This is a genomic window from Castellaniella sp. (genome assembly GCF_049671645.1).
GTDB lineage: Bacteria > Pseudomonadota > Gammaproteobacteria > Burkholderiales > Burkholderiaceae_B > Castellaniella.
In genome coordinates, this window is the sequence record NZ_JBATVG010000014.1 from 226166 (window position 1) to 341508 (window position 115343).

Genomic DNA, 115343 nt, shown 5'->3' on the forward strand with positions numbered 1-115343 from the left:
TGCAGGCCCGCCTGGGGCTGTACAAGCGCCTGGCGCACGCCGCCGATGCCGACACCCTGACGCTGATCCAGGAAGAACTGATCGATCGCTACGGCAAGCTGCCCGAGGCCGGTCAGACGCTGCTGTCCCTGCACCGCCTGCGCCTGCTGGCGCAATCCCTGGACGTCATCAAGATCGACGCCGGAGAATCCCAGGCCGCGATCCAGTTCTCCGCCCAGCCCAAGGTCGATCCCCTGCGCATCATCGAACTGGTGCAGCAGGACCGCCAGGTGCGCCTGAACGGCCCCGACCGCCTGAAAGTCGCCTTCGGCGGCGCAGTGGACGTGCCCGGCCGGGTGCAGAAGCTGCGCGGGCTGCTGCAGCGCCTGGGCGGCGCGGCCGCGTAAGCGGTCTGTGGCGGCCGCATCGCGGCGGCCACAGACCATCTCCGCCAGCCCGCGCGGTCGCCCGCCGACACAATCCCTGCAAAATTTCTCCACAATTTGAATTGTGAACGATTCTTGTTTAGAATCACTTTCCTAATTGAGAATGATTTTCATGATATTTATCATTACAGGGAGATTTGCGTGGAAGATACTCTAGAGCCCCGGGCGGGCAAGCTGGCCGGCGGCCTGGCCACGGCGCTGGCCACCCCCGGCCTGTTCCTGCTGCCTCAGGCAGCGCAGGCGCAGAATACCGATCCGGCTCAGCTCAGCCCCATCAAGGTCCAGGGCGAGAACCCCGCACCCTTCCTGGTCAAGGAATCCGCATCCGATAAATTCACGGCGCCGGTGCTCGACACGGCCAAATCCCTGCAGATCATCCCGAAGGAGCTGATCCAGAGCCAGGCCGCCACCACCCTGACCGACGTGCTGCGCAATTCCCCGGGCATCACCTTCGGTGCGGGCGAAGGCGGCAACCCGCTGGGTGACCGCCCTTTCATCCGCGGCTATGACGCCCAGTCCAGCACCTTCATTGACGGCATGCGCGACATCGGCGCCACGTCCCGCGAAGTCTTCAACCTGGAACAGGTGGAAGTCATCAAGGGCGCGGACGGCGCCTATGCAGGCCGGGGCGGTGCGGGCGGCAGCATCGACCTGATCAGCAAGACCGCCAAACTGCGCGACTTCACCGACGTGTCGGTGGGCGCGGGCACCGCAAAATACTTCCGCCAGACCGTGGACAGCAACTGGCAGTTGGGCGAAACCACCGCTTTCCGCCTGAATGCCATGAACCACAGCCAGGACGTAGATGGCCGCGACGCCGTGGACTACAAGCGCTGGGGCGTGGCGCCGACGATCTCCTTTGGCCTGGGCACCCCCACGCGGGTCACGCTGAGCTACTTCCACATGGAATCGGACGACACGCCGGACAGCGGCATTCCGTATACCTACTCGAAGGACCCCAAGTTCCACCGGACGCCCGTCGACGTGGACCGCGACAACTTCTACGGTCTGGACAGCGACTACCGCCGCACCCGCAATGACATGGGCACACTGCGCATCGAGCATGACTTCAGCGACCGACTGACTTTGCGCAACCAGACCCGCTACACGAGGGGAACGCAACGCTACGTCGTGACCCAACCGGACGACAGCAAGGGCAACGTCAACAACGGCATGGTCTGGCGCCGCGCCAATACCCGCGACAGCCGCGTCAGCACCTGGGCCAACCAGACGGAACTGTTGGGCGAATTCCGCACGGGGCAATTGAAGCACCGCTTCCTGACGGGGATCGAGCTGTCGGTGGAAGATGGGCGCAAGGACAGCCTGGATATCAACCGCGGCAAGAACAACTGCCCGGCAGGCGTCGGCGCGGCGGGGAACTACACGTGCACCAGCCTCTACAATCCCAACCCCAGCGACCCCTGGGTCAATACAGGCAGCGGCGGCCCAATCGGAAAGCCCACCTACACACGCACCCTGACAAAATCGATCTACGGCTTCGATACCATAGAACTCAACGAGCGCTGGCAAACCACGCTCGGACTCCGCCTGGACAACTACGCCACGCGCGTCGACCAGTTCGCCGGCGACAGCATCGATCGCCAGGATACGCTGGTCAACTATCAATTGGGACTGGTATACAAGCCGGCGGAAAACGGCAGCATCTACCTCTCCTACGGCACTTCTTCCACGCCTGCAGGCGCAGGTTTGAACGAAGGCAGCGGGAACTCTGTCGTTCCCGGCGGCCGTACCCCGCTGAATGCCGCCGACACGGCTCCGGAAAAGAACCGCACGATGGAACTGGGCACCAAATGGGACGTGCTGGATGGACGCCTGGGCCTGACCGCCGCACTCTTCCGGGTCGAAACCACCAATGCGCGGATAACCGACGCAAACGGCCTCTACACAATGGCCGGTGACAAGCATGTCGATGGCATCGAGCTGGGCTTTTCAGGCAGCATCACGCCCCAGTGGCAGGTATACGGCGGCTACACCTACCTGAAGAGCCGCATCGGAGACGACGGCAAGACCGGCGCCGCATCGAACGAAGGCAAGGTCTTCCCCAACACGCCTGAGAGCAGTTTCAGCCTGTGGAACACCTACGCCTTCACGCCCAAGTTCACGGCCGGCGTCGGCGCCTATTACGTGGACAAGCAGTACGGCAACGAGGCCAACACCATCAGCATCCCGTCCTACTGGCGCTTCGACGCCATGGCCGGCTACAAGTTCAACAAGACCGTCGACCTGCAGATCAACGTGAACAATCTGTTCAACAAGACCTACTACGACAAGGCCTACGCTTCGCACTACGCGTCCATCGCTCCGGGACGCTCGGCGGTCGCCACGCTGAACCTGCACTTCTGATGAAACACAGCGCGCAGCCCGCGCAGCGCACAGCCGAAGGCATGCCGCCTTCGGCTGTTGCGCTGGATAGTCACGCCATCAACCACATCCGGCTCGATCGGCTGGCCGCCGAATTGCAACGCATCCTGGCCGGCCCGCCCGAGCACGCGGCCGCCACGCTGAAGGCCGCGGCCGAGGGCGGCGTCGTCCAGGCGCAACTGATCTACGGCCAGTGGCTGCTGGACGGCCGGGGCGTCGCCTGCGATCCCGCGCAGGCCGTCCAGTGGTTCGAGCATGCCAGCCGCCATGGCGACCCCATGGCCCTGAACATGCTGGGCCAGTGCCACACCCATGGCTGGGGCGTGCCGCAGAACGCCTTCATGGCGGCCTACTGGTTCCGTCTGGCGGCTATCGGCGGCCTGGACTGGGGCATGTACAACTACGCCACCGCGCTCTCTCTGGGCCAGGGCATCGCCACCGATCGTTCCGCCGCGCTGAGCTGGTTTCGCAAAGCCGCCGCGCTGGGACACGCCAAATCCATGAACATGATCGGCAGCTTCCACGAAGACGGCTGGGTGGTCGACCAGGATGAAAGCCGGGCGCTGGACTGGTACCGGCAGGCGGCGACAGGCGGCGATTTCCGGGGACAGTTCAACTGCGCGCGCCTGCTGCTGGCGCAGGGCGATACGGATGCCGCGCTGGCATGGCTGCGAAAAATCCCCGAAACGGCCACGCCCGCGTTCCTGGAAAAAGCCAAGGCCTGGTTGCGCACCCATCTGGATCCGCACTGGAACTGGACATCCTCATGCTGATCACGATTCCCGACCTGCTGAGCGCCGAACACATACGGCAATGCCGTCAAGCTCTGGAATCCGCCGACTGGACGGATGGCCGTGCGACGGCGGGCCACGTCGCGGTCGATCTCAAGAACAACCGCCAGTTGGCGTTGGACAACCCCATCGGCCGGCAGATCGGCGACCTGATTACCCAGGCCCTGCGGCGGCACCCGGTGTTCCAGTCCGCCGCCCTGCCCGCACACATCCTGCCGCCCCGCTTCAACCGTTACGAAGGCGGCGAGCACTACGGCTTCCATATCGACAATGCGTTCTTTCGCGTGCCGGGCGTCGCGCCGGCAGATCCGGCCCAGGCCCGGCCTGCCGCCAGCCAGGCCATGCACGCAGCCGCCCCCGCGTCCTGCCTGCTGCGCACGGACATCTCCACCACCGTATTCTTCAGCGATCCGGACGAATACGACGGCGGCGAACTGATCATTCAGGACACCTATGGGGAGCAGCGCGTGAAGCTGCCCGCCGGCCAGGCCGTGGTTTACCCCGGCACCAGCCTGCACCGCGTCACCCCGGTCACGCGGGGCGTGCGCTACGGATCTTTTTTCTGGACCCAGAGCCTGGTGCGCGACGACGGGCGCCGCGCCCTGTTGCTGCAGCAGGACGTCGCCATCCAGCGCCTGATCCAGTCCGGCGCCGACGCCGATACCGTCAGCCAGCTGACCGGCGTGTATCACAACCTGCTGCGCCTGTGGGCCGAGCCCTGAGCCGCCCAGGCGCCATCCCTAGTGCTGCCGCCGGAACCAGTTCAGCACGGCGTCCAGGGGGCTGACGTCCAGCGCGAAGCGCGCCTGGGCGCGCACCACGGGCTTGGCGCGGTAGGCGACCGAATAATGGGCCTGCGCCATCATCGGCAAGTCGTTGGATCCGTCGCCCATCACGATGATCTGTTCCGGCGTCGCGCCCAGCGACTGCGCCAGAGCCTGCACGTGACGGGCCTTGGCAGCGCCGTCCACGATGTCGCCCAGCACCTGGCCCGTCAACACGCCGTCGACGACTTCCAGGGTATTGGCATGGGCCTGGTCCAGCATCAGGCCCCGGCGCAGGCGTTCGGTGAAAAACGTGAAGCCGCCCGACACCAGCAGCGTCTTCAGGCCATGCGACCGGGCGGCTTCGATCAGCGTCTCGGCGCCCGGATTCAGGCGCAGGCGCTGCGAGAACACGGCTTCCAGGGCCGATTCAGGCACGCCCTTCAACAAGGCGACCCGACGCCGCAGGCTCTCGGAAAAATCCTTGAGCTCGCCGCGCATGCTGGCCTCGGTGATCGCCGCGACCTCCGCCTTGCGGCCCACGGCATCGGCGATCTCGTCGATGCACTCGATGTTGATCAACGTGGAATCCATGTCCATCGCCAGCAGCTTGCAGTCGGCCAGCCGGTGGATCGCGTCCAGCCAGGCCGCATCCATATGAGCCGCCTGCGCCATGGGCATGACCTCGTCGCGCGTGGAGGGGTCCACGTTCAGCAGGCGGATCGCCGTGGGGTTCAGTTCCTGCACGCCTTCCGCGCAGGCGACCGCCGCCAGCCGTTCGACGTCCGCCGCCAGCAGGCGCGGCGCCTGCAAGATAATATGTGCCATGAATCCGGTCTCCGCAACGATGCGCGGCCATTTTACCCGCCAGTCGAGGCAGCGCGCGTCCGAACCGCGGGCCACGATCCCGGCCCCGCGCCAGCCGGGGCGCTTTCGGGCGACGACCCCGGAGGGATGGCGCCACCGTCCCCGAGCGAACACCCGGCTCCGCCAGCCATCCTATACGTCGACCCCAAGAATTTCCGGACACCGCCAGCCTCATGAACGCCCAGCCCCTTCCCCCGCCACTCTGCGCCCAGGACTACGCCGATCTCGCCCGTGAACGGCTGGACGCCGCCACCTGGGCATGGCTGGAATCGGGCGGCGCGGACGAAATCACCGTCCGCACCAACCGGGATGCCTACGCCGGCGTGCGCCTGCGTAGCCGTGTGCTGCGGCCCCTGGCGGGGGCGCACACCCGACTGGATCTGGACGGGCACGCCCTGGCGCACCCCATCCTGATCGCGCCCATGGCCTGGCATGGCCTGGTCCACCCGGACGCGGAACAGGCCACTGCATTGGCAGCGGCGGCCACCGGCACGCCGTTTATCGTCAGCGCCCAGTCGGGCACGCCCGTCGAAACCCTGGCCGCCCTGCCCGGCCCGCCGCATCTGTGGTTCCAGCTGTATGCCCAGACGCGCCGGGAAGACACGCTGGCGCTGGCCCGCCGCGCCGTGGATGCCGGCGCCCGCGCCCTGGTGCTGACTGTGGACGCCCCGGTCAACGGGGTGCGCAACGCCGAACAGCGCAGCGGTTTCCACCCGCCCAGCCATATTCGCTCCGTCCATCTGGACGGTCTGTCGCCGGCGAAAGCGCGGCCGACGCTGCCCGGCGGCAGCCCGCTCTTTGACAGCGGCCTGCTCGATGCGGCCCCGACCTGGGACGACGTCGCCTGGCTGCGCGCGCAACTGCCCGGCACGCGGCTGTGGCTGAAAGGCATTCTGGATCCGGACGACGCCCGCGCGGCGATAGGCCACGGCATCGATGGCCTGATCGTCTCCAACCACGGGGGGCGCTGCCTGGATACGTTGCCCGCCACGCTGGATGCGCTGCCGGGGGTCGCGCAGGCCGTCGATGGCCGCGTCCCCATCCTGATGGACGGCGGCATCCGGCGGGGCACGGACATTCTGAAGGCCCTGGCGCTGGGCGCGCAAGGCGTGCTGATCGGACGGCCCGTGCTGCACGCCCTGGCCGCGGGCGGCGCGCCTGCGGCGGCCCATCTGATTCAGGTTCTAAGGGGGGAATTGGAAGTGGCCATGACCCTGACCGGATGCCGGACACTGGCCGACATCGGTCCGGATGTGCTGTGGGATCGTTAGCGCCGTCAGGGCCTCACCCGGACCAGCCGGGCACGCAGCGCCGTAATGCCCGGCGGCAGGCATTGCCGCCGCCGCGGGCTGCGCACTAGCGCCGGCGCCTCTGCAGCATGTACCGCCAGACGAAGCCGGGATAGCCCAGCACCAGGAACAGCGCCAACGTCACGGCATAGAATTCCCAGCCCTGGGGAAAGGCATTGCCCAGGTCCAATTCCATCGTGAAACCCAGGGTGCCGATCAGCGCATAGCCGACCAGGACTTCCAGGAAGCGGTCGATGAAAGGTTTGCCCGAGGCGGCCCCGGATTTCCGGGCGGCGCCGGATCGGCCTGCCCCAGATGCGGGGACGACGCCCGCCGGGTTCGACGCCGACTCCGGCACTGCGGATTCCCGCGCCCGAGCCAACTGCCCCGGCACATAGAGCAGCAACGCCGCCAGAGCGATGCTGAGCAGCAGTTTCACCGCGAACAGCATGCTGCCCACGCCGCCAAAAGCGCCGCCTACCAGCCGCAGCGTGCCCCAGGACCAGACAGCCAGCAAGACGAGAAACCCCAGGCCGATGGCCCAGCGCGACAGGCCCCCGAAAGATCGGACAGCCTGTCCCCAGGGCCAGGGAACCAGAGGGCGCTCGACCAGGAAAGGCAGATTGGCCAACGCCAGCGCGCCCAGGATCACCAGCCAGACTGCAAGCATCAGGGTCATGACGCCCGGGTCCTTAGAAATGCAGCGATTGCTGGATGACGTTGATGCACAGGGCCATCAGGCCGCCCGGCAGAATGCCCAGGCCGATCACCAGCAGGCCGTTCAGGGACATCACGCCGCGCGTGACCGCCGTGCCCGAGCTGAGGGTGACGCCGTCTTCCGGTTCGTCGAAGTAGGCCATCTTGACCACGCGCAGGTAATAGAAGGCGCCGATCACCGACATCAGAACGGCGAACACCGCCAGGGGCACGTGACCCGCGCCCACCAGGGCCTGCAACACCACGAGCTTGGCGTAGAAGCCGGACAGCGGCGGAATGCCCGCCAGCGAGAACATGGACAGCATCAGCACGCCGGCCAGCAGCGGGTTGCGACGGTTCAGGCCCTTCAGGTCGGCGATCTGCTCGCACTCGAAGCCCTGGCGCGACATCAGCATGATCAGGCCGAAGGTGGACAGCGTCGTCAGCACATAGATGACGATATAGAACAGCGATGCGCCATAGGCGGCCGAGCTGGCGCCCGCCTGGCCCTCGAAGACGCCCGACAGCAGGCCCAGGAAGACGAAGCCCATGTGCGAAATCGTCGAATACGCCAGCATGCGCTTGAAGTTGGTCTGGGCGATGGCCACGATGTTGCCGATGGCCAGCGACAGGGCCGCCATGATCAGCAGCATGGGCTGCCAGTCGATGGCGATGCCGTGCAGGGCTTCGATCAGCAGGCGCAGGGTGATGGCGAAGGCGGCGAATTTCGGCGCGGCCCCCACCAGCAGCGTGACCGTGGTCGGCGCGCCCTGGTAGACGTCGGGCGTCCACATGTGGAAGGGGGCGGCGGTCAGCTTGAACGCCAGGCCGGAGACGATGAACACCACGCCGAACACCAGCGGCAGGCGCTGCGCGCCGCCGTCGCGGATGACCTGGGCGATTTCCGCCAGGCCCAGCTGGCCGGTGGCGCCATAGATCATGGACATGCCGTACAGCAGGATGCCGGAAGCCAGACAGCCCAGCACGTAGTACTTCATGGCGGCCTCGGTGGCCGGCAGGTGATCGCGGCGCAGGGCCACCAGCGCATACAGGGCGAAGGACATCAGTTCCACGCCCAGGTACACGGTCAGCATGCTGCCGGCCGAGATCATGACGAATTCACCCAGCAGCATCAGCAGGGCCAGGGAATAGAGTTCCCCGCCGCGCGCCATCATGTCGCGTTTTTCCGCATAGGCGCGGCCGTAGATCAGCGTGACCGCCACGGCGATGGCCGACAGGATCTTCAGGAAGTGAGCCAGGGAATCGGTCACGTACAGGCCGCTGAAGGTGCGCCCCTGCACGCCTTCTCCCCACTGTCCCCAGGACACCAGCACCGCCACCAGCAAAGTGCCCATGGTCAGCATGAAGGTCATGCGCCGCTGGGGTTCATTACCGAAGGCATCGATCAGCAGCACGGCCCCGGTCAATACCAGCAGCACGATCTCGGGGGTCGCCAGCGCGAAGTCGAAAAGATTTTGCATCGTGATTCCGGTCTACAGTTTCGATTGAGCGACGTGATCCAGCAACGCCTGCACGGACGGGTGCATCAGATCGGTGAAGAAGCTGGGGTAGATCCCCATGAACAGGGTGAAGAGCGCCAGCAGGCCCAGGATCAGGAATTCCCGGCTGTTGATGTCCTTCATGCCGTCCACCTGCTCGTTGGCCACCGGGCCGAAGGCGACCCGCTTGACCATCCAGAGCGAATAGCCCGCGCCCCAGATCAGGGCGGACGCCGCCAGCAGACCGATCCAGAAGTTGTGTTGCACGGCGCCCAGGATCACGGTGAATTCACCCACGAAACCGCTGGTGCCCGGCAAGCCGGCATTGGCCATGGAAAACAGCACGAAGAAAGTGACGAAACGCGGCATGCGGTTGATGATCCCGCCGTAGGCGTCGATGCGGCGCGTGTGCAGGCGGTCGTACATGACGCCGATGCACATGAACATGGCGCCCGACACGAAGCCGTGCGAGATCATCTGAATGATGGCGCCTTCCAGGCCGGTGACGTTGAAGACGAAAAAGCCCAAGGTGACGAAGCCCATGTGCGCCACGGACGAATAGGCCACCAGTTTCTTCATGTCGTCCTGGACGATGGCGACCAGGCCGATGTAGATCACCGCCACCAGCGACAGGGCGATCATCATGCCCGCCAGGCTATGGGAGGCGTCGGGCGCGATCGGCAGCGAAAACCGCAGGAATGCGTAGGCGCCCAGCTTCAGCATGATGGCGGCCAGCACGATGGAGCCGCCCGTGGGGGCTTCCACGTGGGCATCGGGCAGCCAGGTGTGGATCGGCCACATCGGAATCTTCACGGCGAACGCGGCGAACAGCGCGATGAAGACGAACATCTGCTCGGTGTAGCTCAGGCGCAGCTGATGCCAGGTGGCGATGTCGAACGAACCGCCGGCCGCATGCCACAGGTAGATGAAGGCGATCAGGGTCAGCAACGAGCCCAGCAGCGTGTACAGGAAGAACTTGAACGCGGCATAGACCCGATTGGGGCCGCCCCAGGCGCCGATGATGATGTACATCGGGATCAGGGTGGCCTCGAAGAACACGTAGAACAGCATGCCGTCCAGCGCGCTGAAGACGCCGATCATCAGTCCCGACAGGATCAGGAAGGCGGCGTTGTACTGCGCCACGCGGGATTTGATGACTTCCCAGCCGGCCAGGATCACCAGAATGGTGATGAAAGCCGTCAGCAGCACGAACCAGACCGAGATCCCGTCGATGCCCAGGTGGTAGTTCAGGTTGAAGGCCTCGATCCACGGGGTGTTCTCGACGAACTGCATGTCCGCCGTCTTCGGATTGAAGCCCGTGTACAGGGGGATCGTCACCAGCAGGCCGACGATGGACCCCACCAGCGACAGCACCCGGGCGGGGCCCGGATTGTCGTCCCGGCCGGTCAGCAGCACCAGCAGCCCGAAGACAATCGGGACGAAGATCGACAGAGTCAGCCAGGGGAGTGTAGAAGACGCCATTTCGCTAGCCATCAATGAACCATCAGGACGAAGAATGTGAGAAACACCATGATGCCGATGATCATGGCGAAGGCGTAGTGGTAGATGTAGCCGGACTGCAGCAGGCGCGTCGTGGCGGCCGCGGCCCCCACCAGGCGGGCGCTGCCGTTGACGACGATGCCATCGATGATGCCGCGGTCGCCGCCCTGCCACAGGCCGCGCCCCAGATTGCGGGCGAAGCGGGCCAGGACCTGTTCATTGAACCAGTCGAAGTAGTACTTGTTGTCCAGCAGGCGATACACCGGGGCGAAGGCGCGGGCGATCGCCGCCGGCACGGCCGGGTTGATCAGCCAGCAATACCAGGCCACCACGAAACCGGCCAGCAGCAGCAGGAAGGGCACGGATGTCAGGCCATGCAGCCCGAAGCCCACCCAGCCGTGCCATTCCTCGGCCAGCGCCGCCATCGCCGGATGCTGTGTCAGCACGGTGATGGACTTGCCGAAGTAGCCGTTGAACAGCAGCGGATCGACGAACCAGATGCCCGCCACGACCGACATGAAGGCCAGGATGACCAGCGGCAGCGTGACCACCCAAGGCGATTCCTTGGGCTTGGCGCCGTGCAGCGCGTGGATGCTGGGGCCGTCGCCATGGCTGACCCAATGGCCTTCGCCATGGGCATGATCGTGGTCATGACCGTGATCGCCGTGACCTTCGTAGCGTTCCTTGCCGTGGAAGACCAGGAAGTACAGACGGAAGGAATACAGCGAGGTCACGAACACGCCCGTCAGGGTCAGGGCGTAGGCGAAGCCCGCGCCCGGGATGTTGGCGGCCTCGGCGGCGGCGATGATGCTTTCCTTCGAGTAGAAACCCGAGAAGAACGGCGTGCCCACCAGGGCCAGCGTGCCGATCAGCATGGTGATCCAGGTGATCGGCATGCGTTTCCACAGGCCGCCCATATGGCGCATGTCCTGGTCGTGCAGCATGCCCATGATGACCGAGCCCGAACCCAGGAACAGCAGGGCCTTGAAGAAAGCGTGCGTCATCAGGTGGAAGATCGCCACCGAATAGGCCGAAGCGCCCAGCGCCACGACCATGTAGCCCAGCTGCGACAGCGTGGAATAGGCCACGACGCGCTTGATGTCGTTCTGCACCACGCCCAGGATACCCAGGAACAGGGCCCCGAAGGCGCCGATCACCATGATGACCGACAGCGCGGTTTCGCTCAGCTCATAGATCGGTGAAAACCGCGCCACCATGAAGATGCCCGCCGTCACCATGGTGGCGGCGTGGATCAGGGCGGAAATCGGGGTCGGGCCTTCCATGGAATCGGGCAGCCAGACGTGCAGCGGGGCCTGGGCGGATTTGCCCATGGCGCCCACGAACAGGCACAGGCAGGCGACGGTCAGCATCTGCCAGTCGGTGCCCGGGAAGACGATGGCGCCCAGCTTGTCGGCCTGGGCGAAGACCTCGCCGTAGTGCAGGCTGCCGGCGTAGGCGTACAACAGGCCGATGCCCAGCACGAAGCCGAAATCCCCCACCCGGTTGACCATGAAGGCCTTCAGGTTGGCGAATACGGCCGACGGCTTGGAGTAATAGAAGCCGATCAGCAGGTAGGACACCAGGCCGACCGCTTCCCAGCCGAAGAACAGTTGCAGCATGTTGTTCGCCATCACCAGCATCAGCATGGAGAACGTGAACAGCGAAATGTAGGAGAAGAAGCGGTTGTAGCCGGGGTCTTCGGCCATGTAGCCGATGGTGTAGATGTGCACCATCAGCGACACGCCCGTGACCACCACCATCATCAGGGCCGACAGCGGATCGATCAGGAAACCGACCTCGTATTTGATGGTGCCGATCATGGACCAGGTGTAGATCGTGCCGTCGAAGGTCTGGCCGCCCAGCACTTGTTGCAAGACGACGAGCGAGCCCACGAAGGACACCGCCACCCCCAGGATGGCCAGGGTGTGCGTCCCCCGGCGCCCGAGCCACGAGCCCATGAAGCCCGTGGCGAACAACCCGATCAGCACGGCCGTCGCCAGCGGCGCCAGGGCGATCAACAAATAAAGACTTTGCGCAGTCATGACGCCCTTACCCCTTCAGCTGGTCGAGCTTGTCGACATTGATGGTGCTGAGATTGCGGAACAGCAACACCAGGATGGCCAGCCCGATGGCGGCCTCGGCGGCAGCCACCGTCAGCACGAAGAACACGAAGACCTGCCCGGCCGGATTGCCCGACCAGACGGAAAAGGCCACGAAATTCATGTTGGCCGACAGCAGGATCAGTTCGATCGACATCAGCAGCACGATCAGGTTGCGCCGATTCAGAAAAAAGCCGAAGACACCGATGGCAAACAGGATTGCCCCGACGATCAGATAATGGCTCAGTCCGATTTGCATCATTTTTCGGCTCCTTCGGATTCAGGGGCGGCGGGCGTATCCACCACCGACGGCATCTGCACGATACGGATGCGATCCGCCGCGGTCACGCGCACCTGCTTGCCGGGGTGCGTGCGTTTGTAGTCGCTGCGCTTGCGCATGGTCAGCGCGATGGCGGCGATCATCCCCACCAGCAGGATCAGGCCGCCCACCTGCACTGCGTAGGCGAAGTCCGTGTACATGGCCGTGCCCAGCGCCAGGGTGTTGTCGAAATTGTCGGCCGGCCGCTGCAGCGCCGGAGCGTCGCCCCAGGAACGCACGACCACGAACGCCATTTCCAGCACCATGATGCCGCCCACGGTCAGCCCCAGCGGCAGATAGACCTTCAGGCCGCTTTTCAGGCCCTCCGAGCGCATGTCGAGCATCATGACGACGAACAGGAACAGCACCATGACGGCGCCGACATACACGATGACCAGCGCCAGGGCCAGGAATTCTGCCTGGATCAGCATCCACATCATGGATGCCGTGAAAAAGGTCAGGATCAGGTGCAGCACCCCGGTGACGGGGCTGGTGGCCGTGATGACGCGAAACGCCGCCACGACCAGCACGATGGCCAGCAGATAGAACAGGATTGAATCAAAACTCATGGTCGGTCTTCCGGCATCAACGATAAGGCGCGTCGGCGGCGCGACGGGCGGCGATTTCCGACTCGTAGCGGTCACCCACGGCCAGCAGCATGTCTTTGGTGTAGTACAGGTCACCGCGCTTTTCGCCGTGGTATTCGTGCAAGTGGGTTTCCACGATGGCATCGGTCGGACAGGCTTCCTCGCAGAAGCCGCAGAAAATACACTTGGCCAGATCGATGTCGTAGCGCGTCGTGCGGCGGGTGCCGTCCTCGCGCTGCGTGGATTCGATGGTGATGGCCAGGGCCGGGCAGACGGCTTCGCACAGCTTGCAGGCGATGCAGCGTTCTTCGCCGTTTTCATAGCGGCGCTGCGCGTGCAGGCCGCGGAACCGGGGCGAGGTGGGCGTCTTTTCGACCGGATAGCGCAGCGTGATCTTGCGCTTGAAGAAATACTTGCCCGTCAGGCGCATGCCCTCGAACATTTCCTTCAACATCAGACTGCCGAAGAAGTCCTTGATTGCTTCCATGATGTACCCCTTACTGCCAGATGTTCCAGGGCGTCTGCATCCAGATCGCCACGATCACCAGCCAAACCCCCGTCAGGGGGATGAAGACCTTCCAGCCCAGACGCATGATCTGGTCATAGCGGTAGCGCGGGAAGGTGGCGCGGAACCAGATGAACATGGACACGACGAAGAAGGTCTTGAGGCCCAGCCAGATCCAGCCCGGAATCCAGGTGAAGGGCGCGAAATCCAGCGGCGGCAGCCAGCCCCCCAGGAACATGACCGCGGCCATGGCCGACAGCAGGATCATGTTGGCGTATTCGCCCAGGAAGAACAGGGCGAAGCCCATGCCCGAATATTCCACCATGTGGCCGGCGACGATTTCGGATTCGCATTCCGCCATGTCGAAGGGATGGCGGTTGGTTTCCGCCACCGAGGCGATCACGTAGATGATGAACAGCGGCAGCAGCGGCAGCCAGTTCCAGGACAGGATGCCGACCCCATGGCTGGCGAACCAGCCCGTGCCCTGCCCCTGGACGATGCCCGACAGGTTCAGCGTGCCCGACACCAGCAGCACCGTCACCATGACGAAGCCGACGGCCAGTTCGTAGGACACCATCTGGGCCGAGGCCCGCAGGGCCGAGAGCAGCGCGTATTTGGAGTTCGATGCCCAGCCGGCCACGATCACGCCATAGACGCCCACCGAGGTGATCGCCATGATGAACAGCAGCCCGGCATTGATGTTGGCCAGCACGACGTCGGGCTGGAACGGGATCACGGCCCAGGCCGCCAGCGCCGGCGTCAAGGTGACCACCGGAGCCAGGATGTACAGCACCGGATTGGCCTTGGACGGCACGATCAGTTCTTTGGTCAGCAGCTTGAAGACGTCGGCGAAGGGCTGCAGCAAGCCGCGATAACCCACGCGATTAGGCCCCAGGCGCACGTGCATGAAGCCGATCATCTTGCGTTCCCAATACGTCAGGTAGGCCACGCACAGGATGATGGGCACCGCGATGACGACGATCTTGACCAGGGTCCAGACGACCAGCCAGGGCGTTTCGCCGATCAGGCTCGTGCCGTAGGCGTTGAGGATATTCAACCAGTCCATTAACGTCGCTCCAGCTGGATGGCGCCCGAGCCCATGCCCAGGGCGGCAGTCTGTTCAAAGGCGCCGGCAACCCGCACGGCGCCGTCGGCCACGGTCTCGTCCAGGGCGGCGGTCAGGTCCGCCGCGCCGTGGGCGGTGGACACCCGCACGGCGTCGCCCGCCGACAATCCCAGGGATTGCAGGGTGGCGGCATTGGCCGCTGCCTGCGGCGGCGCGGAACTGACGTGTTCCTGCAGCGGCTGGGAACGGCGCACCAGCGCATCGGTGCGATAGATGGGCAGTTCGGCGACGCGCTCCAGCCCTTGGGCGGGCGCCGCCATGCCGGGAGCCAGGCGGATCTCGTTGGACAGGCGGCCATCGACGCCCCCCACCATCACCGTGTCGCGCACGGATTCGGAGGTTTCGTCATCGAAGCCCTGCAGCCCCAGCAGATTGCCCAGCACGCGCAGGACCTTCCAGCCCGGACGGGTATCGCCCACCGGAGCGGCCACGCCCTTGAAACTCTGCACCCGGCCTTCGGCATTGACGAAGGACCCGGATGTTTCCGTGAACGGCGCGATGGGCAGCATCACGTCGGCCCAGTCCTCGGCGGCGGAACGGAAGGCCGTGAAGGCCACCGCCATCGCCGACCCTTGCAGGGCGCGCACGGCGCGTTCGCCGAGTTCGCTGTCCAGGCGCGGCTCGGCGTGCAGGACCAGGTAGGCCTTCAGGGGGTCGCCGCCCAGCATGCGCCGGGCGTCCAGGCCGCCGTCGGTCGGCACGGCGCCGGCCAGATAGCCGCCCACCGTGTTGCCGCCCGGGGTCAGGAAGCCGAAACGGCCGCCGGCCAGCTGCGCGATCGCCTGAGCATTGGCCGCCAGCAAGGCGACTTGATCGTCGGAGACCGCCAGGTTGCCCAGGAAGACCGCAACGCGTTCGCCCGAAGCCAGGCTCTCGGCGATCGCCCGGGCGGATTCGCCCGGCTGCACGCCCGCCAGGCCTTCCGGCGCGGGCTGGGCTTTCAGCGCGGCCAGAGCCACGGCGATTTCACCCAGCGCCTGAACCAGGCCGGACGGCTTGACCGTCAGGCGGCCCGCGACCGGCACCAGCGGATCGGCCGCCACGCTGTCCACCAGGGACAACTGCATGCCGTGTTTAGCCGCCTGGCGCAGCCGTTGCGCCATCAAGGGGTGATCCTTGCGCAGGAAGGACCCCACGACCAGCGTGCGGTCCAGCGTGTTCAAGTCGGCGATCGGCATGCCCAGCCAGGGCGCGCCGCTGCGCACCGCGTCCAGGGCCGCGCCGTCGCCGCGCAGGCGGAAATCGATGTTGTCCGACCCCAGGGCGCGGGTCAGCCGCGCCAGCAGAGCGAGCTCTTCCAGGGTCGCCGTGTCGGCGCCCAGGGCGCCGATCTGCGCGGCGCCGCCGTCTTCCCGCACCTGATTCAGGCCGGTCACGACCGATTGCAGGGCATCCGTCCAGGACGCTTCATGCCATTGGCCGTCGCAGCCGCGCACCATGGGGTGCTGCAGACGGTCTTCGACGTACAGGCCCGCGTAGGAGAACCGGTCGCGGTCGCTGATCCAGCATTCGTTGACGGGCTCGTTTTCAAACGGCACCACGCGCAGCACGCGATCCATCTTGGACTGCACGACCAGATTGGCGCCCACGCTGTCGTGCGGGCTGACCGAGCGGCGGCGGGCCAGTTCCCAGGTCCGGGCGCCCATCATGAAGGGCTTGGACAACAACGCGCCCACCGGGCAGACGTCGATCATGTTGCCGGAGAGTTCGGATTCGACGGCCTCGCCCACGAAGGTGGTGATCTCGGAGAATTCACCCCGGTTGAGCATGCCGATTTCCATGATGCCGCCGATTTCCTGGCCGACCCGCACGCAGCGGGTGCAATGGATGCAGCGCTGCATCTGTTCGGCGGAAATCAGCGGGCCCATGGGTTTATGGAAGACCACGCGCTTGGTTTCCTTGTAGCGCGAGGCGGATTCGCCATAACCCATGGCCAGATCCTGCAGCTGGCATTCACCGCCCTGGTCGCACACGGGGCAATCCAGGGGGTGATTGATCAGCAGGAATTCCATGACCGCGCGTTGGGCGGCCACGGCCTTTTCCGAACGCGTGTGCACCACCATGCCGTTGGTGACGGGCGTGGCACAGGCCGGCAGTTGTTTCGGGGCCTTTTCGACCTCGACCAGACACATGCGGCAATTGGCCGCGATGCTGAGCTTCTTGTGATAGCAGAAATGCGGGATGTACAGCCCCGCCGCGTGGGCAGCCTGGATGACCATGCTGCCTTCTTCGGCTTGAACCTTCAGCCCGTCGATGGTGAGTTCTACCATGGCGTGTCCTGACCCTACAGATACTTGGCGACCACACAATCCTTGTGGTCGACGTGGTGGACGAATTCGTCGCGGAAATGCTTGATGAAACTGCGCACCGGCATGGCGGCGGCATCGGCCAGGGCGCAAATGGTGCGGCCCATCATGTTGTGCGCCACCGAATCGAGCGTTTCGATGTCTTCCATCGTGCCCTGGCCGTGTTCCATGCGCTGCATCATGCGATACAGCCAGCCCGTGCCCTCGCGGCAGGGCGTGCACTGGCCGCAGGATTCTTCCATGTAAAAGTACGACAGGCGCATCAGCGATTTGACCATGCAGCGGGTTTCATCCATGACGATGACCGCGCCGGACCCCAGCATGGACCCGGCCTTGGCGATCGAGTCGTAGTCCATGTTGGTGTTCATCATGATGTCGGCGGGCAGCACCGGCGAAGACGAACCGCCGGGGATGACGGCCTTGAGCTTGCGACCACCCTTCATGCCGCCGGCCAGTTCCAATAGTTTGGAAAACGGCGTGCCCAGCGGAATTTCGTAGTTGCCGGGCAGTTCGACGTCGCCGGAAATGGAAAAGATCTTGGTCCCGCCGGCCTTTTCGATGCCCAGTTCCAGGTAGGCCTGAGCGCCCACCTGAAACACGAACGGCACGGCCGCGAAGGTCTCGGTGTTGTTGATGGTGGTGGGCTTGCCGTACAGGCCGAAGCTGGCCGGGAACGGCGGCTTGAAGCGCGGCTGGCCCTTTTTGCCTTCCAGGGATTCCAGCAAGGCGGTTTCTTCCCCGCAGATGTAGGCGCCGAAACCATGGTGCCCGTGCAGCTGGAAGGAAAAGCCCGAACCCAGGATGTTGTCGCCCAGGAAACCGGCCGCGCGGGCCTGCTCCAGGGCTTCTTCAAAGCGGGTGTAGACGTCGAAGATTTCGCCGTGGATGTAGTTGTAGCCCACGGACGCCCCCATCGCGAACCCGCCGATGATCATGCCTTCGATCACGGAATGCGGGTTGTAGCGCAGGATGTCCCGATCCTTGAAGGTGCCGGGTTCGCCTTCGTCGGAATTGCAGACCACGTATTTCTGGACGGGCAGATTGCGCGGCATGAACGACCATTTCAGGCCCGTGGGGAACCCGGCGCCGCCCCGCCCTCGCAGGCTGGACGCCTTCAGTTCGGCGATCACTTCGTCGGGCGTCATGCCGGTGGTCAGGATCTTCTTCAGGGATTCATAGCCGCCCCGGGCGATGTAGTCCTGGATCCCCCAGTTGTCGCCGTCCAGGCCCGCCAGAATCTGCGGCTGGATGTGGCGGCCGTGAAAGATCATGCTGCGTGAGGCATCGTCGCCCAGGTTCGGATTCAGCGCATCCGTGCCGTATTTCTGCAAAACATCCAGGGCGCTCATGCCGACTCCTTCAGGTCGCGGATCAGGGCGTCGATTTTCTCGGGCTGCATGCGGCAGCACATGTGCTTGCCATTGGCGAGCACCACCGGCGCATCCCCGCAGGCCCCCATGCATTCGCCTTCGGCCAGGGTGAACAGGCCGTCGGGCGTGGTTTCATGGAAGCCGATGCCCAGTTTTTCCTTCAGGTATTCGGCCGCCTGCGCGCCGCCTTGCAAGGCACAGGGCAGGTTGGTGCAGATGGTCAGGGTGTAGCGGCCCACCTGATGGGTGTTGTACATGGAGTAGAAGGTCGCGACCTCCTGGACCGCGATCGGCGGCATGCCCAGGTAGCCGGCCACGTCGCGGATGACTTCCGGCGACACCCAGCCTTTTTCGGTCTGGGCGATGGTCAGCGCGGCCATCACGGCGGATTGTTTCTGGTCCGCCGGATATTTGGAGATTTCCCGGTCGATGTCCCGGTAGGCTTGTTCGGAAAGCAGCATCGTCATAGTCCTGTGGTGTCCGGGCGGCTAGCGGTCGATTTCGCCAAACACGATGTCCTGGGTGCCGATGATCGTCACCACGTCGGAAATCATGTGGCCCTTGGACATTTCTTCAAGCGCATGCAAGTGGGCGAAACCCGGCGCGCGGATCTTCAGGCGGTAGGGCTTGTTGGCCCCGTCGGACACCAGGTAGATGCCGAATTCGCCTTTGGGGTGTTCCACGGCGGCGTAGGCTTCGCCTTCGGGCACGTGCATGCCTTCCGTGAAGAGCTTGAAGTGGTGGATCAGGTCTTCCATGCCGGTCTTCATGCTTTCCCGCGTGGGCGGCGCGACCTTGTGGTTGCCGGTGATCACGGGGCCGGGATTGTTGCGCAGCCATTCGACGCATTGGCGGATGATGCGGTTGGACTGACGCATTTCCTCGATGCGGCACAGATAGCGGTCGTAGCAGTCGCCGTTCTTGCCCACGGGGATGTCGAATTCCATCTTGTCGTAGACTTCGTAGGGCTGCTTTCTGCGCAGGTCCCATTCGATGCCCGAGCCGCGCAGCATGGGGCCGGTGAAACCCAGCGCCAGGGCGCGTTCGGGCGACACGACGCCGATGTCCACCAGGCGCTGCTTCCAGATGCGGTTTTCCGTCAGCAGGACCTCGTATTCGTCCACGCAGGCGGGAAAGCGGTTGGTGAAGTCTTCGATGAAATCCAGCATCGAGCCGGAACGCGCTTCGTTCATGGCCCGCAGTTCTTTGTCGGACCGGTATTTCGAGCCCTTGTATTGCGGCATGGTGTCGGGCAGGTCGCGATACACGCCACCGGGCCGGTAGTAGGCCGCGTGCATGCGGGCGCCGGACACGGCTTCGTAGCAGTCCATCAGGTCTTCGCGTTCGCGGAAGGCATACAGGAACACGGCCATGGCGCCCACGTCCAGCGCGTGCGAGCCCAGCGACATCAGGTGGTTCAGGATGCGGGTGATTTCATCGAACATCACGCGGATGTACTGCGCCCGCACCGGCACCTGGATGCCCAGCAGGCGCTCGACCGCCATGCAGTAGGCGTGTTCGTTGCACATCATGGACACGTAGTCCAGACGGTCCATGTAGGGCAGCGTCTGCAGGAAGGTGCGCGTTTCCGCCAATTTTTCGGTGGCGCGGTGCAGCAGGCCGATGTGCGGGTCGGCGCGCTGGACGACTTCGCCGTCCAGTTCGAGCACCAGGCGCAGCACCCCGTGCGCAGCCGGGTGCTGCGGGCCGAAGTTCAGGTTGTAGTTCTGGATCTCTGCCATATCAGTACCGTTCGATTCCGTAATGATCCTCGCGCACCACGCGGGGGGTGATTTCGCGGGGTTCGATCGTGACGGGTTGGTAAATGACGCGTTTCTGTTCGGCGTCGTAGCGCATTTCCACATGCCCGGAAATCGGGAAGTCCTTGCGGAAAGGATGGCCGATGAAGCCGTAGTCCGTCAGGATGCGGCGCAGGTCGGGGTGGCCTTCGAAGACGATGCCGTACAGGTCGAAGGCCTCGCGCTCGAACCAATTGACCGAAGGCCAGACGTCCACCAAAGACGCCACCACCGGGAATTCATCGTGTTCGGCGTACACGCGCACCCGCAGGCGCCAGTTGTGCGTGACCGACAGCAGGTGGATGACCACCGCAAAACGATGCGGGTGGGTGTGGGTGTGATCGGCCGTGTACGTGGGGGCCTTCCAGGCGGAATAGTCCAGCCCGCACAGGTCCATACAGGATTCGAAGCGCAGGCTGGCATGGTCGCGCAACACGCGGCATGTATCCGCCCAGGCGGACTGGGGCGCTGTCAGCGTCAGTTCGCCCCGGGAGTCGGTCAGATTGACCGAGGCCCCCAGGACATCGCGCAGATTGGTTTCTAAGGTCTGTAGCCGTGTCATATGCAGATCGTCACATTCGGATCGGTTCGGATTCGCGCCGGGCAGGCCTGTACCGTCGTACCGGCACGCCGCCCCGACGCCCCCTTGCTAGCGGGCAATGGTGTTGGTCAGGCGGATCTTGTTCTGCATCTGCAGCAAGCCGTAGACCAGGGCTTCCGCCGTGGGAGGGCAGCCCGGCACATACACGTCCACCGGCACGATGCGGTCGCAGCCGCGCACCACCGAATAGGAATAGTGGTAGTAGCCCCCGCCGTTGGCACAGGACCCCATCGACACGACCCAGCGCGGCTCCGGCATCTGGTCGTAGACTTTGCGCAGGGCCGGAGCCATTTTGTTGCACAGCGTGCCGGCCACGATCATCAGGTCGGACTGACGGGGACTGGGCCGGAAGATGATGCCGAACTGATCCAGGTCGTAGCGCGCCGCGCCGGCGTGCATCATTTCGACCGCGCAACAGGCCAGGCCGAACGTCATCGGCCATAGGGAACCCGTTTTCGCCCAGTTCAGGAATTTATCCGCACTGGTGGTCATGAAGCCTTTTTCCATGACGCCTTCAACTGCCATTTTGCTCACCCCCAATTATTCCCAGTCCAGGGCGCCGCGACGCCATTCGTAGATGAAGCCCACGGTCAGAATGCCCAGGAAGATCGCTACTGCCCAGAAGCCCACCATGCCCACGGCGCCGTTGGCCATGGCCCAGGGGAACAAAAAGGCGATTTCCAGATCGAACATGATGAACAGGATCGCCACCAGGTAATAGCGCACGTCGAATTTCATGCGCGAATCGCCGAAGGATTCGAAGCCGCATTCGTAGACGGACAGCTTTTCGGCATCGGGCACGTTGCGGCCCAGCAGACGCCCCGCTGCCAGCAGGGCCGCGCCAATCAAAGTGGCGACAATGATGAAAAGCAGCACGGGAAAGTACTGTTCCAGATTCATGGATGGCCCCTGCCTCAGAAGATCAAACTACGGGATTGTAGCATTTCGACAAGCCCCGTCGCCGGGAAAACCCGGGGTTGCAACATATTTGATGGGGGTCAATTCAGCTAAGCACAGAACGGCTTTCAGCCGCCTGAAATGACGTGCGGGACCAGGCGCAGCCTATGAATGCCTGCGTCGCACGACATCGGATTCCAGCAGCATGCGCACGTAGCGGGTGTAGGGAATGCCCCTGGCCTTGGCGCGCGCCTTGATCGCGTCCAGCAGCGCTGCCGGCAGGCGCATGTTCAGGGATGCGGACTTGGGTTCCAGTTCGAAATGCATGGGCTTGAAGCCGGAGAGGTCGTATTCCGACAAGTCGGCGTTGGCAACGAAATCCTCCGCCTCTTGATCACTGTGCAATACGGGTATCGGCTTGAGCCTGGTGTTCATAATGCGCGACCTCTTTTGCATGCATGTAGCGAGCGCTGATTGGACGAATCTTTAACTGTCCGCCGAGCAGCCGACGTACGAATACCAGAAAGACATAGCGCCCGGCTCGTGTTTTGCCAATGGCTCGCTGGCGCGGCTCATCAGCGCAAGGATCCGGTACGCAGCCAGGCGTGCCGAGCATCACCTGTTCTATCTCTTCACGGGATACGCCGTGCTTGCCGCATTTGGGCCAGTTGCCAGCATCCCAGTCGAAGCCTGCGATCTTCATTCAGCTTACGCCTTTGTGTAGACAAAAGCAAAACAAACCCAATCACGGGGCGAGAAGCTTCATGATGGTCAGGCCGCCTGCCATCCGCCAGCTCGCAGAACTACGGATGGATGAAAATGTCAGGGTGACAGCTCTGAAGCGCTTGTTACCGTAGAGGTCGCCCAATGGCAAAAAAAGCCCGCCGCGCAAGAAGCGGGGCGGGCCTGCCGGACTGAATGCTCCGGTTCGAGCGCGCTTTACAGCACGTTGGGGTACTGGTCGTTTTCACCGATGGTCAGCAGACCGGCGCTCTTGGCTTGCTCCAGTTCCTTCAAAACCTGGGCGCGGGTCAGCGCGGGGGCGTCGCTGTGCAGTTGAGGATAGTTGGCTTGTTCACCCACGGTGACCTGGCCTTGCGACTGCGCCACGCGCAGTTCCCGGACGACTTCCGCACGGGTCTGGGTGCTGGGCGTCACGACTTCCGGATAGTAGGCCTGATCGGCTTGCGCGATGCCTGCGGAGGCAAGGCCCAGGGACAGGACGGCGATAGAAGCGGCTGTAGCGACTTTCATGATGGTTTCCTTCACGTTTAGGGTGTGTAAAAGCAGGACTTCACGGGCTTTCCGCTAGGTGATTCTCGTGTCCTGCTCTGTTGGAAACAGTGTGCGCTTTTGCTGCGCTGCGATAAACCAGGCTGCGCTGAATTCATCTTTCCATTCTTGGCGACAATCGGCGGCGTTCGGCGCATGGCTCACGCCGCATGCCCCCCACCCCGCCAGGTAAACAGGCACGCACGAACAGTCGCAGTAGATTCAACCCCGGAACGTTCAACTCCAGAACGCGTCGTCCGGTTCCGGAGCATCCACGGAATTCAACGGCCAGGTTTCCATCTAAGACACCCTCGCCAGGCCGGCCGCCCCAGGCACAGATGCGAAAAAGCCTGCCGCGCTTAGAGCGCGGCAGGCTTTCCAGCCTGATGCGGCCATGACCGTGGTTACGGATGGAGCGGAGTGTTGTCCTCGACGACCTGGCCAGCGAGCTCGGCCTGCGTGAGCTGACGCAACACTTCAGCCCGGCTCAGCGTCGGGCCGTTGGTCTGCAGCTGGGGATAGTCGGGTTGCTGGCCCTCAGTAACCAGGCCTTGTGACTGCGCCACGCGCAGTGCATGAACGACGTCCGCACGGGTCTGGGTGCTGGGCGTCACGACTTCCGGATAATAGGCCTGATCGGCTTGCGCGATGCCCGCAGAGGCAAGGCCCAGAGCCAGGGCGGCGATGGAGGCGGCGGTAGCGACTTTCATGATGGCTTCCTTCACGTTTCAACGTGTGTGAAAGCAGGACTTCACGGATGTTCCATTGAATGATTCGTGCTCTGCTTTGTCGGGAATAGTGTGCGCTTTTGCCTCACCCCGATAAACCATACGGCGGCTAATTCAGCTTTCCATTTTTGTCGACAATCTACAGATTTCAGCGCGCCGCTCACGCCGTGCGCATACGCAAGAAAGCCACCCGAAGGTGGCTTTCTTGCTGCCGAGGACCGAAGCCCCCGGCGGCGTTCGTGACAGCCCGGCAAGCCGGGCTGCATCGCGGCGTGGACAAGCCACGCGTGGCGATTAGAACTTGTGGTTCAGGCCGATACCGGCTTCCGGACCCTTCAGGTCCTTCACGTAGCCGATGTTCTTCATGTACGAAGCGTAGGTGTAGACGCTGGTGCGCTTGGACAGCGGGTACACGTAGTTGAGCTGATAGGCGCTGATGTTGCCGGCCTCGTCGCCCCACTTGTCGCTGTCGTCCAGGTTGGACGTGGAGTAGTTCCAGCCAGCGTACAGAGTACCGCCACCCAACGGGGCGCTCAGGCCGACGTGGTAGTTGTTGGACTTGAAGTCGTTGGTCAGATCGCCACCGACCGGCAGCAGGCCAGCCATCGTCTTGCCAACGATGCCAGCGGCGGAGCCGTTCCAGCCCAGCTTGCCGTGACGGTCTTGACCATAGGCCAGACCCAGCTTCACGACTTCGAAGTCGTAGGAGCCGTTCAACTGCCAGGAGGTAGCGGCATCATAGCCAGCAGTCGTCTGGCTTTGACGGTCGTAGCTGGCGCCAACGCCGATCGGGCCGTTGGCGTACAGGGCGCCGACGGACACGCGGGAACCGCGGTTAGCGAAGGAAGAACCGTCGGTCTCGCGACCCACGGTGGTGCCGCCGTCATTGTCGGTGCCGTACATGAAGATGGCCTTGAAGCCGGACATGTCGGGCGTGACGTACTTGAAGGAGTTGTCAACGCGAGTGCCTTCGCCCAGACCGGTCGAACCGAAGACCTTATCGGAATCACCCAGGTTCACGCCGTTGGGCACCAGGAAGGTGTCCACGCCGGCGGAGTACTGACGACCCATCGTGAAGGTACCCCAGTTGTCGCTGGACAGACCCACGAAGGCTTGGCGGTGGAAAGCACGCGTTTCGTTGGCGGCGGTGCCGTCACCCATGTTGAAGCCTTGCTCCAATTGGAAAATGGCGCGCAGGCCATTGCCCAGATCTTCGGAGCCCTTCAGGCCGAAACGGTTGCCGTTGAAGGTGCCGTCGCGCAGACCGGAAGACTTGGCGGTGATGTCAGCGCCAGCATGGTCGTACTTGTAGTTCTGGTAGCCGTAGCCGGTATCCAGGATACCGTACAGCGTCACGGACGTTTCTGCTTGAGCAACGCCAGCGGTAGCGAAACCGGCCAGCAGAGCAGCAGCGAGCAGAGTCTTTTTCATGTAAGAAATCTCCGTAGATTTGTGTGAATCAGAGCAGGCCAACAACATCCTGTGCTGCTGCTCCTTCTAACTCCGCGAAGGGAAGTTGTTGGTATTGCATCAAAAATCCGGGATCAATGCCATGTTGAACTGTGTAAACCCGGTAGTTTTCCGGAAAAGGCGTTGCATATCCACAACAAGCCCTCGATAGGACGTTTCGTCCGGCATCCTCGGACCGATACGTCGAGGCCACGCTTCCGGACCACACCGACGGCAGCGTAGCGCCCTACAATGCACACGCCCCCTGCCGGCGCGCGTCCAACGCACGGTGTCAGTCATTATCGTCTTTCCTGGCAAAGCCTCTCCATGTCCGTCATCCTGCTGATCCTGCCCGACTTCCTGCTGATCGCCCTGGGGTGGCTGCTGCTGCACCGCTTCAAGTTCGACCGTCTGTTCTTCACCCAGGCGGAAAAGCTGGTGTATTTCGTGCTGTTCCCGGCGCTCCTGTTCCATTCGATCACTCGCGCGCCCATGGCGCTGGGCAGCACGACGGTGCTGCTGGCGGCCACGGTCGGCATCATGCTGGGCGGGATCGCCCTGGCCTGGCTGGGGCGGCTGGCGGTGCGCCCGGACCCGGCGGCGCATGCGGCGACGGCGCAGTGCGCGTTCCGCTTCAATAGCTACCTGGCGCTGTCGCTGGCGGCCAGCCTGGGCTGGAATCATGCACAGGCGACGATGGCGGTGATCCTGGGTTTCGCCGTGCCCATCAGCAATATCGGGGCGGTGCACGCCCTGGCCAGCCGCAACGGCGGGCGGGCGCTGAGCGAAATGGCGCGCAATCCCTTCATCCTGGCGACGCTGGCGGCCCTGGCCTGCAATTTCCTGCAGGTGCCGATCCCGCATGTGGCCGAAGTCGCCCTGGGCCGGCTGGGATCGTGCGCCATCGCCCTGGGCCTGCTGTGCGTGGGCGCCACGCTGTCGCTGGAAGGCGGGCGCCAGCACGCGCCGCTGATGGCCTGGATGATTGCCGCCAAACTGATCCTGCTCCCGGTCTGGACCCTGGCGCTGGCCTGGATGCTGGACCTGCCCGCCCAGGAACGCCTGGTCCTGCTGTTGTTTTCCGCGGTGCCCACATCGTCGGCCGCGCACGTGCTGGCCGCCCGCATGGGCGGAGACGGGCGCCTGGTGGCGGTCACGATGTCGCTGGGAACACTGCTGTCGGCCGTGACACTGCCGATATGGCTGGGAATGGCGGGCTGAGGGCGGCATACAATGCCTCACGGACCGAAACGCCTGAACCTCATGACATTTCCCCTGCCTCCCGTCGAATGGCCCCTGCCGGACGAAGACGCCACCGTGGCCCTGGCGCAACGCCTGGCGGCCCTGGTCTGCGGCCATGCTCCTGAATCGCTGCCGCCCGGGGGACGCATCCACCTGCGCGGGGAGCTGGGAGCAGGCAAAACAAGCCTGGCTCGGGCGCTATTGCGGGCGGGCGGCGTGACCGGCCGCATCAAAAGTCCTAGCTACGCGCTGCTTGAAAGCTATAATGTTTCTAACTTATACTTCTATCACTTTGATTTCTATAGATTTAGCGATGCGCATGAATGGCGGGACGCCGGATTCGGCGAACTGCTGGCCGACGCAGCAGTCGTTCTGATCGAATGGCCTGAGCAAGCCGGCACCCGCCTACCCCCTCCGGATCTGGATATTTTGCTGGAATATGCAGGGACCGGCAGGCGCGCATGGCTAAGCGCCTGCAGCGAAAAAGGACAGCTATGGCTGACTCACCTGACCTCATCGCGCCGATGAATCCCCCCGCCCCCATCCCCTTGCGGCGCAAACTCATCGCGGGCGGCTGCGCGCTATTGCTGCTGCCCGTCATCCCCCGCCTGGCCCAGGCCGCCACGATCCTGGCGGTGCGCACATGGCCGGCCGACGAATACACCCGCGTCACGCTGGAAATGGACACCGAGCTGAAGGCTGAACAGTTCACGCTGGATCACCCTCACCGGCTGGTGGTGGACATCGAAGGCCTGCAGATGGACACGGCCATCAGCAACCTGGTGTCCAAGATCAAACCCAACGATCCCTACATCAGCACGGTGCGGGTGGGCCAGAACAGGCCCAACGTCGTGCGTCTGGTCTTCGACCTGAAGCAGGACGTCGCGCCCCAGGTCTTCACGCTGAAGCCCATCGGCGAATACAAGTACCGCCTGGTGCTCGATCTGTACCCCAAGGTCGCCCAGGACCCGCTGATGGCCCTGCTGAAGGACGCCAAGAACGACCCCCTGGCCGGCATCCTGGAAGATCTGGCGCAAAACAGTCCGACCGAGGCCCCGGTGCCGGCGGTCAAGGGCCAGGAATTGCCGCCCCCCATGACGCCTCCGGGGGAGCCGCCCGTCGCGGTTGCGCCCAAGCCGTCGCCCGGCAGGCGTCCGGACCGCCCCATCCTGATCGCGCTGGACCCGGGGCACGGCGGCGAGGACCCCGGCGCCACCGGCAGGCGCGGGACCCACGAAAAAGACATCGTGCTGCAGATCGCCCAGCGCCTGAAAAAGCTGATCGACGCCCAGCCCAATATGCGGGCCTACCTGACCCGGGACCGGGACTACTTCGTGCCCCTGAACGTGCGGGTCCAAAAAGCCCGCCGGGTCCAGGCCGACCTGTTCATCTCCATCCACGCCGATGCCTGGATCAAGCCATCGGCCCGGGGATCGTCGGTCTGGGCGCTGTCGGAACACGGCGCCACCAGTTCGGCCGCCCGCTGGCTAGCCAAAAAGGAAAACGACGCCGACCTGATCGGCGGCGTGAACCTGGGTTCCCACAATGCCCAGGTCGCGAAGGTGCTGCTGGACCTGTCCACAGGGGCGCAGATCAACGATTCGATCAAGGTCGGCACCCAGGTGCTGCAGGAAATCGGCAAGATCAACCAACTGCACAAGAACCGCATCGAACGCGCCGGTTTCGCCGTGCTGAAGGCGCCCGACATCCCGTCCATCCTGATCGAAACGGCATTCATCAGCAACCCCCAGGAAGAAGCCCTGCTGCGCACGCCCGCGCACCAGCAGAAGATCGCGGCAGCCGTGCTGAGCGGCGTGCGGGATTACTTCGCCGCCAACCCGGCGCTGGCGCGGCGGGCGTAAAGCCCGGCGGGCCAGCGCCGGGTTGGCGGGTCCGGTCCGGATCAGGCCTGGTCGGGGGTCTTGCGCCGCAGCAGCTTCCACAGGACGCCGGCCAGGGCCGGGATCGCGGCGGCGCCGACGCCGATCAGGACGATGGTGTTCAGGTGTTCCTTGATGATGGGGACATTACCGAAAAAGTAACCCAGGGTGATCAGGCCGGCGATCCAGGCGATGGCGCCGATGGCGTTGTACACCTGGAACATGACCAGCCGCATGCCCGCCACCCCGGCCACGAACGGCGCGAAGGTGCGAAACAGCGGCAGGAAACGCGACAGCACAATGGTCTTGCCGCCGTGCTTTTCATAAAAGGCATGGGTCTTCAGCAAGGCCTTGCGATCCAGAAAACGGTAATCATGGGAAAAGACCTTGGGCCCGATGAAGCGGCCCACGGAATAATTGACCGTATTGCCCAGGATGGCGGCCACGATCAGGATGCCGCCCATCAGCACGGGGTCCAGATGGCCGGTGGCGCCGAATGCGCCCGCGATGAACAGCAGGGAATCGCCCGGCAGGAAGGGCAGGACGACCAGACCGGTCTCGCCGAAAATGATCAGCGCCAGGATCAGATAGATCCAGGCGCCGTACTGGGCGACCCAGATGCCCAGGGATTGGTCGATATTCAACACCAGATGAAAAAACTCGGCCATGATTGCCTGCAACCTCGTGGAAAATGATGCGACGGCCCACGCCGGGCCACCGACGACGGCCGATGCCGCGCACAGCGCCCGCACCGGCCCGCAGCCCACCCAATCCGCTTCGCTCGATTGCGGGCCGACGCTTACTATAATCGCTTTCATGACGCGACCTATTTCCACCCTGCCCGATACCCTGATCAGCCAGATCGCCGCCGGCGAGGTCATCGAACGGCCCGCTTCCGTGCTGAAGGAATTGCTGGAAAACGCCCTGGACGCAGGCGCCCGGGCCATCGAGGTCAGACTGGACGGCGGCGGCATCCGGCGCATCCTGGTGGCCGACGACGGCCACGGCATCCCCCGAGACCAACTGACGCTGGCCCTGCAGCAACATGCGACCAGCAAGATCACGTCCCTGGCCGAACTGGAATCCGTCGCCACCATGGGCTTTCGGGGCGAGGCGCTGGCGTCGATTGCCTCTGTGGCGCAACTGACGCTCAGTTCCCGCACCGCGGATGCGGATCAGGCCTGGCAGATCGGTCCGGGGCAGCGGGAGCCCGTCCCCGCCGCCGGCCCCGCCGGCACGCGGGTGGACATGCGCCAATTGTTCGACCACATCCCGGCCCGCCGTAAATTCCTGCGGTCCGACGCCACCGAGTACGGTCACTGCCTGGATGCGGTGGAACGCATCGCCCTGGCCCACCCGGAAGTCGCCCTGCGGATTTTTCATAACGACAAGCCCCAGCGCAACTGGCCGGCTACCGACATCCAGGGCCGGATCCGCGACGTGCTGGGGGCGGAGTTCCAGGCCCAGAGCCTGCCGGTCTCGGCGGAACAGGGCCTGATCACCCTGGAAGGCTGCATCACCCGCCCGACCTTCGCCCGGGCCCGCGCCGATCGGCAGTATCTATACGTCAACGGCCGCTACGTGCGCGACCGGACCGTATCGCACGCCGTGCGCCAGGCCTATGCCGATGTGCTGCACGGCGACCGGCAGCCCGCATATGTGCTGTTCCTCAGCCTGGACCCCGCGGGGGTGGACGTGAACGTGCACCCCGCCAAAAGCGAAGTCCGCTTCCGCGACAGCGGGGCGGTGCACCGCTACGTGGCGCAATCGCTGGGACAGGCGCTGGCGCAGCGCGGCGGCACGGCGGGCGAGGCAGCCGACACGCCGCCGGCCCCCAGCAGCGGCGACGCCCTGCGCCCCGACAGCGGCTCGCAGGCCGCCGGCCTTGGGCAGCCCACCCGGCAAGGCGCTGGGGAGCCCCCCTCCATGCCAGGCTACGGCGTCGACGGCCGCGATGCATCCGGACTCACGCGCAGCCTGGCGGGCCAAGCCGCATTTGCGCCTCCGGCGCCCTCTCAGGCACGCGGCCGGGAGCGTTATCCGGGCCAGATTCCGGTGCAGCAGCGCTTCGCCCTGCATGATTCGGGCCCCGCCCAGGATTGGCGCACGCTGTATCGGCCCCTGGATCCAGCCGACCCGCTCCGGCCCGCGTCCGTTGCCGAAGGCAATCCGCCGGAGGCATTCCCCCGCACGGGCGGGACGCCCGCGCACATCGCGCCGATCGGCCTGCCCCCGGCCGCGGCGGCCGCCGCCGGCGACCTGCCGCTGGGCCTGGCCCTGGGCCAGCTGCACGGCATCTACATCCTGGCGCAGAACGCGCGGGGACTGATTCTGGTGGACATGCACGCCGCCCACGAACGCGTGGTGTACGAACGCCTGAAGGGCGCGCTGGACGAAGCCCCCCTGCCCGCCCAGGATCTGCTGGTGCCGGTGGTGTTCACGGCGACGGAAACCCAGGTGGCCGTCGCCCAGGACCATCAGGACATGCTGGACGGGCTGGGGCTGCGCATCCGCGCCACCGGCCCGGCATCGCTGGCGGTGCGGGCCGTGCCCGCCCTGCTGGCCCAGGGCGACATCGAATCCCTGGCGCGCGGCGTGCTGGCCGATATGGAACGATTCGGCCAGTCGGCCCGCCTGACCGAACAGCGCAACGAACTGCTGTCCACCATGGCCTGCCACGGCGCGATCCGCGCCAACCGCCGCCTGACGCTGGACGAAATGAACGCCCTGCTGCGCCAGATGGAACGCACCGAACGCGCCGACCAGTGCAACCATGGCCGCCCGACCTGGTTCCAGTGGAGCCTGTCCGACCTGGACAAGCTGTTCATGCGGGGGCAGTAAGCCGCCATCCCGACACCACGCCAGTCATTGGTGTTACTCTAGTAGCACCAGATCGCTCTATTTCTATTGCGTGCCGCCCATGACCACTACCTCGCTCAAGCTGTCCGACGCGCTCAAGACCCGCGCTATTCACGCCGCTCGGGAATTGGGCATGACGCCGCATGCCTTCATGGTGTCCGCCATCGAACAGGCGGCTGTCTCGACCGAGCAGCGGGCGCAATTCCTGGCGCAAGCCAAAGCCGCCCGCCAGCAGATGCTGGACACCGGGCTGGGCTACGCCGCCGACGATGTCCACGCCTATCTGCGGGAACGCGCTGCGGGCGGGCCCGCCATGCGGCCCAAGGCGCATCCGTGGCGACCCTGAGCTACGCCGACCAGGCCCTGCAAGACCTGGAGCGCCTGACGGACTTTCTACTGGACACAGCCCCTTCGGCCGCCCATGACACAGTGGATCTGATCATCGAGGCAGTTTCAATTTTGCAGCATCATCCATTGATCGGCCGTACCGTGGATCCCGATCTGCGGGAGTTGGTCATTTCCCGGGGGAACACCGGCTACGTTGCGCTATACAGCTATGAATACCCCACCGATGCCATCCTGATTCTGACCATCCGCCATCAACGAGAAGCCGGCTATCCCGCGGCCTGACAGCCGATGGCCTGCACAGACCGATCTCCCAATCCATCACGCACCGTCGTATTACACCCCGTGAACCCAAGTCATCCTCCTTTGCTGATCTGCCTGGCCGGCCCGACAGCGTCGGGCAAGTCGGCAGCGTCGATGGCGCTGGCGCGGCGCTGGCCGGTCGAACTCATCGTCATGGATTCGGCCACCATCTACCGGGGCATGGACATCGGCACGGCCAAGCCCAGCCCCCGGGAACAGGCGCAGATCCCCCACCACCTGCTGGACATCCGCGATCCCGCGCAATCGTATTCGGCGGCGGAATTCGCGCGCGACGCGGCGGCGCTGGCGCGGGACATCCGCAGCCGGGGGCGCATCCCGATCCTGTGCGGCGGCACCATGCTGTATTACAAAGCGCTGCGTGAAGGACTGAACGAGCTGCCCGGCGCGGATCCGGCGATCCGCCAGGCCCTGGACGAAGAGGCCCGGGAACGCGGCTGGCCGGCGCTGCACGCGGAATTGGCCCGGGTGGACCCGGCCACCGCGGCCCGGCTGGCGCCCAATGACAGCCAGCGTCTGCAACGCGCCCTGGAGATCTGGCGTGGCAGCGGCCGTCCCATGAGCGACTGGCTGGCCCGGCCCCCGCAGCCGGTGCTGCCGGGATGGAACTTCCTGACGATCAGTCTGGAACCATCGGACCGGTCCGTGCTGCATGCCAGGATCGCTCAGCGGTATCAGGCCATGATCGGCGCGGGGCTGCTGGACGAAGTGCGCGCGCTGCACGGCCGTCCCGACCTGCATCCCGGGCTGCCATCCATCCGCTGCGTGGGCTACCGCCAGCTCTGGGACCATCTGGACGGGCGCGTGTCCCTGGACCAGGCCATCGAGCAGGCCATCGCCGCCACCCGGCAATTGGCCAAGCGCCAGATCACCTGGCTGCGGTCGCTGCCGCAGCGCGTCAGTGTGGACTGCCTGTCGGATCGGGCCGTGGAGCACGTTGCCGAACAGTGCGCGCGGGCTCTGGACGGCTGAAGACCGGATTCATCGCGCGCCGGTCCGGGACGACGATCCCCGCCCCTCAGGCGAGCCAACGATGCGCTGCCAGCCATCGCCCCAACTCATTGTCATTGGCGACCTGAAGCTTGCTGAAGATGTTCGCGCGGTGCGTTTCGACCGAACGGGGGCTGCAGGGCGGCGACAGCAGGCGGGCGATCTCCTTGTTGGGATGGCCTGAACCCACCAGGTGGGCGACCTCCCGTTCGCGGGGAGTGAGGTCGTGCCACTGGTGCTGAGCCGTCGCGCGGGCCCGCGCCTCGGCCAGCGCGCCGGGCAGCTTCTGCAACAACTGCTGCGTCTCGGGCTTGACCACCCAATCGTAGGCGCCCTTGCGCACGGCCTCCAGCGCGGTCGGAATGTCGCCGTGGCCCGACAGGAACAGCGTGACCAGGGGGCTATGGGCGCTTTCCAGGCGATCGAACACGCCCAGACCGCTCAAGCCCCCAAGCCGCAGGTCCAGGATGACGCAGCCGGGCTGCTGAAGGTCGACGCCGGCCAGGAATTCCTCGCCCGAACTGAACGACTGCACGGCGACGCCCTGTGAAAAGAGCAGCAGGAGCAACGATCGGCGCAAGGCCTCATCGTCGTCGACGACATAAAGCGTCAGAGGACTGTCGGTCATGATTCTATGGGCAGCGAAAAAGTGAAGGCCGCTCCGCCCTCGGCGGGACGGGTGATTGTGATCTGTCCGCCATGGGCTTCCACAATGGTGCGGCAGATATTGAGCCCCAGGCCCAGGCCTTCGGCCCGGGTGCTGAAAAAAGGCGTGAAGATCCGGTCCGCCTGCTCCGCATCGACGCCCGGCCCCCGGTCAGCCACCGTGACTTCCACGACATTTTCGCGGCGGCGCGTGGAAATGACCACCTGGCGCCTGGCGGCAGGCAGATCGTGCATCGCCTGGATGGCATTCTGGACCAGGTTCACCAGCACCTGTTCCAGCAATACGGAATCCCCTCGCACCCCCGGCGGATCGTCCATGAGCCGCATCGAGCAGGAGGCCCGGGCGCGTTTCAGATCGGGAGCCAGCAGCGCATACGCATGGACGGCGCACGCATTGATGTCGATGGGGGCGTAATTGGCCTGCTTCGGGTTGATGAAGGCCCGCACCCGCTTGACGATGTCGCTGGCCCGGCCGGACTGTTCGACGATCCCGTCCAATGCCGTCACCAGCATGTCCTGCTGACCGCTTTCGACCAGTGCCCGGGCCGCCACGGCGAAATTCGACACCGCCATGAGCGGCTGATTGAGCTCATGCGCCAGGGTCGAAGCCATTTCGCCGACACTGGCCAGACGGGCGCTGACCTGAAGCTGCCGCTCCTGCTCGTGCTGGCGCGCCTCCGCGGCGCGCTCCAGTTCGACCTGGCGCCTTTCCGCATAGCGCTTCTTGCGCTGACGCCAGTACAGGGTGCCCAGCAACGCCACGATGGCGATGAGCCCCGCAATGATCCGCGCCCGTTGGCGCGCCTCGAGCACTTTGCGCAAGTCCCCTGTGACGGTCAACGTCCAGCCGAACTCGGGCAGCTCCGTCCGGAACGCAAGCAGGTCTCTCATGCGACCGCCCGCCTCGGCAAGCAGCCGGGGGCCGGGCAGTTCATCCGACTGTTCGATCCGCCACGGCAGGGGAGCGAAACCCGCGCGCGCGCTGTACTGATCGTGCTCGCGGATCCACGCCAGGTCGGCCGCCGTCAGCGTCCGTTCGCGGCGATAGAGCCAGTCCGCGACCGAGCTCAGGAATACGATGCCGCGGCGATCCTGCAGGACGACGGGATCGGCATCGGCCGACCAGGCCCGCTGCAGGCGCTCCAGCCCGAGCTTGACGACCCCGACGCCGATGATGCGCCCGCCATCCCGGATGGGTTCGGCAATGAACAGGCCCGGCCTGCCGGTCGTCAGGCCCACGCCGTAAAAGAGGCCGCGCTCGCCTTTCATGGCGTCCTCGAAATAGGGGCGCTGCCGATAGGACTGCCCGACGAAGCTGTCGGCCGTGTCCCAGTTGCTGGCCGCGAGCGTCAGGCCCTGAGCATCCACGACGTAGAGGGCTTCGGCCTGCGTGTGGCGCTGCAAATCGGCCAGATAGCGGTTCACCGCATCCGCCGGCCCTGGCGAAGGCCGCAGCAGCAGGGCCTGCACGGCCGGCTGCCGGGCCATGACATAAGGCAGGTCGCTGTAGCGATCGACGATGCCGCGCAGCGCCAACGTATAAGCCTCGGACGCCTGGCGCAACCGCAAGGCCGTCGCATGCAGTTCCTGTTGCCAGGCCCAGTGACCGGCCCCGATGACCAGCAGCGCGCTCACGATCGCGGCAATGCCCCAGCGCCAGAAACGCAGGGCCCTGTGATGGCTCTTGGGTGTCATGTGGTGTGCTCCGACGCCAACGATAGCACGGCTCCGGGCGCGATTTCCCAAGGCGTTCTGCGTAGTTTTACGGAGCCGGCGGCGGTGGATGATCCGGATGCGGGGAAGCTCGCATTGCCCGAAACTCGGGTCACAACAGCCTCCCTGCCCGCCCCGCCCGGCGGACGCAGGGCAACCACATGAACGTCAGGAGACGGACCCCATGCGCAATGGGGGCGCCCCCAAGGAGATCAGACATGGCAATTGCCGCGAACCCGGTCAGGCCGGGCGACACGCACATCCACACGAAGCCGGAAGCCGCACAGGAGCGGTCGACAGGGAAAGTCATCAAGTCGATTTTCGCCGCATCCAGCGGCAACCTGGTCGAATGGTTCGACTTCTACACCTACGCATTCTTCAGCGTGTATTTCGCCGAGCAGTTCTTCACGGGCGTCAACCAGACGGTGGCGTTCATGCAGGCGGCAGGCGTGTTCTTCATCGGCTTTCTCATGCGCCCGGTGGGCGGCTATCTGTTCGGCCGCATGTCCGACCGCTATGGCCGCAAGCACGCCATGGTGGTCTCTATCATCATGATGGGCCTGGGTTCCCTGGGCGTGGCCGTGCTGCCGACCGCCGCGACCGCGGGCAGCCTCGCGCCGGCGCTGCTGATCCTCATGCGCTGCATCCAGGGGATTTCCGTCGGAGGCGAATACGGCTCCACCGCCACCTACATGTCCGAGATCGCCCAGCCGGGCCGCCGCGGCTTCTTTTCTTCGTTCCAATACGTGACGCTCATCGGCGGCCAGCTCCTGGCCAGCCTGCTGGCCGTCATCATGACGCACACGCTGGGCAGCGAGCAGATCTCCGCCGGCTGGTGGCGCCTGCCTTTCGCGATCGGCGCCGTCGCCGCGCTGGTGTCGCTCTGGCTGCGCTCGGGGCTGGAGGAAACCACCACGGCCAAGGAGCGCAACCGGTCCGGATCCGGCGCCTTCAAGGAAGTACTGCGTTACCCGCGAGCCTTCTGGATCGTGCTGGGCATCACCTGCATCGGGTCGCTGGCCTTCTACGTGTTCACGACCTACATGCAGAAGTACCTGATCAACACCGCCGGCCTGAGCAAAGGCCTGGTCGCGGAGATCATGACGGTCTGCCTGCTCATCTTCATGCTGCTGCAGCCGCTCGTGGGCATGATTTCGGATCGCATCGGACGCAAGAATTCCATGATCATTTTCGCCATCGGCATGATCATCCTGCCGGTACCGCTGCTCGCCGCCATCGGCGCACAGCAATCCCCCCTGATCGTGGGTCTCCTGATCCTGCTGGCCATGGTGTTCGTCAGCTTCTACACCTCGATTTCCGGGATCGTGAAGGCCGAAATGTTCCCCGCGCACGTCCGCGGCCTGGGCGTGGGCTTCACCTACGCCATCGGTAATTCGCTGTTCGGCGGCTCCGCCGAATATGTCGCGCTGTTCATGAAGAACCATGGCATCGGCAACGTCTTTCCCTGGTACATGATGGCGGTGGCGGCGCTGGGCATGGTGGCGATTCTGTCGATGCACGACAACCGGCATCATTCAACGCTGGACAACCCCGACGGCAGCGCATACGGCCGCTGACGGGCCTTGCGCCGGCCGGCGCTTATTTGCATGCCCGATGAAAACGCCCCTCCAGGGCCATGAAGCCCTGGAGGGGCGTTGTCCGTCCATCGCGCGACGGGCTGCCCCGGCCGGGCGTCCGGGCAGTCCGGCCCGCCGAGGGAGCGGCCGGTTCAGTCGACGAGGGTCTGGGCGCCGCCCGCGGCCTGGGCTTCGATCGCGCCCAGCGTGTAGACGGTTTCGCCCTGAGCCCGTAATGTAGCCGCGACGGCGTCGGCCCGGGCGGTATCGACCACCAGCACCATGCCGATGCCGCAATTGAAGACACGAGCCATTTCCTGGTCGGCCACGCCGCCCTGGGCCTGCAGCCACTGGAACAGCATCGGCCATTGCCAGGCATCGCGGTGCAGATGGGCGCACAGCCCGTCGCGCAGGATGCGCGGCACGTTCTCCAGCAGGCCGCCTCCGGTGATGTGCGCCAGGCCCTTGATGTCCCGTCCGTGCGCAGCCAAGGCGGCCAGCACGGACTTGACGTAGATGCGGGTAGGTTCCATGACCACGTCGCCCAGGGGGCGGCCGCCCAGGTCCTGGTCCGGCCGCGCGCCGGCATGCTGCAGGATCTTGCGCACCAGGGAATAGCCGTTGGAATGCGCCCCGCTGGAGGCCAGCCCCAGCACGGTGTCACCCACCTGAATGTCCGCGCCGCTGATGATGGCGGATTTTTCCACCGCCCCCACCGCAAAACCGGCCAGATCGTATTCGCCGTCCGGATACATGCCCGGCATTTCGGCGGTCTCGCCGCCGATCAGGGCGCAGCCCGCCAATTCGCAGCCCCGGGCGATGCCCCCGACGACCTGGGCGGCCGTATCGACGGACAATTTGCCGCAGGCGAAGTAATCCAGGAAATACAGGGGCTCGGCCCCCTGCACCAGGATGTCGTTGACGCTCATGGCCACCAGATCGATGCCCACGGTATCGTGGCGCTGCCATTCGAAGGCCAGCCGCAACTTGGTGCCCACCCCGTCGGTGCCCGACACCAGCACGGGTTCGCGCAGATGTTTCGGAATTTCGAACAGCGCCCCGAAACCGCCGATGCCGGCCATGACGCCGGGCCGCATGGTGCGAGCCGCCAGGGGTTTGATGCGGTCGACCAGGGCATCGCCCGCGTCGATATCGACGCCCGCGTCGCGATAGGTCATGGAGGGAGTGGTGCCTGATGTCATGAGAAAAGCCGTCGAATGTGCAAGAATTGCAGGTTTGGACAATATAGTGGCCTGATTTTACGATGAACTCCGGCCCGGTGAGCATGACACAGCAACTGTTACTGGACATCCTGCCTGGGGCGCTGCCCACCCTGGAGGGTTTCATCGCCGGCGCCAACCAGGCTGCCGTCGATGCCGTCGGCGCTTTGTCCGCCGGACGCTCGCTGTATCTGTGGGGCGGTCTGGGCTCCGGGCGCAGTCATCTGTTGCGGGCCCGCGCCCAGGCCCTGGGAGGGCACTATCTGGACGCCCGCACCCCGGCGCGCTGGCTGCAGGCGCTGGCCACGGACGAAGACCGCGCGCTGACGCTGGTGGCCGTGGATGACGTGAACGACCTGAACGACGCCGCCCAGGCGGCCCTGTTCGCCCTGTTCAACCGCTGGCGGGCCGCCGCCAGCACCGCGGACGCCTTCGCCCTGCTGACGGCGGGCGACCGGGCGCCCCTGACCATGCCGCTGCGCGAAGACCTGCGCACGCGCCTGGGCTGGGATCTGGTCTTTCGCATCGAACAGTTGTCCGACGAGGACCGCGCCCAGGCGCTGCGCGATCGCGCCCTGCAACGCGGCCTGAAACTACCCGACGACGTGCTGCACTGGATTCTGACCCACCATGACCGCGACATGGGGCGCCTGACGGCCCTGATCGACACCCTGGACCAGTATTCCCTGGCCCGCCACCGCCCCGTCACCCTGCCGCTGCTGAAAGAGCTGCTGGCGGGCGCGCCGACGGGCTCCAAGCCGCAGCCCGACGACCCGACCGCCGGATGAACCGGCCCCGGACGCCCGCCCTTCGACCCGCGCCCCGCGCATTCCGCCCACCGACCCTTTGACGATACGCCCATGACCGCACCTTCCCACCTCGCCCTATTCGATCTGGACCACACCCTGCTGCCCTTCGACAGCGACTACCAATGGGCGGAATTCCTGGCCCGCACCGGCCGCGCCGGCGATCCGGCGCTGGCGCGCCAGCGTAACGACGATCTGATGCGCCGCTACAACGAAGGCACGCTGTCGGCGGAAGAAGCCGCCGATTTCATGCTGGGGCTGCTGCGCCTGGGCGAACCCGACGAACTGGCCCTGTGGCACCAGGACTACATGCGCGAAGTCATCGCGCCCGGCCTGCTGCCCGCCGCCCGGGCGCTGGTGGCCGATCACCAGACGCGGGGCGGCCTGTGCGCCATCGTCACCGCCACCAACGCCTTCGTCACCGCGCCCATCGCCCGGGCGCTGGGCATCGACCATCTAATCGCCACCATCCCGCAGCGCGACGCCGACGGCCGTTATACCGGCCGCATCGAGGGCACGCCCAGCTTCAAGGCGGGCAAAGTGCTTCGCGTGCGCGACTGGCTGCGCGCGCAGAACCTGCAGCTGGAAGATTTCGCCGAGTCCTGGTTCTACAGCGATTCCATGAACGATCTGCCGCTGCTGGAAGCCGTCACCCACCCCGTGGCCACCAACCCCAGCCCCTCGCTGCGCACACTGGCGCAAGGCCGCGACTGGCGCATTCTGGATCTGTTTGCGGACATGCGGGATACAAAGTCTTAAAATACGCGCCATGCTCAAGCAGACCATCAAAAATTTCGTCTCGCGCCTGTTTGCCACGCCGCCCAGCGGTCCGGCGCGCCTCTCCCGCGACAAACACGGTATCGACCGGCGGCTGGTATCGCGCCACGCGATCAAGGTCTGCGAGGTCTTGAACCAGCAGGGCTTCGATGCCTATATCGTCGGCGGGGCCGTGCGCGACCTGATCGTCGGCCTGCAGCCCAAGGACTTCGACGTCGCCACCAACGCCACGCCCAACCAGATCCGCCCGCTGTTTCGCCGCGCCCGCATCATCGGCCGGCGCTTCCAGCTGGTGCACGTGGTGTTCGGCCAGGAGATCATCGAAACGTCCACGTTCCGCGCCCCTGCCTCGGGCAATCAGGAAACCGACGAACACGGCCGCATCCTGCGCGACAATGAATTCGGCACCCACGAAGAAGACGCCGCGCGACGCGACTTCACCATCAACGCGCTGTATTACGACCCCCTGAAAGAAGAAGTCATCGACTTTCACCAGGGCGTGGCGGATCTGAAAAACCGCGTGGTGCGCATGATCGGCGATCCGGAAACCCGGTTCCGGGAAGACCCGGTGCGCATGCTGCGCGCGCTGCGTTTCCAGGCCAAGCTGGGCGCCCGCATCGATCCGGCCACCGAGGCCCCGATCACGCAACTGGCCGCGCTGATCGAACACGTCCCGGCCTCGCGCCTGTTCGACGAGACCCTGAAACTGCTGACCTGCGGCCACGCCATGGACTGCCTGCGCGAACTCAGCCGCTCGGGCCTGACCAAAAGCCTGATCCCGCTGATCGACCGCATCTTCGAGGAAGACGGCGGCGAGGCCTTCGTGGAAATCGCCCTGTCGCGCACCGACGCCCGCGTGCGGGCAGGCAAGCCCATCAGCCCCAGTTTCCTGTTCGCCGCCCTGCTATGGCGGCTGGTGCAAAAGCGCTGGATCACGCTGATGGCCCAGGACGTGCAGCGCAACGAAGCCCTGATCCGCGCCGCCGACTCGGTGATCGACGAACAGATGGACAAGCTGGCCATCCAGCGCCGCCATCAGGCGGACATGCGCGAGATCTGGCTGATGCAGGCGCGCTTCGAACGCGCCACGGTCCGATCGATCTGGCGCATGATGGAACAGCCCCGCTTCCGCGCCTCCGTGGATTTCCTGCAGTTGCGCGCCGAAGCCCGCGAGGTCGACAGCGTGCTGGCGCAATGGTGGATGGACCTGGCCGACAGCGGCGACGAACGCCGCAGCCAGATGATCGACACCTGGCAGGCTGGCCACGCCGGCGCCCGGCGTGTGGGATCGGGGGCGACGCGCAAGCGCCGGCGCCGGCGCAAACCGGGCGACACCTCATCCGACGCGGCCTCGTCCCACGACGGGACACCCGATCAGACTGCCTGATCCCCTGCCGGGCGGCTCTCGGCAGGCACAGGCGCTTGCCGCCCGCCCTCCGCCCGCCTTCGCCAATTCCCATGAACGGACACACCACAGACCCCGGACAGGACCGGCCCCACACCGTCACGGCTTATATCGGCCTGGGGGCGAACCTCGGGGACGCCATCGGCACCTTGCAGGCGGCGGCGCGGGAAATCGCCGCCACACCGGGGGTCGAGGCCTTGCGCCTGTCCCCGTTCTACGGCACGGCCCCGGTCGGCTGCACGGGCCCCGACTACGTCAACGCCGTGGCGGAAATCCGGACCGGACTGGGCGCGCGCGCCCTACTGACCGCCCTGCAGGCCATCGAACAAGGCCATGGACGCGAACGCCCCTACCGCAATGCGCCGCGCACACTGGACCTGGACTTGCTGTGGCATGGAGGACAGGCGACCGACGAACCCGGCCTGATCGTGCCCCACCCGCGCATGCACGAACGCGCGTTCGTGCTGCGCCCGCTGATGGACCTGGCGCCCGGCCTGGTCCTCGCCCAGGGAGATCTGCCCGCCCTGCTGGCGCGCTGCGCGGACCAGACGATCAGGCCCCTGCCCAGCCCCTGCGCCTAGGACCGCCCGGCGCACATGTCGGCGGCGGCCTGCTGGATGGCGGCCGGGTCCAGATCGCGCACGTGGGTCGCCAGGGACCAACGGTGGCCATAGGGGTCGCTCACGACCCCGTAGCGATCCCCCCAGAACATGTCCTGGGGCTCCATCACGCTCGTGGCGCCGGCTTCGACCGCCTGCCGGAACGCGGCATCCGCGTCCCGGACGTACAGATGGATCGTCACCGGCGTGCCCTTCAGCGTCACGGGGCTGGGCGACTGGCATTCCGCCGATTCTTCCATCAGCATGACGGCCGAATCCCCAATGCGCAGGCAAGCGTGCAGCAGGCCGCCCTGCGGCGCATCCAGACGCGCCATGACACTGGCTCCGAAGGCCTTGCCATAGAAATCGACGGCGGACGCCGCATTCACGCAGACCAGATGCGGCGTGACGGTATTCATGTCCGTCGGGATGGGCTGCACGCGGGCCGGCCCATCGGGCGACAGGGACATCAGGGCCTTGCCGGTTCCCATGTCGCAGGGAAACGAGAAGTGCTCGTGCGCGATCAACCAGCGCCCGTCGATCCGCCGGAAGCCGGTGCTCATCCGGCTCCAGCATCCGGGCTCCTCATCGCCCTGCCCGCAACTGACCAGCGCATGCGCGTACGCCAGGTGCCCGTCAGCCTGGATGTCCAGATCGCGAAAGCCGAACTGGACATCGAACGGGCAGGCCTCCAGGCAGGCGCGCCAGTGCGCGCCGTAGGCCTCGCGCCCCAGGAAGCGCAGGGACTGGATCGCGTCGTAGGCGACGACATCGGGCGCATAGCACGCCATCAGGGCCTCCATATCGCGCTGGCTGGCCGCCTGGCGCCAGGTTTCCAGGACCTGTCGCAATGCCGCGTCGGCGGGGGATGCGGGGGAAATGCTTGCAGTCATCATCGTCTCCTCTGGCAGCCCGCATGACGGGCTCTGTTCTGATCCGGACGGGCGTCGCCCGGATGCCACAACTATACGATTCTATGGTCCTAAAAAATAACTATTAAATTATTTTTTATAACTTGTCGTAGAATGTTCCGTATGACGACTCAACGAAGTTACGGAGACGGTTGCGCCGCGGCCCATGCGCTCGACCTGATCGGAGAACGCTGGGCATTGCTGATCGTGCGCGAACTGCTGCTCGGCCCAAAGCGTTTCACCGACCTGCGCGCCGGGCTTCCGGGCATCAGCGCCAACGTCCTGACCCAACGTCTGACTCGGCTGGAAGCCAGCGGTGTCCTGTCGCGTCGCCGTCTGCCGCCCCCCGCCTCCGTTGCCGTCTACGATCTCAGCCCCTGGGGACGCGAACTGGAACCCATCCTGCTGCAACTGGTGCGCTGGGGCGTCCAATCACCGGCATTCGTGCGCGGCAGCCCCTTGAACGCGGACGCCCTGATCCTTTCTTTTCGCACGCTGTTCGATCCCCTGGCCGCCCAGGGCCGGGACACCTGCGTCACGCTGGTCCTGGATGGACAGGCCTTCTCTGCGATGGTTCTGGCAGGCCAGCTGGACGTCGCGCGCGGCCCCGCCGCCGCGCCATCGCGCGCCACCCTGTCGACCGACCCGACCACCCTGCTGCACATGGCCTATGGCCATATCGCCCTCGAAGCGATGCTGGCGCAAGGCCGGGCCGACTACAGCGGCGAACGCGCGGCCATCGAACGATTCCTGGGTTGCTTCTCGGTTCCCGGCGTCGCCGCCCCCGACTGACACCCGCCGAACCCCGGACGCCGCAGCCATCTGGTTTACACTGGGCGGCGCCTTCTCCTCTCACCGTTCCGGAAATCCGCCATGCCCGCCCTGCCCCCCATCCGCCTGGTCGTCGCCTACACCGACAACCGCACCATCGGGCTCGACGGCGGCATGCCCTGGCACCTGCCGGGCGACCTGGCGCATTTCAAGCGCAGCACGCTGGGTCACCCGATCCTGATGGGCCGCAAGACTTGGCTGTCCCTGGGGCGCCCCCTGCCGGGGCGGCGCAATCTGGTGTTGACCCGGGATGCGTCGTTCACGGCAGCCGGAGCCGAATGCTTCGCGTCCCTGGAGGCCGCGCTGGCGGCCTGCCAGGGCGCGGAACGCATCTGCGTGATCGGCGGCGAGCAGATCTTCCGGTTGGCCCTGCCGCTGGCCGACGAACTGATCGCCACGGAAATCCACGCCCGGATCGAAGGCGATACCTGGTTTCCGGAACTGCCCGCCGGGCAATGGCGGGAAACGGAACGCCTGCCCCAGCCGGCCGGCGATGGCGGCCTGAGCTACGATTTCGTCACATACCGGCGCACTACGGCAGCAACGGCCTGAACGCGGCCCGCCTCGCTACCCGCCTGCCGCCCGGACCCGCCAGACACGAACTCAGCCCGCAGGGACTGATCCGTGTCCGAGCTTATGCGCCTGCTTTGGCTCGGGCCCGGATGGCGGTGACGGGCTCGCCCGCAATCCCCCAGTTGTCGGTGTCGATTTCCTCGATCACCACGAAGGTGGTCTTGGGATTTTTCCCCAGCACGTCCACCAATAGCTGAGTGGCGCCCTCCATCAGGCGGGCCTTCTGTTCGGCCGTGACCCCTTCGCGGGTGATCTTGATGTTCACGTACGGCATGGCGTCTGTCTTCCTCGGTCGGCCCCGGGGGCCGCAAATGCGAAAAGGCCCCACCGGATGGTGGGGCCCTCGGTCGGAGCCTATTCTAGGCCCATTCGACGGCCATGCCCATCAGGCGATGGCCTGAGCCTCCGAGGCATAGGCCTCGATGGGCGGGCAGGCGCAACTGAGATTGCGATCCCCCCAGGCATTGTCCACGCGGGACACGGGCGGCCAGTACTTGCGAGCCGCCATGCCGGGCAGCGGATAGGCCGCCTGTTCACGCGTGTAGGGATGGGTCCAGTCCTGCGCCAGCAGCACGGCCGCCGGGTGCGGGGCATTGACCAGCACGTTGTCTTCCAGGGGTTGTTCACCGCGTTCGACGGCGGCGATTTCCTGGCGGATGGCGATCATCGCATCGATGAAGCGATCGAGTTCTTCGACCCCTTCGGATTCCGTGGGTTCGACCATCAGCGTGCCGGCCACCGGGAAGCTCATGGTGGGGGCGTGGAAGCCGTAGTCCATCAGGCGCTTGGCGATGTCCTCGGCGCCGATGCCGCTGGCGTCCTTGATCGGGCGGATGTCCAGGATGCATTCATGCGCCACCCGTCCGTTCGGACCCGCGTATAGGATGGGATAGTGCGGCGCCAACCGGGACGCCAGATAGTTGGCGTTCAGGATGGCCACCTGGGTGGCGCGGCGCAGGCCGGCCGCCCCCATCATCATGATGTACATGGTGGAAATCGGCAGGATGCTGGCGGACCCGAAGGGCGCGGCCGACACCGGGCCGGACTGTCCCGCCGGCAGGCTGCCGTCCTCGCCCACGATGCCCGGCAGATACGGCGCCAGATGCGCGCGCACCGCCACGGGGCCCACGCCCGGGCCGCCGCCGCCGTGCGGGATGCAGAAGGTCTTGTGCAGGTTCAGGTGGGACACGTCGGAACCGAAGCGCCCCGGGCGGGCCACGCCCACCATGGCGTTCATGTTGGCGCCGTCCAGATAGACCTGGCCGCCGGCCTCGTGGATCAGATCGCAGATTTCGGTGACGGTGGTCTCGAACACGCCGTGGGTCGACGGATACGTGATCATCAGGGCGGCCAGATGGTCGCCCACCTGCGCGATCTTCGCCCGCAGATCCGCCATGTCGATATTGCCGTTGTCGTCGGACGCCACTACCACCACGTCCATGCCGGCCAGGTGGGCCGACGCCGGATTGGTGCCGTGCGCCGAGGCGGGAATCAGGCAGACGTTGCGCTGATGTTCGCCGTTGGCCTGGTGATAGCCGCGAATCGCCAGCAGGCCCGCGTATTCGCCCTGGGCGCCGGAATTGGGCTGCAGGCTGACGCGGTCATAGCCGGTGATTTCGCACAGGGCCGAGGACAGGCGATCGATCATGTCCTGGTAGCCCTGGGCCTGGCCGGCCGGGGCGAAGGGGTGCATGTGTGCGAACTCGGGCCAGGTGACGGGAATCATTTCCGCCGTGGCGTTGAGCTTCATGGTGCACGAACCCAGCGGGATCATGGTGCGGTCCAGGGCCAGGTCCTTGTCCGCCAGCGACCGCAGGTAGCGCAGCATGTCGGTCTCGGACTTCACCTTGGAAAACGCCGGATGCGCCAGGATCGGCCCCTGGCGGCGCGAGGCCGCCGGGATGCCGTCGCCGGCGGCAGTGAAATCGGGCGCCACGCGGGCCGCCCCGGTGCCGGCCGCCAGCACGCCCAGCAGGACTTCGATGTCGTTCTGGCCGACGGTTTCGTCCAGCGACAGGGCGACGCAGGTTTCATCGACCCGGCGCAGGTTGATGCCGCCATCGACGGCCGCGTCCAGCACCGACTGGGTGCGGGCGCCGGTCTTCAGGCACAGTGTGTCGAACCAGGTGTCGTTGCAGACGGTGATTCCCATGCCGCGCAGCGCCGCCGCCAGCTGGGTGGTGTGCGTGGCGACGCGCTGGGCGATGCGGCGGATGCCATCCGGGCCATGCCAGACGGCGTACATGGAAGCCATCACCGCCAGCAGCACCTGCGCGGTGCAGATATTGGACGTGGCCTTTTCGCGGCGGATGTGCTGTTCGCGGGTCTGCAGGGCCAGGCGCAGGGCGGGTTCGCCCTGGGCGTCTTGCGACACCCCGACCAGACGGCCGGGCAGATTGCGCTTGTAGGCGTCCTTGCAGGCCATGAAGCCTGCGTGCGGGCCGCCATACCCCATGGGCACGCCAAAACGCTGGGAGGACCCCACGGCGATGTCGGCCCCCCATTCGCCCGGCGGCGCCAGCAGCGCCAGGGCCAGCAGATCGGTGGCCACGGCAACGATAGCGCCCGCATCGTGGGCCTGTTGAGCCAGGGCGCGGTAATCGGCCACGCCGCCCAGGCTGTGCGGATACTGCAGCAGCACGCCGAAGCAGTCCGGCAGGCCATCGGCCTCGTTCCCGACGACCACGTCGATGCCCAGGCCGGCCGCGCGGGTGCGCACGACTTCGAGCGTCTGCGGATGCACGTGGGCGGAGACGAAGAACTGGCTGGACTTGGAGCGCGACACGCGACGGGCCAGGGTCATGGCCTCGGCGGCGGCGGTGGCCTCGTCCAGCAGGGAGGAATTGGCGATATCCAGGCCGGTCAGGTCCGTGACCAGGGTCTGGAAAATCAGCAGGGCTTCCAGGCGCCCCTGGGAGATTTCCGGCTGGTACGGGGTATAGGCCGTGTACCAGGCCGGATTTTCCAGGATGTTGCGCAGGATGACGTGCGGCACGTAGGTGCCGTAATAGCCCTGGCCGATGTAGCTGCGCAGGACCTGATTGCGCGACGCGATCGTCTTCAGATCGGCCAGCGCCTCGACCTCGCCCAGCGGACCGGGCAGGTTCAGGTACGGGGCGTCGGACAGGATGTTCTCAGGGACGACTTCGCGGATCAGGGCATCCAGGCTGGGCGCCCCGATGGCCGCCAGCATGGCCTGCTGATCGGTCTCGGACGGCCCGATGTGGCGGGCGATGAATTCGGAATGCGTGGCGGGGTCGCGCAGCATGGGGGTGTTCTCCGGTTAAATCTGGGCCTGGTAGGCGGCGGCATCCATCAGGGCATCGACGTCGGCCGCGTTATCGGGGCGGATCTTGAAGATCCACTGTTCGTAGGCGGCCTCGTTGATCAGGGCCGGCTGGTCGTTCAGGGCCTCGTTGAAGGCGATGACCTCGCCCGCCACCGGCGCGTAGATGTCGGACGCGGCCTTGACGGATTCCACCACGGCGGCGGTATCGCCCGCCGCCAGGTGGGCGCCGACCTGCACGTCGCCGACGAAGACCAGATCGCCCAGTTGGTCCTGGGCGTCATCGGTGATGCCGATCAGGAAGCAGTCGCCATCGGCCTTGACCCATTCATGGGAAGCCGTGTATTTGCGGTCGTTGGGAATGGACATGATGTACCCCGTGAATGTGGTGGTTTGTCAGGAAAAAATGATGCGGCCGGTAGCCCGCACCCATCAGGCTACCCCGCCGGATGCGTTCAGACCAGCGCTTTGCCGTTGCGCACGAAAGGCGGGCGCACGATTTCGGCCGGCAGCCATTTGCCGCGGATCTCGACCTCGGCGCGATCGCCCGGCGCGGACCCCACGGGCACGCGGGCCAGGCCGATGGAAAAGCCCAGCGTCGGCGCCATGGTGCCGCTGGTCAGTTCGCCTTCGCCCTGCGGCGTGCGCACTTTCATGTGGCCGCGCATGATGCCGCGTTCCAGCAGCTTCAGGCCGACCAGCTCGCGGGCCTTCGACGCAGCTTCCAGGGCGGCGCGGCCGATGAAGTCGCGCGATTCGTCCTTGAAGGACACAGTCCAGGACAGGCCTGATTCCAGGGGGTGGACGGTTTCGTCCATGTCCTGGCCATACAGGTTCATGCCGGCTTCCAGGCGCAGCGTGTCGCGCGCGCCCAGGCCGCAGGGATGGACGCCGGCGGCCGCCAGCGCATCCCAGAAGGCCTTCACGGCCGTGGCGGGCAGCACGATTTCAAATCCGTCTTCGCCGGTGTAGCCGGTGCGGGCGACCAGGGTGTTTTCGTCCACCAGGGTGCCGTTGAAAGGCTTGAGTTCCTGGGTGGCCGCCTGCCATTCGGGGTGGATGGCCCAGACGGTGTCGCGGGCTTTGGGGCCCTGCACGGCCACCATGGCCAGATCGCGCCGGGGCGTGATCGTGACGCCGAAGGGTTCTGCCTGCTGGCGCATCCAGGCGACGTCCTTGTCGGCCGTGCCGGCGTTGACGACGATGCGCCAGCGGTCGGAAGCGAAGAAATAGACGATCAGGTCATCGATGACGCCGCCATCGGGGCGCAGCATGCAGGAATACAGGGCCTTGCCGGGCACGCCGGCGATCTTGGCGACGTCGTTGGCCAGCAGGTGGCGCAGGAAGTCGGGGGCCGATGCGCCCGCGACGTCGACGTTGAGCATATGCGAAACATCGAACATGCCCACGGACTGGCGCACGGCATGGTGCTCTTCCAGTTGGGATCCATAGGCCAGGGGCATGTCCCAGCCGCCGAAATCAACGATTTTCGCGCCCAGGGCGACATGGGTATCAAAGAGGGGAGTCTGCGCAGACATGGGAGGGCTCCAAAACAATAGGGCGGCACGCGTGCCGGCAGCGCCCTTCTGTCCTTTTGCCTGAGAGTTGCCCCACAGCGCGGGGGTTCACCTTCGGCGCCCGCGCCCGCTGAACGGGGGCGGATCTCTCCAGAATGCTGCGATGCACGTGCGGCATCATGCGGATGGTACGGGGTGCCTGAGCGATTCTGGGCGAATTGCGCCTTCGGCGGCCGCCTGGAATACCGGCGGCGCTCTCCCACCCGCATCGGGTGACAGCAAGGGCAAAATATACCCTGAAATGCCCTGGTTCAACAATCGGCGCGATGCCGGGTCTGCAAGCGCCCCTGCCGATCCTGCTCCGAACCGTCGTCCCGCCTTCGAAGGGGGCTCAGATGTAGCCCTGCTCGCGCCAGCGGCCCCGCGTGTCCGCATCCACGCCCAGGCGGTCCAGGATGGCGTCGGTATGCTGGCCCAGGGCCGGCGCCGGCGCATCGATGCCGCCCGGGGTCGCCGAGAGTTTCGGCACGATGCCCGGCACCTGACAGGGGGTGCCGTCGGGCAGAGGCTGGTCCAGGATCATGTCGCGGGCGCGGTAATGCGGGTCGCCGGCGATGTCGGCGATGTCATAGATGCGCCCGGCGGGAATGCGGGCGGCGTTCAGGATCTCCAGGACCTCGTCCTGGCTGCGGGCAGCGGCCCAATCGCCGATGGCGCCATCGATGCGCGCGACCTGCGCCACCCGGCCGGGGTTGTGGGCCAGATCCGGGTCGTCGCCCAGGTCGCCGCGGCCGATGGCCTGCATCAGGCGGCGAAAAATGCTGTCGCCGTTGCCGGCGATCAACACGTAGCCGTCCCGGCAGGCATAGGCGTTGCTGGGCGCGATGCCCGGCAGGCTGCTGCCGGCGGGCTGCCGGATCTCGTCGAAGACCGCGTATTCGGGCAGCAGGCTTTCCATCATGTTGAACACGGATTCGTACAGGGCGACGTCGATCATCTGGCCGGCGCCGTGCCGGTCCCTCGCCCGCAAGGCCAGCAAAACGCCGATGACGCCATGCAGGGCCGACAGGGAATCGCCGATGGACACGCCCACGCGCACCGGCGCGCGGCCGGGCTCGCCGCTTAAGTGCCGCAAGCCGCCCATGGCCTCGGCCACCACGCCGAAACCGGGGCGGTCCCGGTATGGGCCGGTCTGGCCATAGCCCGATACCCGCAGCATGATCAGGCGGGGATTCAGCGCGCGCAGGTCGTCCCAGCCCAGGCCCCAGGATTCCAGGGTGCCGGGCTTGAAGTTTTCCACCACCACATCGCATTCCGCCACCAGGCGGCGCACCAGATCCTGGATTTCCGGCTGACGCAGATCCAGCGTGACGGACTGCTTGTTGCGCGATTGCACCTGCCACCAGACGGACGTGCCCTGATGCAGCAGCCGCCAGTTGCGCAAGGGGTCGCCCTGTCCCGGCGGCTCGATCTTGATGATTTCCGCCCCGAATTCGCCCAGGATCTTGGTCGCGAAGGGACCGGCGATCAGTTGACCCATTTCCAGCACCCGGATGCCGTCCAGGGGTTTCGTCCCCTTCGGAAAGAAGGGCAGCGCATCGGGGCTCGTCGTCATGGTTATCCTCGGGTGGTGATCGGAATGATTCTATCCCCACGCGACGGCCTGCGCCGCGCGGGCCTCAGACCCGTACAACCTCTGTCTGCCGTTACCGGGCCGCCGGCCGCTGCGGTCAGGCCGCCTCCAGCGCCCGTCCGCAGGCTACTCCGGATGCCCAGGCCCACTGGAAGTTGTAGCCGCCCAGCCAGCCGGTGACGTCCACGGCTTCGCCGATGACGTGCAAGCCGGGACAGCGATGCGCCTGCAGGCTGCGCTGGTCCAATTCATCGGTATCCACCCCGCCGCGCATGACCTCGGCCTTCTTGTAGCCTGCCGTGCCGGTGGGCCACAGGGTCCAGCCGTGGATCCCTTCGCCCAGGGCGCGCAGGCGGCGATCCGGCACGTCGGCCAGGCGCTGGCCGCCCAGGGCGGCTGGCGCGCCATGCTCCAGGGCGTGGCCGGCGGTTTCCGCCGCCGAGGCATCCGTAGCGCCGCCCCCCGCCAGCCAGGCTTCCGCCAGGCGGCGGGGCCAGATGCCGGACAAGGCCGTCAGCAGCGTCTGGCGGCTGCCTTGCTTGGCGGCCACCAGGGCGTCGCCCATGGCCTGCCCCGGCGCCAGGTCGATGCGGATCGGCTCGCCCGGCTGCCAATAGCTGGAAATCTGCAAGATGCCGGGGCCGGACAGGCCTCGATGCGTGAACAGCAGGTCCTCGAGGAACTCGGCGCGGTCGCCCCCACGCCGGTGCTTGCGGCCCGCGCGGGCCGATCGACCTGCCGCGCGGCCACCCCCGGACGCCGAGGTGTGCGGGCCGTCCGATAGTCCTGGCGCGGCGCCTCCCTCTCCCGGAGCGCTTGGCTCGTGGGATAGACGCACTTCCAGGGCGACACCGGAAAGCGCCGCATAGGGCCGCCAATGCGCGGCATCGAAGGTCAGGGGCACCAGCGCCGGGCGCGGCTCGACGATCTTCAGGCCGAACTGGCGGGCGATCCGCAGGCTGAAGTCCGTGGCCCCCAGTTGCGGAATGGCCATGCCGCCGGTCGCCAGCACCAGTTGCGCGGCCCGGATCGGGCCGGCATCGGTGGACAGCACGAAATCATCGGTCTCGCGCAGCACGGACTGCACACGGCAGGGCATGCGCCAGGTCACGCCGCCGCTATCGCATTCCTGGCGCAGTACCCGGATGACGGATTCGCTGGAATCATCGCAAAACAGCTGCCCGCGATGCTTTTCATGCCAGGACACGCCATGCGCGCGCAGGAGATCCAGGAAATCCTGCGGCCCGTAAGCCCGCAGCGCCGAGCGGCAGAAATCCGGATTGCGCGACAGGAACTGGGCGGGGCCGGCGCCCAGGTTGGTGAAGTTGCAGCGCCCGCCGCCGGAAATGCGGATCTTTTCCGCCAGGCGTTCGGCGTGATCGATCAGCACCACGCGCAGGCCGCGCTGGCCGGCGACGGCGGCCGCCATCATGCCGGCCGCCCCTGCCCCGACGACCGCGACATCGAAGCGGGCGCGGGTCACGCGGCCACCCCGCCCGTCATGGCGCGAAATTCACGCACACGGATCAAGACGGCGGGACATCAGGGCGTCTCGTGGATGCAATCCACGTAATAGTGGCGCTGACCGTGGTCATCGGTTTCGTAGGCCAGGCCGTGCACGTCGGTCTCGAAGCCCGGGAACTGCTGATTGAATTCCTGGGTGAATTTCAGGTAATCGACGATATCGCGGTTGAAGCGTTCGCCCGGAATCAGCAGGGGGATGCCCGGCGGATACGGGGTCAGCAACACGCCGGTGACGCGGCCTTCGAGCTGTTCCACCGGCACGCGCTCGACCTCGCGGTGCGCCATCCGGGCGTAGGCGTCGGCCGGGCGCATGGCGGGCACCATGTCGCTGAGATACACGCGCGTGGTCAGGCGGGCGAAGTCGTAGTGGCGATAGGCCTCGTGGATTTCCTGGCACAGGTCACGCAGGCCCATGCGCTCGTAGCGCTTGTGCGCCCGGTTGAATTCGGGCAGCACGCGCCACAAGGGCTGATTGCGGTCGTAGTCGTCCTTGAACTGCTGCAAGGCCGTCAGCAGGGTGTTCCAGCGGCCTTTCGTGATGCCGATGGTGAACAGGATGAAAAACGAGTACAGGCCGGTCTTTTCGACCACCACGCCATGCTCGACCAGATACCGCGACACCAGGGCCGCCGGAATGCCGGTGTCGGCAAACGTGCCGGAAATGTCCAGCCCCGGCGTGACCACCGTGGCCTTGATCGGGTCCAGCATATTGAAGCCATCGGCCAGATCGCCAAAGCCATGCCACTCGTCGCCCGAACCCAGCAGCCAGTCCTCGCGGTTGCCGATGCCTTCGGCCACCAGCCGGTTGGGGCCCCAGACCTTGAACCACCAGTCGTTCTTGCCGAATTCGGATTCGACCTTGCGCATGGCGCGGCGGAAATCCAGGGCCTCGCGGATGGATTCCTCGACCAGAGCGGTGCCGCCGGGCGGTTCCATCATGGCCGCCGCCACGTCGCAGGACGCGATGATGGCGTACTGCGGCGAGGTGGACGTGTGCATCAGGAAGGCTTCGTTGAAGATGTTGCGATCCAGCTTCCGGGTTTCGGAATCCTGCACCACGATCTGCGACGCCTGCGACAGCCCCGCCAGCAGTTTGTGCGTGGAATGGGTCGCATAGACCATGGTGTCGTGGCTGCGCGGCCGATTGGGCCCGATGGCGTGCATGTCTTCGTAGAACTCATGGAACGCCGCGTGTGGCAGCCAGGCCTCGTCGAAATGCAGGGTGTCGATTTCCGACCCTAGTTTTTCCTTGATCATCTCCACGTTGTAGATGACGCCGTCGTAGGTGCTTTGCGTCAGCGACAGGATGCGCGGGCGCTTGTTGACGGCTTCGCGGGCGAAAGGATTGGCCTCGATCTTCTTGCGGATGTTCTCGGGGTCGAACTCTTCCAGGGGAATCGGCCCGATGATGCCCAGGTGATTGCGCGTGGGGCGCAGGAACACGGGGATGGCGCCCGTCATGGTGATGGCGTGCAGGATCGATTTGTGGCAATTGCGATCCACCACCACGACGTCGCCCGCCGCCACGTTGGCGTGCCAGACGATCTTGTTGGACGTGGACGTGCCGTTGGTGACGAAGAAGCAGTGGTCCGCATGGAAGATGCGGGCGGCGTTGCGTTCGGATTCGGCCACCGGCCCGGTGTGGTCCAGCAGCTGGCCCAGTTCATCCACGGCATTGCAGACGTCGGCGCGCAGCATGTTTTCGCCGAAGAACTGGTGGAACATCTGCCCGACGGGGCTTTTCAGGAAGGCCACGCCCCCCGAATGCCCCGGGCAATGCCAGGAATACGACCCATCGGACGCGTAATCCAGCAGTTCGCGGAAAAACGGCGGCGCAAGGCTGTCCAGGTAGGCCCGGGCCTCGCGGATGATGTGACGCGCCACGAATTCGGGCGTGTCCTCGAACATGTGGATGAACCCATGCAGTTCGCGCAGGATGTCGTTGGGGATGTGCTGCGAGGTGCGCGTTTCGCCATACAGGTAGATGGGGATGTCTTCGTTGCGAAAACGCAGTTCGCCGATGAAGGTGCGCAGGTTCTTGATCGCATTAGCCACGTCCTCGGGGGAATCCTCGTCGAATTCCTCGTCGTCGATGGACAGGATGAAGGCGCTGGCGCGGCTTTGCTGCTGCGCGAAGGAACTGAGGTCGCCGTAACTGGTGACGCCGAGGACTTCGACCCCCTCGGCCTCGATGGCCGAGGCCAACGCGCGGATGCCGAAGCCCGATGCGTTCTCGGAGCGATAGTCTTCGTCGATGATGACGATGGGAAAGCGGAATTTCATGGCGATCACCGTAAGGACCGCCTGCGCGGCCCGATATGCCCCCGTCCTGCCCAGGACCGGGGCTTTCAGCGTTTGGAAATCAGGTGCGCGGCAGCGTCACCCCGTGTTGCCCCTGATACTTGCCGCCCCGGTCGGCATACGAGGTCTCGCAGACCTCGTCGCTTTCGAAGAACAGCATCTGGGCGCAGCCCTCGCCGGCGTAGATCTTGGCCGGCAGCGGCGTGGTATTGGAAAATTCCAGCGTCACGTGGCCTTCCCATTCGGGTTCCAGCGGCGTGACGTTGACGATGATGCCGCAACGGGCATAGGTGCTTTTGCCCAGGCAGACCGTCAGCACCGTGCGCGGAATGCGGAAATATTCCACCGTGCGGGCCAGCGCGAACGAATTGGGAGGGATGATGCAGACATCGCCCTCGAAATCCACGAAAGAACGTTCATCGAAGGCCTTGGGGTCCACAATCGACGAATTGATGTTCGTGAAGATCTTGAATTCACGGGCGCAGCGCACGTCGTAGCCATAGCTGCTGGTGCCATAGCTGACGATCTTCTGGCCGTTGATCGCGCGCACCTGCCCGGGTTCGAAAGGATCGATCATCCCGGCCTGCGCCGCGCCGCGGATCCAGCGGTCGTTCTTGATGCTCATGGACACCCTCAATTCAATATTGCCGTATTTTAAGAGAAAACCCCGGCCCGTCGACCCCTGGCCCGCCGGAGCGGATTCAATCCATCGAAAACCATCGGTAGACCAGCGCCAGGCCGCTGACCGTGCCGGCCGTCATCTCGGCCCGCAGGCCCCGCATCAGGCGGTAGCTCAGGCGCGCGACCGTGCCGGTCTGCGCCAGGGCCTGCTCCAGGCTGACGGTCAGATCCTTGCTGAGCGTCTTGCTGGCCATGACGAAACGCTGTTCGATGGGGCTGGCCCCGCTGTCCAGGCCGCTGACGACGCTTTCCACTGGCAGGATGCTGCCGGTGCTGCCCAGTTCCCCCGAGCGCATGCTCAGCTCATCCAGGCCGAAGCGTTTGTAAAAAGGCTCGCCGCCCGACAGGAAGGAGCTGCCCACCGAGAACAGCAGCGACATGTCGCCGCCGGCATCGTCGGGTCCGTGCCCCAGCAGCAGCCAGGTCAGTTTCTCGGTTTCGCTGACGTCGGGAACCGACACCAGATCGATGCGCGGCCGCCGCGCGGTCCCGGCCACCTGCACGCCGGCCTGCACGGCAACGTCGGTGCGCAGGGCCTGGATGTCCAGCACGGGATTGCCGATGTCGCCCTGGAACGTCACGGTGCCCCGGCGCAGCTGCAGGTGCTGGCCATAGGCGTCGATGGCCCCGCCCCGGGTGCGCAGCGCGCCCAGCGCCGTCAGCTTGCCCTGATTCAAATGCAGGTTCAGGCTGCCCACCAGGCCGGAATCCAGGCCGTATCCGGTCAGATAGAAGCGCGGCCCCAGGTCGATGGTCAGATCGGCCCGCATATCCAGCGGCGCGCCCTGTTCCGGGGCCGGCGCTTTCTCGCCGGGCTTGAGCACCACCACGTCGCTGTCCAGCGCCGGGATATTGTTCAGCATGTCCAGATCGAACCAGCCGGCGTCCGCCACGATCTTGCCGCTCAAGTCGATGCGCGGCAGGCTGGCGTCGATCCGCACGTCGCCCGTGATCATGGCATAGCGGTCGGAACGCTGCAAAATGGGGTAGCGGGAAAAGGCGATCCGCACCTGTCCGGCATCCCCGCTCAGATCCCATTGCCCGGATACGTCCAGTTGCCCGTTCTGCGCGTCCGGGTTCTCGGCCACCCAGGTCGCCGTGCGCCATTCTTTGGGGGCGACCCGGCGCACCGCCGGAAACCGCAGGTGATCCAGCACCAGCCGCATGCCGTCAAAATGCGCTTGCAAGGTACCGTCCAGCAGCCGCACCCCCTGATCCGCGATCAGCAGCCGCATGTCCTGGCCCTGCAGGGGACCGCTCAGGACCCAGCCGCCCTGCGCCAGGCTGCGGCCGGTGATGTCGGCATGAATGGTGCCGCCGACCTCCATCGCCCCGCCCAGCAGCAGGTTCACCCAGGCCAGGTCTTCGGATTCAGCCTGCAGGCGGATGTGCTTTTCGTCCTGGGGCCGGATGCCCAGCCGCCCGCCCGGCGTGGCATGCAGCGGCGTGTCGGCCCGCAAGCGCATCCGGCCCATGTCGCGGGTATCGATCTGCAGGTCCAGCGCGGCGCGGCTGGCCGCGGGGGACGTCGGACGGATGGCCACATCCAGTTTCGCCGTTTCCAGCCCCAGCTGGATGGGGACGTCGCCCGGCACGATCAGATCGCCATCGGTGCGCGCCAGGTGGATGTCGCCCTGCAGCGCGCCCGCGAATTTCAGATGCCAGTCCAGGGCCAATTGCAGGCGGCTGCGCCGCGCCTGTTCGGACAAGGCGGTCCGCACGCCGCCCAGCCGGGAATCGGCCTTGCCCAACCAGGCCTGCACCTGGGTGATGCGCTCGGGTGTGATGACCAGGGGATCGATCCGGCCCCGGGTCTCCCACTGTCCGGGCTCGCCCGAGGACGCCTGATGCTGGACCTGCAAGAGCGGTTGGCCGTCCAGCAGCAGTTCCAGCCCCGCGCGGCCCACCCGCCATTGACCGGCGGGACCCAGGGCCAGATCCACCGGACCCTGGCTGCGCGCCTCGACGCCCGCATGCCGCACCTGCAGCGTTGACAGGCGACCCTGCCACCCGTTTTCCGGCGACCAGCCGCCTTCCAGCGCCAGCCGCGCATCCAGCGGCGACCGTCCCGGGATGCCGGCCTGGGAATTGGGCGGCGTGTAATGGCCTTCCACGGTCAGGCGATGCCGGTCCAGAGAGCCGTCCGTGTTCAGCTTCAATTCGGCGCCGCCAGGGATGCCCGGCCACACGGCAGCCAGGGCCGGCAACAGGGCCTGCGCCGACAGTCGCGTCTGGCTGGCGGACACATCGCCGGCCAGACGCACGCGGTCCGGCCCCAGATCCAGCGCCACGTCCACGCCTTCCGCTCGGATGCCCGGCAGATCCAGCGGCGAGGCCCCCGCGACATCCAGCAAGGGCCCCTGGGCCCGAGCCAGGCGGGCGACGCGTGCGTGGCCGCCCAGCGCCTGGCCGTTCCAGCGGCTGGCGGGGTCGATCTGCAACGTCAGCCCCAGATTCTGCACCTGCTGCCCAGGCGTCAATTGCAGCTGCAAAGCGCCGCTCAGGTCCAACCGGGTCGCGCCCAGTTCACGGGGCAGCCAAGGCGTCAGGATCAGACCCCGCGCGCTCAACGCGGCCTGCACGGGGCGCAGGCCATCCGCCCCGGGCTGCCCAGGCTGCACGCTTGCCTCCAAACCGGCCTGCCCCGGCAACGTCAGCGCCACCCGGGTCTGGCCCAACGGGAAGGCCTGTGTGGGGAAGACCTCGGCATCGGCCTGCAGGGTGGCGCCTTCGCCTTGCCCCCGCGCCTGCAGATGAAAGGCGTCGAGCGTCCCGGCCACGCGCACATCCAGGTCCACCCGGCACGGCGGGCCGTCGGGCGCTTCCGCCGATGCCCCGCGGGTGCCTTGCGTCGGGACCGGCCCTTGCAGCAGGTGTTTGAAGCAGACCGGCGACTGCGGGCTGCGGTCCTGCGCCGAGCCTTGCAGATTCAATTCGAAAGGCCAGGGGGCGGCCAGGCCGCGCACGGCCAGATTGCCGTTGACCGACAGCAGGGTGTCGCCATGCGCCAGTTGCAACTGATCCAGCGCCACGGTCGCCGTATCGGCATCCAGGGTCAACGCGGTGGAGACCGACAGCAGTTCCACCGGCAGCTCGGTATCCCCCAGATGCAGGCCCAGCCCCCCCAGCGACAGGCGATCGACCCGCAGGCCCAGCGGCAATGCCGGCATCCGGAAGGGCTCGGACGGCGCCTCCGCCGGACTGGCCGAGGGCCGCACGGTCACGTCCACCCTTACAGCCGACAGGTCGTTGATATGCAGGCGGCGATCCAGCAGCTCGGGCCATAACGCCTTCAGATGCAGCCCCAGCACGCGGATATCGACATCCGGCAGGGACAGGGCGAGGCCTTCGACGTACAGGCCATGGCGGATGGATCCGCGCACCCCCTGAACCTGGCCGTCGAACTGGGCCACGACCGTGCGCAGCAGCCAACGGGTGCCGCTCGGGCTGGAGACGCACCACCAGGCGAAGCCGACGCCCAGGATCAGCGTCATCACCAGCGGCGGCAGAATCCACAGCCAGAAGATCCGGAGGCCGCGCCGCAGCCGTTCGCGCAGGCGGGTCAGCCGGTTCAAAACGCGATCCCCAGTGAAAACTGCAGGCGCAGGCGGCGGTCCTTCTGCGCCCAGGCCAGGTCGACGTTGAACGGCCCGGCCGGCGTGCGCACCGCCAGGCCTGCGCCATAGCCGACATGCCAGTCGAACTGGTCGAAGGCGGGCGCCGCATCGCCCGCATCGACGAAGACGTTGGCGCCCAGGATATCGGTGAAATAGTGGGTGTACTCGATGCTGACGACGCCCAGGACGGGCGCCCCGATGACGGCATCGCCGCGTTCCAGGCCGATACTCTGGTAGCGATAGCCGCGGATGCTGCGCGACCCCCCGGTACGCCAGGAAAAATCCTGCGGCAGCCGGTCGGTATGCGCCCAGACCTTGCCGACTTCACCCCGAACGGTCAGCACGTCGCGGTCGCTGAGCGACCACCATTGCTGGGCGCGCAGGCTGCTGCGGTAAAACGGCTGGCCATCGTCCAGCGTGGTGCCCACCCCCAGGCCGAATTCGATCAGGTTGCCTTCGCGGGGATCATATTTGGCGTTCACGTCGCGCCGCAGCCACTGCCAGGTCGCCGCCCAGCTGGGGACCTCGTAGCGATAGGCTCCGGAAATCCGCGTCTTGTCGTAAGCGACCAAGGCATTCCAGGTGGTTTCGTATTCCACCCGGCTGTCGCCCGCGGCCTTGCGCTGCTGGGTGCGTTTCCAGCCCATGCCGGTGCGGCTGGTTTCCAGGCCTTCGATGTCCGAATGGTCGTAGAGCAACCCGAAGCTGTCCTTGTAGCCATCCGGCGTGGGCGGCAGATGCACGTCGAAGAACGCCCGTTGGCGTTTCATGTCCACTCCCGCCCCGGTTTCGATCCAGACCGGCAGGCCATAGACGACGTTCTGCCGATACAGGCCTTCGACCCGCACGCCATGATCGCTGTCGGCCCCCAGGGACGTGCTGGCGTAACGGGCGGGGGCTTCCGTGACCTGGACGCGCACCGGCAGGGTCACGGGATCGTTCCCCGTGGGAGGACCCGCAGCCTCGGTCGCGCGCGCACCGGTGTCGCCATGTCCGGCGGCGTCCGCCGAAGACGCCGCCCGGCTGCCATCGACCAGGGTGACGAAGGCCCCCCGGAAAAATGACGTGGACTGCAGGGCCTGCTGCCAATCCTCCAGTTTGGCCTGGTCGTAGGGCTCGCCCGGGTCATAGCGCACGTAGCGGCGGATCAGGGATTCCGGGACCCGCTTCAGGCCGATCACCTGCAGCGGCCCCAGGCGCACCGGCGGACCGCTGTCGACGGTCACGTCCAGGTCGGCCTTGGCGGCCTGGGGATCGACCACGGCCCGCGTCGGGTCCAGGCGGGCGAAATAGAAATCCCGCTGCGTCACGGCCTCCAGCAGCCCGGATTTGGCGGCATGCCAATCGTCGTTGATGAAGGGCATGCCGGGCTTGAGCAGCCAATCGGCCTTCAGGGCGTCCCGGCGGCCGGCATAGCCCGACCCCGCCAGCGCCCCCTGAAACGACAAGCCCAACTGCCGCACGCGGGTGCGGACGCCCGGATCGATGGTGATGTCCCAGAACTCGCCTCCGTTCGGGGCGCCGTCGGACACGTCCAGCGCGACCTTGGCGGCAAAGTATCCCTGGGTCTGCAAGGCGGCCTGGGCCGCGTCCCAGGCGCGGCGGCGCAGGCGCGAGACCTCGCGAACGTCCTGGTCTTCGGCCAGACGCGTGATGGCGCCAACGGCCTCGGTGATGGCCTGCAGGACTTTGGGAGGCGAGGACCCGGGGTCGATGATGACTTCGGGCTGCGCCGCCCGGGCGGGCGGGCCGTGCAGCAAAACCAACAGAAGACAGGCGGCGCTACAGACAGCCAGACGCCGGGCCATTCGCCCGCGCCGATTCCGGGCAGCCGACCAGCCCGCTGTCTGGATCGCCGTCCCTGCCTGAGGCATCAGGTCTTGCGGGCAACGACCCGGGGACGCGCCCCGGCATCATCCAGCGGCTGACCTGCCACGTGGACCGCCAACTGATGAGCGATCTGGTGATAGAGCGCTGCTGCCTGCCCCTGAGGCGAAGCCACCACGCTGGGCCGGCCGGAGTCGGTTTCCTGGCGGATGTCGAGCTGCAGCGGCAAGGCCCCCAGCCACGGCAGATGATAGGCGGCGGCCAACTGGCGACCGCCATCCTGCCCGAAAATGGGTTCGACATGCCCGCAGTTCGAGCATACGTGCACGGACATGTTTTCCACGATCCCCAGCACCGGAACGTCCACCTTTTGAAACATGATCAGGCCCTTGCGGGCGTCTGCCAGGGCCAGATCCTGCGGGGTGGTGACGATGACCGCCCCCGTCAACGGGACCTTTTGCGCCATGGTAAGAGCAATATCGCCGGTTCCCGGCGGCATGTCCACAATCAGATAGTCAAGATCGTTCCAATTCGTAAGCGATAGCAACTGTGTCAGCGCCTGGGTCACCATCGGGCCGCGCCAGATGGCCGGGCCGTCGTCGTCCATCAGGAAACCGATGGAGTTGGACTGCAGGCCGTGGCCCATCATGGGTTCCATGCTCTTGCCGTCCGGGCTTTTGGGCTTGCCCGACAAGCCCAGCATGATGGGCACGCTGGGGCCGTAGATATCGGCATCCAGCAGGCCGACCCGGGCGCCTTGGGCCTGCAGCGCCAGCGCCAGATTCACGGCGGTGGTGCTTTTGCCCACGCCGCCCTTGCCGGAAGCCACGGCGATGATGTTGCGTACGGAATCCAGCGGCCGCAGGCCGCGCTGCACGGCATGCGTGGCGATCCGCGAACGGAAATCCAGGGCGCCCAGCGGCGCCCCGGCAGCGGCCAGCGCGGCCTGGATGGCCTGGCGCAGGGCCTGCTCGCCATTGAATACGGGATAGCCCAGGGTTACAGTGATATCAAAGGCGTCGCCCGACGCGGCAATCTGCAGTTCGGATTCCGTCACGGCCAGGGATTTGCGGGTATCGGGATTGATGACCCGCGACAAGGCCGAACGGATGTCCTGGGGGGTGGTGCTCATGGAAAATCCGGATGAAAACGATCGAAACCACAAGCATAGCGGATTCCCCTGGAAATCCACGGATTGACCCCAATATGCATGTGATCACGCCCTTGCCCGCATCCACTCAGGCAGCATCGCGTCACGACATGCAACCTTTTCCGGCCCTACAGGTCCTATTCTTATGAAGCTCATTCAACAAATCCTGCGCGCCGCCCTGTTCCTGGTCCTGGCCTTCTTCGGCCTGATCATGGCCTTCGTCTTCATGGCCTCGACGATCCTGGCCATCGGCATCCTGTACATCGTGGCCCGACTGCAGGGCCGCCCCTTCGGAGTCAAGGCCTATTGGGCCGAGCGCCGCCGCCCGCCGATGCCGCCGCGCCCGGGCGCATGGACGCGCGCCGGCGACCCGGCCCGCCGCCAGGACGTCACAGACATCGAAATGCGCGAAATACGCTGACCCGGCCCGGGGCGTTCCCCGGATCCCGCCTGGGGATGATTGGACAATGGCGACAAGGCCGCCTCGCCCGGGCGGCCGTCGGCAGTGGCACGGACTGCTAGAATCAACATCTTTCTGTCTCTGATGCCCGCCCGCCATGTCGCGCACGATCTTCGTCACCACCGCCCTGCCCTACGCCAACGGATCCTTTCACATCGGCCACATCATGGAATACATCCAGGCCGACACCTGGGTGCGGGCCATGCGCATGGCGGGCCATACGGTGCATTTCGTGGGCGCGGACGACGCGCACGGCGCCCCCATCATGCTCAAGGCCCAGGCCGAAGGCATCACCCCCCAGGCGCTGGTCGCCCGCTACGCCGATGAACGGCCGAAATACCTGAACGGCTTTCACATCCGCTTCGACCACTGGCACAGCACCGACACGCCCGAGAACGTCGAACTGTCCCAGGACATCTACCGCGCATTGAAAGCGGCTGGCTTCATCGACAGCCGGGAAATCGAACAGTTCTACGACCCGGTCAAGGGCATGTTCCTGCCGGACCGCTACATCAAGGGTGAATGCCCGCGCTGCCACGCCAAGGACCAGTACGGCGATTCCTGCGAAGTCTGCGGCGCCGTCTACAGCCCGACCGAACTGATCGAACCGTATTCGACTCTGACCAAGGCGCGGCCGGTGCTGCGCAGTTCCGAGCACTTTTTCTTCCGCCTGTCCGATCCGCGCTGCGTCGCCTTTCTGCAGGAATGGACCAATGGCCGGCGCGCCGACGGGACGCCGCGGCTGCAGTCCGAGGTCCTGGCCAAGACCCGCGAATGGCTGGGCACATCCGAAGGCGCCGAGGCCAACCTGGCCGACTGGGACATTTCACGCGATGAGCCGTATTTCGGCATCCCCATCCCGGACGCGCCCGGCAAGTATTTCTACGTCTGGCTGGACGCGCCGGTGGGCTACCTGGCGTCCCTGAAGGCCTACTGCCGAAAACAGGGGCTGGATTACGACGCGCTGCTGACGCCGGACGGCGACACCGAACAGGTGCACTTCATCGGCAAGGACATCGTCTATTTCCACGCCCTGTTCTGGCCCGCCACGCTGAAGTTTTCCGGTCGCAAAGTCCCCGACATGCTGCACGTGCACGGCTTCATCACCGTCAGCGGCGAAAAGATGTCCAAAAGCCGGGGCACGGGCATTTCCCCGCTGCGCTACCTGGACATCGGCATGGACGCCGAATGGCTGCGATACTACATCGCGGCGAAGCTGAACGCGCACGTGGAAGACCTGGATTTCAATCCGGACGATTTCATCGCGCGGGTCAACAGCGATCTGATCGGCAAGTACGTCAACATCGCCAGCCGGGCGGCGACCTTCATCACCCGCCATTTCGACGGCGCCCTGGCCTACGCCGGCGACACGGACGCCCTGCGGGCCGAACTGCGCGCCTGCGCCGCCGAGGTCCAGGCCGACTTCGAGGCCCGCGAATACGGCCGCGCCATCCGCCGCATCATGGCGCAGGCCGACAAGATCAACCAGGCCTTCGACGCCGCTCAGCCCTGGGTGCTGGCCAAGGGCTTTGCCCAGGCGGAACCCGCGCAACAGGCGGCGCTGCAGGACATCTGTTCGCGCGCCCTGGCCGGATTCCAGGCGCTGTCGGTCATGCTGTCGCCGGTCCTGCCGGCGCTAACGGAGCGCGTGGCCCGCGAACTGTTCGGCCGTGAACAGGCCTATGTCTGGGCCGACGCCGACGGCCTGCCCACGCGCATCGCCGCCTTCAAGCACCTGATGCAGCGCGTCGACCCGGCGCTGCTGGACGCCCTGTTCGAGCCGCCGCAGGAACCCGCCGCCGCGCCGGGCGGCGAACCGATCGCAGACGCCATCGACATCAAGGATTTCGCCCGCATCGACCTGCGCATCGCCCGTATCGTCGAATGCGCCGAAGTCGACGGATCGGACAAACTGCTGCGCCTGTCGCTGGACGCGGGCGAAGGCCGCCTGCGCCAAGTCTTTTCCGGCATCAAATCCATGTACAAGCCCGACGACCTGGTCGGCAAACTGACCGTGCTGGTGGCCAATCTGGCGCCGCGCAAAATGCGCTTCGGCGTATCCGAAGGCATGGTGCTGGCCGCCAGCCACGCCGACGAAAAGGCGCACCCCGGCATCTACGTGCTGGAACCCTGGGAAGGCGCCCAGCCCGGCATGCGCATTCACTGATCCGCCCGGATCAGGCGCCCCGGCCCGCCGCACCGCGCGGGCGGGGATCGCGTGTGATCGCGGAAACAGGATTTGAATCCATGACCGCCGCCGCACAGGCGGAGATCAGCCCGGATCCGGCGTCTTTTCCCCGAACAGCAGGCGGGTGATCAGGGCTTCGTCAATGGCTTCGCCGCTGAGCGTGCGCGCCAGGATCTCGCTGCCCAGCGCCTGCAGGGAAATCACGATGTCGGGATTGACGCGGCGGATCTTGCTCAGGTGCATGGGCGAATTCACCAGAGCCACCAGCTTGGTGTCGGCTCCCCCCGCTTCGCGGCCCGCCATGACGATGAAGGCGTTTTCCGAATCGTCCTGGCGCAGCGCCAGGATGTAGCGGGCATGGGTCGCGCCCGCCTGCAGCAGGACCGCGGTCTCCGAGGCATCGCCCTCCAGGAGATCCGCATCCTCGGGATACGGGTGGCCGTCCATGGACGGCACGATCACCGTCACGTCGTGGCCGCGCTGGCGCAAGGCGCCGTGCAAGCTTTGAGCCAAAGGGCTGACCCCGGCCAGGATGATGTGGTTTTTACGCATGTTGTGTGAAACCCTTCCGTGCATCAAGCGCCGGATGTTGCCCCCGATCAAAGGTCCGACCACGGCGCTGATGGAAGTGGCGAAGACCGTGATCCCCAGAATGATGATGGAAATCGTAAACAAGCGCGCCGCATCGGTATGCGGACTGATGTCCCCATAACCCACCGTGGACATGGAGACGATGGAAAAATACAGGGCGGTGACCGGATCATGCACCGGCGGGGAAAACTCGTCCCCCAGGTACAGGACGCCGAACACGGCATACACCAGCAGGCTGGCGACACTGAGCACGGCGAACAGGCTGCCCGCCGTCAGGCTGGCCCGGTCGAAATGGCGCCAGTAGCCGATCAGCACCACCACCAGCACGACGGTATAGACCAGCAAGCCCAGGTGCCCCTGGCCGCGCCACAGGGAATAGGTGCCCACCACGGCCAGCAGCAGCAGGCTCATGGCCCAGGCGATGCGCGCCCGGTACAACAGGCCCACAGCCATCACCTGCACGCCCAGCCCGAGCATCAGGCGTGACATCTGGGCGATGCCGCCCGAATCCAGAAATGCCGTCACGCTGGCGCTGTCGCGCACCTGCAAGGCCTGCAACAGACCCTGGCTGCCGATCACCTGCCACAGCGGCTGCAGGAACAGGTAGCCATCGATGGCGACCAGCGCGGCGATCAGCCAATGCCAGGGGAACTGGCGCATCAGGCGCATGCCGCGCGCCACCACGGAAGGAACATGAAACCGCATGCGGGGGGCAATCCTGATCAACCGGCAGGGAATCCAGTGTACTGCACGCACCGGGCTCGGCCCCCCGTATACTGACGGACATGTCCCCCCTGTCCAATGCCCGCACCGAGACGCCCGAACGCCAGGCAGCGGCCCGCCGCAGCACCTGGGTCAGCGTCTGGGTCAACCTGTTGTTGACCGGCGCCCAATTGGTGATCGGCCTGTTCGCGCATTCCCAGGCCCTGGTGGCCGACGCCATCCATTCCCTATCCGATCTGGTCTCCGACGGAATCGTGCTGTTTGCCAACAAGCACAGCGCCAAAGGCCCCGATGCCGATCACCCCTATGGGCATCTGCGCTTCGAAACCGCCGCCACGCTGGGCATCGGCCTGCTGCTGGCCCTTGTCGGCCTGGGCATGCTGTGGCGCAGTTTCGAACGCCTGCAGGCCCCGGATCTGATCCCGGTGGTCCACCAGGTCGCCTTCTACGTGGCCCTGATGGCCCTCTTGTCCAAGGAACTGCTGTTCCGCTACCTGCTGCGCGTGGCGCACCGGGTGCGGTCCACCCTGCTGGTGGCCAATGCCTGGCATGCGCGATCGGATGCCGCCTCATCCCTGGTGGTCGCCCTGGGGATCGGCGCCAACCTGGCCGGCCTGCCGCTGGCCGACCCGCTGGCCGCCCTGATCGTGGGCCTGATGATCATCCGCATGGGCTGGAAGTTTTCCTGGCAGGCTTTCAACGACCTGGTGGACCGCGCCGTCGACGACGAGACCGAACAGGCCATCCGCGAGCGCATCCTGTCCACGCCGGGCGTGCGCGGCATCCACGACCTGCGCACCCGCAAGATGGGCGACATGGTCTGGGTGGAAGTGGACATCGAAATGGACGGCCGGCTGACCATCGTCGAAGGCCATGCGATCGCGGTCGCGGCCCGGGAACGGGTGATGGCCGATCTGCCCGTGCTGGACGTCATGACGCATTTCGACCCGGTCTGACCGGATCGCCCGCTCGACACCCGCGCCCAGGTCCGACGCCTGCTCCGCCCGCGCCACGTCTCGGCCGGGCCCGGCAAGGCGCCCCGGTCACAGGTGCGTGGCGTGCGGCGGCCTTTCCGCGGTTTCCATGCTGGCCAAACCCTGGACGATGCCGCAGGCATCCACGGCCTGCTCGGCCTGGCATTGCGCGCGCAGGGCCGTCAACTGGCGGCGCAGGTCCTGCAACTCGCGCAGGCGCACCTGCACATGGGCGATGTGCTCATCCAGCAGGTGATTAATGGCGCCGCAATCCCGCGCCGGGTGGTTGACCATGCCCAGCAAGGCCCGGATTTCATCATGCGTCATGTCCAGGCTGCGGCAATTCCGGATGAAGCGCAGCCGTTCCAGGTGCGCCGGGCCGTACTGCCGGTAATTGCCCTGGCTGCGCTCGGGCGCCGGCAGCAGTCCCGCCTTTTCATAGAAACGGATCGTTTCCGTGGAACAGTGGGTGGCGCTGGCCAATTCACCGATTTTCATGATGGGCGGCTCCTGGAGACGAAGGGCTTGACCTTGTAGTGGCTACAAGGTGTCTACTGCCATCATAGAACGTCTCACGAGCCATTGCCATGCCGCACACTCCGCATTCCGACTCGCCGCCGCCCTGCTCACAGGCCGGTCCCGGCCACGCCCACGAACACGGGCATGATCATGAACACACGCACGGTCACGGCGATCGGCCCCACGCGCACCCGGCGGCGCCCGGCGCCGGCGCGGGCGCCTGCTGCGACGCGTCCGGTCCAAGCCCCACGCTGGCCGCCCTGGCGCCCACAATGGCCGACGGCGCCGATCTGCGCACCCAACTGCGCATCCTGCAGATGGACTGCCCGACCGAAGAGGCCCTGATCCGGCAGGCGCTGGGCCGCCAGCCCGGCGTCCGGCACCTGGAATTCAATCTGATGCAACGGGTGCTGACCGTCGTCCACGCTCCCGAGGCGCTGGACACGATCCTGCAAGCCATCCGGGCTCTGGGCTTCACGCCGGAGCAGGCTTCCGACCCGACGGCCCCCATCCAGGACACCTCCGCTCCCTGGTGGCCGCTGGCGGCGGCCGGCGCAGCCGCCCTGGCTGCCGAGGCCGCCCACTGGATGGACGCCCCCTGGCCCGTGCCCGCCGTGCTGGCGATCCTGGCCGTCCTGGGCTGCGGCCTGGGTACCTACCGCAAGGGCTGGACCGCCATCCGCCACGGTCAGATGAACATCAACGCCCTGATGAGCATTGCCGTGACCGGCGCCCTGTTCCTGGGCCAATGGGCGGAAGCCGCCATGGTGATGGTGCTGTACGAGCTGGCCGAACGCATCGAGGCCCTGTCCCTGGACCGCGCGCGCAACGCAATCCAGGGATTGATGCAGCTGACGCCGGACCGGGCCAGCGTCAGACAGCCGGACGGCGGCTGGCGGGACATGCCGGCCACGGAAGTGCCCGTCGACGCCCGCGTGCGCGTGCGACCGGGCGAACGCATCGCACTGGACGGCCGGATCCTGTCGGGCCGCTCAACCATCGACCAGTCGCCCATCACAGGAGAAAGCCTGCCCATCGACAAGGCGCCCGGCGATCCTGTCTATGCAGGCACCATCAATGGCTCGGGCTCCCTGGAATATCAGGTGCTGGCGGCAGCCGGGGAATCCACCCTGGCACGCATCATCCGCGCCATTGAATCGGCCCAATCCGCCCGCGCGCCCACCCAGCGCTTCGTGGACCGCTTCGCCCGCGTCTACACGCCGCTGGTCGTGCTGCTGTCGCTGGCGATCGCCGTTCTCCCTCCGATGCTGGGCCTGGGCGGCTGGCACGAATGGATCTACAAGGCCCTGGTGCTGCTGGTCATCGCCTGCCCCTGCGCCTTGGTGATCTCCACCCCGGTATCCATCGTCAGCGGCCTGGCGGCGGCAGCCCGCCACGGTGTGTTGATCAAGGGCGGAGTCCACCTGGAACAAGGCCGGCGGCTGCGCTGGATCGCGCTGGACAAGACCGGCACCCTGACCCACGGCCGGCCGGTGCTGACAGACCAACAGATCCTGGGGGATCAGGACGCCGGGCGCACCCACGCGCTGGCCGCCAGCCTGGCCGGCCACTCCGATCATCCGGTCTCGCGCGCCATCGCCCGCGGCCTGGCCACGTCCCCCGGCTCCGTGCCCGACGCGCCGCCTGCGGCCGGCCATGCTGTCGCCAGTGGAACTGCGACGCCGATCGTGGACTTCGAAGCCCTGCCCGGGCGCGGCACTCAGGGCCGCATCGGCCAGACCCGCTACCAGCTGGGCAACCATCGGCTGATCCACGAACAGGGCTTGTGCTCCCCGGCGCTGGAAACGCGGCTGGAGTCCCTGGAGCAGCAAGGCAAGACCGTCGTGATGCTGACCGATGCCCAGCGGGTGCTGGCCTTGTACGCCGTAGCCGACACGGTCAAGCCCGACAGCGCGGCCGCCATCCGCACCCTGCATGCGCAAGGGGTGCGCACCGCCATGCTGTCCGGGGACAATCCGCATACAGCGGCGGCCATCGCCGCGCAGGTCGGCATCGACCATGCCGAAGGCAATCTGCTGCCCGAGGACAAGCTGCAGGCGGTGACGCGGCTGGCGGCCGACGGCGCGGCCGTCGGCATGGTGGGCGACGGCATCAACGATGCGCCTGCGCTGGCGCGCGCCGACATCGGCTTCGCCATGGGAGCCATGGGCACGGATGCCGCCATCGAAACCGCCGACGTCGCCCTGATGGACGATGATCTGCGCAAGATTCCGTGGTTCATCGGCCTGTCGCGAGCCACGCACCGCATCCTGATCCAGAACATCGCCCTGGCCCTGCTGATCAAGGCCGTGTTCCTGATCCTGACCGTCATCGGCCTGGGCACCATGTGGATGGCGGTATTCGCCGATGTAGGGGCCAGCCTGCTGGTCGTGGGCAACGGCCTGCGACTGCTGCGGCATCCAGGCGTCGGGCCGGCTGCCCACAAAGTGATGGCGCCAGCGACCGCCTGAGTTGCCTCACAGGCTCATCGCACCCCTTGTCCGGGCCGCCCTGCCGTTCCAGGGCGGCTCGGCGTCGCGCCGCTGAACGATCCGCGCTAGCGTCCGCGCTGGACGACCAGATCCAGGCGGTAGATCTGCGAGGACGCATCCGCCGGGGGGTTCTTGTCGGTATAGCGTTTCACGCGCAGGATCGCGTGCTCGCCTTCCTGATGCGCATAGCCTTCGATCCGCTGGTAGAGCGGGCGCCAGTCGCCTTGCGGCGGCAGCAGGACGCCCGAATCGTCATAGCGGCGTTCGCGCACCTGCAGGCAGCGGTGATCCGGGATCAGGGGGTGGGCGCAGGCCACCGAATCGGGGGCGACTTCCAGGAACATGACCTGGCCGGCCCCATACCGCGCCTCGGGCGTCAGTTGTCCGGCAAAGGTCAGCGTATCGCCGGCGGCATCGGTCAGGCGAAGCTGTTTCGCATCGGATCCGCCCTCCAGGCGGACCTGCAGACGGCCCTTCAGGCGCGCCGCGACGGCGGCATCCAGCTGCATCAGGTCCGACGAACACGCTTTCATAGTGCTCGCCAGGCCCGACACGTTCAACACGCCCGATGCCAGCGTATAGCCCCCGAACTGCATATTGCAGCCGCCGGCGACGTTCAGGCCGGATGCCGAGAAGCTCAGCGTCAAGGGACGATCCACCCCAGGGCGCAAAGCCTCGATGGGCCTGCCCGCACGGTCGGTGGCCGCGATCAGGCGCCATTCGTGGGCGATCAGGACATCCTGGTCCTGCGAACGGGCGCGATCACCCGCCACGGCCGCGGGGGCTCCCGCCGCAGCGGTTTCGGGGGCGGGCGCCTGGGCGCAAGCCCCCAGCAAAAGGGCCAGCGCGGAAATTGCAAATGTGCTTTTCATATCAATGTCGTATGCGAATATCGACTCACCATGATAGCAACAGCGCCGCCCCATCCACGCTTCGGACCGTCAAGAATCGTCAAGCAGGGAAATCCTGCAAACCCCGAGCGCCAGCCCCCAGGGCAATCTGAAGTAGCGGCGGCAGGGTTTATCATGGCGCCCTATGCCGGCGCGCAGTCGGCGCCCCACACTTTTCCATCGTCGCCCTTCCCCATGACCCATGCATCCCCCCGACACCCGCGCCACCCGCTCTGGGGACTCTTCCTGTTCGCCCTGATCGCGCTCGCCGGCCTGTACTACGTGAAATGGTCGCCCTACTACGACCGGATCTTCGTCGCCGAGCAGACCCGCTCCATCGGCAGTTCCATCCTGAACGACAGCGACGGCATGCTGCCGGCGCCGTCGCTGCAAGCCGCGCTGGACTACGCCATGGCCTACGGGCGGGCGATCTGGAAGGCTCTGATCCTGGGATTGCTGCTCGGTTCGGGCCTGCAGGCCCTGCTGCCTGCCCAATGGATCCGGCGCTGGCTGGGTGGCTCCGGCGCCGGCAGCGTCCTGGCGGGCAGTCTGCTGTCCGTCCCCAGCATGATGTGCACCTGCTGCTCCGCGCCCGTCGTCAACGGACTGCGGCAGTGCCGCGCGGCCCCCGGCGCCACGGCGGCCTACTGGCTGGGCAACACGATGCTCAATCCGGCTACGCTGGTGTTCATGGGTTTCGTGCTGGGCTGGCAATGGGTCGGGCTGCGGCTGGCCGCAGGGGTGGCGATGGTGCTGGGACTGGGCTGGCTGTTGAACCGCCTGAACCGCGACGACGCCTCGGCCGACGTCTCCGACATCCCCGACACCGCGGCGCGCGACTGCGGCCCCCTGGACGCGCAGTCCATCCTGCGGCGCTGGGCGCGGTCATTCACCGGCATGGCGCTGCGCCTGCTGCCGGAATACCTGATCCTGGTGCTGCTGCTGGGCGCCGCCCGCGCCTGGCTGTTTCCGGTGCTGGACATGAACATCGACAACAGCCTGCTGTGGATCGCAGGCGCCGCCATCGTCGGGGTGCTCTTCGTCATCCCGACCGCGGGCGAAGTCCCCATCGTGCAGGCCATGCTGGCGCTGGGCGTGGCGGCCGGACCGGCCGCGGCGTTGCTCGTCACGCTGCCGCCCGTCAGCCTGCCGTCGCTGGCCATGGTGGCCAAGTCATTCCGGCGCGCGGACCTGGCCGTGATGATCCTCGGCATCGCGATCCTGGGCGTGCTGGCAGGCGGCGCGGCGATCGCGCTGGGATTCTGAGCGTCGCGAGGCGCCGGGCCCGCGCCGCCGCCGGCATCCCCGGATACGGGGGCGCACAATCCGCATGACGCATCGGCGCATGTGGGCGCAGAATGGTCAGTCTCGAGAACTTTCTCGGGAAGTAAAGGTCTTTTCCTTTAAACCTACAGGAGAATGGCTACCATGAGCACAGCGCACACGACCGCCAGCACTTCCGTTCTTACCGGCCTGGCCCGGATCGTCCCCGATCTGGAAAAGCTCTACAAGGACGTGCATGCCCATCCCGAACTGTCGATGCAGGAGAAACGCACGGCGGCCCTGGCTGCCGACCGATTGCGCGCGGCGGGCTATGAGGTCACCGGCGGCGTGGGCGGCACCGGGGTGGTCGGGCTGCTGAAGAACGGCGACGGCGCCACCGTGATGCTGCGCGCCGACATGGACGCGCTGCCGGTCCTGGAAGCCACGGGCGTGGATTACGCCAGCGCCGTCACGGCCGCCGACGAGGACGGCAAAACGGTGCCGGTGATGCACGCCTGCGGCCACGACATGCACGTCGCCTGGCTGATCGGCGCGGCCACCCTGATGGCGCAGCAGCGCGATGCCTGGCGCGGCACCCTGATGGCGGTGTTCCAGCCCGCCGAGGAAACCGCCGCCGGCGCCCGGGCGATGATCGACGACGGGCTGTTCCAGCGCTTTCCAAAACCGGACGTCATCCTCGGCCAGCACGTGATGGTCGGCCCCGCCGGCATGATCGGCGGCCGGGTCGGCGCCATCACCTCGGCGGCCGACAGCTTCCAGATCCGGCTGTTCGGGCGCGGCGCGCACGGGTCGATGCCGCAGGCCAGCATCGACCCGGTCGTCATGGCCGCCTCGGTCGTCCTGCGCCTCCAGACCATCGTGTCGCGCGAGATCGCCGCATCCGAATCGGCGGTCGTCACCGTCGGCGCCCTGCAGGCCGGCACCAAGGAAAACGTGATCCCCGACGAGGCCATCATCAAGCTCAACGTGCGTACCTTCGACGAAGGCGTGCGCGCCCGCGTGCTGGCGGCCATCGAGCGGATCGTGAATGCGGAAGCCGCCGCCTCCGGGGCGCCGCGCGCGCCCGAAATCACGCCGCTGGACCGCTACCCCTTGGCGACGAACGACGCGGACGCGACCGAGCAGGTAGCCGGCGCGTTCCGCGAGCATTTTTCGGCGACGCGCATCCGCGAGGTCGGCCCGGCATCCGCCAGCGAGGATTTCGGCTCGTTCGGGTCGGAATGGGGCGTGCCGTCGGTATTCTGGTTCGTCGGCGGCACCGATCCCGACACCTACGCCCAGGCCAAGGCGGCCAACCGGCTCAACGATCTCCCGACCAACCACAACCCCAAGTTCCTGCCCGTGCTGCACCCGACGCTGGAAACCGGAGTCGAAACCCTGGTCGTCGCATCCCAGGCCTGGCTGGCATGAACCCCTTGCTGACACACGTGCTGGACCTGGGCGGCACGTTCGTGTTCGCCATCAGCGGCGCCACGACCGCCGCCAAGCGCCAACTGGATATTTTCGGGATCATGGTCCTGGCTTTCGCGGCGGGCAATGCCGGCGGAATCACCCGCGACCTGCTGATCGGCGCAGTGCCGCCGGCCGCGATCTCGAACTGGATCTACCTGGCCATGTCGATCCTGGCCGGCCTGATCGTCTTTCTGTGGGATCCGCTGGTCGCCAGGCTCGACCACCCGGTGCAATGGCTCGACGCAGTCGGCCTGGCGTTCTTTGCGGTGGCAGGCACGGAAAAGGCGCTCGCCTACGGGCTCGATCCGGCGATGGCCGCGCTGCTGGGCATGCTGACCGGTATCGGCGGAGGCATGCTGCGCGACGTGCTGGCCAACGAGATCCCGGCAGTCCTGCGATCCGACCTGTACGCCCTGGCGGCCCTGGCCTGCGCCGCCATTGTGTCGGCCGGGCATGTCCTGCGGTATCCTCCCGTCATGCCCGCCGCCCTTGGCATGGCGACCTGCTTCATCCTGAGATTCATGGCCATCCGGCACGGCTGGCACCTGCCCTCCGCGCGAGCCAGGAAATAACAGGAATTCAGGTACTTTTCAGGCAGGCAATCCAATAATGCCTGCAAGCGCCCGTCTATCGTCGGCGACTCGCCGCAAAGGTTGCGTCATGCACCAGTCTCTCAGGCAGTCCGATTCTCGTCCCGCCTCGATACGCCGCCGGCATCTGTTGGCCGGGTTCGTCGGCGCCTATACCGCTACCCTGGTCCCCTGGGCGCTCGCCCAGCCGGCCACAGACGATCGGCACAGCGCGTTCCTGGCCCTGTCGGCCATCATCGCGGGGCGCCAGTCCCTGGACACCGGCATGGCGGATCGGATCTTCAAGGCTCTCAGCGATGAACACGCCGGGTTCCCGGACGCCGCCGTCGCGCTGCTGAAACTGATCGAAGACCGCAAGATCGATCCCATGCAGCTGCAAAAAACGCTGGACGATGAAAAATCGCCGCTGGCGCCCATGCCGCGCCAGATCGCCACCGCCTGGTTCCTGGGCGTGATCGGATCCGGCGCGAAAGCCTACGTCATCGCCTACGAACACGCGCTCAATGCGCAGTTCGTCGCCGACGTGCTCAAGCCGCCGACCTATGCCTATGGCCCCTACGGCAGTTGGACACGCAAACCCCTGTAAAAAGGAACGCTCGTGGCAGACTCGCTCAGCGCAGACTTCGTCGTCATCGGCTCGGGCATCATCGGCGCCTTGACCGCCATGAAGCTCGCCCAGACGGGCGCCTCCGTCCTGATCCTGGAGGCCGGCCCGCGCCGCAGCCGCGACGAGATCGTGGCGCGGTTCCGCAATTCGCCCCGGCGCAGCGACTGGGTCTCGCCGTATCCGTCGCTGCCGTGGGCGCCGCATCCCATCTACAAACCGGAAAGCAATGACTATCTCGTCCAGGCGGGGCCCTACCCCTACCCTGCGGAATACCTGCGCATGGTGGGCGGCACGACGTGGCACTGGGCGGCGCACGCCTGGCGCAACGTGCCCAACGACCATCGGATACATACTTTGTATGGCGTGGGCGTGGACTGGCCTGTTTCCTATGACGAACTGGAGCCCTACTACCAGGAGTCCGAGGAAATCATGGGCGTCTCGGGGGCCGACAACACAGGATCTCCCCGGAAAAAGCCCTTTCCCATGGAACCGGTTGCGGAACCCTACGCCATGCGGCGCATCCGCGAACGTCTCGACCCGACCTACAAGGTCGTCTCCAACACCACGGCGCGCAACAGCCGGCCCTACGACGGGCGACCGGCCTGCGTCGGCAACAACAGCTGTCAGCCCATCTGCCCGGTCGATGCCCAGTTCACCGGCGGCAAGGCCGTCGAGAAAGCCGAACAGGCGGGCGCCAGGCTGGTGCCCAACGCCAATGTCTACAAACTGGAAAGCGACGACACCGGCCGCGTCACGGCAGCGCTGTACTACGACCGCAACAAAGGCTCCCACCGGGTCACGGGCAAGACCTTCATCGTCGCGGCCAACGGGATCGAGAGCCCCCGGCTGCTGTTGCTGTCCACCAGCGACAAGTTCCCGCACGGCCTGGCCAATGCGCGCGACATGGTGGGCCGGCATCTGATGGATCACCCCAGCACTTCGCTGACCTTCGATGCCGACGAAGACCTCTGGCTGGGCCGGGGCCCGCAAAGCCCCAGCTCGATCAACACCATGCGCGACGGCGACTTCCGCAAGGACCACGCGCCCTACCGCTTGGATTTCACAAACATATCCCGGGTGGACGGCGCCACCACCTCGCTGATCGCCGCGGGGGTCTACGGCGCGGAATTCGAACACCGCCTGCGGCACAGCGCGGCGCGCGAACTGAACGTCAAGACGGTGCTCGAAGTCCTGCCGCACCCGGAGCACCGGATCACCCTCAGCGCCCAGAAGGACAGCATGGGCATCCCCAAGCCAGAAGCCCACTACGCCATCGACGAATACACGCACAAGGGCGCCATCCGGGCGCTGGATGATTTCCGCCGCATCGCCGAACTGATGGGCGGCAGCAATCTGCGCTTCACGCGCGACGGCGACTACGCGAACAACCAGCACATCTGCGGCACGGTCAGCATGGGCAACGACCCCGCCACCTCCGTCGTCGACAAATGGGGGCGCGCGCACGATCACGAAAACCTGTTCCTGGTCGGCACCGGGGTCATCCCCACCGCCGGCACCTGTAATTCGACGGAAAACGGTGTGGCGCTGGCGCTGCACACCGTGCGACACATCCTGGGCGGGCAGGCCGGCGGCTCCGCCGCCGCGAAGTCATGACCTGAGACGCAAAGGCGGACGACATGAACATAATGACGCGCTTGCAATCCTGTCTTTCGCTGACGCTGGCCGCGCTGGCGCTCTGCGCCAGCCCGGGAGCCCGGGCGGCCGCCGACACGGCCGACACGCAACTGATCCAGCAGGGCAAATACCTGGCGACCGCCGGCGATTGCATGGCCTGCCATACGGCCCACGGGGGCCGGCCCTTTGCGGGCGGCCTGGCCGTCGCCACCCCGCTCGGCGATATCTTTTCCACCAACATCACGCCGTCGAAAACGGCGGGCATCGGCAACTACACGCTGGAACAATTCACCCGCGCGCTACGCCAGGGGGTGCGCGCCGACGGCAAGCACCTGTACCCGGCCATGCCGTACACCAGCTATGCGCGGGTCAGCGATGCCGACATCCAGGCGATGTACGCCTATTTCATGCACGGCGTCGAACCCGTCGACACCCCCGCGCCCAAAACGGCGCTGCCCTTCCCGTTCGACATCCGCCTGGCCATGGCGGGCTGGAATCTCCTGTTCCTGGACGATACGCCCTACACGCCGCAACCCGACAAAGGCGAACTCTGGAATCGCGGCGCCTACCTCGCGCAGGGGCTGGCGCATTGCTCGGCCTGCCATACGCCGCGCAACACGTTCATGGCCGAGGACCTCTCCCGGCGCCTGGGCGGCGCCTACATCGGCCCCTGGTACGCCCCCAATATCACCTCGGACCCCAATAGCGGCATCGGCGGCTGGAGCGATCAGGACATCATCGACTACCTGCGAACCGGCCACACCGGCAAAGCGCAGGCATCGGGTCCCATGATGGAGGCCATCGATTTCAGCCTGAGGCACCTGAGGCCGGACGACCTGAAGGCCATCGCCGTCTACCTGAAATCGGTGCCGGCCGTCCACGATGCCGCGGATACCAAGCCCGTCTTCGCCTGGGGCGGCCCGTCCGATCAACTGAACACCGTGCGCGGGCAGCCCTGGCCCTCGGACCCGGGACAGATGACGGGGGCGCAGCTCTACGACGCGCACTGCGCCTCCTGCCATCAGGCGCAGGCGCAGGGCAGCTTCGAGGGCGGCCTGCCGGCCCTGTTCCACAACACGGCGACAGGCCGCATGCAGACCAATAACCTAGTGCTGACCATCCTGGACGGCGTCCATCTGCCCGCGCAGGGCGATGGCGTCATCATGCCCGGTTTCCGCAATGCCATGAACGACGCCCAGGTGACGACGCTGAGCAACTACCTGATCCAGGCGTATGGCAACCCGGCCGGCAAAGTCACGGTCGAACAGGTCGCCGACCTGAGAAGCGGCGCAGCCGCCGGGCCCGATTCCGGCGCTCGTCTGGTCTTGGCCGCGCGGATCGGCATGGGCGTCGCGGGGCTGATCATCCTGCTGATCCTGTACCTGGTTTTCCGGCCGCGCCGCCGCCAGGCGTGATCCGGCGCAGCTCCGCAGGCTGACGCGCGTTGGGCGCGGTCGGCCCCGCGACCGCCGCCTTGCCCCGGATGACGTTCCGCACCCGGGCGTCTTCACGCCCGGCCGCCCATCGTTCCACCCTCCTCCCCTCTTCGTACCTCCGGTGACGTTCCGAGGCACACGCCTGCCGTGCCGCAGCAATGCGCCTCGCGCGCCGCGCCATTGCCGTACCCGCTCATCGCGCTACCGCTGCCAGTGACCTCCAGGCAGCGTCCCAGGTCAAAGCCCAGGGGAAATCATCCGGGATTACCCTTGTGTTTATTCTGCATTATATATTCTATAGTATGTGGAATTTAGCTTATGACTGCCTGCAATGGAGGGTTGAATGACGCTGTTCCTGAATGAGAAAGACGTACTGTCCCTGTTGACGATAGAGGAAGCCATCGACGCCCTGGAGGGCCCGATCCGCGAACAGGGCCTGGGCCAGGCCAGCAACCGGCCGCGCCAGATCGTGAGGACCCCCCATGCGTCGGTTTCCGTCCTGCAGGCCGCGGTGCCCAGCCTGGGCAGCCTGGGCTTCAAGACGTATTCGGTCAGCGCGGAAGGCGCGCGCTTCTGGCTCATGCTGTTCAACGAACGCGGCGTCCTGCAGTCGCTGATGGAAGCTGAAAACGTGGGCATGCTGCGCACCGGCGCGGCAACCGGAATCGCAACGAAGTACCTCAGCCGTGAAGACAGCTCGACCGTAGGGCTGCTGGGCACGGGATTCCAGGCCGCCTCCCAGCTGGAATCCCTGGTCGCCGTCCGCCCCATCAAGCACGTCAAGGCCTGGAGCCGCACGCGAGCCAACGTCGTGGCGTTCTGCGAACGCATGACCCGGCAGCTCGGCATTCCGGTCGAGCCTGCGGACGACGCCCGCGCAGCGGTCCGCGACGTCGATATCGTGACCACCATCACGTCGGCGAAAGATCCCATCATGCAGGGCGACTGGCTGCGGGAAGGCACGCACGTCAATCTGGTCGGCGCGATGAAGCCCCAGTTCCGGGAAGTCGACACGCGCACGCTGGAGCGCTCGGACATGCTGATCGTCGACGACTGGCACCAGGCCCACGAAGAGGCCGGCGAGTTCATCCTGGCGCACGAGGAAGGCAAGCTGGACTGGAACCGGGTCCGGGAACTCAGCAAGGTCGTGGCCGACGGCCCCGGCCAGCGCAAATCCGCGGAATCGATCACGCTGTTCAAGTCGCATGGCATCGGATTGTGGGACGTGGCCGCGGCCGCCCGCATCTACGCCAATGCGGTCCAGCGCGGCGTGGGCCTGACCCTGCCCATCGAGCAGCCGCCCGTGATCCTGGGGGGCGGACGCGATCCCGACCGCATCAAGCTGGCGATCTAGCAATGCCGGCGGCGGGGATGCTGGAAACTGCCCCGCCGCCCACGCGACCGGCTGCCCTCCGACTCTTAGGTATATTGCTTCGCATGTGCCTCGAAGTCCAAGGCGCGCCGTCATGGAAAAAAGAAGCAAATGGCTCCGAAACCTTATATTGCGCGAAACACCCTGTGTGAACAGATCTATCTGCACTTGCGCGAGCAGATACTGACCGGCAGGATCAAACAGGGCGAGCACCTGACTGAACTGGCCATCTCCCGCGACACCAACGTCAGCGCGACGCCGGTGCGGGAAGCGCTGCGTCTGCTGCATGGAGACGGTCTGGTAGAGCTCAACGGGCGCCGGGGCGCCAAGGTCATCCAGCCCAGCGAAGAGGACGTCAGACACGCCTTCGCGGTCCGCCGGGAGCTCGAACGCCTGGCGCTGCGCGAGGCGTTCAGCGTCCTGACCCGGCAGGACCTTGATGAGCTCAAGGCACTCTCGGACCGGATGATGGGCCTCACCCAGGGCGATACGCAGGCATTCTTCCAGGCCGACTGGGACTTCCATCACTTCTTCGTCAGCCGCGCCAACAATTCGTGGCTGGAATCGTTCCTGGCATCGCTCAAGGATTTCCTGCAGATCGTGCGGAATCCCAACTACAAGGATACGAGCCCGCACAAGACCGCCCGGGAACACCTGGCCGTGGTCGAGGCGATACTGGCCGGCGATATCGGCGAGGCCGAGCGCCTGCTGGGCGCGCACATAGACCGGGTGTGCACCGACATCCTTGAGCAGACCCGACAAACCCTGCGCGGCGAGGCGGATCCCGCCTCCACCCGAAACGCAGCGTCGCGGAGCGCCTGACAATGCGCGGATCCATCGGTCGGTTCCTGTTCGCGGCGTTCAACGCACTGGTGGTCGGCCTGATGGTCGTGCCGGTACTGTTCGTGGTGTGGTCCGCTTTCTACGACAGTCCATTCCTCAGCTTCCCGCCTCCGGGCTATACGCTGAGCTGGTTCTCCGAAGCGCTGAACCACCAGGCGTTCCTCAACGGCGCCATCACCAGCCTGAAGCTGGCCCTGTGCTCGTCGATCATCGGCGTCATCATCGGGACGTTGGCCAGCCTGGTCCTGGTGCGCACCGAGTTCCGGGGGCGCGGCGCGCTGAATTCCATCCTGCTGTCGCCCTTGATCGTCCCGAACATCGTCCTGGGCATCGCCCTGTACATGTTCTTCATCTGGCTGGCCGACCAGGGCGGGCTGGATCTCACCACCGGCTTCTGGGGGCTGTTGCTGGCCCACGTGCTGCTCACGCTGCCCTGGTCGGTCCGCTTGATCTCGGCCAACCTCATCGGCCTGGACCGGTCGGTCGAAGAGGCCGCCATGAATCTGGGGGCCAACGGCCTGAAGACCTTCTTTCACGCCACGGTCCCGCAGATGCGCTCCGGCGTGATCGCGGCGGCCCTGTTCAGTTTCATCATCTCTTTCGAGAACCTGGAAATTTCACTGCTGCTGGTGGGCCCCGGGTCGACCACCCTGCCCATCGCGCTCATGCAGTACCTGGAGTTCAACATCAACCCCACCGTGGCGGCCGCCAGCACCCTGCAAGTCGTGCTCATCGTCGGCCTGCTCCTGCTGACCGACCGCCACGTCAAGCTGAGTCGAATTGTCTAATGGCTACCTTATCGATACGATCGCTTTCCAAGTCCTACGGCGCGGCCCGCGTCGTGGATGACATCTCGCTGGACATCGCGGACTCGGAATTCATCGCGCTGCTTGGCCCCAGCGGCTGCGGCAAGACCACGCTGCTGCGGATGATCGCCGGGTTCGTGCCGGTGACAGGCGGCCAGATTCTGATCGACGGACGCGACGTCACGCACACGCCTCCGCATCTGCGCAACACCGGCATGGTCTTCCAGAGCTATGCCCTGTTCCCGCACATGACGGTCGCCGAAAACGTGGCATTCGGCCTGAAGATGCGGGGCGTCTCCAAAGAGGAATCCCTGAAGCGCTCGGCCGACGCCCTGAGCCTCGTCCAACTGCAGGAATACGCAAAAAGGTATCCGCGCGAATTGTCGGGCGGGCAGCAGCAGCGTGTCGCGATCGCGCGCGTGCTGGTGATACGGCCCGACGCGTTCCTGCTGGACGAGCCGCTGTCCAACCTGGACGCCAAGCTCAGGCAAAGCGTCGGCCTGGAAATCCGGGCGCTGCAGCGCAAGCTGGGCCTGACGACCGTGTTCGTGACGCACGACCAGAACGAGGCGCTGGGGCTGGCTGACCGACTGGTCCTGATGAACGGCGGCAAGGTGGTCCAATCGGGCAGCGCCATCGATCTCTACAACAATCCCGCCGATTCGTTCGTGGCGAATTTCCTGGGCCGGGCGAATCTGCTGGCCGGATCGGTCAGCGCCAGCGGTTCGTTCACCACCGACGACGGGCTGGTCGTGGCCTGCGACACGAAAAAATTCGCACCGGGTTCGCAGGCGACGCTATGCGTGCGGCCCGAAAACATCCATCTAGGCCCCGCGGCTGCGGAGCAACCCAATACGGTGCTGGGACGGGTTGCGATGGCGACGTACCTGGGGTCGGTGACGGAGGTCGAAGTGCGGATACCCCGCAGCGAGACGTCATTGACGATTCACATACAGAACCGCAAGGACGACGCCAGGCCCGTGCTCCCGGAGGTCGATCAAGAATACGTCATCGGCTGGAACCGCTCCAGCGCGCTGCTGTTGTCCCCGAAGTGATTTTCAATCCATAAATACAGTTAAGGAGACTCCCCATGACTTCCTCGATCCACACCGGACGCCGTGCGTTCGTGAAGCTTGCCGCCGCTGCCGCCTTGACGCCTTTCGCCGGCCGCCTGGCCCACGCCGCGGGCGACCCGCTCGTCCTGGGCACGTGGGGCGGCGACACGGAAAAATCGCTGGCTTCGCTGATCACGGCATCCAAGACGCAATACGGCATCGAGATCCTCCTGGATATCGGCACCCCCTCCGCGCGCAAGACCAAGCTGCTGGCCCAGATGAACCGCCGCCGCAACGCCATGGACATCCCTTTCCTGGTTGATTCCGACATGCACTACCTGAACAGCATGGAGGCATTGCTTCCCCTGGACAAGGCGAGCATTCCCAACTACGGCGATGTGCAGGAGGAGTTCACCCACAGCACCTACAGCGTGCCTATCATGTACAGCGCGTTGATCCTGGTATACAGCAAGAAGCTCGGCAACCCGCCCAAGTCCATCAAGGATCTGTGGAACCCGGAATATGCCGGGAAGGTGGCCTTCACGAGCCTGTCCTACGACAAGATCATTCCGATCGTTTCGCACGCGTTCGGCACAGGCACCAACGATTTCACCGCAGGCTACGACGCGCTGCTGAAACTGAAGGAAAGCGGCGTCAGGCTGTACGCTTCGAACGAAGCCGTGGGCAACGCATTCCAGAGCGGCGAGATCGATGTCGCCCTGATGTGGAAAGGCCGGGCGCACCAATGGATAGACGCGGGCCTGCCGATCGCCTACGCGACCCCCGCCGAAGGCGTGTACCCGGTGTTCTTCGAAATGGCCGTGACCCGGAACTCGGGCCTGCCCAAGGAATCCCTGAAAGTGCTCGGAGAAGCCCTGACGCCCAAGGTCCAGCAAACCATGGCGATCAGCCTGGGACAGATTCCGGTCATCCGGAACTCCGGACTGCCGCCCAAGGACGAGGAGCGCCTGGGCTTCAACGAGGAAGAGCGCAAGCGCTTCATCAAGCCCGACTATGGCTACCTGACGCCCCGATTGAGCGAAATGCTCGATTTCTGGAATCAACGCTTCAAGGGATAAACCGTGTCCGGCACCCACATCCGGCCTCGCACGCGCTGGGCCGCCGCGACTTTCGGCCTCGCGCCGGCAATGATCATCGTCATCGGATTGCTGGTGGTGCCGCTGATCACGTTGCTGCGTTACAGCTTCAACCAGTATTCGCCCAGGCAGCTGATGGTCGAGGCCTTCACGCTGGAAAACTATGTGCGGTTCTTCATCGAACCCTACTACCAGGAGGTCATGCTCACCACGTTCGGCCTGGCCTTGCTGTGCACGGTGACGAGCCTGCTGCTGGGATTCCCGGTCGCCTATTTCCTGGCGCGCACCCGCAGCCGCTTCAAGAGCCTGGTCTTCATTGCCGTGCTGTTCCCGCTGCTGGTGGGCAATGTCGTGCGGGCCGCGGGCTGGATGTCGTTTCTGGGGCGTGAAGGGTTCCTGAACTACACGCTGGCGAAAGCGGGCCTGATCCAGGCCCCGCTGGAATTGATGTACACGCCGTACGCAGTGTTCGTAGGCCTTCTGGGAGTGCTGCTGCCCTTCATGATCCTGACGCTTCAGGGGGTGCTGGAGGGCATCGACTTCACCCTGGTGGACGCGGCCAACAACCTCGGGGCCAAGCCCCGGGAGGCCTTCCGCCGGGTGGTGCTGCCGCTCTCCATTCCTGGCATCACCGCGGGCGCCATTCTCGTCTTCACCGTCGCCATGAATTCCTATGCGACGCCGCTGCTCCTGGGAGGGCCGTCGTTCCAGATGATGGCGCCGACGCTGTACGCCCAGATCGCGGTCGCGTCGAACTGGCCCTTCGGCGCAGCCCTGGCGTTCATCCTGATCATCGTCACATTCACGGTCACCCTCCTGTCCACCTCGATCCTGGCCAAGCAGTACAAGGCCAGGTAACCCCCGCGGAATCGATTCATGCATCAAGACATTCTTTCCTCCATTCGCGTCGACGCGGAGGCGCCCATCGACATCCACACGCGGCTTTATATCGGCGGCCAATGGAGGGATGCCTCGGATGGCAGCGCATTTCCCGTCGCCGATCCGGCCACCGGCCGCGAACTGGCCACGGTGGCCAGCGCGGCGCTGGAAGACGCCCGCGACGCCGTGGACGCGGCGCAAGCGTCATTTGCCGGTTGGGCCGCGCTCCGGCCGCGCGAGCGCGGCGAGATATTACGGAACTGCTTCGAAGCCATCATGGCGTCCAGGGAACAGCTCGCGCGCCTGATCACCCTGGAAAACGGCAAGGCCCTGCCCGATTCGCGGGCCGAGATCGCCTATGCGGCGGAGTTCTTCCGGTGGAACGCCGAGGAAGCCGTGCGGAATATCGGGCAGATCAGCCGCAGCCCCTCCGGAACGGGGCGCATCGTGGTCACCCACAAACCGGCAGGCATCGCCTTGCTGGTGACCCCATGGAACTACCCGGCGGCCATGGGCACGCGCAAGATCGCGCCGGCGCTGGCTGCGGGATGCCCGGTCGTCATCAAGCCGGCTTCCGAGACGCCATTGACCATGCTGGCGCTGATGCCGCTGCTGGAGCGGGCCGGGGTGCCGGCGGGCGTGGTCAATGTGATCCCATCGCGCAGGTCGGGGCCGGTCGTCGATTCGATCCTGAGGGATCCGCGCGTCCGCGTCGTTTCATTCACGGGCTCCACCGAGGTGGGACGCACCCTGTTGAAATCCGCAGCGCACGGCGTGGTGAACCCGGCCATGGAACTGGGCGGCAATGCGCCCTTTGTGGTGCTGGAGGATGCCGATGTGGATGCGGCCGTCGAGGGCGCCGTGATGGCAAAAATGAGGAATCTCGGCGAGGCCTGCACCGCGGCCAACCGGTTCTACGTGCACCAGACCGTGCATGACGCGTTCTCCCGCAAACTGGCGGAAAGGCTGGGCGCGATGCGCATGGGCAACGGGCTGGAGGAAGGCGTCGAGGTCGGCACGCTGGTGAATGCGCAGACGCTCGAAAAAGTCGAGACGCTGGTGGCCGATGCCATCGGGCGCGGGGCGCGCGCGTTGACGGGCGGACAGCGCCAACCCGGGCCCGGGTTTTATTATCCACCCACGGTGCTGGTCGACGTGCCGCGCGACGCCCTCTGTTTCCATGAGGAAATCTTCGGTCCCGTCGCCGCGATATCGAGTTTCCGCGACGAATCCGACATCGTCGAACTCTGCAACGATACCGAATACGGCCTGGTCGCCTACCTGTACACGCGCGACTTGAAACGGGGCATGGCCCTGGCCGAGAAGCTCGACTTCGGAATGATAGGGCTCAACCGGGGAATCGTCTCGGATCCCGCCGCGCCTTTCGGCGGGATGAAGCAAAGCGGGATAGGCCGCGAGGGCGCCCACGAAGGCTTGATGGAATTCCTGGAAACGCAGTATCTGTCCACGGATTGGTAACCACGCCCCGGGGCACGGAACCGCCCCCAGGCAGCCGCTGGCAATCTCCGGCCCAAGCTGTCATGGGCCGGGAAGTCCTACTCCGCGACGGCCTGGGCGAGCTTCTGGATGGAGAGCGGCGCGCAGCCCTCGGCATCGTTGCTGACGGTCACATAGGCCGGCTGGCCCGCGTCCGCGATGCCGCGAACGGTGCGCGCCAGCATGGCGCAGGTGTGAGGATCCTCGCTGAGGATGGCGTCGAACGGGGCGTGCTTCTTCTGCGCATCGGCATAGCCATACGCGCCGAAATCGCGGTTCAGGTTCCACCGGCAGACCAGCGGCCCAGGCCACAGCGCCCGCAGCATGGGCAGTTGCTCCTCGATGGGCGGCATCTTGCCATGCAGGCCCAGGCAAAACGTGGCCCCATGCGCCCGGAGCACATCGACCAGGGCCTGGCCCAGCAGTTCGGGATCCCGGATTTCCACCGCGACGATCACGCCGCCCTGCGCGGGCAAGGCCTGCCGGACGGCGGCCAGCAGATCGCCCAATCTGTCCAGCAATGAGGCTGGACGGTTGAGCCAGCCCCAGGGCAACGGGCTCAGCTGGAAGACCAGCACGCCCAGCTTGGCGCCCAGGCCCGCGAGCGCAGGCTGGACGAAGTGCTCGACCGCCAGGCGTGGATCCAGGAAATCCGGATTGGGCTTGCGCGCCTTGCCCTCATCGTCGCGGACCTGCGCATCGGTGACACCGGCGGGACACTTGACGACAAACCGGAAGTCGTCGTCGACCTGGCCCGCGTAGGCGGCATACTGGGCCGCCGTCAAGGGACGCCAGAAGGTGCGGTCCACGCACACTGTGCGCAGCAGCGGATGGCGATGATAGGCATCCAGGCCGTGCTTGGACAGCACCCCCGGATCGTAGTCGCCATCCCAGACCAGGCCGTCCCAGCCGGGATAGGACCAGGTGGACACGCCGAACCGCAACTGCGCCGGAAGCCGCTGCGCCAGTGCGCGCCAGGCCCCGGCAGAGGGCGCAAGGCGCACCTTGGCCTTGCGTCGACCGGCGCGGGCCGCCGGATTGTCGTGAGAGGCCGCGCCGGCCGGAGTTTCGGCCAGCGGCGGCGGAGCAACTTCCCCAAAAAGATCGCCTTGCATATTTTTCGACGGACGCTGAGTCAGGCTAAAGCGTACCTCAACGCCGGGCCGCAGCCATCCGGACCTCTCGGCCCGGAGGGCAACGGTCTGCCCGGCATTCCGCCCGAAACAAGACGCGCCCTCCGCCAGCGCTTCACAGTCGTCGCGCCAGCCGGAGGGGGGCGTTCAGCGCGCCGGCACGGCGGCCTCAGCGGCCGGGATGCGCGCGAAGCGGCCGCTGCTGAAGTCTTCCAGCGCCTGCCGGATTTCCGCTTCGCTGTTCATGACGAACGGGCCGTAGCCGACGACAGGCTCATCGATCGGCTCGCCCGACAGCCACAACAGCGTGACCTCGTTGTTGGCCTCCAGGTGCACGGTGTCGGCCTCGCGGTCCATGTGCACCAGTTGGCCGGCGCGGACGACCTCCTGCCCGTTGACCAGCACGGTGCCATGCAGGACCACCAGCGCCAGGGTGCGGCCCGGCAGGGCCTGGAGTTCGGTCGCAGCACCCGTCCGAAGTCGCACATCCCAGACATCGATCGGCGTGAAGGTCCGGGCGGGACCCCGAGCGCCGCCGTGGCTGCCGGCGATGACGCGCACATAGCCGGCGCCGTCAGGCAGATCGACCTGCGGGATATCGGCATTCAGCAGGGTCTGGTAGCCGGGCGAGGACATCTTGTCCCGGGCCGGCAGGTTGACCCACAGCTGCACCATTTCCAGCGGGCCGCCGCGTCGGGCGAAGGCTTCGGAGTGATATTCCTCGTGCAGGATGCCCGAGGCCGCCGTCATCCACTGGACATCGCCGGGGCCGATGATGCCGCCCGCGCCGGTGGAATCACGGTGGGCCACTTCGCCCTCGTAGACGATCGTCACGGTCTCGAAGCCCCGGTGCGGATGCTCGCCCACGCCGCGCCGCGCCGTGGTGGGCGTGAAAGTCTGAGGACCTGCGTGATCCAGCAGCAGGAAGGGGCTCAGGGCCTTGCCATGGTTGTCGTAGCTGAACAGCGAACGCACGGGGAAGCCGTCGCCCACCCAATGGGCGCGCGGGGCTTCGTAGACACCGAGGATTTTCTTGAGCATGGCGTTTCTCCTTGCGATAGGGCCGGGGTCTTTGCGGACGCAACCGGCTTTGAACATAGGTAGATTATGGATTTGGAACGACACCCTGAATAGTCCATAATATTCAGTCTCAGAGTTCTATTCATGAAACGATGAAACTGCCGGATCTGAACGAGCTGTACTACTTCGCCAAAGTGGTGGAATACGGCGGATTCGCGCCTGCGGGCCGCGCCCTGGGCATCCCCAAGTCCAAGCTCAGCCGCCGCGTGGCATTGCTCGAAGAGCGTCTGGGGACGCGGCTATTGCTGCGCTCCACGCGCAGCTTTGCCGTGACCGAGGTGGGCAAGCGTTATTACCAGCACTGCCGCGCCATGCTGACCGAGGCCGAAGCGGCGGAAGAGTCCGCCGCGCTCGCGCACGCCGAGCCCTGCGGCGTGGTGCGCCTGAGCTGCCCTGTGGCCCTTCTGGCGGTGCGCGTGGGCGGCCTGCTGGGCGAATTCATGCGTCTGCACCCGCGCGTCGAGCTGCAGGTGGACGAGACCAACCGGCGCGTGGATGTGGTGGGCGAAGGCCTGGATCTGGCGATCCGCGTGCGTCCGCCGCCGTTGCAGGACAGCGACCTGGTGCTGCGCACGCTGGCCGAACGCCGGCAGTGCCTGGTGGCCAGTCCCGCGCTGCTGCAGCGCATGGGAGCGCCTGCCGGGCCGATGGATTTGGCTGATTGGCCCAGCCTGGACATGGGGGTGCCGCAGGAAACCCACCGCTGGGTACTGCACGGGCCCGATGCCACCCGCACCGAGGTGCGCCACCAGCCGAAGCTGGTGACGCAATCCATGCAGGCGCTGCGCGAAGCCGCGCTGCTGGACGCGGGCGTCGTGCAGTTGCCGACCATGTTCGTGCAAGAGGACATGCGCAGCGGCGCACTGGTGCGGGTGCTGCCGAACTGGGCGCCAAGGCCCGAGATCATCCACGCCGTCTATGCGTCCCGGCGCGGCCAGTTGCCTGCCGTGCGCGCGCTGCTGGACCATCTGGTCGCGCGGTTCGAGGCGCTGCGGGAAGCGTGAGTGGAGCGGGTGATGGGAACACCACCGAGCATCCAATCCATTGATTGACAAAGGCCTATACCTGATCAGAGAGCAGGTATAGGCCGCATTGCGTACCAGTTCCACGCACTAGCAAATTCTAGTCTCACATTCATTATTTTGCTATTATGGACATAATAATTGCTATTTGACTTAAATAGCGGACATGCCTCGCAAACCACCCATTGTTTTTCCACAAGAACAGCGCCTGCTCTCCGAGCTTGGCGAACGACTGCGCCTTGCTCGCAAGAGACGCAAGCTGAGCAACGCGGTGGTGGCGCAACGCGCGGGGGTTTCCAGAACCACCGTGTACAAGGTCGAGGCAGGTGACCCCGGCGCCACGCTGGGGGCCTACATGCGGGTGCTGGCCGTGCTGGGCCTTGAGGGTGATCTCAAGCTGTTGGCCGCCGACGACCGGATCGGGCGCAAGCTGCAGGATTTGGCGCTGGAGCCATCGCCCGGGGTGAGACGCCGAAAGGTCACCCCGCCGCCTGCCACCACCCGTGGGGTGCCACATGAGTAAGCAGAGCAACGCCCTGGAAGTCTGGTTGAACGATGACCTCGGCCCTGCCTGCCTGGTCGGCACGCTTGCCCATGACCGTGGCCAGATCCGCTTTCACTACGAGCGGGACTGGCTGAAGGACCCTCGCGCATTCGCGCTGGATCCCGACCTCTCCCTGGACGAACACCCCTTCTTTCCAAAACCGGAATCGGGCAACTTTGGCATCTTCCTGGACTCATCGCCCGATCGCTGGGGCCAAACACTCATGAAGCGCCGCGAAGCCTTGCAGGCCAAGGACGAGAACCGATCTCCGCGCACGCTTTACGCCTGGGACTTCCTCATCGGGGTGCAGGACCAGACCCGCCAGGGCGCATTACGCTTTCGCCTGCCGGGTACGGAGACATTTCTCGGTGACGAGAAGATGGCGGCGCCGCCAATGACGACTTTGCGTGAACTGGAAGCGGTGGCCTATCAACTCAGCAACCGGCGCATCGACGACCTTGAGGCCCTGCGCAAATGGCTGGCGGTGCTCGTCGCGCCGGGCGCTTCACTGGGCGGAGCAAGACCGAAGGCCAACTTCACGGAAATCGACGGCTCGCTCTGGATCGCCAAGTTCCCTGCTCGCGACGATGACCGGGACATTGGGGCTTGGGAGTATGTCGTTCACCAACTGGCCCGGAAGGCTGGCGTGGATGTACCGCCCGCGAAGCTGATCAAACTCAACAACGACTTCCACATCTTCTGTGTGCAACGGTTTGATCGCGCGCATGGGGCCAGGCGCTTCTATGCCTCGGCGATGACGCTGCTGCGCAAGACGCAGAGCGAGGGCACAAGCTATCTGGAATTGGCTCAATTCATCCGGGCTCAGGGCGATGCAGCGCATGCAGATACGGACCTGGCGCAGCTATTCCGTCGCGTGGCATTCAACGTCGCAGTCGGCAACCGGGACGATCACCTACGGAACCATGGTTTCGTACTGGGCGAGACGGGGTGGCGCCTCGCACCGGCGTTTGACGTCAATTCGAACATCGACAAGGCGGAGCATGTCTTGAACATTGACGATGTGGATAACCGACCGAGCCTGGAGACTGTGCTCAGCACGGCGGCGTTCTACGGACTCAGTGACGACCATGCCCGGCAGGCAGTGGAAGAAGTTGCAGCAGCAGTGGATGGATGGCGGGACGCGGCCCGCAGGGTCGGTATTGCAGGCGCCGACATTGATCTGACGACAGGCGCCTTCTCGGCCCATGCGGAGCGCCGGGCGACCACAGGTCGATCCTGAGGCCGGTTCATGAATGACTTCCCAAAGCGATGAGCGGGAAGTGGAGCGGGTGATGGGAATCGAACCCACGACGTAAGCTTGGGAAGCTCAAGTTTTACCATTAAACTACACCCGCAATCGACGCAATCGATTGATGCACAAGGATTTACGGGTAAAATTGAAGGCCACGGAAATCCCTGAAGCCCTGCATTTTACCTCATTTTGAACCTTCCCAAGCCCCCCTCTCCCATCGTCACGGCGCAAACGCCCTCGGGCAGCACGCACATCCGCAGCTTCGTCCACCGCCGCGCCCACATCACGCCCAGCCAGGAACAGGCGATCGCAGAATGGCTGCCGCGCTGGTCGATCCGCTACCAGGGCACCCTCCTGGACCTGACGGCCGCCTTTGGCCGTTCGGCGCCGACGATCCTGGAAATCGGCTTCGGCATGGGCGAAACCACCCAGCAGATCGCCCAGGCACGGCCGGACGACAATTTCCTGGGCGTGGAGGTCTTCAACGCCGGCGTGGGCGCCCTGCTGAAACGCATCCACGAAAACGAACTGGGCAACGTCCGCATCATCCAGCATGACGCGGTCGAGGTGCTGCGCGACATGATCGCGCCGGGCTCGCTGGCCGGAGCGCACATCTATTTCCCGGACCCCTGGCCGAAAAAACGCCACCACAAACGCCGCCTGATCCAGCCGGCATTCATCGAACTGCTGGTCAGCCGCCTGGCGCCGGGCGCCTACATCCACTGCGCGACCGACTGGGAACACTACGCCCAGCAAATGCTGGATGTGCTGTCCGCCGACCCCGGGCTGCGGAACACCTGCGCCGACTACGCCCCTCGCCCCGACTATCGCCCCCTGACCAAGTTCGAGAACCGCGGACTGCGTCTGGGCCACGGGGTCTGGGATCTGATCTTCACGCGGCAGGCGCCGGCCGTCGCCGCTCACGACACAAAGGCAGACTGATGTATCCGGAAATCGAACCCTATGGCCAGGGCACCCTGGACGTCGGCCACGGCCATCACGTGTACTGGGAACTGTGCGGCAACCCGGAAGGCACACCGGTGGTATTCCTGCACGGAGGGCCGGGCGCGGGCTGCTCCGTCACCCATCGACGCCTCTTCGACCCCAGCCTCTACAACATCCTGTTGTTCGACCAACGCGGCTGCGGCCGATCCACGCCATCGGCCTGCCTGGAACACAACACGACCTGGGACCTGGTGGCCGACATCGAGCGGCTGCGCGCCGAGGTTCTGAAGGCCAAGCGGCTCGTGGTGTTCGGCGGCTCCTGGGGCTCCACGCTGGCCCTGGCCTATGCTGAAACCCACCCGGACCGGGTGCAGGCCCTGATTGTGCGGGGCATCTTCCTGCTGCGCCAGGCCGAACTGCGCTGGTTCTACCAGGAAGGCGCATCCTGGCTGTTCCCGGATATTTGGGAAAGCTATCTGGCCCCCATCCCCGAAGCCGAACGCGGCGACCTGATCGCAGCCTATCACCGCCGCCTGACGGGCGACGATCCGCATGCGCAACTGCAGGCGGCGCATGCCTGGACGCAATGGGAAAGCCACACCATCAGCCTGCTGCCCAATCCCCAGCACCTGCAGGCCCATGCAGCCGACCAGTCGGCGCTGGCCTTCGCCCGCATCGAAAACCACTACTTCATGAACAAGGGCTTCATGGAAGAAGGCCAGTTGCTGCGCGACGCGCACAAGCTGGCGAACATCCCCGGCGTGATCGTACAGGGCCGCTATGATGCCTGCACGCCGGCCAAGTCCGCCTGGGATCTGCACCACGCCTGGCCCACGGCCGATTTCCAGTTGATCCCGGACGCGGGCCACGCCTTCGACGAGCCCGGCATCCTGAAGCAGTTGCTGGCCGCCACGGACCACTTCGCCTGAAGGAGCCCCTGCCATGAGCCTGACCATTCATCTGAACGGCCACGAAACCCGCCTGGACCAGGTGCGCACCGTGGAAGACCTGATCGCCCACCTGGGCTACCAGGGCAAGCGCATCGCCGTGGAACGCAACGGCGACATCGTGCCGCGCAGCCAGCACGGACAGACCGCGCTGGCCGACGGCGACCGCCTGGAAATCGTCGTGGCGGTCGGGGGCGGGTGATTCACCCATGGCATACTGTGGGCATCCCCTCTTCAGAGACGCACCATGAAAGGCCACCCCGAAGTCCTCGTCTACCTGACACGCCAGCTGCGCGATGAACTCGCGGCGCGGGACCAGTATTTCATCCATTCCCGCCGCTACCAGGATCTGGGCCTGGAAAAACTGTTCCAGCGCAACGACCACGAAATGCAGGAAGAAACCCAGCACGCCGACAGCCTGCTGCAACGCATCCTGATGCTGGAAGGCGAACCCGACATGCGGCCCAGCGCCTTTACGCCCGGCAAGGACGTGCCCGGCATGCTGCGCGCCGATCTCGATCTGGAATACGAGGTCCGCGCCTCCTTGCGCGAAGGCATCGCGCTGTGCGAAAAACACGCGGATTTCGTCAGCCGGGACTTGCTGCTGCTGCAACTGAAGGACACCGAGTCCGACCACGCCTACTGGCTGGAAAAACAGATCGGCCTGATCGAACAGATCGGCCTGGAAAACTACCTGCAGTCCCAGGTCTGACCAGGCGGCGGGTCAGCGGAACCCGCCACCTCGCCCCATCCCGCCCAGGCCCTTCAGCCCGCCCATGGCGCGCATCATCTTCGCCATGCCGCCCTTTTTCATCTGTTTCATCATGCCCTGCATCTGCTCGAACTGCTTGAGCATGCGGTTGACTTCCTGGACCGGCACGCCGGAACCGGCCGCGATGCGGCGCTTGCGCGAGGCCTTGATCAGGTCGGGCTTGGCGCGTTCCAGCGCCGTCATGGAATTCAGGATGCCTTCGGTGCGGGCCAACTGCTTTTCGGCCTGGCCGCCCTGCACCTGGGACGCCGCCTGGGCGAACTGGGCGGGCAGTTTTTCCAGCAGGGACCCCATGTCCCCCAGTTTTTTCACCTGCTGCAGCTGGTCGCGGAAATCGTTCAGGTCGAAGCGGTCGCCGGACTTCAGCCGGGCCGCCAGTTTCTGCGCCTCGGCGATGTCGATGTTCTTCTGGGCCTGCTCGACCAGCGACACGATGTCGCCCATGCCCAGGATGCGCTGGGCCATGCGTTCGGGGTGGAAAGGCTCCAGCCCGTCCAGTTTTTCCGACATGCCGACGAATTTCAGCGGCTTGCCGGTGATCTGGCGCACCGACAGCGCGGCGCCGCCCCGGGCGTCGCCGTCCAGCTTGGTCATGACCACGCCGGTCAGCGGCAGGGCTTCGGAGAACGCGCGGGCCACGTTGACCGCATCCTGCCCCTGCATGGCGTCCACCACGAACAGGGTCTCGATCGGATTCAGCAGGCCATGCAGGGCGCGGATCTCGTCCATCATGGCCTGATCAATGCCCAGGCGGCCCGCCGTGTCGACGATCAGCACGTCGTAATGCTGGCGACGGGCGTGGTCCAGGGCGTCGCGGGCGATGTCCTGCGGTTTCTGCGTGGATTCGGTGGGCAGGAAATCGACCCCCACCTGGGCCGCCACGGTCTTCAACTGATCGATAGCGGCGGGACGATAGACGTCGGCGCTGACGACCAGCACCTTTTTACGACCGGTCTTGCGGCCGTGCTGGATATGGTTGCCCTCGGACAGCCACTTGGCCAGTTTGCCGGTGGTGGTGGTCTTGCCCGCGCCCTGCAGGCCCGCCATCAGGATCACGGCCGGGGGCTGCGCCGCCAGCGACAGTTCGCCGGCATCCGCCCCCAGGTCGCCGCCCATCAGGGCGGTGAGTTCCTTGTGCACGATCCCTACCAGCGCCTGGCCGGGATTCAGGCTGCCGGCGACCTCCTGCCCCAGGGCGGCGGTCTTGACCCGGCCGACGAAATCGCGCACTACGGGCAGGGCGACGTCGGCTTCCAGCAGGGCCAGCCGAACCTCGCGCAGCATTTCCTGAGTGTTCGACTCGGTCAGGCGGGCCTCGCCGCGCATCGTCTTGACGATGCGCGACAGGCGAGTGGTGAGGTTATCGAGCATGAGGCAAGTTCCACAAAACTGGTTGATCCGTCGGCCAGCGCATAAAATGGAAGCTTTTGTGGCGCACGCCGTGCGCCGGACACCGACAGGACTATGTCAGTCAGCATTGTATTTCACTTGCTTGCCGCGCTGGCCTACGCCGTACTGGGCCTGGCCCTGTGGCGACCGATCGCCCGCGCGCAGGACGTGCGGCCCAGCAGCGCCATCGGCCGCAGTTGCCTGCTGGGGGCCATCGCCCTGCACGGCATCGGCCTGGTCTCCGCCGTCATCGTGCCCACCGGCCTGCACCTGGGCTGGGCGCTGGCCCTGTCCACCGCCATGTGGCTGGGCATGATCGTCTTCTGGATCGAAAATTTCCTGCTGCGCCTGGACAGCCTGCTGCTGTTGCTGCTGCCGGCCGCCACCCTGATCAGCCTGCTGGCGGCGATCTTCCCGCACGGCTACCTGGTGCCGCACGCCAACAACGACTGGCTACGCATCCATCTGCTGATCGCCATGGTGGCCTACGGCCTGATCACCGTGGCCGCCCTGCACGCCATGCTGATGACCGTGCTGGACCGCCACCTGCACCGCCCCATCGAGGCCGAAGGCGAACAGGGCCCGATCGCCCGCGCCATGGTCGCCATGCCGCCCCTGCTGACGCTGGAACAACTGCTGTTCCGCCTGATCGGCATCGGCTTCATCATCCTGACCCTGACCGTCATCACCGGCATCATCGTGTCCCTGCGCCTGGGCGGCCACGCCCTGCCCATGGACCACAAGACCGTCTTCACCCTGCTGTCCTGGGTGACGTTCGGCGTGCTGCTGGCCGGGCGCCGGATCCAGGGCTGGCGCGGGCGCCTCGCCCTGCGCTGGACGCTGACCGGCTTCGCCTTCCTGCTGCTGTCCTACACCGGCAGCCGTTTCGTCCTGGAAGTCATCCTTCAAAGAGGCACACTTGGGTAAGCTCCTGCTCTGGGCGGTCATCATCCTGGCCATCCTGTTCGTTTCGCGCATCCTCAGCCATCAAAAGGCCCAGGCCCGGCAGGCCGCCGCCCGTCGCCAGGACGTCGAGTCCCGCGACGCCGCCGAATCCATGGTGCGCTGCGCTCACTGCCATATTTTCATGCCCCGTTCCGAGGCCTACATGAGCCAGGGCAAGACCTGGTGCAGCGCGGAACACGCGCGGCTGGGGTTAAGAAAGTGACGGTGGCGGGCCCGTCCGCCGACCATGCGACGGGCGCCGCCGCCGCTGCCTTGACGATCCAGCCGGACGGCTGGCTGCCGCTGATGGGACCCGGCGTACTGCGCCGCCCTTCCCCCAACCACGACCTACGGCCCGGTGGCGAAGATCCCTACCTGCTGGTGATCCACAACATCAGCCTGCCGCCCGGCGTGTTCCAGGGCGACGCCATCATCGATTTCTTCCAGAACCGCCTGGATATCAGCGCGGACCCCTGGTTCGAGAACATCCGCGACATGCGGGTGTCGGCCCATTTCCTGATCCGCCGCGACGGCACGATCGTGCAGTTCGTGCCGACGGTGCTGCGGGCCTGGCATGCGGGGGTATCATCGTTCGAAGGGCGGGAACGCTGCAACGATTTTTCGGTCGGGATTGAACTGGAAGGCACGGATACGCTGGCGTATACGGATGCGCAGTATGCGCGGCTATCCGATCTGGCGGCGGCGATTCGAACGCGGCATCCGATCCGGGCCATCCAGGGACACGAGCACATCGCGCCGGGTCGGAAAACCGATCCGGGGCCATCGTTTGACTGGAAGCGGTTTGAACACTCTACGAGGTAGCCATGAAACCACGTGTCAGTCTGATCACGCTGGGGGTGGATGATCTTCAGCGCGCGTTGACGTTCTACCGGGACGGATTAGGGCTACCCACCGAAGGCATCATCGGCGAACAATTCGAGAATGGCGCCGTTGCCTTTTTCGACCTGCAGCCGGGGCTGAGGCTGGCTGTGTGGCCCCGCAAGAGCTTGGCCAAGGATTCCGGCCTGCCGCTGGGGGCGGCCAGCGCCACGGAGATCAGCCTTGCGCACAATGTGTCATCGCGCGCTGAAGTGGACGAGGTCATGGACCAGGCGAAAGCGGCTGGCGCCGTGGTTGTGAAACCCGCCCAGAATACGTTCTGGGGCGGGTATGCGGGGTATTTCCAGGATCCGGACGGGCATCTTTGGGAAGTGGCCTGGAATCCGGAGATGTTGCCTGGGGATTGATGGTTCGCCGGGCCGAACCACCTGCGACGTCAGGTTTAAGGCAGACGGTATCCGCCGCGACGGGCGCCGTTCAACTATGAACAGTGCCGCCGTCCACGTTGATGATCTGTCCGTTGACGTAGCTCGACGCCGGGCCGCACAAGAACTCGATCACCGTGGCGACCTCCCGCGGTTCCGCGAAGCGGCGGATCGGGATTTCCGCCATCAGCGCGTCGGCGCGCTCCGCAATCAGCTGGCGCGTCATCGGCGTCAGGATAATGCCGGGAGCCACGGCGTTGACGTGCACACGTGGCGCGAAACGCCGTGTCATAGCGCGCAGCATGCCCGCGATAGCGCCTTTGGCCGCCGAATAGGCGATGCGATCCAGCCCTCCTCGACGAAAGGCAAGCGAGCTGGCGAACACGATCCGCGCCGGCTGCGCGGTTGTGCCTGTGCCATGGGCATGCATCAGACGGCCGAGCTGGTACCCATTCCGGACATTGGCTGCCATGGTCGAATCGAACAGAGACAGATCGTCCAGATCGTCCAGGTCCGGCAGAGAAATACCCGCCAGATGGACCAGCGCATAGGGGAAACCTCCTTCCCTCAGGGCGCGCAGGCAGGCGTCGTGATCGTCCAGCCCATTGACCTGCAGCGACACGGCGTCCGACCCGCCCAGCGCGTCCCGTGCACGCTCCAGCGCCTCAGCGGACACATCCACCAGGCGAACGCGGGCGCCCGCCTCCAGGAACACGCGGGCAGTCTCCACGCCGATCCCGCCTGCGCCGCCGCTAATCAGGACGGTCTTGTCTGCATAGAAACCCACAATGCCTCTCCTCTCAGAATCAGACAGCCACGGATCAGGCCATCTCGCTGGCGATGGTATGGAAATCCTGATCGCGCAACAGCTTCCAGACGCGGCTGCGGAAATCGACGAAGCTAGGCAGGTCCATCACATCCTCAATGCGCTCGTGCCGAGACCACTGTTCCAAGCGGCGCGTGCTGCCCACGTCGATGTCGGCCACGATGGAGCCTCCCTGGCGGCTCATCACCACTACCCGGTCGGCCAGATAGACGGCCTCCTCGACGGCATGCGTGATGAACATCACCGTGCGCGGCGAGATCGCGCACAGACGCAGCAGTTCTTCCTGCATCACGGTGCGTGTCTGCGCGTCAAGCGCGCCGAAGGGTTCGTCCATCAACAGCACCTCGGGTTCCAGCGCATAGCTGCGGGCGATCGCCACGCGCTGCTGCATGCCGCCGGACAACTGGTGCGGATAGGCGTCTTCGCGGCCCTGCAGCCCCATCAACCGCACATAGTGCGCTACCTGCGCATCGCGTTCCGCATCTCGCAGGCCCTTGCAGCGCAGACCGAACGCGATGTTCTCGGCCACCGTCTTCCACGGGAACAGGGCGAACTGCTGGAAGACCACCGCCCGGTCTGGGCCGGGGCCGTTCACACCCTCGCCCCCGACCAGGACCTGGCCCGACGTGGGCGCATCCAGGCCCGCGGCCAACCGCATCAGCGTGGTCTTGCCGCAGCCGGACGGGCCTACGATGGCGACGAACTCGCCGTCGCGCACGTGCAGGTCAATGTTCTCCAGCGCAGCAGTAGCCTCGCCATTGCGTGTAAAGACGCGCCCGATCTGCTGAAAACGGATGTCGCTCATAGATGTCTCCTATCCTTAATCTGTCGTTCAGGCGCTCTCGCGGGGCACGATGGCGAACCCTACGTCATGCACAGGGGGGTCGACCGTCTCGCCCCGCAGGCGGCGCAGCACCAATTCGGCGGCCTTGCGCCCGATCTCGCGCTGGCGCACGTTGACAGTAGTCAACCGGGGCTGGATGGCGCGCCCCAGCGGCGTATCGTCGAATCCCGCCACCGCCACGTCCTGCGGCACGCGGATGCCCAGACGTGTCGCCTCGAGCACGAAGCCGGCGGCGATCATGTCGCTGGCAACGAAAATGGCCTGTGGCCGCTGCTGCCCCGGCGGGGTTGCATGAAATTGCTGTGCCAGCTCGGCGCCGCTTTCCAGTTCCATCGGCGCCGATCCAATCCAGGCCTCCATGGCGGGCAGATTGGCCTCCGCCAGCGCCTGTCGGAAGCCTTCCTCACGCGCGCGGGTGCGGTCGTTGTCGCTCTGCGTCCCCCCCCGGTACGCCAGCCGCGTATGGCCCTTGGCGATCAGGTAGCGCGTGACTTCCAGTCCGGCCTTGAAATTGGAAAACCCAACTGCCACGTCTATGGGCTCCGGCCCCACATTCCAGGTTTCCACTACCGGCGTGCCCGCCTTGCGCAGCATGGTGCGCGTGGCGCGAGTGTGCGTGAAGCCGGTCAGAATGACCGCATCGGGCCTATAGGCAAGCAGCCCGCGCAGCAGGGTCTCCTCATACTGGGCATCGTAGCCGCTGTGCGCAATGATCAGCGAAAACCCATGCTCGTGCAGTACCTCGTTGATGCCATGCACGGTGTCGGCGAAGACCGAGTTGGCGATGTTGGGCAGCAGCAGGGCCACCAGCTTGCTGCCCCGGCGCGACAGGGCGCGGGCCGTATAGTCGGGCACGTAGCCCAGTTCGGACACGGCCCGTAGAACAGAGGCGCGCGTCTCGGCCGCCACCGACGGGTGATTGGACAGCACGCGAGACACAGTGATCGGGGCGACCCCCGCGTACTCGCCCACGTCGCGCATCGTCAGGGACTGTCGCTTGTGGTTGCTCATATGCCGAAGCCCTCGCGGATCACCCGCATGAAGCGCTGCGCAACTGCGCGCCCATCGTCATACCGGGATTCCCAGACTGCCAGGGCGTTGGCGTGGTCTTCTGCCAGCATCGGCCGGGAGAAGGCCTCGACGCCCACGATCCCCCGATAACCCAGGCGGGCCGCTTCGCGCGCCCATGCGGTCAAATCCAGCGAACCGTCAAAGGCGTCGCCCCGGTGGCTCTGATCCAGCTCCAGATAGGCAAGCCTAGGCAAGGCGGCCCCAATCGCCGCATAGGGGTCTGTTTCGTCGATGCTCATATGAAAAGTGTCGAGATGCAAGTACACGTTATCGTGCCTTATCGCCTCCAAAAACGCGAGTCCCCGGCGGGAGTCATAGAGCAACGGCGTCTCGTAACGATTGACCACTTCCAGCGCCAGCCGCACACCCGCGCGGCCGGCCTGCTCGGCCACCTCGCGCATGGATTCCGCGGCGCGCAGGAAAGCCGCGTCGGATAAGGGCCGGTCGGCCTTGTGAATGGGCCCGTACAGCACTCCGCCGATCTGCTCCGACCCCATGTCGCGCGCCAACCGGACGGCCTGGCACAGATGAGCGATGCCGCGCGCACGCACGGCAGCGTCCTCCGCCCCGATGTCCAGGTCGAACGACAGTCCGCAGGTGTTCAGGGGTGCCAGTCCGTGCCGGTCGAACGCCTTCGCCAACCCCTCGGGCTGGATGTCCTCGAACCGCCTCAGCGGCACCACCACATAGTCGTAACCAATCTCGGCGGCGTCCGCCAGCGTGCATTCCAGGCCCGCCGGACTCCAGTCCTTTCCCCAAACGGCGGCGTGGATGGCCGTGCGCACCATGTCAGCGCCCTCCCGACTCGAACATCGCGCGGATGCCCGCCAGCGCATCCGCCGACTGTGCATCTCCGATCGCCTCACCGGGGTCGCCGCGCATCGTGTAGCCTCCGTCGACGGGCAGGATGGCGCCGGTGATGAAGCTGGAGGCCGGAAGGGCCAAAAAGGCAATGGCGTGGCCGATCTCCTGAGGCAAACCCCAGCGACCAGCCGGCGCGCGCTGGGCGTACCAGTCGTAGTCCAGCATGCCGGCGTCCAGCCGCGCCTGCAGCGTCTCCGTCAGGATGTAGCCGGGCGCCACGGCGTTGACCGTGATGCCCTGGCGCGCCACCTCGACCGCTAGCGCCCGGGTGAATCCATTGATGGCGTGCTTGGCCATGGCATAGCCGCTACGGAACGGCAACCCCAGCACGCCCAACACCGAGGAAATATTGATGATGCGCCCGAAGCCACGCACCGCCATGCCCGGCAGCACCGCCTGAGCGCACAGGTAAGCGCCATGCACGTGCACCTCGATCATCGTCTGCACATCCGCCAGCGGCATCTCGGCCACAGGAGCCAGGCGCGGCGTCATGATCCCGGCGCCATTGACCAGGATGTCGACACGGCCCAACCCTGCCTCGCAGCAAGACACCGCTTCCGACACCTCATCGGCCTGGCGGACATCGGCCGCCGCCCAGACCGTCGGCACCCCGAAGCGCGCCGACAACTCAGCCGCTGCCCGCTCGGCGGCTGCGGAGTCCATATCCACCACGGCGATCGCGGCGCCCCGACGCGCGCACTCAGCGGCGGTGGCATACCCAATGCCCTGCCCAGCGCCCGTCACCAGGGCGGCCAAGCCGGAAAGACTTTCTAGATCCACTGCGGTCATTTCGTTCGTCCTATGCATGCAGCCGCCACGCGCCCTCACGTGGCGGCCCGCCGCGCTTACAGCGCGCCCGGCTTGCCCTCGGCGAACGCCTTGAGCTTCGGATGGCTGTTGATGTAGTCGATCACGACGGGATTGATGTAAGCCTTGGCATCCATCACCTTGGGAATCGTGCCTGCGCTCTTGAAGAACTCCGCCAGACGCGTGCTCTCCTTGTCCAGCAGCGAGGGGCCCGCGCTGCGGTCGAACGCCTTCGTCTGCTCGGCCAGATTCCAGTAGTCGCGGGTTTCGACCTCGCCCACCATCTCGTCCGGACTCAACACCACACCGCCTTTGTCATAGAACGTCTTCATCGCCGCCAGCGTCGCGGAGCGATCCTCGCGCATTACGTTCAGCGTACGCAGATATAACGCGGCGAAACGCGCTACGGTCTCCAGATTTTCCTGCAGGTAGTCCGGCCGCACCACCATGTTCGCGGTCACCACTACGCCCGACGTCGCGCCGTCGCACAAGGGCTTGCCGCCGGCCTGCTCCATCCGGGCCATATGGGGATACCAGATCGCCCCCACCGGAATGTCGCTGCCCTTGAAGGCATCCACGATCGCGCCGGGCGCGATGTTCACCGCCTGCACATCCCCGGGCTTCAAGCCCATCTTGGCGAAGCATGCCTGAGCAGCGTAGTCCGCTGTGGAATTGCTGGGAACGAGGTACTGCTTGCCCTTCAGGGCCTTCACCGGATCAGCCTTGATGGCGTCGTAGACGCTGTCACGGGCAATCACGCCGCTGGCGCGGGAGTCGTCGATCAGAATCAGGACCGACTGCAGATTGAAACGCGACGCGCCCAGCAACGCGGGAGGGCCACCCATCAGACCGATGTCCCACGTCTTGGAGGGCACCGCCGCCACCTGCTGGGCGCCGGCCACGAACGACGTCATATTGCCAGGCTTCAGACCCGCCTCGGCCCACCAATCGCGATCCTCGGCGATCTGCAGAGGCACGCCGTGGATGGTGACCTGGTAGCTCACATTGACTGGGGTCGGCCCGGCGGCTACGGCCGTGCCGGCAAGGCTGCTTAGAAAGACGGCGGCCGCCAGCCGGCGCAAGAACGGGCGTCGAAGCGCGGGAACGGATGTATGCATGTTTTTGTCTCCTTGATGAATATGCTTGATTGGACAGGCCGGACTCCGTTCAGGAAGCCGATCCGCCCAGCCTCCTATCGACGAATCGCTCGAAATGCCGGAACAGCCATTCGAGCAGTAGGCCGACGAGTCCAATGGCCAGCATGCCGACCAGGACGACGACGATGGTCCGGTTCATCTGTCCCCGGACCATCAGATACGCCAAGCCGGAAGACGCCACGATCAGTTCGGCGCCCACCAGCGACTGCCAGGCGTTTCCAGCCGCGACACGCAGTGCCGCGACGATGGAAGGCATAGCGCTGGGCAGCATGACTTCCAGCAGGATGCGCATATGGCGCGCACCCAGCATGCGTGCCGCCTCCAGCAGGCGCACATCCACCAGCCGCGCACCGCCGTAGGCGCCGATGACACAGGCCGGGAACGCGCCCGAAAAGATGATGAGCACCGGCCCGCCGAAGCCCGTGCCAAACCACAGCACCGCGAACGGCACCCAAGCGATCGGCGCGATGAAGCGTAATAGGTTGAATATCGGCTTGACCAGGGCATCCAGCCCGCGCCAATGCCCCATCGCCATGCCTAGCGGAATACCAACGGCCACCGCCAGCCCGAATCCGGCCAGGAACCGTGCCAGACTGAACAACAGGTGGGTTTCCAGCGTGGCTCCGGCGAACGGTTCCCGCAGCATCTGTCCCATCGCCGCCACCACGGCCAGTGGCGAAGCGAGCAGGGTCGAATCAGCCAGCCACATCGCGGTTACCTGCCACAGCCCCAGGAAGGCGACGACTCCTAATACACCGATCCAGCGCCTCGGCGGGATGTCGACCGCCACCCATCCGTCCGTGCGAAGCGGCGCACGGGCGTTCACAGTTTTTTCCATGGCATCACCCGTTTTTCGAGCCGTTCCAGCAGCAGACTGCTGAGCATGCCCAGCACTGCCACGGTGATCATGCCCACCAGGATCATGGCGGGATACACGTCATCCTTGCCAGTGCTCAGCACCTTGCCCACACCCCAGATGGCGCCCAGCAGCTCTGCCGCCACGATCACCGTCCACGACGTCTGCAGCGCCAGGCGCAGGCCGATCATGATGTGCGGCATAGCACCAGGCAGGATGACGTGGCCCAACCACATCCAGCCGCGCGCGCCGCTCACTCGCGCCGCCGCCAGCAAGGTGCGGTCAATGCGCTCAACACCCGTGGCTGTGTTGATCACCAGCGGCACCGACGAAGCCAGCGCAATGACGAACAGTTTGGAGCCGTCGCCCAGGCCGAACCACAGCAACGCCAGCGGAATCCAGGCCAGCGGTGGGACGGGCCGTACGAAATTGAAGATCGGCAGCAGAAAATCTCGCCAGAAGGCTGACATCGACACCACTAGCCCCAGCGCCAGGCCCGCGACCGTCGCCAACGCGAAGCCACGCGCCACCAGCCACGTGCTGGTCGCCACGTGCTTGGCGAGATCTCCCCCCGCATAGCTCTCGAAGGTGATCTGCCGCAGCGACTCGACAAAGGAAGCCGGGTCGGGAAAATATACGGTGTCGACCCAGCCCGCCGGGCCGGTCGCCACCCACCACAGCACCAACAGCGCCAGCAACGACAACGTGCTGGTCGCCCACAGCACCCAGGGGCGGGACCGCCTCATGCGCACGCGCTCCCGGCGACCACGCCCTGCCAGACCTGTGCCCAGGCCTCATAGTCAGCCGCCAAGCGGCTCTCAAACTGCACATCGTCGATCTTTCCGGCCAGCCATGCGGACGCGGGCACCATGAACAAGGTACGGCCAATGGCAAAGCCCTGGATCAGAGGCCGGCCACGGACGGCCGCCATCGCCGCCGCCAGGTCTTCACGGCCACGCCCTCCGCCCAGCAGCAGTACGCCCCGGCACATCGGATTGTCGCGGTGGATGGCCGCTTCGATCGGGTCCCAGGCTGCTGGATCGGAAAAGGCCGGCAGCTTCCACCAATCCGGCTTGACCCCCAACGACTGGATCGCCTCGATGCGCGCCACGACCCGCGCCGCATCCTCCGCAGTATCCTCGTGCACCAGCTCCAGCAGCAGCTCCATGCTGTAGAGCGACACGGCCGCGTACAGATCCCGCAAGCGCTCGGCCTGCAAGGTCCACGAATGCTCGTCTTCGACGGGCACCAAGCATTTGACGATCTGGTGACGCGGCCAATGCGCCAGCTGCACAGCTGCTGGCAGATCGCCCTGCAGGCGCAGCGGCGCTGGTCCTGTGTGCTCGAGCTTCCGGCCCACCCAGCCGATTTCGGCGCCCACGCGCAGCAAGGCCTCTTCACCCTCGATGTCATCGAACAGTACGCCCAGATACGGATGGCTCGGCGCAAGCCGCAGCGCCACATCCGCGATCAGACGCTTGAGCGCTGGAATGCTGCGGCCGGGCGCCTGTGGCAAGGCCTCAAACGGCGCCACGTGGTCCGCTGCCATCACCAGCGCCGGCGAACGGCGCGGGCGCCGCGTCGTCGTGCGATGCAGGTAGGCCAGGTACTCGCTGCGATGCAGCGCGCGATCCCGCAGTCCCTCTGACAGAAACCATTCCAGCTCCGCCGCCGTGGGCGAAGCCGGCGAACAGCCATGGCGCGACACGACCAGCGCGCCGGTCGCATTGCCGCGTCGGCAGCAGGCTTCCCAGGGCTGATCCCGCAGCCAGCCCGACAGGAAGCCCGACAGGAAGCCGTCGCCGGCGCCCACCACGTTGAATACCTCCACCGGAAAGCCCGGCCCCACGATGCCCTCGTCGATCCGATCGGGGATGGAACCAGGGAACACAACGCATCCCTCGGCGCCCCGCTTGAGCACGATGGCAGCCGACGTCAGTCGGCGTATCGCTCGCAGCGCCTCGATGGTATCGATATCACCACCAGCGATATGAATCTCTTCCTCTGTGCCGACGATCAGGTCACAATCAGCCATGTAGCGCTGGCTGGCCCGGGTGACCGCGTCCGACCCCACATAGCGGCTTTCACCGCCGTCCCTGGCCACCAGCCCCCAGAACACCGGACGATAGTCGATGTCGAAGATCACGCGGGTGCCACGGGCCCGTGCCCGGGCGATGGCGGCGCCAATGTTGGCGGCGGCAGACTCGGTGGTCAGGTGGGAGCCCGACACCAGCAACGCGCGCGCCGAGCCGATATAGTCTTCCGTGTAGTCGCTCGGCTCGATGGCCATGTCGGCGCAGTTCTCGCGGTAATGCAGCAGCGGAAAGGTGTCCTTGTCACGGATGCCCAGGAAGGCCACGGCTGTGAGCCGAGCAGGATCGGCCACAACATGGCGCGTGTCCACCCCTTCTCGCGCCAGGCTTTCACGTAGGAAACGGCCGTTGTGGTCGTCGCCCACGCGAGTGATGAGGCCCACATTCAGGCCCAACCGTGCGGTGCCGATGGCAATGTTGGCGGGGCAGCCGCCCACGTAGCGCGAGAAGGAAGACACGTCTTCCAGGCGCGCACCGACCTGGTCGCCATAAATGTCAACAATCGTGCGACCCATAGTGATCAGGTCGAGGGGACGGGAAGAGGTCATGGAAAAATAGGCTCGGAGTGATTTGGTATCGATGTCATTACAATGACACACTATAAGAACCAGCGGCCATCCGTGAAAACCCTAGGCACTACCGGCGTCGGAGTACGCCACGACGCGGCTCTGCTCGCGGAATCTACGGCCCGGCTGTGCCAGGCCGGCAGGTGACAGTCGTCTCCGCTCCAGCCATAATCAATCCACGACCCCGCCGGAACCCACCCATGCCCACCCTCCCCCAAAAAGCCCAATCCTTCCACGCCCTGCACCACACAGATCGCGCCTTCATCATCCCCAACCCCTGGGACATCGGCACGGCGCGACTGCTCGCAGGCATGGGCTTCCAAGCCCTGGCGACCACCAGCGCGGGCTATGCCTACACCCTGGGCGTACCCGACTACCAAGTCAGCCGGGATAAGATGCTGGCGCACGTCGCGGAACTGGTGGCGGCGACCGACCTGCCCGTCAGCGCGGACATGGAAGCCGGCTACGCGGACACGCTGGACGGTGTGGCGGAGACCTACCGCCTGACAGCGCAGACAGGGGCAGTGGGCGCATCCATCGAGGACGCCACGGGTCGAGCCGACGACCCGATCTACGATCTGGCGGAAGCCGTGAACCGGGTCAAGGCTGCGGTCGAAGCTGTCCGATCACTGCCCTACCCGTTCACGTTGACGGCCCGGGCGGAAAACCATCTGCATGGGCGATCCGACCTGAAAGACACGATCCGCCGCCTGCAGGCCTACCAGGACGCGGGCGCCGACGTTCTCTACGCACCGGGGCTGCGGACTCGAGAAGACATCGCGGCGGTCGTGAGTTCGGTGGATCTGCCGGTCAATGTGCTGATGGGGGCGCCGGGGATGAATCTCTCGGCCCACGATCTGTCGGACATCGGCGTCAAACGGATCAGCGTGGGTAGCGCGCTCAGCCGGGCGGCGCTGGGCGCGTTCCTGCGCGCCAGCCGGGAAATGCTGGAACAGGGGACGTTCACGTTTGGGGAAGACGCGATCAGCTACGCCGATATTGCACAGATGTTGAAATAGCAGTCCCTGCAGATACGGCCTACTTTGACTCTCTGCATCAGCGGATTCGTCAAAAGGCCAGCGCCGGATAACAGCTGGATCGGCTATCCGGCACAGGTTAGGCGCTACTCGGCCTTAGCCCTTCAACGCCGCTGCATGAAACGCCACGTGATCGCCAATGAAGCTCGCGATGGAATAGTAGCTGTGGTCATGCCCTTCATTCCTGCGCAGGGTCAGCGGGTATTCGGCCTCGCGGCAGGCGGCTTCCAGCAACTCAGGGCGTAGCTGCCCTTCCAGGAATTCATCTTCCAGACCCTGGTCCACCAAGAGCGGCAGGCGCTCGGCATCGGCGGACAACGCACGGATCAGCTCGACCGCATCCCACTGCGTCCAAGCGGCAGCATCATCCCCCAGATAGGCGGCAAAGGCCTTTTGCCCCCAGGGCACCTGTGTCGGCGCGACGATGGGCGCAAAGGCGGACACGCTGCGGTAGCGGCCGGGGTTGCGCAGGGCCGTGACCAGGGCGCCATGACCGCCCATGGAATGGCCCGAAATGCTGCGCACGCCGGAAGCCGGGAAGTGCTGTTCGATCAGATCGGGCAGTTCCTGGGCCACGTAATCCTGCATACGGTAATGCCCGGCCCACGGGGCCTGGGTGGCGTTCAGGTAGAAGCCCGCGCCCTGCCCCAGGTCGTAGGCGGCATCATCGGCCACGCCTTCGCCGCGCGGGCTGGTGTCGGGGGCGACCAGGATCAGGTTGTGCAAGGCGGCATAGGCCTGGGCGCCGGCCTTGGTGATGAAGTTCTGTTCGGTGCAGGTCAGGCCGGACAGCCAGTACAGCACGGGGCAGGGTTCGCCGCGCACGGCGGCGGCGGGCAGGTAGATGCCGAAGCGCATGGCGCAGTTCAGCACCTTGGATTCATGCTGCCAGACTTCTTGGCGGCCGCCGAAGTTGGTGTGGCGCTCTACGCGCGTCAAAGTCAAAGCAGATTGTTGGGAAACTTCATTCACTAGGTTTTTTTCCTCTCAAAAAAGCCAAGGCCGGCAAGCGCCGGCCACAGGCAAAACACAGATCTGGCCAGAGCAGATCAGTAATGCACCACCGAGCGGATCGACTTGCCTTCGTGCATCAGGTCGAAGGCCGCGTTGATGTCGTCCAGCCCCATGGTGTGGGTGACGAAAGGTTCCAGGTCGATGTCGCCGCGCATGGCTTCCTGCACCATGCCGGGCAACTGGGACCGGCCCTTGACGCCGCCGAAGGCCGTGCCGCGCCAGGATCGGCCGGTGACCAGCTGGAACGGCCGGGTAGAGATTTCCTGGCCGGCGCCGGCCACGCCGATGATGATGGACTGGCCCCAGCCCCGATGTGCGGATTCCAGCGCGGCGCGCATGACGTTGACGTTGCCGATGCACTCGAAGCTATGGTCCACGCCCCAGCCGGTCATGCCGACGATGACCTGCTGGATGGGCTCGGCGTGGTCCTTGGGGTTGACGCAGTCGGTGGCGCCGAAGACCTGCGCCAAGGCGAATTTGTCGGGGTTGGTGTCCACCGCAATGATACGCCCTGCCCCGGCCTGGCGGGCGCCCTGGACCACGGCCAGGCCGATGCCGCCCAGGCCGAAGACCGCTACGGTGTCGCCGGGCTGGACTTTCGCCGTGTTGCGCACGGCGCCGATGCCGGTGGTCACGCCGCAGCCCAGCAGGCAGACCTGCTCGGGATTGGCCTGGGGGTCGATCTTGGCCAGGGAGACCTCCGCCACCACGGTGTATTCGCTGAAGGTCGAACAGCCCATGTAGTGGTAGATCGGCTGGCCCTGGTAGGAAAACCGGGTGGTGCCGTCGGGCATCAGGCCCTTGCCCTGGGTGGCTCGCACGGCCACGCACAGATTGGTCTTGCCGGACTTGCAGAACAGGCATTCGCCGCATTCGGCGGTGTACAGGGGGATCACGTGATCGCCGGGGACCACGCTGGTGACGCCCTCGCCCACTTCCACCACTACGCCGGCGCCTTCGTGGCCCAGCACGGCGGGGAAGACGCCTTCCGGGTCATCGCCGCTGAGGGTGAAGGCATCGGTGTGGCAGACGCCCGTGTGGGTGATTTTGATCAGGACTTCGCCCTTGCGGGGCGGTTCGACGTCGATTTCGACGATCTGCAGGGGTTTGCCGGCCTCGAAGGCGACAGCGGCGCGGGATTTCATCAGCAAGACTCCAAATTCAGATGATTCAGGCGGAGAGCGGCCCCATCGGGCCCGGCCTCGTGCCGGCGGAAAGATCGCGCATCCGGCAGGCCCGATCAGGACATTCCTGGCCGATTATGGACAGAAGTCGGCCATAAGACAAACCGGCCAGTTCCCGGGACGACAATCCCGGGAACTGACCGGCAGGCGCATGCTCGGAAAACATGCGCGGAAAGAAGGCGCTGCGCCGGGCCATCACCCGGCACGACCATCGGTCAGAATTGCCGCTGCGCCACCCCCCAGGGGTTGTCGTCCCGCAAGGCCTCGGGCAGCACGCCCGACGGCACGTCCTGATAGCAGACGGGCCGCAGGAACCGGTCGATGGCCATCGTGCCGACCGAGGTCGTGCGGGCGTCCGAGGTCGCCGGGAAGGGGCCGCCATGCACCATGGCATGACAGACTTCGACACCGGTCGGAAAGCCGTTGACCAGGATGCGGCCAGCCTTCAGTTCCAGTTCCGGCAGCAGGGCCTGCATCCAGGCGTCGTCATCCGCCGTCTGGCCGTGCAGCGTGGCCGTCAGCTGGCCTTCCAGCGCGCGGGCGATGGCGATCATCTCGTCCAGGCCATCGCATTCGATCAGCACGGTGCTGGCGCCGAAGACCTCGGCGCCCAGATGCTCCGGGTCCGCCAGGAAGGCGGCGGCCGACGTCAGGGCCACGGAGGCCTGGCACTGGTTCACGCCTTGGGGCTCCTGCCCCCGGGCCAGGATGCGGACCCGGGGATGGGCCTGCAGGCTTTCCACGCCGGACTGATAGGTCTTGTGGATGCCGGCCGTCAACATCGTGCCGGGGGCGGACGCGGAGACCTGCTCCGCCACGGTGTCGATGAAGCGCTGGAAGTCCGGGCCGCGCACCCCGATCACCAGGCCCGGATTGGTGCACAACTGGCCGGCGCTGCCGGTCAGCGACGCGACGAAGCCCTGCGCGGTCTGTTCGGCGCGGGCCTGCAAGGCGCCCGGCAGCAGGAACACGGGGTTGACGCTGCTCATCTCGGCGAAGACGGGGATGGGCTCGGGCCGCGCAGCGGCCGCCTGCATCAGCGCCAGGCCGCCCTGGCGCGAACCGGTGAAAGCTACCGCCTTGATCAGGGGATGACGCACCAGTTGCAGGCCGATCTCGCTGCCCGGCCCGGTCAGCAGGGAAAACACGCCAGGCGGCAGGCCGCATTCCTGCACGGCGGCGGCCAGCGCGCGGCCGACCAGTTCCGAAGTGCCCAGATGGGCGGAATGGGCCTTGACCACGACCGGACAACCCGAGGCCAGGGCCGACGCCGTATCGCCGCCCGCCACGGAAAAGGCCAGCGGGAAATTGCTGGCGCCGAACACCGTCACGGGGCCGATGGGAATGCGGCGCAGGCGGATGTCGCTGCGCGGCATGGGCTTGCGATCCGGCTGGGCATGCTCAATGCGCACGCCCAGCCAGTCGCCGCGCCGCACGACGTCGGCGAACAGGCGCAACTGGTTGACGGTGCGACCCAGTTCGCCGCGCAGGCGCGCCTGCGGCAAACCGGTTTCCTGCATGGCGCGCTCGATCAGCACGTCGCCCAGTCCTTCGACGCGGTCAGCCGCCGTGTCCAGAAAGGCGGCGCGCGCCGTCAGGGACAGATTGCGATAGGCCAGGAAGGCGTCCTGAGCCAGACGCACGGCCTGATCCACCTGGGCGGCATCGGCCCCCCGCCATTCGGGGGCCAGCGCCCGCCCGGTCGACGGATCCACGGAATGCGCCGCCACGCCGGCGCCTTGCACCGCCTGGCCGCCGATCAACAAATTGCCGGTCACTTGCATCAACGAATCTCCTGTACGGCGGTGAGCGCATCGGCCGGCTGGCGTCCGATGGGATTGCGCAAGGGCCGCCCGAATCCTTGCAGCGAGATCTCGAAACGATCTTCCGCCTGCGTCTTGACGCCGTCGGCGAAGCTGAGCGTCGAGGTGCCGAAGAAATGCACGTGGACGTCGCCCGGCCGGCGAAAGCCCGCGTATTTGAAATGGTGGTGTTCCAGATTGGCCAGGGTGTGGGCCATATTGGCTTCGCCCGTGACGAAGGGCTTGGACCACAGCACCTGCCCGTCGCGCACGATGCGGGATTCGCCTCGCAGGTCGGCAGGCAGGTTGCCGATCAGGATTTCCGGCCCGAAACTGCAGGCGCGCAATTTGGAATGCGCCAGCCAGAGATAGTTGTGGCGTTCGGTGACGTGGTCCGAAAACTCGTTGCCCACGGCAAAACCCACACGCACCGGAGTGCCGTCGGGGGCGATCACGTACAGGCCGACCAGTTCGGGCTCTTCGCCCGCGTCCTGTGCGCAGCCGGGCACCGGCAAGGCGCATTCCGGCGCCACGACGCAGTCGCCGTCGCCCTTGTAGAACCACTCCGGCTGCACGCCGATCCGGCCCGGCGCGGGACGCCCGCCTTCCAGGCCCATCTTGAACATGCGCATGGAATCGCTCAGGTTCGCGTCGTCGGCATTCAGCTTGGCATGCATGGCATCGCGCGTATCGGCGCTGCCCAGGTGGGTCAGGCCGGTGCCGGTGACCAGGCAATGCGCGGCATCGGGATGCGTCAGCGGCGGCAGCAGCCGCTGGGTGTCGATCAGCTCCTGATAGGACAGCACACTGTTGCCCAGATGTTGCTGGATCAGGTCCTTCAGCGCCACGCCGTGCTGCACGGCCATCATGGCCAGGGCGTAAGTGCCGCCCACGACCTCGATGACACTGGCCTGGTCGGTGTCGTCCACCAGGGCGGCCTTGACCCCCTGGGCATCTTTGAATTGAATCAATCGCATCATGAATCCTTTTCTCTGACTCTCGCGCTGTGCCGACTCGACCTATTCGATGATCGTGAACTGATCGCGATAACGCTCGGACAGGCTCAGGCCCAGGCCAGGCTTGTCGTCATCCAGATCGATGAAGCCGTCCACCGGGGCGGGGTCGCCCTCGAAGATGTAATAGAACAGTTCGTTGCCGACCTCGACGTCGTTCACGGGGAAGTATTCCGACATGGGCGAGGCCAGGGTGGACATCGTCAGGTGGTAGTTGTGCATCTGGCCGGCGTGGGGAATGACGGGCACGCTGTAGGCCTCGGCCAGGGCGTTGATCTTGTGCGCCGCCGTGATGCCGCCCACCCGGTTGGTGTCGTACTGGATGACCGACACGGCGCGTTTGTCCAGCAATTGCCGGAACCCATAGCTGGTGTATTCGTGTTCGCCGCCGGAAATCGGGATCGGGCCATGCTGGTTCAGTTCCGCGTAGCCGTCGATGTCGTCGGCGATGACGGGCTCCTCCAGCCAGCGCGGCTCGAAGACTTCCAGCTTGGGCAGGATGCGCTTGGTGTATTCCAGGTTCCAGCCCATATAGCATTCCAGCATCAGGTCGGTGTCGTAGCCGATGACGTCGCGCACGGCCTGGACGCTGTCCAGGTTCTTGCGCACGCCGGCGGGGCCATCCTTCGGGCCGTAGCCGAAGCGCATCTTGAAGGCGGTGAACCCCTGGTCCACATAGGACTGGGCCTCGGCCTGCATCTCATCCAGGTCGGTGCGGTACAGCTTGGAGGCGTAGCAAGGGATTTTTTCCTTGGTGCGCCCGCCCAGCAGCTTGAACACCGGGCGGCCGACGGCCTTGCCCATGATGTCCCACAGGGCGATGTCGATGGCGGAAATCGCCGCCATGGCCACGCCCTTGCGGCCCCAGGCCAGGGTGGAGCGGTACATGCGCTGCCACAGGTATTCGTAATCGAAGGGGTCATGGCCGATCACCAGCGGCGCCAGGTACTGATCGATGATCTGCTTGGCGATGCGCGGGGCCAGGGCGACGTTGCCCAGGCCGACGATGCCGTCGTCGGTTTCGACCTCCACGACCGTCCAGCCGTGGAAGCGGAAGGTGCCCATGGAATCGCCCCGGTCCCACAGGGCATCCATGGCGTTGGTGCAGAAATGCGCCTGCGGCGGCACGGTCTTGCCCTGCCATTCGAAAACGCGGGCGCGGATATTTTTGATCTTCAATTCAAGCTCCGTCTGGAAAATGCGGATGAGAGTGTCGGGTAGGGGCTCAGGCGGCGGCCTGAGCCCGATAAGAGGCGCCCATGCGGCTGGCGATCAGGAAGGCATTGCGCATGGCCTGCACGTTGGCGCGGTTCCGGCCGGCGATGTCGTAGGCGGTGCCGTGCGCCGGGGTCGTGATCGGCACGGGCAGGCCGCCCTGCACGGTGACGCCTTTTTCAAAGCCCATCAGCTTGATGGCGATCTGGCCCTGGTCGTGATACATGGTGACGATGGCGTCCAGCTGGCCGTCGCGGGCCTTCAGGAAGATGGTGTCGGCCGGGTACGGACCCTGCACGGGAATGCCCTGGGCGGCCAGATCGGCCACGGCCGGGGCGATGACGTCGACTTCTTCGCGCCCGCAGGTGCCGCCCTCGCCGCCATGGGGATTGACGGCCGCCACGGCCACGCGCGGCTGCGGGTTGCCCGCCGCCTGCAGCGAACGGTAGATCAGGCGGCCGGCGTCCATCACGCGTTCGCGGGTGATGTATTGGGGGGCGTCCTTGAGCGGAATGTGCGACGACACCCGGGCGGTCCACAGACCGTCGAGCGTGTTGAATTCGCAGAAGTAACCCTCGACCTTCAGGTATTGGGCGAAATGATGCAATTCGTCTTCGTGCCGCAGCCCGCCCATCTTCATGGCGTGCTTGTTCAGGGGCGCGAAGCAGATCGCATCGATCTGATGGGCCAGGGCCGCATCCATGCACTGGTCCAGCACGCGCAGCACCGAGGCGCCGCCCGCCGCGTCCGCCTGCCCCGGGACCACGTCTTCCGGCCTCACGGTATCCACCGCCACGAACAGCGGCAGATCCGCCGGGGCCTGACGGGCCTGCGCCAGGGAATCCAGCGGCCGGGTCGGGACCCGCACTCCGGCGATCGCCTGCCCGCGTTCCCACAACCAGGGGTCGCCGATCAGCACGATCTTGGCATCGCCCAGTTCGGCGGGCTGCGCCAGCAGCTTGGCAATCAGTTCGGCGCCGATGCCGGCGGGGTCGCCCAAGGTCAGGGCAACGACGGTTTGTGCTTGAGTCATGATCGATTCATCCAAAAATTCAGGAGGCGGCTTTCAGACGGGCGCGGCCCGCCCGCACCACCTTGGAAATCAGGGGCAGGAAGGCCATCACGAGGCCCGCCGTGGTCATGGTCCCGGCCAGGCCGTTGGACCAGAAGATGTCCAGGCTGCCGCCCGAAAACAGCATGGACTGACGGAATGCGTCTTCCATCTTGTCGCCCAGCACGGCGGCCAGAACCAGCGGGGCGATGGGGTAGGACAGTTTCTTGAACAGATAGCCGAACACGCCGAACACCAGCATCAGGCCGACGTCGAACAGCGACTGGTTCACCGCGTAGGCGCCGATGGCGCAGATGATGACGATGATGGGCGCGATGATGGAAAACGGAATGCGCAGGATGGCGGTGAACAGCGGAATGGTGGACAGCACCACGACCAGGCCGACGACGTTGCCCAGGTACATGCTGGCGATCAGGCCCCAGACGAAATCCTTCTGTTCCACGAACAGGGTCGGCCCGGGCTGCAGGCCCCAGATCATCAGGCCGCCCAGCATCACGGCCGCTGTGGCGGAGCCCGGAATCCCCAGGGTCAGCATGGGCAGCAGGGCGCTGGTTCCGGCCGAATGATCGGCCGTTTCGGGGGCGATCACGCCATCCAGCGCGCCCTTGCCGAATTGCTCGGGGTTCTTGGACATGTTCTTGGCCACGCTGTAGGACAGGAACGAGGCCGCCGTCGGGCCGCCCGGCGTGATGCCCATCCAGCAGCCGATCACGCAGCTGCGCACCCAGGTGGCCCAATAGCGCGGCATTTTCTTCCAGGTATTCCAGACCACGCGCAGGTTGATCCTGGCGTTCTCGCCCCGGAACACCAGGCCTTCTTCGACCGTGCACAGGATCTCGCCGATGCCGAACAAGCCGATCACGGCCACCTCGAAGCTGATGCCGCGCAGCAGGTCCGTCAGCCCGAAGGTCAGGCGCAGATTGCCGGACACCGTATCCATGCCGACGCTGGCCAGGATGAAGCCCAGCATCATGGCGGCGATGGTCTTCAGGGCGGGCGTCTTGCCCAAACCGATGAAGCTGCCGAAGGCCAGCACGTACACGGCGAAGAACTCGGGCGAGCTGAATTCCAGCGCGAAGCGCGCGATGTAGGTGGACAGGAAGGTCAGCAACAGCACGCCGACCAACGCCCCCAGCAGGGCCGAGGTGTAGGCGGCGGTCAGGGCTTCGCCCGCCCGCCCCTGCTTGGCCAGCGGGTGGCCGTCGAACGTCGTGGCGATCGAGGACGGTTCGCCCGGGATGTTGAAGATGACGGACGTGACCGAGCCGCCGAACAAGGCGCCCCAGTACATGCAGGACAGCAGGATGATGGCCGACACGGGCTCCATGCTGAAGGTCAGCGGCAGCAGAAGGGTGACGCCGTTGGGCGCGCCCAGGCCGGGCAGCACCCCGACCAGAATGCCCAGCAGGACACCGACCACCATCAGCATCAGGTGGTTCCAGGTCAGCACCACTCCCATGCCATGCATGAGCAGATCAAACTGTTCCATGAGGGATTACTCAGAAATCGGCGAAGGGGCCGGCGTACAAGGTGACTTCGAACCACACGGTGAAGATGAAGTAGGTCGCCAGCGGAACGCTGATCGAGATCAGCAGGATTTTCCAGAGCGGATGCCGCTTGCCGGGTTCGGCCAGGCGCCACATGAACCAGGCGATGAACAGAGCGCCCGCCACATACATGCCGACGAAGAACATCAGCACGACATAGGCGACGATG

The 115343-nt window shown here is 65.9% G+C and carries 108 protein-coding genes, 1 tRNA gene, 1 pseudogene and 2 riboswitches (2 of these 112 running past the window's edge); of the genes and pseudogenes, 48 read left to right on the top strand and 62 right to left on the bottom strand.

All coding sequences use genetic code 11. The features are described from left to right. From mfd to WBG56_RS05685, 4 genes are all read left to right on the top strand, one after another. Positions 1-386, top strand: the 3' portion of a protein-coding gene (mfd, locus tag WBG56_RS05670) for a transcription-repair coupling factor (protein WP_424266122.1). 3094 nt of this gene lie to the left of the window's left edge; only the last 386 of its 3480 coding nucleotides appear in the window; its start codon lies off the left edge, out of view; its stop codon occupies positions 384-386. A 180-nt stretch (positions 387-566) separates the two neighbouring features. Next, positions 567-2789, top strand: coding sequence for a TonB-dependent receptor (locus WBG56_RS05675; RefSeq protein ID WP_424266124.1), 2223 nt, complete (start codon positions 567-569; stop codon positions 2787-2789). 77 nt (positions 2790-2866) lie between these two features. Beyond that, positions 2867-3580 carry a tetratricopeptide repeat protein gene (locus WBG56_RS05680; protein WP_424266355.1) on the top strand — a complete coding sequence of 238 codons (714 nt, stop codon included), beginning with the start codon at positions 2867-2869 and terminating at the stop codon, positions 3578-3580. Beyond that, a complete protein-coding gene (locus WBG56_RS05685) occupies positions 3574-4320 on the top strand; it encodes a Fe2+-dependent dioxygenase (RefSeq protein ID WP_424266126.1) in 747 nt (248 codons plus the stop codon). Before WBG56_RS05680 ends, WBG56_RS05685 begins: the two co-directional genes overlap by 7 nt. 18 nt (positions 4321-4338) lie before the next feature. Here WBG56_RS05685 and serB read toward each other — a convergent pair whose 3' ends face one another. After that, complete coding sequence (serB, locus tag WBG56_RS05690) at positions 4339-5190, bottom strand: phosphoserine phosphatase SerB (protein ID WP_424266128.1); 852 nt, start codon at positions 5188-5190, stop codon at positions 4339-4341. A 212-nt stretch (positions 5191-5402) separates the two neighbouring features. Here serB and WBG56_RS05695 point away from each other — a divergent pair, with 212 nt between their 5' ends. Further along, on the top strand, positions 5403-6500 hold the full coding sequence (locus WBG56_RS05695; RefSeq protein ID WP_424266130.1) for an alpha-hydroxy acid oxidase: 1098 nt from the start codon (positions 5403-5405) through the stop codon (positions 6498-6500). Positions 6501-6585: 85 nt separating this feature from the next. On the opposite strand, the gene WBG56_RS05700 is transcribed toward WBG56_RS05695, so the two are convergent. The 20 genes from WBG56_RS05700 to WBG56_RS05795 all read right to left on the bottom strand — a co-directional run bounded on the left by WBG56_RS05700 (position 6586) and on the right by WBG56_RS05795 (position 25301). Then, positions 6586-7197 carry a DUF2818 family protein gene (locus tag WBG56_RS05700; RefSeq protein WP_424266132.1) on the bottom strand — a complete coding sequence of 204 codons (612 nt, stop codon included), beginning with the start codon at positions 7195-7197 and terminating at the stop codon, positions 6586-6588. A 13-nt stretch (positions 7198-7210) separates the two neighbouring features. Then, positions 7211-8695: an NADH-quinone oxidoreductase subunit NuoN gene (nuoN, locus tag WBG56_RS05705; protein WP_424266134.1), complete on the bottom strand. Its 1485-nt coding sequence runs from the start codon at positions 8693-8695 to the stop codon at positions 7211-7213. 12 nt (positions 8696-8707) lie between these two features. Beyond that, complete coding sequence (locus WBG56_RS05710; RefSeq protein ID WP_424266136.1) at positions 8708-10195, bottom strand: NADH-quinone oxidoreductase subunit M; 1488 nt, start codon at positions 10193-10195, stop codon at positions 8708-8710. 11 nt (positions 10196-10206) lie between these two features. Next, positions 10207-12255: an NADH-quinone oxidoreductase subunit L gene (gene nuoL / locus WBG56_RS05715; RefSeq protein ID WP_424266138.1), complete on the bottom strand. Its 2049-nt coding sequence runs from the start codon at positions 12253-12255 to the stop codon at positions 10207-10209. A gap of 7 nt (positions 12256-12262) precedes the next feature. Next, entirely contained in the window at positions 12263-12571 is a 309-nt protein-coding gene (gene nuoK, locus WBG56_RS05720) for an NADH-quinone oxidoreductase subunit NuoK (protein WP_424266357.1), read from the bottom strand. Next, positions 12571-13200, bottom strand: a complete 630-nt coding sequence (locus WBG56_RS05725) for an NADH-quinone oxidoreductase subunit J (protein ID WP_424266140.1) — start codon at positions 13198-13200, stop codon at positions 12571-12573. Before WBG56_RS05725 ends, nuoK begins: the two co-directional genes overlap by 1 nt. A 16-nt stretch (positions 13201-13216) precedes the next feature. Beyond that, positions 13217-13705 carry an NADH-quinone oxidoreductase subunit NuoI gene (gene nuoI / locus WBG56_RS05730; RefSeq protein WP_424266142.1) on the bottom strand — a complete coding sequence of 163 codons (489 nt, stop codon included), beginning with the start codon at positions 13703-13705 and terminating at the stop codon, positions 13217-13219. 10 nt (positions 13706-13715) lie between these two features. Beyond that, complete coding sequence (nuoH, locus tag WBG56_RS05735; RefSeq protein ID WP_424266144.1) at positions 13716-14789, bottom strand: NADH-quinone oxidoreductase subunit NuoH; 1074 nt, start codon at positions 14787-14789, stop codon at positions 13716-13718. After that, positions 14789-17119, bottom strand: a complete 2331-nt coding sequence (gene nuoG, locus WBG56_RS05740; RefSeq protein WP_424266146.1) for an NADH-quinone oxidoreductase subunit NuoG — start codon at positions 17117-17119, stop codon at positions 14789-14791. The genes nuoH and nuoG overlap by 1 nt, the downstream gene beginning before the upstream one ends. A gap of 14 nt (positions 17120-17133) precedes the next feature. Further along, positions 17134-18504, bottom strand: a complete 1371-nt coding sequence (gene nuoF, locus WBG56_RS05745) for an NADH-quinone oxidoreductase subunit NuoF (protein ID WP_424266148.1) — start codon at positions 18502-18504, stop codon at positions 17134-17136. After that, the gene (gene nuoE / locus WBG56_RS05750) at positions 18501-18986 is read right to left on the bottom strand and encodes an NADH-quinone oxidoreductase subunit NuoE (protein WP_424266150.1); all 486 of its coding nucleotides are present in this window, start codon (positions 18984-18986) and stop codon (positions 18501-18503) included. The genes nuoF and nuoE overlap by 4 nt, the downstream gene beginning before the upstream one ends. A 27-nt stretch (positions 18987-19013) precedes the next feature. Continuing rightward, complete coding sequence (locus tag WBG56_RS05755) at positions 19014-20267, bottom strand: NADH-quinone oxidoreductase subunit D (protein WP_424266152.1); 1254 nt, start codon at positions 20265-20267, stop codon at positions 19014-19016. A gap of 1 nt (position 20268) precedes the next feature. Next, complete coding sequence (locus WBG56_RS05760) at positions 20269-20886, bottom strand: NADH-quinone oxidoreductase subunit C (RefSeq protein WP_424266154.1); 618 nt, start codon at positions 20884-20886, stop codon at positions 20269-20271. Positions 20887-20973: 87 nt separating this feature from the next. Further along, positions 20974-21450, bottom strand: a complete 477-nt coding sequence (locus WBG56_RS05765; protein WP_066457841.1) for a NuoB/complex I 20 kDa subunit family protein — start codon at positions 21448-21450, stop codon at positions 20974-20976. A gap of 15 nt (positions 21451-21465) precedes the next feature. Further along, positions 21466-21825 carry an NADH-quinone oxidoreductase subunit A gene (gene ndhC, locus WBG56_RS05770; RefSeq protein ID WP_298013747.1) on the bottom strand — a complete coding sequence of 120 codons (360 nt, stop codon included), beginning with the start codon at positions 21823-21825 and terminating at the stop codon, positions 21466-21468. Positions 21826-21987: 162 nt separating this feature from the next. After that, on the bottom strand, positions 21988-22227 hold the full coding sequence (locus tag WBG56_RS05775) for a CopG family antitoxin (RefSeq protein WP_424266156.1): 240 nt from the start codon (positions 22225-22227) through the stop codon (positions 21988-21990). Continuing rightward, positions 22217-22525 (bottom strand): BrnT family toxin, encoded by a 309-nt coding sequence (locus WBG56_RS05780; RefSeq protein ID WP_424266158.1) that lies wholly within the window; start codon positions 22523-22525, stop codon positions 22217-22219. Before WBG56_RS05780 ends, WBG56_RS05775 begins: the two co-directional genes overlap by 11 nt. 236 nt (positions 22526-22761) lie before the next feature. After that, on the bottom strand, positions 22762-23076 hold the full coding sequence (locus WBG56_RS05785; protein ID WP_424266160.1) for a DUF4148 domain-containing protein: 315 nt from the start codon (positions 23074-23076) through the stop codon (positions 22762-22764). A gap of 422 nt (positions 23077-23498) precedes the next feature. After that, positions 23499-23804, bottom strand: coding sequence for a DUF4148 domain-containing protein (locus tag WBG56_RS05790; protein WP_424266162.1), 306 nt, complete (start codon positions 23802-23804; stop codon positions 23499-23501). Positions 23805-24116: 312 nt separating this feature from the next. Further along, positions 24117-25301, bottom strand: coding sequence for a porin (locus WBG56_RS05795; RefSeq protein ID WP_424266164.1), 1185 nt, complete (start codon positions 25299-25301; stop codon positions 24117-24119). 297 nt (positions 25302-25598) lie between these two features. Between WBG56_RS05795 and WBG56_RS05800 the strand changes: the two genes are divergently transcribed. From WBG56_RS05800 to WBG56_RS05810, 3 genes are read left to right on the top strand one after another with little or no spacing between them, the layout of a single operon-like run. Then, complete coding sequence (locus WBG56_RS05800; protein ID WP_424266166.1) at positions 25599-26492, top strand: AEC family transporter; 894 nt, start codon at positions 25599-25601, stop codon at positions 26490-26492. Positions 26493-26534: 42 nt separating this feature from the next. After that, positions 26535-27041 (top strand): tRNA (adenosine(37)-N6)-threonylcarbamoyltransferase complex ATPase subunit type 1 TsaE, encoded by a 507-nt coding sequence (tsaE, locus tag WBG56_RS05805; RefSeq protein WP_424266168.1) that lies wholly within the window; start codon positions 26535-26537, stop codon positions 27039-27041. After that, positions 27008-28375: an N-acetylmuramoyl-L-alanine amidase gene (locus WBG56_RS05810; protein ID WP_424266170.1), complete on the top strand. Its 1368-nt coding sequence runs from the start codon at positions 27008-27010 to the stop codon at positions 28373-28375. Before tsaE ends, WBG56_RS05810 begins: the two co-directional genes overlap by 34 nt. A gap of 41 nt (positions 28376-28416) precedes the next feature. On the opposite strand, the gene WBG56_RS05815 is transcribed toward WBG56_RS05810, so the two are convergent. Next, positions 28417-29061, bottom strand: coding sequence for a VTT domain-containing protein (locus tag WBG56_RS05815; RefSeq protein ID WP_424266172.1), 645 nt, complete (start codon positions 29059-29061; stop codon positions 28417-28419). A 148-nt stretch (positions 29062-29209) separates the two neighbouring features. On the opposite strand from WBG56_RS05815, the gene mutL reads away from it, so the two are divergent. The 4 genes from mutL (at position 29210) to miaA (ending at position 32890) form a co-directional block, all read left to right on the top strand. Next, on the top strand, positions 29210-31234 hold the full coding sequence (gene mutL / locus WBG56_RS05820; protein ID WP_424266359.1) for a DNA mismatch repair endonuclease MutL: 2025 nt from the start codon (positions 29210-29212) through the stop codon (positions 31232-31234). Between the two features lie 79 nt (positions 31235-31313). Continuing rightward, entirely contained in the window at positions 31314-31598 is a 285-nt protein-coding gene (locus tag WBG56_RS05825) for a hypothetical protein (protein ID WP_424266174.1), read from the top strand. Further along, positions 31586-31882: a type II toxin-antitoxin system RelE/ParE family toxin gene (locus WBG56_RS05830; protein WP_424266176.1), complete on the top strand. Its 297-nt coding sequence runs from the start codon at positions 31586-31588 to the stop codon at positions 31880-31882. The genes WBG56_RS05825 and WBG56_RS05830 overlap by 13 nt, the downstream gene beginning before the upstream one ends. Positions 31883-32014: 132 nt before the next feature. Further along, positions 32015-32890 (top strand): tRNA (adenosine(37)-N6)-dimethylallyltransferase MiaA, encoded by an 876-nt coding sequence (gene miaA / locus WBG56_RS05835; RefSeq protein WP_424266361.1) that lies wholly within the window; start codon positions 32015-32017, stop codon positions 32888-32890. A 46-nt stretch (positions 32891-32936) separates the two neighbouring features. Here miaA and WBG56_RS05840 read toward each other — a convergent pair whose 3' ends face one another. Both WBG56_RS05840 and WBG56_RS05845 read right to left on the bottom strand, forming a co-directional pair. After that, positions 32937-33536: a response regulator transcription factor gene (locus WBG56_RS05840; RefSeq protein WP_424266178.1), complete on the bottom strand. Its 600-nt coding sequence runs from the start codon at positions 33534-33536 to the stop codon at positions 32937-32939. Next, positions 33533-35269, bottom strand: coding sequence for a sensor histidine kinase (locus tag WBG56_RS05845; RefSeq protein WP_424266180.1), 1737 nt, complete (start codon positions 35267-35269; stop codon positions 33533-33535). The genes WBG56_RS05840 and WBG56_RS05845 overlap by 4 nt, the downstream gene beginning before the upstream one ends. Positions 35270-35505: 236 nt before the next feature. Here WBG56_RS05845 and WBG56_RS05850 point away from each other — a divergent pair, with 236 nt between their 5' ends. Then, the gene (locus tag WBG56_RS05850) at positions 35506-36864 is read left to right on the top strand and encodes an MFS transporter (protein ID WP_424266182.1); all 1359 of its coding nucleotides are present in this window, start codon (positions 35506-35508) and stop codon (positions 36862-36864) included. Between the two features lie 152 nt (positions 36865-37016). On the opposite strand, the gene purM is transcribed toward WBG56_RS05850, so the two are convergent. Continuing rightward, entirely contained in the window at positions 37017-38066 is a 1050-nt protein-coding gene (gene purM, locus WBG56_RS05855) for a phosphoribosylformylglycinamidine cyclo-ligase (protein ID WP_424266184.1), read from the bottom strand. Positions 38067-38149: 83 nt separating this feature from the next. Here purM and hda point away from each other — a divergent pair, with 83 nt between their 5' ends. From hda to folK, 4 genes are all read left to right on the top strand, one after another. Further along, positions 38150-38872, top strand: a complete 723-nt coding sequence (gene hda, locus WBG56_RS05860) for a DnaA regulatory inactivator Hda (RefSeq protein ID WP_424266186.1) — start codon at positions 38150-38152, stop codon at positions 38870-38872. A 72-nt stretch (positions 38873-38944) separates the two neighbouring features. Next, positions 38945-39649, top strand: coding sequence for an HAD family hydrolase (locus WBG56_RS05865; protein WP_424266188.1), 705 nt, complete (start codon positions 38945-38947; stop codon positions 39647-39649). Positions 39650-39659: 10 nt separating this feature from the next. Beyond that, positions 39660-41054 (top strand): polynucleotide adenylyltransferase PcnB, encoded by a 1395-nt coding sequence (gene pcnB, locus WBG56_RS05870; RefSeq protein WP_424266190.1) that lies wholly within the window; start codon positions 39660-39662, stop codon positions 41052-41054. A gap of 71 nt (positions 41055-41125) precedes the next feature. Continuing rightward, on the top strand, positions 41126-41653 hold the full coding sequence (folK, locus tag WBG56_RS05875; RefSeq protein ID WP_424266192.1) for a 2-amino-4-hydroxy-6-hydroxymethyldihydropteridine diphosphokinase: 528 nt from the start codon (positions 41126-41128) through the stop codon (positions 41651-41653). Here folK and WBG56_RS05880 read toward each other — a convergent pair. Together WBG56_RS05880 and WBG56_RS05885 are read right to left on the bottom strand one after the other, a co-directional pair. Beyond that, complete coding sequence (locus tag WBG56_RS05880; protein WP_424266363.1) at positions 41650-42141, bottom strand: VOC family protein; 492 nt, start codon at positions 42139-42141, stop codon at positions 41650-41652. The two genes, folK and WBG56_RS05880, sit on opposite strands and share 4 nt — an antisense overlap. A gap of 36 nt (positions 42142-42177) precedes the next feature. After that, positions 42178-42567, bottom strand: a pseudogene (locus tag WBG56_RS05885) (YybH family protein); the annotation flags it as partial. Positions 42568-42705: 138 nt separating this feature from the next. Between WBG56_RS05885 and WBG56_RS05890 the strand changes: the two are divergent. Both WBG56_RS05890 and WBG56_RS05895 read left to right on the top strand, forming a co-directional pair. Next, positions 42706-43374 (top strand): winged helix-turn-helix transcriptional regulator, encoded by a 669-nt coding sequence (locus WBG56_RS05890; RefSeq protein WP_424266194.1) that lies wholly within the window; start codon positions 42706-42708, stop codon positions 43372-43374. Between the two features lie 81 nt (positions 43375-43455). After that, a complete protein-coding gene (locus WBG56_RS05895) occupies positions 43456-43965 on the top strand; it encodes a dihydrofolate reductase (protein ID WP_424266196.1) in 510 nt (169 codons plus the stop codon). 82 nt (positions 43966-44047) lie between these two features. On the opposite strand, the gene WBG56_RS05900 is transcribed toward WBG56_RS05895, so the two are convergent. From WBG56_RS05900 to apbC, 11 genes are all read right to left on the bottom strand, one after another. Next, positions 44048-44260: a tautomerase family protein gene (locus tag WBG56_RS05900; protein ID WP_298013718.1), complete on the bottom strand. Its 213-nt coding sequence runs from the start codon at positions 44258-44260 to the stop codon at positions 44048-44050. 111 nt (positions 44261-44371) lie between these two features. Then, the gene (gene gcvP / locus WBG56_RS05905) at positions 44372-47254 is read right to left on the bottom strand and encodes an aminomethyl-transferring glycine dehydrogenase (protein ID WP_424266199.1); all 2883 of its coding nucleotides are present in this window, start codon (positions 47252-47254) and stop codon (positions 44372-44374) included. Between the two features lie 15 nt (positions 47255-47269). Further along, positions 47270-47641, bottom strand: a complete 372-nt coding sequence (gcvH, locus tag WBG56_RS05910; RefSeq protein ID WP_424266201.1) for a glycine cleavage system protein GcvH — start codon at positions 47639-47641, stop codon at positions 47270-47272. A gap of 86 nt (positions 47642-47727) precedes the next feature. Beyond that, positions 47728-48810: a glycine cleavage system aminomethyltransferase GcvT gene (gene gcvT / locus WBG56_RS05915; RefSeq protein WP_424266203.1), complete on the bottom strand. Its 1083-nt coding sequence runs from the start codon at positions 48808-48810 to the stop codon at positions 47728-47730. 38 nt (positions 48811-48848) lie between these two features. Further along, a riboswitch (glycine riboswitch) is annotated at positions 48849-48953 on the bottom strand. A 12-nt stretch (positions 48954-48965) separates the two neighbouring features. After that, a riboswitch (glycine riboswitch) is annotated at positions 48966-49061 on the bottom strand. Between the two features lie 119 nt (positions 49062-49180). Further along, positions 49181-50404: a CaiB/BaiF CoA transferase family protein gene (locus WBG56_RS05920; protein WP_424266205.1), complete on the bottom strand. Its 1224-nt coding sequence runs from the start codon at positions 50402-50404 to the stop codon at positions 49181-49183. A 115-nt stretch (positions 50405-50519) separates the two neighbouring features. Beyond that, positions 50520-51905, bottom strand: coding sequence for an aminoacetone oxidase family FAD-binding enzyme (locus tag WBG56_RS05925; protein ID WP_424266207.1), 1386 nt, complete (start codon positions 51903-51905; stop codon positions 50520-50522). A 59-nt stretch (positions 51906-51964) separates the two neighbouring features. Continuing rightward, positions 51965-54229, bottom strand: a complete 2265-nt coding sequence (locus WBG56_RS05930; protein WP_424266209.1) for an Orn/Lys/Arg decarboxylase N-terminal domain-containing protein — start codon at positions 54227-54229, stop codon at positions 51965-51967. Positions 54230-54308: 79 nt separating this feature from the next. Continuing rightward, positions 54309-54872: a dCTP deaminase gene (gene dcd / locus WBG56_RS05935; protein ID WP_424266211.1), complete on the bottom strand. Its 564-nt coding sequence runs from the start codon at positions 54870-54872 to the stop codon at positions 54309-54311. A gap of 76 nt (positions 54873-54948) precedes the next feature. Next, on the bottom strand, positions 54949-58503 hold the full coding sequence (locus tag WBG56_RS05940; RefSeq protein WP_424266213.1) for a translocation/assembly module TamB domain-containing protein: 3555 nt from the start codon (positions 58501-58503) through the stop codon (positions 54949-54951). Further along, positions 58500-60353, bottom strand: a complete 1854-nt coding sequence (locus tag WBG56_RS05945) for an autotransporter assembly complex protein TamA (RefSeq protein WP_424266215.1) — start codon at positions 60351-60353, stop codon at positions 58500-58502. The genes WBG56_RS05940 and WBG56_RS05945 overlap by 4 nt, the downstream gene beginning before the upstream one ends. 65 nt (positions 60354-60418) lie before the next feature. Continuing rightward, positions 60419-61504, bottom strand: a complete 1086-nt coding sequence (gene apbC / locus WBG56_RS05950; protein WP_424266217.1) for an iron-sulfur cluster carrier protein ApbC — start codon at positions 61502-61504, stop codon at positions 60419-60421. Between the two features lie 163 nt (positions 61505-61667). Here apbC and WBG56_RS05955 point away from each other — a divergent pair, with 163 nt between their 5' ends. Both WBG56_RS05955 and metG read left to right on the top strand, forming a co-directional pair. Next, positions 61668-61943, top strand: a complete 276-nt coding sequence (locus tag WBG56_RS05955; RefSeq protein WP_424266219.1) for a hypothetical protein — start codon at positions 61668-61670, stop codon at positions 61941-61943. Positions 61944-62079: 136 nt separating this feature from the next. After that, positions 62080-64149, top strand: coding sequence for a methionine--tRNA ligase (gene metG, locus WBG56_RS05960; RefSeq protein WP_424266221.1), 2070 nt, complete (start codon positions 62080-62082; stop codon positions 64147-64149). Positions 64150-64254: 105 nt separating this feature from the next. Here the strand turns inward: metG and kch are convergent, their stop codons facing one another. Beyond that, positions 64255-65466 carry a voltage-gated potassium channel protein gene (gene kch / locus WBG56_RS05965; RefSeq protein ID WP_424266223.1) on the bottom strand — a complete coding sequence of 404 codons (1212 nt, stop codon included), beginning with the start codon at positions 65464-65466 and terminating at the stop codon, positions 64255-64257. An 80-nt stretch (positions 65467-65546) separates the two neighbouring features. On the opposite strand from kch, the gene WBG56_RS05970 reads away from it, so the two are divergent. After that, positions 65547-66440 carry a cation diffusion facilitator family transporter gene (locus WBG56_RS05970; RefSeq protein ID WP_424266225.1) on the top strand — a complete coding sequence of 298 codons (894 nt, stop codon included), beginning with the start codon at positions 65547-65549 and terminating at the stop codon, positions 66438-66440. An 87-nt stretch (positions 66441-66527) separates the two neighbouring features. On the opposite strand, the gene cadR is transcribed toward WBG56_RS05970, so the two are convergent. After that, positions 66528-66956, bottom strand: a complete 429-nt coding sequence (gene cadR, locus WBG56_RS05975; RefSeq protein ID WP_424266227.1) for a Cd(II)/Pb(II)-responsive transcriptional regulator — start codon at positions 66954-66956, stop codon at positions 66528-66530. Positions 66957-67045: 89 nt separating this feature from the next. Between cadR and WBG56_RS05980 the strand changes: the two genes are divergently transcribed. Continuing rightward, positions 67046-69448 (top strand): heavy metal translocating P-type ATPase, encoded by a 2403-nt coding sequence (locus tag WBG56_RS05980; RefSeq protein ID WP_424266229.1) that lies wholly within the window; start codon positions 67046-67048, stop codon positions 69446-69448. Positions 69449-69534: 86 nt separating this feature from the next. On the opposite strand, the gene WBG56_RS05985 is transcribed toward WBG56_RS05980, so the two are convergent. Next, positions 69535-70341, bottom strand: coding sequence for a DUF4377 domain-containing protein (locus tag WBG56_RS05985; RefSeq protein WP_424266231.1), 807 nt, complete (start codon positions 70339-70341; stop codon positions 69535-69537). Between the two features lie 213 nt (positions 70342-70554). Here WBG56_RS05985 and WBG56_RS05990 point away from each other — a divergent pair, with 213 nt between their 5' ends. From WBG56_RS05990 to WBG56_RS06050, 13 genes are all read left to right on the top strand, one after another. Further along, positions 70555-71625, top strand: coding sequence for a permease (locus WBG56_RS05990; protein WP_424266365.1), 1071 nt, complete (start codon positions 70555-70557; stop codon positions 71623-71625). Positions 71626-71787: 162 nt separating this feature from the next. Beyond that, positions 71788-73053 carry a M20 family metallopeptidase gene (locus tag WBG56_RS05995; protein ID WP_424266233.1) on the top strand — a complete coding sequence of 422 codons (1266 nt, stop codon included), beginning with the start codon at positions 71788-71790 and terminating at the stop codon, positions 73051-73053. Beyond that, positions 73050-73667, top strand: a complete 618-nt coding sequence (locus WBG56_RS06000) for a trimeric intracellular cation channel family protein (RefSeq protein ID WP_424266235.1) — start codon at positions 73050-73052, stop codon at positions 73665-73667. Before WBG56_RS05995 ends, WBG56_RS06000 begins: the two co-directional genes overlap by 4 nt. A gap of 88 nt (positions 73668-73755) precedes the next feature. Beyond that, positions 73756-74271 carry a sugar dehydrogenase complex small subunit gene (locus WBG56_RS06005; RefSeq protein WP_424266237.1) on the top strand — a complete coding sequence of 172 codons (516 nt, stop codon included), beginning with the start codon at positions 73756-73758 and terminating at the stop codon, positions 74269-74271. Positions 74272-74283: 12 nt separating this feature from the next. Then, positions 74284-75906, top strand: a complete 1623-nt coding sequence (locus tag WBG56_RS06010; protein WP_424266239.1) for a GMC family oxidoreductase — start codon at positions 74284-74286, stop codon at positions 75904-75906. A 23-nt stretch (positions 75907-75929) separates the two neighbouring features. Beyond that, the gene (locus WBG56_RS06015) at positions 75930-77342 is read left to right on the top strand and encodes a c-type cytochrome (RefSeq protein WP_424266241.1); all 1413 of its coding nucleotides are present in this window, start codon (positions 75930-75932) and stop codon (positions 77340-77342) included. Between the two features lie 364 nt (positions 77343-77706). Next, positions 77707-78717 carry an ornithine cyclodeaminase family protein gene (locus tag WBG56_RS06020; protein ID WP_424266243.1) on the top strand — a complete coding sequence of 337 codons (1011 nt, stop codon included), beginning with the start codon at positions 77707-77709 and terminating at the stop codon, positions 78715-78717. A 129-nt stretch (positions 78718-78846) separates the two neighbouring features. Beyond that, a complete protein-coding gene (locus WBG56_RS06025) occupies positions 78847-79557 on the top strand; it encodes a GntR family transcriptional regulator (RefSeq protein ID WP_424266245.1) in 711 nt (236 codons plus the stop codon). Between the two features lie 2 nt (positions 79558-79559). Continuing rightward, positions 79560-80366: an ABC transporter permease gene (locus WBG56_RS06030; protein WP_424266247.1), complete on the top strand. Its 807-nt coding sequence runs from the start codon at positions 79560-79562 to the stop codon at positions 80364-80366. Continuing rightward, positions 80366-81439 carry an ABC transporter ATP-binding protein gene (locus tag WBG56_RS06035; RefSeq protein WP_424266249.1) on the top strand — a complete coding sequence of 358 codons (1074 nt, stop codon included), beginning with the start codon at positions 80366-80368 and terminating at the stop codon, positions 81437-81439. The genes WBG56_RS06030 and WBG56_RS06035 overlap by 1 nt, the downstream gene beginning before the upstream one ends. A 35-nt stretch (positions 81440-81474) precedes the next feature. Next, on the top strand, positions 81475-82518 hold the full coding sequence (locus WBG56_RS06040; RefSeq protein WP_424266251.1) for an ABC transporter substrate-binding protein: 1044 nt from the start codon (positions 81475-81477) through the stop codon (positions 82516-82518). A gap of 3 nt (positions 82519-82521) precedes the next feature. After that, positions 82522-83394 (top strand): ABC transporter permease, encoded by an 873-nt coding sequence (locus WBG56_RS06045; RefSeq protein ID WP_424266253.1) that lies wholly within the window; start codon positions 82522-82524, stop codon positions 83392-83394. 18 nt (positions 83395-83412) lie between these two features. Then, complete coding sequence (locus WBG56_RS06050) at positions 83413-84894, top strand: NAD-dependent succinate-semialdehyde dehydrogenase (protein ID WP_424266255.1); 1482 nt, start codon at positions 83413-83415, stop codon at positions 84892-84894. Positions 84895-84971: 77 nt separating this feature from the next. Here the strand turns inward: WBG56_RS06050 and WBG56_RS06055 are convergent, their stop codons facing one another. Together WBG56_RS06055 and WBG56_RS06060 are read right to left on the bottom strand one after the other, a co-directional pair. Beyond that, positions 84972-86027: a DUF72 domain-containing protein gene (locus WBG56_RS06055; RefSeq protein ID WP_424266257.1), complete on the bottom strand. Its 1056-nt coding sequence runs from the start codon at positions 86025-86027 to the stop codon at positions 84972-84974. 165 nt (positions 86028-86192) lie between these two features. Beyond that, positions 86193-87086 carry a pirin family protein gene (locus WBG56_RS06060; RefSeq protein WP_424266259.1) on the bottom strand — a complete coding sequence of 298 codons (894 nt, stop codon included), beginning with the start codon at positions 87084-87086 and terminating at the stop codon, positions 86193-86195. Positions 87087-87217: 131 nt separating this feature from the next. Here WBG56_RS06060 and WBG56_RS06065 point away from each other — a divergent pair, with 131 nt between their 5' ends. The 3 genes from WBG56_RS06065 to WBG56_RS06075 all read left to right on the top strand — a co-directional run bounded on the left by WBG56_RS06065 (position 87218) and on the right by WBG56_RS06075 (position 89931). Continuing rightward, positions 87218-88129, top strand: coding sequence for a LysR family transcriptional regulator (locus WBG56_RS06065; protein ID WP_424266261.1), 912 nt, complete (start codon positions 87218-87220; stop codon positions 88127-88129). A 184-nt stretch (positions 88130-88313) separates the two neighbouring features. Further along, a complete protein-coding gene (locus tag WBG56_RS06070; protein WP_424266263.1) occupies positions 88314-88670 on the top strand; it encodes a helix-turn-helix domain-containing protein in 357 nt (118 codons plus the stop codon). After that, positions 88663-89931 carry a type II toxin-antitoxin system HipA family toxin gene (locus WBG56_RS06075; protein WP_424266265.1) on the top strand — a complete coding sequence of 423 codons (1269 nt, stop codon included), beginning with the start codon at positions 88663-88665 and terminating at the stop codon, positions 89929-89931. Before WBG56_RS06070 ends, WBG56_RS06075 begins: the two co-directional genes overlap by 8 nt. A 41-nt stretch (positions 89932-89972) precedes the next feature. On the opposite strand, the gene WBG56_RS06080 is transcribed toward WBG56_RS06075, so the two are convergent. Beyond that, positions 89973-90046: transfer RNA gene (locus tag WBG56_RS06080), tRNA-Gly, on the bottom strand. An 86-nt stretch (positions 90047-90132) separates the two neighbouring features. Between WBG56_RS06080 and trmB the strand changes: the two genes are divergently transcribed. The 4 genes from trmB to bfr are packed head-to-tail and all read left to right on the top strand — an operon-like array spanning position 90133 to position 92547. Further along, positions 90133-90885 carry a tRNA (guanosine(46)-N7)-methyltransferase TrmB gene (gene trmB / locus WBG56_RS06085; protein ID WP_424266267.1) on the top strand — a complete coding sequence of 251 codons (753 nt, stop codon included), beginning with the start codon at positions 90133-90135 and terminating at the stop codon, positions 90883-90885. Next, the gene (pip, locus tag WBG56_RS06090; RefSeq protein ID WP_424266367.1) at positions 90882-91817 is read left to right on the top strand and encodes a prolyl aminopeptidase; all 936 of its coding nucleotides are present in this window, start codon (positions 90882-90884) and stop codon (positions 91815-91817) included. The genes trmB and pip overlap by 4 nt, the downstream gene beginning before the upstream one ends. Positions 91818-91836: 19 nt before the next feature. After that, positions 91837-92037 carry a sulfur carrier protein ThiS gene (gene thiS, locus WBG56_RS06095; RefSeq protein ID WP_424266369.1) on the top strand — a complete coding sequence of 67 codons (201 nt, stop codon included), beginning with the start codon at positions 91837-91839 and terminating at the stop codon, positions 92035-92037. A gap of 45 nt (positions 92038-92082) precedes the next feature. Beyond that, complete coding sequence (gene bfr, locus WBG56_RS06100; protein ID WP_424266269.1) at positions 92083-92547, top strand: bacterioferritin; 465 nt, start codon at positions 92083-92085, stop codon at positions 92545-92547. 12 nt (positions 92548-92559) lie between these two features. Here bfr and ffh read toward each other — a convergent pair whose 3' ends face one another. Continuing rightward, on the bottom strand, positions 92560-93978 hold the full coding sequence (ffh, locus tag WBG56_RS06105) for a signal recognition particle protein (RefSeq protein ID WP_424266271.1): 1419 nt from the start codon (positions 93976-93978) through the stop codon (positions 92560-92562). 93 nt (positions 93979-94071) lie between these two features. Between ffh and WBG56_RS06110 the strand changes: the two genes are divergently transcribed. The 4 genes from WBG56_RS06110 (at position 94072) to WBG56_RS06125 (ending at position 96188) form a co-directional block, all read left to right on the top strand. Beyond that, positions 94072-94923, top strand: a complete 852-nt coding sequence (locus WBG56_RS06110; protein ID WP_424266273.1) for a cytochrome C assembly family protein — start codon at positions 94072-94074, stop codon at positions 94921-94923. Beyond that, on the top strand, positions 94916-95164 hold the full coding sequence (locus tag WBG56_RS06115) for a PP0621 family protein (protein WP_424266275.1): 249 nt from the start codon (positions 94916-94918) through the stop codon (positions 95162-95164). Before WBG56_RS06110 ends, WBG56_RS06115 begins: the two co-directional genes overlap by 8 nt. 83 nt (positions 95165-95247) lie before the next feature. Beyond that, positions 95248-95763: a 1,6-anhydro-N-acetylmuramyl-L-alanine amidase AmpD gene (ampD, locus tag WBG56_RS06120; RefSeq protein ID WP_424266371.1), complete on the top strand. Its 516-nt coding sequence runs from the start codon at positions 95248-95250 to the stop codon at positions 95761-95763. A 2-nt stretch (positions 95764-95765) separates the two neighbouring features. After that, positions 95766-96188, top strand: a complete 423-nt coding sequence (locus WBG56_RS06125) for a VOC family protein (protein WP_424266277.1) — start codon at positions 95766-95768, stop codon at positions 96186-96188. Between the two features lie 70 nt (positions 96189-96258). Here the strand turns inward: WBG56_RS06125 and WBG56_RS06130 are convergent, their stop codons facing one another. Genes WBG56_RS06130 through WBG56_RS06170 form a run of 9 tightly spaced genes read right to left on the bottom strand, consistent with a single transcriptional unit; the run spans position 96259 to position 105272 of the window. Further along, a complete protein-coding gene (locus WBG56_RS06130; RefSeq protein ID WP_424266279.1) occupies positions 96259-96993 on the bottom strand; it encodes an SDR family NAD(P)-dependent oxidoreductase in 735 nt (244 codons plus the stop codon). 34 nt (positions 96994-97027) lie between these two features. After that, positions 97028-97837, bottom strand: a complete 810-nt coding sequence (locus WBG56_RS06135; protein WP_424266281.1) for an ABC transporter ATP-binding protein — start codon at positions 97835-97837, stop codon at positions 97028-97030. A gap of 27 nt (positions 97838-97864) precedes the next feature. Continuing rightward, complete coding sequence (locus tag WBG56_RS06140; RefSeq protein ID WP_424266283.1) at positions 97865-98887, bottom strand: LacI family DNA-binding transcriptional regulator; 1023 nt, start codon at positions 98885-98887, stop codon at positions 97865-97867. Beyond that, positions 98884-99735 carry a sugar phosphate isomerase/epimerase family protein gene (locus WBG56_RS06145; protein WP_424266285.1) on the bottom strand — a complete coding sequence of 284 codons (852 nt, stop codon included), beginning with the start codon at positions 99733-99735 and terminating at the stop codon, positions 98884-98886. Before WBG56_RS06145 ends, WBG56_RS06140 begins: the two co-directional genes overlap by 4 nt. A 1-nt stretch (position 99736) precedes the next feature. Further along, the gene (locus tag WBG56_RS06150) at positions 99737-100600 is read right to left on the bottom strand and encodes an SDR family NAD(P)-dependent oxidoreductase (protein ID WP_424266287.1); all 864 of its coding nucleotides are present in this window, start codon (positions 100598-100600) and stop codon (positions 99737-99739) included. Between the two features lie 56 nt (positions 100601-100656). After that, entirely contained in the window at positions 100657-101736 is a 1080-nt protein-coding gene (locus WBG56_RS06155; RefSeq protein ID WP_424266289.1) for an ABC transporter substrate-binding protein, read from the bottom strand. 49 nt (positions 101737-101785) lie between these two features. Further along, positions 101786-102601 carry an ABC transporter permease gene (locus WBG56_RS06160; protein WP_424266291.1) on the bottom strand — a complete coding sequence of 272 codons (816 nt, stop codon included), beginning with the start codon at positions 102599-102601 and terminating at the stop codon, positions 101786-101788. Next, positions 102598-103377, bottom strand: a complete 780-nt coding sequence (locus WBG56_RS06165) for an ABC transporter permease (RefSeq protein ID WP_424266293.1) — start codon at positions 103375-103377, stop codon at positions 102598-102600. Before WBG56_RS06165 ends, WBG56_RS06160 begins: the two co-directional genes overlap by 4 nt. Next, a complete protein-coding gene (locus tag WBG56_RS06170) occupies positions 103374-105272 on the bottom strand; it encodes a bifunctional 5-dehydro-2-deoxygluconokinase/5-dehydro-2-deoxyphosphogluconate aldolase (protein WP_424266295.1) in 1899 nt (632 codons plus the stop codon). Before WBG56_RS06170 ends, WBG56_RS06165 begins: the two co-directional genes overlap by 4 nt. Before the next feature lie 218 nt (positions 105273-105490). On the opposite strand from WBG56_RS06170, the gene WBG56_RS06175 reads away from it, so the two are divergent. Next, on the top strand, positions 105491-106309 hold the full coding sequence (locus WBG56_RS06175) for an isocitrate lyase/PEP mutase family protein (protein ID WP_424266297.1): 819 nt from the start codon (positions 105491-105493) through the stop codon (positions 106307-106309). A gap of 114 nt (positions 106310-106423) precedes the next feature. Here the strand turns inward: WBG56_RS06175 and fghA are convergent, their stop codons facing one another. From fghA to WBG56_RS06215, 8 genes are all read right to left on the bottom strand, one after another. After that, the gene (gene fghA / locus WBG56_RS06180; RefSeq protein WP_424266373.1) at positions 106424-107266 is read right to left on the bottom strand and encodes an S-formylglutathione hydrolase; all 843 of its coding nucleotides are present in this window, start codon (positions 107264-107266) and stop codon (positions 106424-106426) included. A gap of 110 nt (positions 107267-107376) precedes the next feature. Then, a complete protein-coding gene (locus tag WBG56_RS06185; RefSeq protein WP_424266299.1) occupies positions 107377-108486 on the bottom strand; it encodes an S-(hydroxymethyl)glutathione dehydrogenase/class III alcohol dehydrogenase in 1110 nt (369 codons plus the stop codon). Positions 108487-108740: 254 nt separating this feature from the next. Next, positions 108741-110309, bottom strand: a complete 1569-nt coding sequence (locus WBG56_RS06190; RefSeq protein WP_424266301.1) for an aldehyde dehydrogenase (NADP(+)) — start codon at positions 110307-110309, stop codon at positions 108741-108743. After that, positions 110309-111304 carry an AraD1 family protein gene (gene araD1, locus WBG56_RS06195; RefSeq protein WP_424266375.1) on the bottom strand — a complete coding sequence of 332 codons (996 nt, stop codon included), beginning with the start codon at positions 111302-111304 and terminating at the stop codon, positions 110309-110311. The genes WBG56_RS06190 and araD1 overlap by 1 nt, the downstream gene beginning before the upstream one ends. A 42-nt stretch (positions 111305-111346) precedes the next feature. After that, the gene (locus WBG56_RS06200; RefSeq protein WP_424266303.1) at positions 111347-112519 is read right to left on the bottom strand and encodes an L-rhamnonate dehydratase; all 1173 of its coding nucleotides are present in this window, start codon (positions 112517-112519) and stop codon (positions 111347-111349) included. Between the two features lie 46 nt (positions 112520-112565). Continuing rightward, on the bottom strand, positions 112566-113588 hold the full coding sequence (locus tag WBG56_RS06205; RefSeq protein WP_424266305.1) for a 4-hydroxythreonine-4-phosphate dehydrogenase PdxA: 1023 nt from the start codon (positions 113586-113588) through the stop codon (positions 112566-112568). Between the two features lie 19 nt (positions 113589-113607). Further along, a complete protein-coding gene (locus WBG56_RS06210) occupies positions 113608-115116 on the bottom strand; it encodes a tripartite tricarboxylate transporter permease (protein ID WP_424266307.1) in 1509 nt (502 codons plus the stop codon). A gap of 10 nt (positions 115117-115126) precedes the next feature. Beyond that, positions 115127-115343 carry the 3' end of a tripartite tricarboxylate transporter TctB family protein gene (locus WBG56_RS06215; protein ID WP_424266309.1) on the bottom strand. 314 nt of this gene lie beyond the right edge of the window, so only the last 217 of its 531 coding nucleotides appear in the window; the start codon falls outside the window, past its right edge — the gene reads right to left on this strand; the stop codon is at positions 115127-115129.

Coding starts and splice junctions, on each gene's coding strand:
- ampD (WP_424266371.1), top strand. CDS start 95,248: ATGGGACCCGGCGTACTGCGCCGCCCTTCCCCCAACCACGACCTACGG.
- miaA (WP_424266361.1), top strand. CDS start 32,015: ATGGCGCTGGCGCGGCGCTGGCCGGTCGAACTCATCGTCATGGATTCG.
- cadR (WP_424266227.1), bottom strand. CDS start 66,956: ATGAAAATCGGTGAATTGGCCAGCGCCACCCACTGTTCCACGGAAACG.
- WBG56_RS06150 (WP_424266287.1), bottom strand. CDS start 100,600: ATGACCGCAGTGGATCTAGAAAGTCTTTCCGGCTTGGCCGCCCTGGTG.
- WBG56_RS06175 (WP_424266297.1), top strand. CDS start 105,491: ATGCCCACCCTCCCCCAAAAAGCCCAATCCTTCCACGCCCTGCACCAC.
- WBG56_RS06065 (WP_424266261.1), top strand. CDS start 87,218: ATGAAACTGCCGGATCTGAACGAGCTGTACTACTTCGCCAAAGTGGTG.
- WBG56_RS06170 (WP_424266295.1), bottom strand. CDS start 105,272: ATGACCTCTTCCCGTCCCCTCGACCTGATCACTATGGGTCGCACGATT.
- WBG56_RS05970 (WP_424266225.1), top strand. CDS start 65,547: ATGTCCCCCCTGTCCAATGCCCGCACCGAGACGCCCGAACGCCAGGCA.
- WBG56_RS05685 (WP_424266126.1), top strand. CDS start 3,574: ATGCTGATCACGATTCCCGACCTGCTGAGCGCCGAACACATACGGCAA.
- WBG56_RS06070 (WP_424266263.1), top strand. CDS start 88,314: ATGCCTCGCAAACCACCCATTGTTTTTCCACAAGAACAGCGCCTGCTC.
- WBG56_RS05900 (WP_298013718.1), bottom strand. CDS start 44,260: ATGCCGTACGTGAACATCAAGATCACCCGCGAAGGGGTCACGGCCGAA.
- WBG56_RS05725 (WP_424266140.1), bottom strand. CDS start 13,200: ATGAGTTTTGATTCAATCCTGTTCTATCTGCTGGCCATCGTGCTGGTC.
- nuoI (WP_424266142.1), bottom strand. CDS start 13,705: ATGGAAGCAATCAAGGACTTCTTCGGCAGTCTGATGTTGAAGGAAATG.
- nuoE (WP_424266150.1), bottom strand. CDS start 18,986: ATGCTGCTTTCCGAACAAGCCTACCGGGACATCGACCGGGAAATCTCC.
- WBG56_RS05955 (WP_424266219.1), top strand. CDS start 61,668: ATGAAGCTCATTCAACAAATCCTGCGCGCCGCCCTGTTCCTGGTCCTG.
- WBG56_RS06145 (WP_424266285.1), bottom strand. CDS start 99,735: ATGGTGCGCACGGCCATCCACGCCGCCGTTTGGGGAAAGGACTGGAGT.
- nuoN (WP_424266134.1), bottom strand. CDS start 8,695: ATGCAAAATCTTTTCGACTTCGCGCTGGCGACCCCCGAGATCGTGCTG.
- gcvP (WP_424266199.1), bottom strand. CDS start 47,254: ATGCTGCGCGACCCCGCCACGCATTCCGAATTCATCGCCCGCCACATC.
- apbC (WP_424266217.1), bottom strand. CDS start 61,504: ATGAGCACCACCCCCCAGGACATCCGTTCGGCCTTGTCGCGGGTCATC.
- WBG56_RS06030 (WP_424266247.1), top strand. CDS start 79,560: ATGCGCGGATCCATCGGTCGGTTCCTGTTCGCGGCGTTCAACGCACTG.
- hda (WP_424266186.1), top strand. CDS start 38,150: ATGACACAGCAACTGTTACTGGACATCCTGCCTGGGGCGCTGCCCACC.
- WBG56_RS05850 (WP_424266182.1), top strand. CDS start 35,506: ATGGCAATTGCCGCGAACCCGGTCAGGCCGGGCGACACGCACATCCAC.
- WBG56_RS05895 (WP_424266196.1), top strand. CDS start 43,456: ATGCCCGCCCTGCCCCCCATCCGCCTGGTCGTCGCCTACACCGACAAC.
- WBG56_RS05825 (WP_424266174.1), top strand. CDS start 31,314: ATGACCACTACCTCGCTCAAGCTGTCCGACGCGCTCAAGACCCGCGCT.
- gcvH (WP_424266201.1), bottom strand. CDS start 47,641: ATGTCCATTCCCAACGACCGCAAATACACGGCTTCCCATGAATGGGTC.
- purM (WP_424266184.1), bottom strand. CDS start 38,066: ATGACATCAGGCACCACTCCCTCCATGACCTATCGCGACGCGGGCGTC.
- WBG56_RS05920 (WP_424266205.1), bottom strand. CDS start 50,404: ATGACGACGAGCCCCGATGCGCTGCCCTTCTTTCCGAAGGGGACGAAA.
- WBG56_RS05780 (WP_424266158.1), bottom strand. CDS start 22,525: ATGAAGATCGCAGGCTTCGACTGGGATGCTGGCAACTGGCCCAAATGC.
- nuoH (WP_424266144.1), bottom strand. CDS start 14,789: ATGGACTGGTTGAATATCCTCAACGCCTACGGCACGAGCCTGATCGGC.
- WBG56_RS05880 (WP_424266363.1), bottom strand. CDS start 42,141: ATGTCCCTGTCGCCCGATGGGCCGGCCCGCGTGCAGCCCATCCCGACG.
- WBG56_RS05785 (WP_424266160.1), bottom strand. CDS start 23,076: ATGAAAGTCGCTACAGCCGCTTCTATCGCCGTCCTGTCCCTGGGCCTT.
- WBG56_RS05865 (WP_424266188.1), top strand. CDS start 38,945: ATGACCGCACCTTCCCACCTCGCCCTATTCGATCTGGACCACACCCTG.
- WBG56_RS06135 (WP_424266281.1), bottom strand. CDS start 97,837: ATGAGCGACATCCGTTTTCAGCAGATCGGGCGCGTCTTTACACGCAAT.
- WBG56_RS05890 (WP_424266194.1), top strand. CDS start 42,706: ATGACGACTCAACGAAGTTACGGAGACGGTTGCGCCGCGGCCCATGCG.
- tsaE (WP_424266168.1), top strand. CDS start 26,535: ATGACATTTCCCCTGCCTCCCGTCGAATGGCCCCTGCCGGACGAAGAC.
- WBG56_RS06005 (WP_424266237.1), top strand. CDS start 73,756: ATGCACCAGTCTCTCAGGCAGTCCGATTCTCGTCCCGCCTCGATACGC.
- araD1 (WP_424266375.1), bottom strand. CDS start 111,304: ATGCGATTGATTCAATTCAAAGATGCCCAGGGGGTCAAGGCCGCCCTG.
- nuoK (WP_424266357.1), bottom strand. CDS start 12,571: ATGCAAATCGGACTGAGCCATTATCTGATCGTCGGGGCAATCCTGTTT.
- WBG56_RS05810 (WP_424266170.1), top strand. CDS start 27,008: ATGGCTGACTCACCTGACCTCATCGCGCCGATGAATCCCCCCGCCCCC.
- WBG56_RS05985 (WP_424266231.1), bottom strand. CDS start 70,341: ATGAAAAGCACATTTGCAATTTCCGCGCTGGCCCTTTTGCTGGGGGCT.
- WBG56_RS06060 (WP_424266259.1), bottom strand. CDS start 87,086: ATGCTCAAGAAAATCCTCGGTGTCTACGAAGCCCCGCGCGCCCATTGG.
- WBG56_RS06040 (WP_424266251.1), top strand. CDS start 81,475: ATGACTTCCTCGATCCACACCGGACGCCGTGCGTTCGTGAAGCTTGCC.
- WBG56_RS05840 (WP_424266178.1), bottom strand. CDS start 33,536: ATGACCGACAGTCCTCTGACGCTTTATGTCGTCGACGACGATGAGGCC.
- WBG56_RS05760 (WP_424266154.1), bottom strand. CDS start 20,886: ATGACACGGCTACAGACCTTAGAAACCAATCTGCGCGATGTCCTGGGG.
- WBG56_RS05930 (WP_424266209.1), bottom strand. CDS start 54,229: ATGAAATTCCGCTTTCCCATCGTCATCATCGACGAAGACTATCGCTCC.
- WBG56_RS06050 (WP_424266255.1), top strand. CDS start 83,413: ATGCATCAAGACATTCTTTCCTCCATTCGCGTCGACGCGGAGGCGCCC.
- WBG56_RS06190 (WP_424266301.1), bottom strand. CDS start 110,309: ATGCAAGTGACCGGCAATTTGTTGATCGGCGGCCAGGCGGTGCAAGGC.
- mutL (WP_424266359.1), top strand. CDS start 29,210: ATGACGCGACCTATTTCCACCCTGCCCGATACCCTGATCAGCCAGATC.
- pcnB (WP_424266190.1), top strand. CDS start 39,660: ATGCTCAAGCAGACCATCAAAAATTTCGTCTCGCGCCTGTTTGCCACG.
- WBG56_RS06210 (WP_424266307.1), bottom strand. CDS start 115,116: ATGGAACAGTTTGATCTGCTCATGCATGGCATGGGAGTGGTGCTGACC.
- WBG56_RS05710 (WP_424266136.1), bottom strand. CDS start 10,195: ATGGCGTCTTCTACACTCCCCTGGCTGACTCTGTCGATCTTCGTCCCG.
- WBG56_RS06015 (WP_424266241.1), top strand. CDS start 75,930: ATGAACATAATGACGCGCTTGCAATCCTGTCTTTCGCTGACGCTGGCC.
- WBG56_RS06125 (WP_424266277.1), top strand. CDS start 95,766: ATGAAACCACGTGTCAGTCTGATCACGCTGGGGGTGGATGATCTTCAG.
- WBG56_RS06185 (WP_424266299.1), bottom strand. CDS start 108,486: ATGAAATCCCGCGCCGCTGTCGCCTTCGAGGCCGGCAAACCCCTGCAG.
- WBG56_RS05695 (WP_424266130.1), top strand. CDS start 5,403: ATGAACGCCCAGCCCCTTCCCCCGCCACTCTGCGCCCAGGACTACGCC.
- nuoG (WP_424266146.1), bottom strand. CDS start 17,119: ATGGTAGAACTCACCATCGACGGGCTGAAGGTTCAAGCCGAAGAAGGC.
- WBG56_RS06165 (WP_424266293.1), bottom strand. CDS start 103,377: ATGAGGCGGTCCCGCCCCTGGGTGCTGTGGGCGACCAGCACGTTGTCG.
- WBG56_RS06075 (WP_424266265.1), top strand. CDS start 88,663: ATGAGTAAGCAGAGCAACGCCCTGGAAGTCTGGTTGAACGATGACCTC.
- WBG56_RS06205 (WP_424266305.1), bottom strand. CDS start 113,588: ATGACTCAAGCACAAACCGTCGTTGCCCTGACCTTGGGCGACCCCGCC.
- WBG56_RS05800 (WP_424266166.1), top strand. CDS start 25,599: ATGTCCGTCATCCTGCTGATCCTGCCCGACTTCCTGCTGATCGCCCTG.
- WBG56_RS05815 (WP_424266172.1), bottom strand. CDS start 29,061: ATGGCCGAGTTTTTTCATCTGGTGTTGAATATCGACCAATCCCTGGGC.
- WBG56_RS06055 (WP_424266257.1), bottom strand. CDS start 86,027: ATGCAAGGCGATCTTTTTGGGGAAGTTGCTCCGCCGCCGCTGGCCGAA.
- WBG56_RS05795 (WP_424266164.1), bottom strand. CDS start 25,301: ATGTTGTTGGCCTGCTCTGATTCACACAAATCTACGGAGATTTCTTAC.
- gcvT (WP_424266203.1), bottom strand. CDS start 48,810: ATGTCTGCGCAGACTCCCCTCTTTGATACCCATGTCGCCCTGGGCGCG.
- WBG56_RS06035 (WP_424266249.1), top strand. CDS start 80,366: ATGGCTACCTTATCGATACGATCGCTTTCCAAGTCCTACGGCGCGGCC.
- WBG56_RS05980 (WP_424266229.1), top strand. CDS start 67,046: ATGCCGCACACTCCGCATTCCGACTCGCCGCCGCCCTGCTCACAGGCC.
- WBG56_RS05945 (WP_424266215.1), bottom strand. CDS start 60,353: ATGGCCCGGCGTCTGGCTGTCTGTAGCGCCGCCTGTCTTCTGTTGGTT.
- WBG56_RS05765 (WP_066457841.1), bottom strand. CDS start 21,450: ATGGCAGTTGAAGGCGTCATGGAAAAAGGCTTCATGACCACCAGTGCG.
- WBG56_RS05755 (WP_424266152.1), bottom strand. CDS start 20,267: ATGGCAGAGATCCAGAACTACAACCTGAACTTCGGCCCGCAGCACCCG.
- WBG56_RS05990 (WP_424266365.1), top strand. CDS start 70,555: ATGACCCATGCATCCCCCCGACACCCGCGCCACCCGCTCTGGGGACTC.
- WBG56_RS06020 (WP_424266243.1), top strand. CDS start 77,707: ATGACGCTGTTCCTGAATGAGAAAGACGTACTGTCCCTGTTGACGATA.
- WBG56_RS05790 (WP_424266162.1), bottom strand. CDS start 23,804: ATGAAAGTCGCTACCGCCGCCTCCATCGCCGCCCTGGCTCTGGGCCTT.
- nuoF (WP_424266148.1), bottom strand. CDS start 18,504: ATGAGCGCCCTGGATGTTTTGCAGAAATACGGCACGGATGCGCTGAAT.
- WBG56_RS06140 (WP_424266283.1), bottom strand. CDS start 98,887: ATGAGCAACCACAAGCGACAGTCCCTGACGATGCGCGACGTGGGCGAG.
- metG (WP_424266221.1), top strand. CDS start 62,080: ATGTCGCGCACGATCTTCGTCACCACCGCCCTGCCCTACGCCAACGGA.
- WBG56_RS06025 (WP_424266245.1), top strand. CDS start 78,847: ATGGCTCCGAAACCTTATATTGCGCGAAACACCCTGTGTGAACAGATC.
- WBG56_RS06155 (WP_424266289.1), bottom strand. CDS start 101,736: ATGCATACATCCGTTCCCGCGCTTCGACGCCCGTTCTTGCGCCGGCTG.
- WBG56_RS05845 (WP_424266180.1), bottom strand. CDS start 35,269: ATGACACCCAAGAGCCATCACAGGGCCCTGCGTTTCTGGCGCTGGGGC.
- ffh (WP_424266271.1), bottom strand. CDS start 93,978: ATGCTCGATAACCTCACCACTCGCCTGTCGCGCATCGTCAAGACGATG.
- WBG56_RS06000 (WP_424266235.1), top strand. CDS start 73,050: ATGAACCCCTTGCTGACACACGTGCTGGACCTGGGCGGCACGTTCGTG.
- dcd (WP_424266211.1), bottom strand. CDS start 54,872: ATGAGCATCAAGAACGACCGCTGGATCCGCGGCGCGGCGCAGGCCGGG.
- WBG56_RS06110 (WP_424266273.1), top strand. CDS start 94,072: ATGTCAGTCAGCATTGTATTTCACTTGCTTGCCGCGCTGGCCTACGCC.
- kch (WP_424266223.1), bottom strand. CDS start 65,466: ATGCGGTTTCATGTTCCTTCCGTGGTGGCGCGCGGCATGCGCCTGATG.
- WBG56_RS05700 (WP_424266132.1), bottom strand. CDS start 7,197: ATGACCCTGATGCTTGCAGTCTGGCTGGTGATCCTGGGCGCGCTGGCG.
- bfr (WP_424266269.1), top strand. CDS start 92,083: ATGAAAGGCCACCCCGAAGTCCTCGTCTACCTGACACGCCAGCTGCGC.
- serB (WP_424266128.1), bottom strand. CDS start 5,190: ATGGCACATATTATCTTGCAGGCGCCGCGCCTGCTGGCGGCGGACGTC.
- WBG56_RS05995 (WP_424266233.1), top strand. CDS start 71,788: ATGAGCACAGCGCACACGACCGCCAGCACTTCCGTTCTTACCGGCCTG.
- folK (WP_424266192.1), top strand. CDS start 41,126: ATGAACGGACACACCACAGACCCCGGACAGGACCGGCCCCACACCGTC.
- nuoL (WP_424266138.1), bottom strand. CDS start 12,255: ATGACTGCGCAAAGTCTTTATTTGTTGATCGCCCTGGCGCCGCTGGCG.
- ndhC (WP_298013747.1), bottom strand. CDS start 21,825: ATGAATCTGGAACAGTACTTTCCCGTGCTGCTTTTCATCATTGTCGCC.